The organism is Rhodococcus wratislaviensis, from assembly GCF_900455735.1.
Taxonomy (GTDB): Bacteria; Actinomycetota; Actinomycetes; order Mycobacteriales; family Mycobacteriaceae; genus Rhodococcus_F; species Rhodococcus_F wratislaviensis.
This window is the reverse complement of record NZ_UAUI01000001.1, coordinates 1,141,943-1,254,517: the sequence shown is the minus strand read 5'-3', so window position 1 is coordinate 1,254,517 and position 112,575 is coordinate 1,141,943. Positions and strand designations below refer to the sequence as shown.

At 68.3% G+C, this 112,575-nt stretch carries 110 protein-coding genes, 1 tRNA gene, 1 pseudogene and 1 riboswitch (1 of these 113 running past the window's edge); of the genes and pseudogenes, 53 read left to right on the top strand and 59 right to left on the bottom strand.

Features of this window, described 5'->3' with window-relative positions; genetic code table 11:
- Nucleotides 1-182: 182 nt before the first annotated feature.
- Nucleotides 183-824 carry a restriction endonuclease gene (locus tag DTA22_RS05780; RefSeq protein ID WP_037226948.1) on the top strand — a complete coding sequence of 214 codons (642 nt, stop codon included), beginning with the start codon at nt 183-185 and terminating at the stop codon, nt 822-824.
- 66 nt (nt 825-890) lie between these two features.
- On the opposite strand, the gene DTA22_RS05775 is transcribed toward DTA22_RS05780, so the two are convergent.
- Nucleotides 891-1,352, bottom strand: coding sequence for a 6,7-dimethyl-8-ribityllumazine synthase (locus DTA22_RS05775; RefSeq protein WP_005252720.1), 462 nt, complete (start codon nt 1,350-1,352; stop codon nt 891-893).
- Between the two features lie 23 nt (nt 1,353-1,375).
- Complete coding sequence (locus DTA22_RS05770) at nt 1,376-1,888, bottom strand: Lrp/AsnC family transcriptional regulator (RefSeq protein WP_005252722.1); 513 nt, start codon at nt 1,886-1,888, stop codon at nt 1,376-1,378.
- Between the two features lie 138 nt (nt 1,889-2,026).
- Between DTA22_RS05770 and DTA22_RS05765 the strand changes: the two genes are divergently transcribed.
- Nucleotides 2,027-5,539 (top strand): indolepyruvate ferredoxin oxidoreductase family protein, encoded by a 3,513-nt coding sequence (locus DTA22_RS05765; protein ID WP_322789936.1) that lies wholly within the window; start codon nt 2,027-2,029, stop codon nt 5,537-5,539.
- Nucleotides 5,540-5,545: 6 nt separating this feature from the next.
- On the top strand, nt 5,546-6,640 hold the full coding sequence (locus tag DTA22_RS05760; protein ID WP_112298738.1) for a Glu/Leu/Phe/Val family dehydrogenase: 1,095 nt from the start codon (nt 5,546-5,548) through the stop codon (nt 6,638-6,640).
- A 68-nt stretch (nt 6,641-6,708) separates the two neighbouring features.
- On the opposite strand, the gene DTA22_RS05755 is transcribed toward DTA22_RS05760, so the two are convergent.
- The 7 genes from DTA22_RS05755 to DTA22_RS05725 form a co-directional block, all read right to left on the bottom strand.
- Nucleotides 6,709-7,122 carry an ester cyclase gene (locus DTA22_RS05755; RefSeq protein WP_037226956.1) on the bottom strand — a complete coding sequence of 138 codons (414 nt, stop codon included), beginning with the start codon at nt 7,120-7,122 and terminating at the stop codon, nt 6,709-6,711.
- 96 nt (nt 7,123-7,218) lie between these two features.
- Nucleotides 7,219-7,686: a winged helix-turn-helix transcriptional regulator gene (locus tag DTA22_RS05750; protein ID WP_112298737.1), complete on the bottom strand. Its 468-nt coding sequence runs from the start codon at nt 7,684-7,686 to the stop codon at nt 7,219-7,221.
- 110 nt (nt 7,687-7,796) lie between these two features.
- Complete coding sequence (locus DTA22_RS05745; protein WP_005252730.1) at nt 7,797-8,372, bottom strand: TetR/AcrR family transcriptional regulator; 576 nt, start codon at nt 8,370-8,372, stop codon at nt 7,797-7,799.
- 54 nt (nt 8,373-8,426) lie between these two features.
- Nucleotides 8,427-9,011 (bottom strand): TetR/AcrR family transcriptional regulator, encoded by a 585-nt coding sequence (locus tag DTA22_RS05740; protein ID WP_112298736.1) that lies wholly within the window; start codon nt 9,009-9,011, stop codon nt 8,427-8,429.
- Between the two features lie 4 nt (nt 9,012-9,015).
- Nucleotides 9,016-10,209, bottom strand: coding sequence for an acetyl-CoA C-acyltransferase (locus tag DTA22_RS05735; RefSeq protein WP_112298735.1), 1,194 nt, complete (start codon nt 10,207-10,209; stop codon nt 9,016-9,018).
- A gap of 64 nt (nt 10,210-10,273) precedes the next feature.
- Nucleotides 10,274-11,461 carry an acyl-CoA dehydrogenase family protein gene (locus DTA22_RS05730; RefSeq protein WP_112298734.1) on the bottom strand — a complete coding sequence of 396 codons (1,188 nt, stop codon included), beginning with the start codon at nt 11,459-11,461 and terminating at the stop codon, nt 10,274-10,276.
- Nucleotides 11,462-11,504: 43 nt separating this feature from the next.
- Entirely contained in the window at nt 11,505-12,248 is a 744-nt protein-coding gene (locus DTA22_RS05725) for an SDR family NAD(P)-dependent oxidoreductase (protein WP_037226970.1), read from the bottom strand.
- Between the two features lie 301 nt (nt 12,249-12,549).
- Between DTA22_RS05725 and DTA22_RS05720 the strand changes: the two genes are divergently transcribed.
- From DTA22_RS05720 to DTA22_RS05700, 5 genes are all read left to right on the top strand, one after another.
- Nucleotides 12,550-13,839, top strand: coding sequence for an MFS transporter (locus DTA22_RS05720; protein ID WP_112298733.1), 1,290 nt, complete (start codon nt 12,550-12,552; stop codon nt 13,837-13,839).
- Nucleotides 13,839-15,506 carry an AMP-binding protein gene (locus DTA22_RS05715; RefSeq protein WP_112298732.1) on the top strand — a complete coding sequence of 556 codons (1,668 nt, stop codon included), beginning with the start codon at nt 13,839-13,841 and terminating at the stop codon, nt 15,504-15,506. The genes DTA22_RS05720 and DTA22_RS05715 overlap by 1 nt, the downstream gene beginning before the upstream one ends.
- A complete protein-coding gene (locus DTA22_RS05710; protein WP_112298731.1) occupies nt 15,494-16,468 on the top strand; it encodes an NADPH:quinone oxidoreductase family protein in 975 nt (324 codons plus the stop codon). The genes DTA22_RS05715 and DTA22_RS05710 overlap by 13 nt, the downstream gene beginning before the upstream one ends.
- Nucleotides 16,469-16,549: 81 nt before the next feature.
- Nucleotides 16,550-17,683, top strand: coding sequence for a methyltransferase (locus DTA22_RS05705; RefSeq protein WP_112298730.1), 1,134 nt, complete (start codon nt 16,550-16,552; stop codon nt 17,681-17,683).
- Nucleotides 17,684-17,752: 69 nt separating this feature from the next.
- A complete protein-coding gene (locus tag DTA22_RS05700) occupies nt 17,753-19,339 on the top strand; it encodes a glycosyltransferase family 39 protein (protein WP_112298729.1) in 1,587 nt (528 codons plus the stop codon).
- 4 nt (nt 19,340-19,343) lie between these two features.
- On the opposite strand, the gene DTA22_RS05695 is transcribed toward DTA22_RS05700, so the two are convergent.
- The 3 genes from DTA22_RS05695 to DTA22_RS05685 form a co-directional block, all read right to left on the bottom strand.
- Nucleotides 19,344-20,792 (bottom strand): outer membrane protein assembly factor BamB family protein, encoded by a 1,449-nt coding sequence (locus tag DTA22_RS05695; protein ID WP_112298728.1) that lies wholly within the window; start codon nt 20,790-20,792, stop codon nt 19,344-19,346.
- A 5-nt stretch (nt 20,793-20,797) separates the two neighbouring features.
- Nucleotides 20,798-22,138 carry a hypothetical protein gene (locus DTA22_RS05690; RefSeq protein ID WP_112298727.1) on the bottom strand — a complete coding sequence of 447 codons (1,341 nt, stop codon included), beginning with the start codon at nt 22,136-22,138 and terminating at the stop codon, nt 20,798-20,800.
- A 141-nt stretch (nt 22,139-22,279) separates the two neighbouring features.
- Nucleotides 22,280-23,704, bottom strand: a complete 1,425-nt coding sequence (locus DTA22_RS05685; RefSeq protein ID WP_112298726.1) for a short-chain fatty acyl-CoA regulator family protein — start codon at nt 23,702-23,704, stop codon at nt 22,280-22,282.
- A 168-nt stretch (nt 23,705-23,872) separates the two neighbouring features.
- Here DTA22_RS05685 and prpD point away from each other — a divergent pair, with 168 nt between their 5' ends.
- Genes prpD through DTA22_RS05670 form a run of 3 tightly spaced genes read left to right on the top strand, consistent with a single transcriptional unit; the run spans nt 23,873 to nt 27,410 of the window.
- Nucleotides 23,873-25,375, top strand: coding sequence for a 2-methylcitrate dehydratase PrpD (gene prpD, locus DTA22_RS05680; protein ID WP_112298725.1), 1,503 nt, complete (start codon nt 23,873-23,875; stop codon nt 25,373-25,375).
- Nucleotides 25,375-26,292: a methylisocitrate lyase gene (gene prpB, locus DTA22_RS05675; RefSeq protein WP_112298724.1), complete on the top strand. Its 918-nt coding sequence runs from the start codon at nt 25,375-25,377 to the stop codon at nt 26,290-26,292. The genes prpD and prpB overlap by 1 nt, the downstream gene beginning before the upstream one ends.
- Nucleotides 26,289-27,410, top strand: a complete 1,122-nt coding sequence (locus DTA22_RS05670; protein ID WP_112298723.1) for a bifunctional 2-methylcitrate synthase/citrate synthase — start codon at nt 26,289-26,291, stop codon at nt 27,408-27,410. Before prpB ends, DTA22_RS05670 begins: the two co-directional genes overlap by 4 nt.
- A 51-nt stretch (nt 27,411-27,461) precedes the next feature.
- On the opposite strand, the gene DTA22_RS36680 is transcribed toward DTA22_RS05670, so the two are convergent.
- The 5 genes from DTA22_RS36680 to DTA22_RS05650 form a co-directional block, all read right to left on the bottom strand.
- On the bottom strand, nt 27,462-27,596 hold the full coding sequence (locus DTA22_RS36680; protein WP_255221341.1) for a hypothetical protein: 135 nt from the start codon (nt 27,594-27,596) through the stop codon (nt 27,462-27,464).
- A 95-nt stretch (nt 27,597-27,691) separates the two neighbouring features.
- Complete coding sequence (locus DTA22_RS05665) at nt 27,692-29,056, bottom strand: T3SS (YopN, CesT) and YbjN peptide-binding chaperone 1 (RefSeq protein ID WP_112298722.1); 1,365 nt, start codon at nt 29,054-29,056, stop codon at nt 27,692-27,694.
- A gap of 70 nt (nt 29,057-29,126) precedes the next feature.
- The gene (locus DTA22_RS05660) at nt 29,127-29,795 is read right to left on the bottom strand and encodes an ESX secretion-associated protein EspG (protein WP_112298888.1); all 669 of its coding nucleotides are present in this window, start codon (nt 29,793-29,795) and stop codon (nt 29,127-29,129) included.
- Between the two features lie 14 nt (nt 29,796-29,809).
- A complete protein-coding gene (locus DTA22_RS05655) occupies nt 29,810-30,730 on the bottom strand; it encodes a WXG100 family type VII secretion target (protein WP_112298721.1) in 921 nt (306 codons plus the stop codon).
- 106 nt (nt 30,731-30,836) lie between these two features.
- On the bottom strand, nt 30,837-31,391 hold the full coding sequence (locus DTA22_RS05650) for a hypothetical protein (protein ID WP_112298720.1): 555 nt from the start codon (nt 31,389-31,391) through the stop codon (nt 30,837-30,839).
- 289 nt (nt 31,392-31,680) lie between these two features.
- Here DTA22_RS05650 and DTA22_RS05645 point away from each other — a divergent pair, with 289 nt between their 5' ends.
- Nucleotides 31,681-33,258, top strand: a complete 1,578-nt coding sequence (locus DTA22_RS05645) for an FAD-dependent oxidoreductase (RefSeq protein WP_112298719.1) — start codon at nt 31,681-31,683, stop codon at nt 33,256-33,258.
- Complete coding sequence (locus DTA22_RS05640) at nt 33,255-33,587, top strand: 4Fe-4S dicluster domain-containing protein (RefSeq protein ID WP_174233742.1); 333 nt, start codon at nt 33,255-33,257, stop codon at nt 33,585-33,587. Before DTA22_RS05645 ends, DTA22_RS05640 begins: the two co-directional genes overlap by 4 nt.
- A gap of 21 nt (nt 33,588-33,608) precedes the next feature.
- On the opposite strand, the gene DTA22_RS05635 is transcribed toward DTA22_RS05640, so the two are convergent.
- Nucleotides 33,609-34,598, bottom strand: coding sequence for an alpha/beta hydrolase (locus DTA22_RS05635; RefSeq protein WP_037227005.1), 990 nt, complete (start codon nt 34,596-34,598; stop codon nt 33,609-33,611).
- 178 nt (nt 34,599-34,776) lie between these two features.
- On the opposite strand from DTA22_RS05635, the gene DTA22_RS05630 reads away from it, so the two are divergent.
- The gene (locus DTA22_RS05630) at nt 34,777-36,138 is read left to right on the top strand and encodes a WS/DGAT/MGAT family O-acyltransferase (protein ID WP_174233741.1); all 1,362 of its coding nucleotides are present in this window, start codon (nt 34,777-34,779) and stop codon (nt 36,136-36,138) included.
- Between the two features lie 13 nt (nt 36,139-36,151).
- Here DTA22_RS05630 and DTA22_RS05625 read toward each other — a convergent pair whose 3' ends face one another.
- The 5 genes from DTA22_RS05625 to DTA22_RS05605 all read right to left on the bottom strand — a co-directional run bounded on the left by DTA22_RS05625 (nt 36,152) and on the right by DTA22_RS05605 (nt 40,328).
- Nucleotides 36,152-36,964 (bottom strand): ABC transporter ATP-binding protein, encoded by an 813-nt coding sequence (locus tag DTA22_RS05625; RefSeq protein ID WP_112298716.1) that lies wholly within the window; start codon nt 36,962-36,964, stop codon nt 36,152-36,154.
- Complete coding sequence (locus tag DTA22_RS05620) at nt 36,957-37,778, bottom strand: ABC transporter permease (protein WP_061044482.1); 822 nt, start codon at nt 37,776-37,778, stop codon at nt 36,957-36,959. The genes DTA22_RS05625 and DTA22_RS05620 overlap by 8 nt, the downstream gene beginning before the upstream one ends.
- On the bottom strand, nt 37,756-38,796 hold the full coding sequence (locus tag DTA22_RS05615; protein WP_081792192.1) for an ABC transporter substrate-binding protein: 1,041 nt from the start codon (nt 38,794-38,796) through the stop codon (nt 37,756-37,758). The genes DTA22_RS05620 and DTA22_RS05615 overlap by 23 nt, the downstream gene beginning before the upstream one ends.
- The gene (locus tag DTA22_RS05610) at nt 38,781-39,503 is read right to left on the bottom strand and encodes a TenA family protein (RefSeq protein WP_037227009.1); all 723 of its coding nucleotides are present in this window, start codon (nt 39,501-39,503) and stop codon (nt 38,781-38,783) included. Before DTA22_RS05610 ends, DTA22_RS05615 begins: the two co-directional genes overlap by 16 nt.
- Nucleotides 39,497-39,592, bottom strand: a riboswitch (TPP riboswitch). Its footprint overlaps the gene before it by 7 nt.
- Before the next feature lie 58 nt (nt 39,593-39,650).
- Complete coding sequence (locus DTA22_RS05605; protein WP_037227011.1) at nt 39,651-40,328, bottom strand: NUDIX hydrolase; 678 nt, start codon at nt 40,326-40,328, stop codon at nt 39,651-39,653.
- 111 nt (nt 40,329-40,439) lie between these two features.
- Between DTA22_RS05605 and DTA22_RS05600 the strand changes: the two genes are divergently transcribed.
- Nucleotides 40,440-41,993 (top strand): carboxylesterase/lipase family protein, encoded by a 1,554-nt coding sequence (locus tag DTA22_RS05600; RefSeq protein WP_037227012.1) that lies wholly within the window; start codon nt 40,440-40,442, stop codon nt 41,991-41,993.
- Here DTA22_RS05600 and DTA22_RS05595 read toward each other — a convergent pair.
- From DTA22_RS05595 to DTA22_RS05570, 6 genes are all read right to left on the bottom strand, one after another.
- Nucleotides 41,986-43,227: an MFS transporter gene (locus DTA22_RS05595; RefSeq protein ID WP_112298715.1), complete on the bottom strand. Its 1,242-nt coding sequence runs from the start codon at nt 43,225-43,227 to the stop codon at nt 41,986-41,988. The genes DTA22_RS05600 and DTA22_RS05595 overlap by 8 nt on opposite strands.
- Before the next feature lie 83 nt (nt 43,228-43,310).
- Nucleotides 43,311-43,838, bottom strand: coding sequence for a DUF3558 domain-containing protein (locus tag DTA22_RS05590; RefSeq protein ID WP_112298714.1), 528 nt, complete (start codon nt 43,836-43,838; stop codon nt 43,311-43,313).
- Complete coding sequence (locus DTA22_RS05585) at nt 43,835-44,374, bottom strand: DUF3558 domain-containing protein (protein ID WP_112298713.1); 540 nt, start codon at nt 44,372-44,374, stop codon at nt 43,835-43,837. Before DTA22_RS05585 ends, DTA22_RS05590 begins: the two co-directional genes overlap by 4 nt.
- Nucleotides 44,358-44,633, bottom strand: a complete 276-nt coding sequence (locus DTA22_RS05580) for a GNAT family N-acetyltransferase (protein ID WP_112298712.1) — start codon at nt 44,631-44,633, stop codon at nt 44,358-44,360. Before DTA22_RS05580 ends, DTA22_RS05585 begins: the two co-directional genes overlap by 17 nt.
- 63 nt (nt 44,634-44,696) lie before the next feature.
- The gene (locus DTA22_RS05575; protein ID WP_112298711.1) at nt 44,697-45,884 is read right to left on the bottom strand and encodes a DUF4185 domain-containing protein; all 1,188 of its coding nucleotides are present in this window, start codon (nt 45,882-45,884) and stop codon (nt 44,697-44,699) included.
- A 110-nt stretch (nt 45,885-45,994) separates the two neighbouring features.
- Nucleotides 45,995-47,368: an FAD-binding oxidoreductase gene (locus DTA22_RS05570; RefSeq protein ID WP_112298710.1), complete on the bottom strand. Its 1,374-nt coding sequence runs from the start codon at nt 47,366-47,368 to the stop codon at nt 45,995-45,997.
- A 513-nt stretch (nt 47,369-47,881) separates the two neighbouring features.
- On the opposite strand from DTA22_RS05570, the gene DTA22_RS05565 reads away from it, so the two are divergent.
- Entirely contained in the window at nt 47,882-48,211 is a 330-nt protein-coding gene (locus DTA22_RS05565) for a hypothetical protein (RefSeq protein WP_112298709.1), read from the top strand.
- 29 nt (nt 48,212-48,240) lie between these two features.
- Here DTA22_RS05565 and DTA22_RS05560 read toward each other — a convergent pair whose 3' ends face one another.
- Both DTA22_RS05560 and DTA22_RS05555 read right to left on the bottom strand, forming a co-directional pair.
- The gene (locus tag DTA22_RS05560) at nt 48,241-48,924 is read right to left on the bottom strand and encodes a Type 1 glutamine amidotransferase-like domain-containing protein (RefSeq protein ID WP_112298708.1); all 684 of its coding nucleotides are present in this window, start codon (nt 48,922-48,924) and stop codon (nt 48,241-48,243) included.
- A gap of 5 nt (nt 48,925-48,929) precedes the next feature.
- Nucleotides 48,930-49,748, bottom strand: a complete 819-nt coding sequence (locus DTA22_RS05555) for a maleylpyruvate isomerase family mycothiol-dependent enzyme (RefSeq protein ID WP_112298707.1) — start codon at nt 49,746-49,748, stop codon at nt 48,930-48,932.
- A 167-nt stretch (nt 49,749-49,915) separates the two neighbouring features.
- Between DTA22_RS05555 and DTA22_RS05550 the strand changes: the two genes are divergently transcribed.
- Nucleotides 49,916-51,457: an AMP-binding protein gene (locus DTA22_RS05550; protein WP_112298706.1), complete on the top strand. Its 1,542-nt coding sequence runs from the start codon at nt 49,916-49,918 to the stop codon at nt 51,455-51,457.
- Nucleotides 51,458-51,468: 11 nt separating this feature from the next.
- Here the strand turns inward: DTA22_RS05550 and DTA22_RS36205 are convergent, their stop codons facing one another.
- A complete protein-coding gene (locus DTA22_RS36205; protein ID WP_174233740.1) occupies nt 51,469-51,633 on the bottom strand; it encodes a hypothetical protein in 165 nt (54 codons plus the stop codon).
- Entirely contained in the window at nt 51,630-52,031 is a 402-nt protein-coding gene (locus DTA22_RS05545; RefSeq protein ID WP_037227035.1) for a DUF488 domain-containing protein, read from the bottom strand. The genes DTA22_RS36205 and DTA22_RS05545 overlap by 4 nt, the downstream gene beginning before the upstream one ends.
- A 269-nt stretch (nt 52,032-52,300) precedes the next feature.
- On the opposite strand from DTA22_RS05545, the gene DTA22_RS05540 reads away from it, so the two are divergent.
- From DTA22_RS05540 to DTA22_RS05530, 3 genes are read left to right on the top strand one after another with little or no spacing between them, the layout of a single operon-like run.
- Nucleotides 52,301-53,413 carry a Re/Si-specific NAD(P)(+) transhydrogenase subunit alpha gene (locus DTA22_RS05540; protein ID WP_112298705.1) on the top strand — a complete coding sequence of 371 codons (1,113 nt, stop codon included), beginning with the start codon at nt 52,301-52,303 and terminating at the stop codon, nt 53,411-53,413.
- Nucleotides 53,414-53,746 (top strand): NAD(P) transhydrogenase subunit alpha part 2, encoded by a 333-nt coding sequence (locus tag DTA22_RS05535; RefSeq protein WP_112298704.1) that lies wholly within the window; start codon nt 53,414-53,416, stop codon nt 53,744-53,746.
- Entirely contained in the window at nt 53,746-55,170 is a 1,425-nt protein-coding gene (locus DTA22_RS05530) for an NAD(P)(+) transhydrogenase (Re/Si-specific) subunit beta (RefSeq protein ID WP_112298703.1), read from the top strand. The genes DTA22_RS05535 and DTA22_RS05530 overlap by 1 nt, the downstream gene beginning before the upstream one ends.
- 69 nt (nt 55,171-55,239) lie before the next feature.
- On the opposite strand, the gene DTA22_RS05525 is transcribed toward DTA22_RS05530, so the two are convergent.
- From DTA22_RS05525 to DTA22_RS05500, 6 genes are all read right to left on the bottom strand, one after another.
- Complete coding sequence (locus tag DTA22_RS05525; RefSeq protein ID WP_112298702.1) at nt 55,240-55,872, bottom strand: hypothetical protein; 633 nt, start codon at nt 55,870-55,872, stop codon at nt 55,240-55,242.
- Between the two features lie 114 nt (nt 55,873-55,986).
- The gene (locus DTA22_RS05520) at nt 55,987-57,135 is read right to left on the bottom strand and encodes an MFS transporter (protein ID WP_112298701.1); all 1,149 of its coding nucleotides are present in this window, start codon (nt 57,133-57,135) and stop codon (nt 55,987-55,989) included.
- 61 nt (nt 57,136-57,196) lie between these two features.
- Nucleotides 57,197-58,438 carry a dihydrolipoamide acetyltransferase family protein gene (locus tag DTA22_RS05515; RefSeq protein WP_112298700.1) on the bottom strand — a complete coding sequence of 414 codons (1,242 nt, stop codon included), beginning with the start codon at nt 58,436-58,438 and terminating at the stop codon, nt 57,197-57,199.
- 30 nt (nt 58,439-58,468) lie between these two features.
- The gene (locus tag DTA22_RS05510) at nt 58,469-59,452 is read right to left on the bottom strand and encodes an alpha-ketoacid dehydrogenase subunit beta (RefSeq protein WP_112298699.1); all 984 of its coding nucleotides are present in this window, start codon (nt 59,450-59,452) and stop codon (nt 58,469-58,471) included.
- Nucleotides 59,449-60,546 (bottom strand): pyruvate dehydrogenase (acetyl-transferring) E1 component subunit alpha, encoded by a 1,098-nt coding sequence (gene pdhA, locus DTA22_RS05505; RefSeq protein WP_037240127.1) that lies wholly within the window; start codon nt 60,544-60,546, stop codon nt 59,449-59,451. The genes DTA22_RS05510 and pdhA overlap by 4 nt, the downstream gene beginning before the upstream one ends.
- 243 nt (nt 60,547-60,789) lie before the next feature.
- Nucleotides 60,790-61,158, bottom strand: a complete 369-nt coding sequence (locus tag DTA22_RS05500) for a DoxX family protein (RefSeq protein WP_112298698.1) — start codon at nt 61,156-61,158, stop codon at nt 60,790-60,792.
- A 115-nt stretch (nt 61,159-61,273) separates the two neighbouring features.
- Here DTA22_RS05500 and DTA22_RS05495 point away from each other — a divergent pair, with 115 nt between their 5' ends.
- Nucleotides 61,274-62,302: a phosphotransferase family protein gene (locus DTA22_RS05495; protein WP_037240101.1), complete on the top strand. Its 1,029-nt coding sequence runs from the start codon at nt 61,274-61,276 to the stop codon at nt 62,300-62,302.
- Between the two features lie 22 nt (nt 62,303-62,324).
- On the opposite strand, the gene DTA22_RS05490 is transcribed toward DTA22_RS05495, so the two are convergent.
- A complete protein-coding gene (locus DTA22_RS05490) occupies nt 62,325-62,786 on the bottom strand; it encodes an acyl-CoA thioesterase (RefSeq protein WP_112298887.1) in 462 nt (153 codons plus the stop codon).
- 58 nt (nt 62,787-62,844) lie between these two features.
- Between DTA22_RS05490 and DTA22_RS05485 the strand changes: the two genes are divergently transcribed.
- The 3 genes from DTA22_RS05485 to DTA22_RS05475 are packed head-to-tail and all read left to right on the top strand — an operon-like array spanning nt 62,845 to nt 65,826.
- On the top strand, nt 62,845-64,035 hold the full coding sequence (locus DTA22_RS05485; protein ID WP_112298697.1) for a benzoate/H(+) symporter BenE family transporter: 1,191 nt from the start codon (nt 62,845-62,847) through the stop codon (nt 64,033-64,035).
- 7 nt (nt 64,036-64,042) lie between these two features.
- Entirely contained in the window at nt 64,043-64,561 is a 519-nt protein-coding gene (locus DTA22_RS05480; RefSeq protein ID WP_112298696.1) for an O-acetyl-ADP-ribose deacetylase, read from the top strand.
- Nucleotides 64,558-65,826, top strand: a complete 1,269-nt coding sequence (locus DTA22_RS05475; protein WP_174233757.1) for a cation:proton antiporter — start codon at nt 64,558-64,560, stop codon at nt 65,824-65,826. Before DTA22_RS05480 ends, DTA22_RS05475 begins: the two co-directional genes overlap by 4 nt.
- A gap of 56 nt (nt 65,827-65,882) precedes the next feature.
- On the opposite strand, the gene DTA22_RS05470 is transcribed toward DTA22_RS05475, so the two are convergent.
- The 5 genes from DTA22_RS05470 to DTA22_RS05450 form a co-directional block, all read right to left on the bottom strand.
- Nucleotides 65,883-67,316: a nucleobase:cation symporter-2 family protein gene (locus DTA22_RS05470; protein WP_037240089.1), complete on the bottom strand. Its 1,434-nt coding sequence runs from the start codon at nt 67,314-67,316 to the stop codon at nt 65,883-65,885.
- Nucleotides 67,317-67,326: 10 nt separating this feature from the next.
- Complete coding sequence (gene pucL, locus DTA22_RS05465; protein WP_112298695.1) at nt 67,327-68,220, bottom strand: factor-independent urate hydroxylase; 894 nt, start codon at nt 68,218-68,220, stop codon at nt 67,327-67,329.
- 2 nt (nt 68,221-68,222) lie between these two features.
- Nucleotides 68,223-68,567, bottom strand: coding sequence for a hydroxyisourate hydrolase (gene uraH, locus DTA22_RS05460; RefSeq protein ID WP_112298694.1), 345 nt, complete (start codon nt 68,565-68,567; stop codon nt 68,223-68,225).
- A complete protein-coding gene (gene uraD, locus DTA22_RS05455) occupies nt 68,564-69,073 on the bottom strand; it encodes a 2-oxo-4-hydroxy-4-carboxy-5-ureidoimidazoline decarboxylase (RefSeq protein WP_112298693.1) in 510 nt (169 codons plus the stop codon). The genes uraH and uraD overlap by 4 nt, the downstream gene beginning before the upstream one ends.
- 292 nt (nt 69,074-69,365) lie before the next feature.
- Nucleotides 69,366-70,181, bottom strand: a complete 816-nt coding sequence (locus tag DTA22_RS05450) for a shikimate 5-dehydrogenase (RefSeq protein WP_112298692.1) — start codon at nt 70,179-70,181, stop codon at nt 69,366-69,368.
- Nucleotides 70,182-70,266: 85 nt separating this feature from the next.
- Between DTA22_RS05450 and DTA22_RS05445 the strand changes: the two genes are divergently transcribed.
- Nucleotides 70,267-71,841, top strand: coding sequence for a molybdopterin-dependent oxidoreductase (locus tag DTA22_RS05445; RefSeq protein WP_112298691.1), 1,575 nt, complete (start codon nt 70,267-70,269; stop codon nt 71,839-71,841).
- Between the two features lie 5 nt (nt 71,842-71,846).
- Here the strand turns inward: DTA22_RS05445 and DTA22_RS05440 are convergent, their stop codons facing one another.
- The 3 genes from DTA22_RS05440 to DTA22_RS05430 all read right to left on the bottom strand — a co-directional run bounded on the left by DTA22_RS05440 (nt 71,847) and on the right by DTA22_RS05430 (nt 73,905).
- Nucleotides 71,847-72,548: an HNH endonuclease family protein gene (locus DTA22_RS05440; protein ID WP_112298690.1), complete on the bottom strand. Its 702-nt coding sequence runs from the start codon at nt 72,546-72,548 to the stop codon at nt 71,847-71,849.
- Nucleotides 72,549-72,613: 65 nt separating this feature from the next.
- Nucleotides 72,614-72,931, bottom strand: a complete 318-nt coding sequence (locus tag DTA22_RS05435) for a hypothetical protein (protein WP_037240073.1) — start codon at nt 72,929-72,931, stop codon at nt 72,614-72,616.
- A gap of 71 nt (nt 72,932-73,002) precedes the next feature.
- A complete protein-coding gene (locus DTA22_RS05430; protein WP_112298689.1) occupies nt 73,003-73,905 on the bottom strand; it encodes an NADP-dependent oxidoreductase in 903 nt (300 codons plus the stop codon).
- Between the two features lie 373 nt (nt 73,906-74,278).
- Here DTA22_RS05430 and DTA22_RS05425 point away from each other — a divergent pair, with 373 nt between their 5' ends.
- The 8 genes from DTA22_RS05425 to DTA22_RS05390 all read left to right on the top strand — a co-directional run bounded on the left by DTA22_RS05425 (nt 74,279) and on the right by DTA22_RS05390 (nt 84,733).
- On the top strand, nt 74,279-77,110 hold the full coding sequence (locus DTA22_RS05425) for a DEAD/DEAH box helicase (protein WP_112298688.1): 2,832 nt from the start codon (nt 74,279-74,281) through the stop codon (nt 77,108-77,110).
- On the top strand, nt 77,107-77,880 hold the full coding sequence (locus DTA22_RS05420) for an SWIM zinc finger family protein (protein ID WP_037240066.1): 774 nt from the start codon (nt 77,107-77,109) through the stop codon (nt 77,878-77,880). The genes DTA22_RS05425 and DTA22_RS05420 overlap by 4 nt, the downstream gene beginning before the upstream one ends.
- Nucleotides 77,881-77,939: 59 nt before the next feature.
- A complete protein-coding gene (locus tag DTA22_RS05415; protein ID WP_112298687.1) occupies nt 77,940-80,954 on the top strand; it encodes an ATP-binding protein in 3,015 nt (1,004 codons plus the stop codon).
- Between the two features lie 48 nt (nt 80,955-81,002).
- Entirely contained in the window at nt 81,003-82,436 is a 1,434-nt protein-coding gene (locus DTA22_RS05410) for an FAD-binding oxidoreductase (protein ID WP_112298686.1), read from the top strand.
- 9 nt (nt 82,437-82,445) lie between these two features.
- Nucleotides 82,446-82,877 carry a YkvA family protein gene (locus DTA22_RS05405; protein WP_112298685.1) on the top strand — a complete coding sequence of 144 codons (432 nt, stop codon included), beginning with the start codon at nt 82,446-82,448 and terminating at the stop codon, nt 82,875-82,877.
- Between the two features lie 69 nt (nt 82,878-82,946).
- On the top strand, nt 82,947-83,426 hold the full coding sequence (locus DTA22_RS05400; RefSeq protein WP_037240059.1) for a DUF1990 family protein: 480 nt from the start codon (nt 82,947-82,949) through the stop codon (nt 83,424-83,426).
- Between the two features lie 113 nt (nt 83,427-83,539).
- A complete protein-coding gene (locus DTA22_RS05395) occupies nt 83,540-84,283 on the top strand; it encodes a GntR family transcriptional regulator (RefSeq protein ID WP_037240057.1) in 744 nt (247 codons plus the stop codon).
- A 42-nt stretch (nt 84,284-84,325) separates the two neighbouring features.
- Complete coding sequence (locus DTA22_RS05390) at nt 84,326-84,733, top strand: DUF3224 domain-containing protein (protein WP_112298684.1); 408 nt, start codon at nt 84,326-84,328, stop codon at nt 84,731-84,733.
- Nucleotides 84,734-84,899: 166 nt separating this feature from the next.
- On the opposite strand, the gene DTA22_RS05385 is transcribed toward DTA22_RS05390, so the two are convergent.
- Nucleotides 84,900-85,364 (bottom strand): PTS sugar transporter subunit IIA, encoded by a 465-nt coding sequence (locus DTA22_RS05385; protein ID WP_037240055.1) that lies wholly within the window; start codon nt 85,362-85,364, stop codon nt 84,900-84,902.
- Entirely contained in the window at nt 85,361-85,591 is a 231-nt protein-coding gene (locus DTA22_RS05380; protein ID WP_005563039.1) for a glucose PTS transporter subunit EIIB, read from the bottom strand. The genes DTA22_RS05385 and DTA22_RS05380 overlap by 4 nt, the downstream gene beginning before the upstream one ends.
- Nucleotides 85,592-85,838: 247 nt before the next feature.
- On the opposite strand from DTA22_RS05380, the gene DTA22_RS05375 reads away from it, so the two are divergent.
- The 8 genes and pseudogenes from DTA22_RS05375 (at nt 85,839) to DTA22_RS05340 (ending at nt 93,623) form a co-directional block, all read left to right on the top strand.
- Nucleotides 85,839-87,080 carry a PTS transporter subunit EIIC gene (locus DTA22_RS05375; protein ID WP_052033584.1) on the top strand — a complete coding sequence of 414 codons (1,242 nt, stop codon included), beginning with the start codon at nt 85,839-85,841 and terminating at the stop codon, nt 87,078-87,080.
- Nucleotides 87,077-87,352, top strand: coding sequence for an HPr family phosphocarrier protein (locus tag DTA22_RS05370; RefSeq protein WP_005563035.1), 276 nt, complete (start codon nt 87,077-87,079; stop codon nt 87,350-87,352). Before DTA22_RS05375 ends, DTA22_RS05370 begins: the two co-directional genes overlap by 4 nt.
- Entirely contained in the window at nt 87,352-89,031 is a 1,680-nt protein-coding gene (gene ptsP / locus DTA22_RS05365; RefSeq protein ID WP_112298683.1) for a phosphoenolpyruvate--protein phosphotransferase, read from the top strand. Before DTA22_RS05370 ends, ptsP begins: the two co-directional genes overlap by 1 nt.
- The gene (locus DTA22_RS05360; RefSeq protein ID WP_112298682.1) at nt 89,028-90,212 is read left to right on the top strand and encodes an N-acetylglucosamine-6-phosphate deacetylase; all 1,185 of its coding nucleotides are present in this window, start codon (nt 89,028-89,030) and stop codon (nt 90,210-90,212) included. Before ptsP ends, DTA22_RS05360 begins: the two co-directional genes overlap by 4 nt.
- On the top strand, nt 90,200-90,979 hold the full coding sequence (nagB, locus tag DTA22_RS05355) for a glucosamine-6-phosphate deaminase (protein WP_037240039.1): 780 nt from the start codon (nt 90,200-90,202) through the stop codon (nt 90,977-90,979). The genes DTA22_RS05360 and nagB overlap by 13 nt, the downstream gene beginning before the upstream one ends.
- Entirely contained in the window at nt 90,980-91,693 is a 714-nt protein-coding gene (locus tag DTA22_RS05350; RefSeq protein ID WP_112298681.1) for a copper homeostasis protein CutC, read from the top strand. It abuts the gene before it with no gap.
- 79 nt (nt 91,694-91,772) lie between these two features.
- Nucleotides 91,773-93,095: pseudogene (locus tag DTA22_RS05345) on the top strand (HNH endonuclease).
- A 36-nt stretch (nt 93,096-93,131) separates the two neighbouring features.
- Nucleotides 93,132-93,623, top strand: coding sequence for a pyridoxamine 5'-phosphate oxidase family protein (locus DTA22_RS05340; RefSeq protein ID WP_112298680.1), 492 nt, complete (start codon nt 93,132-93,134; stop codon nt 93,621-93,623).
- 4 nt (nt 93,624-93,627) lie between these two features.
- Here DTA22_RS05340 and DTA22_RS05335 read toward each other — a convergent pair whose 3' ends face one another.
- On the bottom strand, nt 93,628-94,215 hold the full coding sequence (locus DTA22_RS05335; RefSeq protein WP_112298679.1) for a nucleotidyltransferase family protein: 588 nt from the start codon (nt 94,213-94,215) through the stop codon (nt 93,628-93,630).
- Between the two features lie 125 nt (nt 94,216-94,340).
- On the opposite strand from DTA22_RS05335, the gene DTA22_RS05330 reads away from it, so the two are divergent.
- The 5 genes from DTA22_RS05330 to DTA22_RS05310 are packed head-to-tail and all read left to right on the top strand — an operon-like array spanning nt 94,341 to nt 99,789.
- Nucleotides 94,341-95,843: a CoA-acylating methylmalonate-semialdehyde dehydrogenase gene (locus DTA22_RS05330; RefSeq protein WP_112298678.1), complete on the top strand. Its 1,503-nt coding sequence runs from the start codon at nt 94,341-94,343 to the stop codon at nt 95,841-95,843.
- A 10-nt stretch (nt 95,844-95,853) separates the two neighbouring features.
- A complete protein-coding gene (locus tag DTA22_RS05325) occupies nt 95,854-97,017 on the top strand; it encodes an isobutyryl-CoA dehydrogenase (RefSeq protein ID WP_112298677.1) in 1,164 nt (387 codons plus the stop codon).
- Nucleotides 97,014-98,084: an enoyl-CoA hydratase/isomerase family protein gene (locus tag DTA22_RS05320; RefSeq protein ID WP_112298676.1), complete on the top strand. Its 1,071-nt coding sequence runs from the start codon at nt 97,014-97,016 to the stop codon at nt 98,082-98,084. The genes DTA22_RS05325 and DTA22_RS05320 overlap by 4 nt, the downstream gene beginning before the upstream one ends.
- Nucleotides 98,081-99,016: a 3-hydroxyisobutyrate dehydrogenase gene (gene mmsB, locus DTA22_RS05315; RefSeq protein ID WP_128970134.1), complete on the top strand. Its 936-nt coding sequence runs from the start codon at nt 98,081-98,083 to the stop codon at nt 99,014-99,016. Before DTA22_RS05320 ends, mmsB begins: the two co-directional genes overlap by 4 nt.
- On the top strand, nt 99,013-99,789 hold the full coding sequence (locus DTA22_RS05310) for an enoyl-CoA hydratase (RefSeq protein ID WP_005252879.1): 777 nt from the start codon (nt 99,013-99,015) through the stop codon (nt 99,787-99,789). The genes mmsB and DTA22_RS05310 overlap by 4 nt, the downstream gene beginning before the upstream one ends.
- A 55-nt stretch (nt 99,790-99,844) precedes the next feature.
- On the opposite strand, the gene DTA22_RS05305 is transcribed toward DTA22_RS05310, so the two are convergent.
- Together DTA22_RS05305 and DTA22_RS05300 are read right to left on the bottom strand one after the other, a co-directional pair.
- Nucleotides 99,845-100,378, bottom strand: coding sequence for a MarR family winged helix-turn-helix transcriptional regulator (locus DTA22_RS05305; RefSeq protein ID WP_005252880.1), 534 nt, complete (start codon nt 100,376-100,378; stop codon nt 99,845-99,847).
- 54 nt (nt 100,379-100,432) lie between these two features.
- Complete coding sequence (locus DTA22_RS05300; RefSeq protein ID WP_112298675.1) at nt 100,433-101,683, bottom strand: multidrug effflux MFS transporter; 1,251 nt, start codon at nt 101,681-101,683, stop codon at nt 100,433-100,435.
- 94 nt (nt 101,684-101,777) lie between these two features.
- On the opposite strand from DTA22_RS05300, the gene DTA22_RS05295 reads away from it, so the two are divergent.
- Nucleotides 101,778-101,849: transfer RNA gene (locus DTA22_RS05295), tRNA-Cys, on the top strand.
- Nucleotides 101,850-101,896: 47 nt separating this feature from the next.
- Here the strand turns inward: DTA22_RS05295 and DTA22_RS05290 are convergent.
- A complete protein-coding gene (locus tag DTA22_RS05290) occupies nt 101,897-103,201 on the bottom strand; it encodes an MFS transporter (protein WP_112298674.1) in 1,305 nt (434 codons plus the stop codon).
- A 51-nt stretch (nt 103,202-103,252) separates the two neighbouring features.
- Complete coding sequence (locus DTA22_RS05285; protein ID WP_112298886.1) at nt 103,253-104,866, bottom strand: class I adenylate-forming enzyme family protein; 1,614 nt, start codon at nt 104,864-104,866, stop codon at nt 103,253-103,255.
- Nucleotides 104,867-105,072: 206 nt separating this feature from the next.
- Here DTA22_RS05285 and DTA22_RS05280 point away from each other — a divergent pair, with 206 nt between their 5' ends.
- Both DTA22_RS05280 and DTA22_RS05275 read left to right on the top strand, forming a co-directional pair.
- A complete protein-coding gene (locus tag DTA22_RS05280; RefSeq protein WP_112298673.1) occupies nt 105,073-105,375 on the top strand; it encodes an ArsR/SmtB family transcription factor in 303 nt (100 codons plus the stop codon).
- Nucleotides 105,372-105,890 carry an SRPBCC domain-containing protein gene (locus DTA22_RS05275; RefSeq protein WP_112298672.1) on the top strand — a complete coding sequence of 173 codons (519 nt, stop codon included), beginning with the start codon at nt 105,372-105,374 and terminating at the stop codon, nt 105,888-105,890. The genes DTA22_RS05280 and DTA22_RS05275 overlap by 4 nt, the downstream gene beginning before the upstream one ends.
- An 88-nt stretch (nt 105,891-105,978) precedes the next feature.
- Here the strand turns inward: DTA22_RS05275 and DTA22_RS05270 are convergent, their stop codons facing one another.
- Nucleotides 105,979-106,587 (bottom strand): TetR/AcrR family transcriptional regulator, encoded by a 609-nt coding sequence (locus DTA22_RS05270; protein WP_112298671.1) that lies wholly within the window; start codon nt 106,585-106,587, stop codon nt 105,979-105,981.
- 99 nt (nt 106,588-106,686) lie between these two features.
- Here DTA22_RS05270 and DTA22_RS05265 point away from each other — a divergent pair, with 99 nt between their 5' ends.
- From DTA22_RS05265 to DTA22_RS05255, 3 genes are all read left to right on the top strand, one after another.
- On the top strand, nt 106,687-108,474 hold the full coding sequence (locus DTA22_RS05265; RefSeq protein ID WP_112298670.1) for an N-acyl-D-amino-acid deacylase family protein: 1,788 nt from the start codon (nt 106,687-106,689) through the stop codon (nt 108,472-108,474).
- The gene (locus tag DTA22_RS05260; RefSeq protein ID WP_112298669.1) at nt 108,471-109,319 is read left to right on the top strand and encodes an alpha/beta fold hydrolase; all 849 of its coding nucleotides are present in this window, start codon (nt 108,471-108,473) and stop codon (nt 109,317-109,319) included. Before DTA22_RS05265 ends, DTA22_RS05260 begins: the two co-directional genes overlap by 4 nt.
- 106 nt (nt 109,320-109,425) lie before the next feature.
- Nucleotides 109,426-109,773 carry a helix-turn-helix domain-containing protein gene (locus DTA22_RS05255; protein ID WP_037238771.1) on the top strand — a complete coding sequence of 116 codons (348 nt, stop codon included), beginning with the start codon at nt 109,426-109,428 and terminating at the stop codon, nt 109,771-109,773.
- A gap of 10 nt (nt 109,774-109,783) precedes the next feature.
- Here DTA22_RS05255 and DTA22_RS05250 read toward each other — a convergent pair whose 3' ends face one another.
- Both DTA22_RS05250 and DTA22_RS05245 read right to left on the bottom strand, forming a co-directional pair.
- Entirely contained in the window at nt 109,784-110,368 is a 585-nt protein-coding gene (locus DTA22_RS05250) for an ATP-dependent Clp protease proteolytic subunit (protein ID WP_005252895.1), read from the bottom strand.
- A 4-nt stretch (nt 110,369-110,372) separates the two neighbouring features.
- Nucleotides 110,373-110,981, bottom strand: a complete 609-nt coding sequence (locus DTA22_RS05245) for a ClpP family protease (RefSeq protein ID WP_005568279.1) — start codon at nt 110,979-110,981, stop codon at nt 110,373-110,375.
- A gap of 281 nt (nt 110,982-111,262) precedes the next feature.
- Between DTA22_RS05245 and DTA22_RS05240 the strand changes: the two genes are divergently transcribed.
- The gene (locus DTA22_RS05240) at nt 111,263-111,955 is read left to right on the top strand and encodes an arsenate reductase/protein-tyrosine-phosphatase family protein (RefSeq protein ID WP_112298668.1); all 693 of its coding nucleotides are present in this window, start codon (nt 111,263-111,265) and stop codon (nt 111,953-111,955) included.
- On the opposite strand, the gene DTA22_RS05235 is transcribed toward DTA22_RS05240, so the two are convergent.
- Nucleotides 111,939-112,575, bottom strand: the 3' portion of a protein-coding gene (locus DTA22_RS05235; RefSeq protein WP_112298667.1) for a sulfotransferase family protein. It continues 521 nt past the right edge of the window; 637 of the gene's 1,158 nt are visible here — the last part of the coding sequence; its start codon lies beyond the right edge, outside the window; the stop codon is at nt 111,939-111,941. The genes DTA22_RS05240 and DTA22_RS05235 overlap by 17 nt on opposite strands.

Below are 112,575 nucleotides of genomic sequence, written 5' to 3'. Positions count from 1 at the left end.
CTCACTACGTTGTGAACGTGCTGATTCGGGGAACGGTACGGTCGCGCGGCCGGGGGCGGGAAGAGTTGCAGTGTGTTGCAATTCGATGGCGCCGGTGTGACGTTCACCGGCGGATAGCTGGTTTGGCCGGATCTGCGGGTACCTTCGAAGGGAAAGACTGGTTCGATCTGGGGGAGTGAGGCATGGCACGCATACGCACGGCGGCTGAAGCTGAAATCAATGCCGCCGAGCAGATGCAGAAGCTCGGTTACGGCGACGCCACAGCGCTGCTCGGGGGCGCGGACGGCGGCATCGACGTCTACTCGTCACGCGCGTACGCGCAGGTGAAGTGGCGTGGCGGCAGTGCAGGCAAGTCGGACCTCGCGAACCTCTACGGCACCCGCGGAACCAGCCACGCCCGGAAACTCCTGTACTTCTCCGGCCCCGGATACACCGACGAGGCCGTCGACTACGCGGACGCGGTGGGTATCGCCCTGTTCCGGTGCGAGCCCGACGGCGAAACCCCGCCGGTCGGCGCCCATGCCCCGAAACTGGTGGCCGCCGCGCGTAACTCGACGGTTGCGGTGGCCCCGTCCCCGCCGCCGCCACCCGAGCCCGAATCGCCGGCGCGCATCGTCGCCCGCAATGCATGGGCGATGGTCGCAGGCTTCTTCGGCGCCCACTGGCGACTCCTCGGCGCCGTCGTCTGCACGATTGTCCTCATGATCGCCCCCTTCGGCGAAGGGAACGTGGGGCTGCGCGTGTTCGCGACGATCCTCGCCGTCGTCGGCGCGCCGGTGTTCTGGCTCCTCTACGTCCAGCACCGGCACGCGAAGGACCGGTAATACGAGGAAACCACCGTCGGTACGTACTGACGGTGGTTTCTCGTTGCGGTTCGGAGTGGGCGAATCTCAGTTCGCAGTCGGCAGCGACTTCAGCGACGTGACGGTGGCGACGCAGGCGCGAGCGGCCTCGGCGCCCTTCTTCACGAAGTGGTCGTGGAAGTAGTTCAGGTGCTCGTCGTGCTCGTGGAAGTGGTGCGGCGTCAGCACAACCGAGAACACCGGCACGTCCGTGTCGAGTTGCACGCGCATGAGGCCGTCGATCACCGCGGTCGCGACGAACTCGTGCCGGTAGATGCCACCGTCCACGACGAGCGCAGCGGCGACGACGGCGTCGTAACGCCCGGTGAGGGCGAGGCGGCGTGCGTGCAGCGGGATCTCGAACGCGCCCGGCACCTCGAAGAAGTCCAGTTCGTCCTTCGAATACCCCAGCGTGTTCACCTCGTCGGTGAAACCCTCGCGTGCGCGGTCGACGATGTTGCGGTGCCACGTGGCCTGGATGAACGCGATCCGTCCCTGACTCTCACTCATGGTCTGAAACTACTGCACCGGTGCTACCGCTGTGAACGGGGCAGTGCCGTGGACCGGCCCCACCCGGAGTCGTCGGTGAGGTGCTCGAGCAGCGGCTGAATCCGGTACGGCAGCGGGCTGGTCAGCGCGATGGTCGTGGTCGAGTGCGTGATCCCGGGCAGGTTCGCGATCTTCTCGAGCAACTTCTGCAGCTCCGCGTGCGTGGACGTGGCCACCCGCACCAGCAGATCTTCGCGGCCGGTGGTCGCGTGGATCTCGATGACCTCCGGCAGGTCGACGAGGCGATTGCCGACGGCGGTCAGCTTGCCCTGTTCGAGTTCGAGCCCGACGAACGCCTGGATGGGAATCCCGACCTCGGCGAGGTCGAGGTTGGGGCGGAAACCGGTGAGCAGTCCGCTGGTCTCCATGCGCTTCATCCGGGACTGGACGGTGTTGCGGGCGACGCCCAGCGAGTTGGCGAGTTCGGCCACGCTCATGCGTGAGTCCTTGCCGAGCAGTCCGAGCAACTGCACGTCGAGCTTGTCGATGCTGAGCACTTTGGGTACCTCCGGGAAGTGACGACCGTCACCTGTTGCGTGAACTGATCAGTTGATGCGATTTGCGTTGACCAAATCTTAGACCAGATACAGGATCAAGCTCACGAAATGCTCAACGCGACGGATCGGGAATCGCAGATGACTCAGCTAGACGACGCTCGCACCAGTGCAGCATCCTTTGATCTCGCCGACCGATACCGGGCCGACTCGGGCCCGGTGTTGATGACCGGTGTCCAGGCCATCGCCCGCCAGCTGGTGGAGCAGCACGAACGCGACCGCCGCGCGGGGCTGAACGTCGCGACGTTCGTCTCCGGCTACCAGGGCAGCCCCCTCGCCGGCCTCGACCGCACCATCGCCGCCATCCCCACGTTGAGCACCGACCACGACGTGAAGTTCGTGCCCGGCATGAACGAGGAACTCGCCGCGACGTCCGTCTGGGGCAGCCAGGTCGACCTCCCGCAGGGCGAGCGCACCCACGACGGCGTCGTCGGCGTCTGGTACGGCAAGGGCCCCGGCCTCGACCGCGCCAGCGACTCCATCCGGCACGCCGCCATGTACGGCGCCAACGCCCGCGGCGGCGTCCTCGTCCTCGTGGGCGACGACCCCAACGCCAAGTCCTCCACCATCCCCTGCGCCAGTGAGCGGTCCATGGCCGCGATGGGCATGCCCGTGTTCTTCCCGCGCAACGCCGAGGAGGTCATCACGTTCGGCCTCTACGGTGTGGCGCTGTCGAGGATCTCCGGATGCTGGTCGGGCATGAAGATCGTCGCCGACGTGGCCGACGGACTCTGGACCCTCGACCGCGACTTCGCGGACCTCGACATCGTGCTCCCCGACATCGAGTGGAACGGCAAGCCGTGGTCGTACCGGCAGCGCGTGCTCGCGTCCCCGCCCGACAGCGTCTACGCCGAGGCCGACCTGTACGGGCCGCGCTGGGCGATGGTCGAGGCGTTCAACTCCGCCAACGAGATCGACAAGATCGAGGTGAACCCGCGCACCGCGTGGCTGGGCATCGCCGCCGTCGGCACCGCCTACGACTCGCTGCGCCAGGCCCTGCTCGACCTCGGGCTCGGCGACTCCCAGCTCGAGGACGCCGGCATCCGCATCCTCCGCGTCGGCATGCCCTACCCGCTGGGCGCCGACAAGGTTCGCGAACTCGCCGACGGTGTCGAACAGGTCCTCGTCGTCGAGGAGAAGATGCCGTTCGTCGAGTCGCAGCTCAAGGACATCCTCTACGGCGGCGCCAGCGCACCCGCCGTGCTGGGGAAGAAGAACGCGCAGGGCAAGAACCTGATCCCCGTCGACGGTGAACTGACCGCCGCCCGGCTCACCGGACCGCTGCGCCGCGTCCTCAAGGACCGGGTCGCGCTGACGCCGGCCCCGCCGCCGCGCCTCGAGCTGACCGTCCTCCCGACGTCGCGCACCCCGTACTTCTGCTCCGGCTGCCCGCACAACCGCTCCACCGCGGTGCCCGAGGGATCGATCGCGGGCGGCGGCATCGGCTGCCACACCCTGGTCACGATGTCCGGCCGCACCGACAGCGCCGTCACCATGCTCACCCAGATGGGCGGCGAGGGCGCGCAGTGGATCGGGCAGGCCCCGTTCAGCGACGTCAAGCACATGTTCCAGAACGTCGGGGACGGCACCTACTTCCACTCCGGCCAGCTCGCCGTCCAGGCGTGCGTCGCCGCCGGCGTCAACATCACGTACAAGGTGCTCTACAATTCCGCCGTCGCGATGACCGGCGCACAGGACGCCGAGGCCGGGCTGACCGTGCCGCAGCTGACCCACAAGCTGGCGTCCGAGGGCGTCAAGCAGATCATCGTCTGCGCCGAGGACCCCAAGCGGCACAAGGGAGCCCACTTCGCCGCCAACACGCTGCTGTGGGACCGGACCCGGCTCGACGAGGCGCAGCGCGTCCTCCGCGACATCGAGGGCGTCACCGTGCTGATCTTCGACCAGCAGTGCGCCGCCGAGGCCCGCCGCAAGCGCAAGCGCGGCAAGCTGCCCGCCCGCCGCACCCGCGTCGTCATCAACGAGGCCGTCTGCGAAGGCTGCGGCGACTGCGGCGTCAAGTCCAACTGCCTGTCCGTGCAGCCCGTCGACACCGAATTCGGCCGCAAGACCAAGATCGACCAGACCAGCTGCAACACCGACTACTCCTGCCTCGAGGGCGACTGCCCGTCGTTCGTGACGGTCGAGCTGCCCGAGGAAGGCGCGCCGAAGACGTTGCGCGAGATCCCGGTTCCGCCGGAGGTCGGCGACCCCGATCCGGCCGTGTGGACGGGAACGCACAACCTGTTCATGGCCGGCGTCGGTGGAACCGGCATCGTCACCGTCAACCAGGTGCTCGGCATGGCCGCGTTGCGCGCCGGGCTGCACGTCGAGGGACTCGACCAGACCGGTCTCAGCCAGAAGGCCGGACCCGTCACGTCGCACCTGCGGCTCAGCGATCAGAAGACGCGTTCGGGAAGCTCGGCGCCGTCCAACCGGATCAGCCCCGCGACCGCCGACTGCGTCCTCGCATTCGACCTGCTGACGGCGGCCGACGCCAAGTACGCCGGCTTCGGCAGCTCCGAGCGCACCATCACCGTCGCGTCGACCAGCCAGACCCCGACGGGCGACATGGTCTACGACCCCGCCGTCCGCTACCCGGACGAGGACAAGCTGCTCGAGCGTCTCGACGTCTCGGCCCGCGAACTGACCGCGATCGACGGGCTCGCCGCCGCCACCGCACTGTTCGGCAGCACGGCCGCCGCCAACTTCCTGCTGGTCGGCGCCGCCTACCAGGCCGGTGGACTGCCCGTCCCCGCCCGGTTCATCGAGGAAGCCCTCGAGATCAACGGGGTGGCCGTCGAGTCCAACAAGGCCGCGTTCCACTGGGGACGCGTCGCCGTCGCCGACCGGGCGGCCTTCCTCGCCGCTACCAGCTCGGCCGCCGTGCCGCAGCGCAGCGACACCGTCGTCCCGACGCACCTGTTCGCCGGATCCACCTTGGGCGGTGCGACACGTGAGCTCACCGAACGCCGCGCCGCGAACCTCGTCGCCTTCCAGGGCGACCGCATCGCCGCCCGCTACATCGCCCTGGTGCAGCAGGCATGGGACGCCGAGCGCGAGCTGGGCAGCCGGACCGAGTTCAGCGAGGCCGTCGCCGCCGGCCTGCACAAGCTCACCGCCTACAAGGATGAGTACGAAGTGGCCCGGATGCTCACCGACCAGGCGTTCCTCGACGCCGCCGCCGGCGAGGTCCCCGGCGCGGGCAAGCTCACCTACAAGCTGCACCCGCCCGTCCTCAAGGCCATGGGCCGCAAGACCAAGATCGGATTCGGCCCCCGCTCGCACGTCGCGCTCAAGACCCTCGCCAAGGCGAAGTTCCTGCGCGGCACCGCGTTCGACCCGTTCGGCTACGCCAAGGTCCGTCGTCTCGAGCGTCAGCTGCTCGCGCACTACGAGTCCACGGTGGCCGGGCTCCTCGCGGACCTCTCCGCCGACACCTACGACACCGCCACGCTGATCGCCGCGACTCCCGACCTCGTCCGGGGCTACGAGGACGTGAAGCTGCGCAACGTCACCGTCTACCTCCAGCGTCTCGCCGAACTCGGCGTCGACACCTCCACCATCACGATTGCCACCACTCCGGAAAGGTCCTGAGAACACATGACTCTCACCGCGGAACGTCACGACACCGCACTGCCCGACAACGCTGGAGTGTTCGAGCGCACCGATTTCCCCACCGACACCGCCCACGAGCAGGTGACGTTCTTCCAGGACCCCGCCACCGGACTCAAGGCGATCGTCGCGATCCACGACACCACCCTCGGGCCGGCCCTCGGCGGCACCCGCTTCTACCCGTACGCCGACGAGGCCGCCGCGCTCAAGGACGTGCTGCGCCTGTCGCGGGGCATGACCTACAAGTCGGCGATCGCCGGAGTCGACCTCGGCGGCGGCAAGGCCGTCATCATCGGCGACCCGGCCACCGGCAAGTCGGAGGCGCTGCTCGAGGCGTACGCCCGGTTCGTCCAGACGCTCGGCGGCCGGTACATCACCGCCGGTGACGTGGGCACCAACTCCGACGACCTCGACGTGATGGGCCGCGCCACCGACTTCGTCGTCGGACGCAACACGTCCGCCGGCGGGTCCGGCGACAGCGCCCCGATGACCGCGCTCGGCGTGTTCCAGGGCATGCGCGCCGCCGCTCAGGCGAAGTGGGGCACCGCGAGCCTCGCCGGCCGCACCGTCGGCGTCGAGGGCACCGGCAAGGTCGGGTACCAGCTGATCAAGCTGCTGCTCGCCGACGGCGCCTCGGTGGTCGCCACCGACGTCAACGCCGCCGCACTCGACCGCGTGGCCCGCGACTTCCCCGAGGTCAAGATCGCGTCCACCGTCATCGACCAGGAACTCGACGTCTACGCACCCTGCGCGATGGGCGCCACGCTCACCGACGAGTCCGTCGCCGCGATCACCGCCCAGGTGATCTGCGGGGCCGCGAACAACCAGCTCGCTCACCCCGCGGTCGAGCACGACCTCGGCGAACGCGGCATCACCTGGGTTCCCGACTACGTCGCCAACGGCGGCGGACTCATCCAGGTCGCCGGTGAGCGGCTCGGCACGTCCGCCGACGACGTCCGCGCGCAGGTCGAGAAGATCTTCGCCACCGTCGTGCAGATCCTCGACGTCGCGAAGCGGGACGGCATCCTCGCCGGCGCCGCGGCCGACGCCGTCGCCGAGGCCCGCATCGCAGCAGCCAAGTAGGCCGCTCCGCCGCCCGTGAGTGGTTGACGAGTCTCTGCACTCGTCAACCACTCACGGGCGCGAAGCGCCTAGGCCGTGAGCCGCCGGTGCAGCTCCCAGGCGTTGCGCTCGACGCGGTTGGATTCGAGCATCCCGTCGGCCCGGACGTTCCACACCGCGGTGCCCGTCAGATGAATGGGTTGCCCGTCGGGTTCGGTGCCCATGAATCCGCGATTGCGGCCGGTCATTTCCCACAGCGACGCGACGCGGGAACCGTCCTCGTTCTGGAACGTTTCGACGGGGATGAACTCCAGATCCTCGACGGTCGACTGAAACTTCAGCACCCATTCCCTGAAGGCGTCACGGCCGCGGATCGCCTCTCCACCGGTGACGATGACGAAATCGTCGACGACGAGTTCGTCGATCGCGTGAGGCTCCTGGGGTGACTGCCACACCCGGGCCCAGAAATTCTCGACTGCGTGAACTCCGTGTTGTACAGACATGGTTTCCTTGCCTCTCGCTAACTTGGTATTTCCAAGTTAGCACGGATATGACGAGGTCGCGTGCTCGTTTTCGTGAGTGTGCGGTGGGCGGTGCGGCTAACCCTGCGACTCGCCCGCCGGCGTTCCCCGTTGCACATGCACGGCCGATGCCGGAACACGTCGACCGTCGTCGGTGACGAAAGCGAGGGACACGGCCTCGCCGGTGGTCTCGTCGGTGTACTCGGGGGAGGTGCTACCCGGACGCGGCAGATGGTCGCGACCGAACTGGCCCAGTGCACCGATCACGACATGCAGCTGCTTGCCCTTCTCGGTCAGCACATACTCCAGACGTTCCCGCGACCCTTCCTGGCGGTAGGCGCGGCGTTCGAGGATTCCTTCGTCGGCGAGCATCGCCAACCGTGCGGTGAGCACGTCGGACGCCACCCCGAGACTGCGGGTGAACTCGGAGAATCGGCTGTGGCCCCAGAAGGCGTCGCGGATGATGAGCAGCGTCCACTTGTCGCCCAGGAGTTCGAGGGTGCGCGCGATGGAGCAACGGGCAGGGGTTGCCGGCAACGGACTCATGCGACGAGGATAGTCCTCACTGGCTTGGTGCGTCCAAGCCAGCGGCTCCGCCGCCCGTGCGCGGCGAACGAGTGCAGAGACTCGCTAACCGCGCACGGGCGCGAAGCGCCTCACGCCCGCATCCCCGTGACGACCGCGTCGAGGAACTCGTCCGCGATCTCCTCGGGTGTCTCGGCGCCCGCGGGGGTGATCCAGAGGTAGCTGTAGTTGAACATGCCCAGCAGGCCCTTGACCATCAGCCGCGGGAGAGCGCGGAACTGTCCGTCGCGGATGCCCTGCTCCAGCGCGTTCCGCCAATGGGACTCGTAGCGTTCACGTTCGGCGATGATGCGATCCCGACGCTCGTCCGTCAGGGCGTGGTACTCGCGGAAGAAGACCGTCCACTCCGCACGGTGCTCGGCGATGTTCCGCATGAGCGCCCGTGCCAGGCCACGCAGCCGTTTCTCCGGATCCGCCTCGGACAGCGCGAGTTCGTCGGCGACCGTGTTCATCTGCGCGAGTTGCCGGCTGCTGATCTCGTAGAGAATCGCCTCCTTGCTGCCGATGTAGTGGTACAGCGCGCCCCGGCCCAGCCCGGTGGCCTCACCGATCTCGGCGACCCCGGTGCCGTGGTAGCCCGACTTCGCGAACAATTCGGCGGCCACCTGCAGGACTCGGTCCCGGTTGGCGTCGTACTTGTCGCTCATCGAAGGGCCCCTTTGTCTCCCGGCGGTCGAAGATGTGAGTCTAGACGGCCGGGATCACGGGTTCGGCACGGCCAGCCCGGTGATCAGGGCGTCGAGAAACCCGTCGGCGATCTCCTCGGGGGTGCGGGCCCCGTCGGCGGTGAGCCAGAGGTAGCTGTAGTTGAACATGCCCAGCACACCCTTGATCATCAACGGCGGCAGCAGTGTGAACACCCCCTCCCGGACACCTTGGTCGAACGCGTGCCGCCAATGCGATTCGTACCGTTCGCGTGCCGCGACGACCCGCGCACGCCGATCGCCGGTCAGGGCGTGGTACTCGCGGAAGAAGACCGTCCACTCCGCGCGGTGTTCGGCGATGTTGCGGAGCAGGGCCCGGGCGAGACCGCGGAGGCGGCGCTCCGGATCCGGTTCGGTCAGGGCGAGCTCGTCGGCCACGTCGTTCATCTGCGCGAGTTGCCGGCTGCTGATCGCGAACAGGACCTCCTCCTTGCTGCCGATGTAGTGGTAGAGCGCCCCGCGGCCGAGCCCCACCGCCGTGCCCAGGTCGGCGATCCCGGTGCCGTGGTAGCCCGACCGCGCGAACAGCTCGGCGGACACGCGCAGAATTTCGGCGCGGTTGAGGTCGTACTTGGTGCTCATCGAATCACCGTTCGACGTGCACGATCAGGGCCTGCCCCTGGCCGCCGCCACCGCACAGCGCCGCTGCGCCGACGCCACCGCCGCGGCGTCGCAGTTCGAGCGCGAGGTGCAGGACGATCCGTGCCCCCGAGACGCCGATCGGGTGGCCGAGCGCGATCGCGCCGCCGTTGACGTTCACCCGGTCCGCGTCGAGACCGAGGCGTTCGGACGAGACGAGTGTGACCGCGGCGAACGCCTCGTTGATCTCGACGAGATCGAGGTCGCGCGGCGCGATCCCCTCGCGTCGGCACGCGGCCTGGATGGCGTTCGACGGCTGCTCGTGCAGACCCGAATCGGGCCCGGCGACCACCGCGCGTGATCCGATCTCGGCCAGCCACGACAGTCCGAGCCGGACGGCCGTCGACTTCCGCGTGACCACGACGGCGCAGGCCCCGTCGGAGATCGGTGACGAGTTGCCCGCCGTCAGCGAGCCGCCGGCGGCGAAAGCGGGAGGCAGGCCGGCGAGGTCCGCTGCCGAGGTGTCGGCCCGGATGCCCTCGTCGTGGCCCACGTCGGTCGATTCACCCCGACCGAACGTGACCGGAACGGGAACGATCTCGGCCGCGAAGACACCGTTTTTGCGCGCGCGTGCGGCCGCACGGTGCGAGCGTGCGGCCCACTCGTCCTGGGCCTGCCGGGTGGTCCCGTACTCGGGATTCCTCGACTCGGTCAGCGCCCCCATCGACGACCCGGTGAACGCGTCCTGGAGCCCGTCGAACGCGAGGTGGTCGATCAGAACCGTGTCGCCGTACTTGTGCCCGCGACGACTGTTCCTCAGGAGGTGCGGCGCAGCGCTCATCGATTCCTGACCGCCGGCGACCACGATGTCGGCGTCGCCGGCGACGATCATCTGGTGCGCCAGCGTGATCGCGTCGATTCCGGAGAGGCACATCCGGTTGATGTTCAGTGCCGGTGTCGTCATGGGGATTCCGGCGGCCGCCGCCGCGACACGCGCCGGCAGTTGGCCGCTGCCTGCCGTGAGCACCTGACCCATGACGACGTGGTCGACGGCGTGTGCGTCGACGCCGGCGGATTGCAGCGCACCACCGATCGCGTGGCTACCCAGCTCCTGGGCATTCAGGCTCGACAGCGATCCCATGAAGCGTCCGAACGGGGTTCGTGCCCCCGCGACGAGGACGGTGGGGTCGTGGTCCGTCATTGTTCGTCTCCTTCGAGAGCGTGGTGCCGCCCTGCGCCCGTTCCCGGCCGCAGGGCGGCTGATGTCAGTTATTGCGCGACGTCTCGAAGGCGTCGGAGAACGCGTACCCGTCGAGCAGACGTCCCGCGGTGACCAGGTACTGGATCGTCGGTGTCCCCTCCTCGAGCCAATTGAGGCGGGCGTCGCGGTAGAGGCGCTCGATCGGGTGCGCGCGCGTGTATCCGATTCCGCCGTGAATGAGCAGTGCCCGGTCGGTCACCCGGCCGACGGCCTCGAGACCGAACAGCTTGCACATGCTGGCCTCGGCTGGAATGCGTTCGCCCGCATCCCACTTCTGTGCAGCGTCGGCCAGGATCCCGCGCAGGGCATAGACGTCGGTAGCCATCTCTGCCAGGTAGCGCTGGATGGCCTGTCGTGTGCCGATCGGCTTGCCGAACGTGACACGGCTCTTCGCGTGGGCGATCGACAGTTCGAGGGCGCGCTCGGACGTGCCGAGCGAACTCGCGGCGATGAATACGCGGCTGATCTCCAGTGCGCGTTCGAGGTGCTCGTTTCCCTGTCCTTCGGCGCCGACGAGGGCGGTGGCGGGAACGCGGACGGAATCGAGGGTGACGCGTCCGTGCTCGGTGCCCTTGCACCCCATCGTCTCGGGAAGCGCTGCGATCGAGAGACCCTCGGTCTCGCGGGGGACGAGGAACGCGGAGACGTCCGTGGCGGTCGTCTTCGCGAAGACGATGAAGTGAGAGGCGATGTCCGAGTTGGTGATCAACCACTTCTCGCCGTTCAGGACGTAGTCGTCGCCGTCGCGCACCGCGGTCGACCCGAGGTCCGCGCCCGTCCCGAAACCCGGCTCCGTCAACGCGAACGCGACCGAGTTCCGGCCCGTGGCCGTGCCCTGCAGCACGTCCGCCTTCTGCCGGTCGCTGCCGATCTCGGAGAGCGCGTGGGCGAAGGAGTTGTGCACGTGGACGATGACCCGGAGCCCGCCCTGGACCTTCGCGAACTCGGCGATGATCGGTAGGTACTGGGCGATCGAGAGGCCGCTGCCACCGTACTCGCGGGGGACGAGCAGGCCGAGTGCCCCGATCCGCTCGAGGATGGGCATGACGATGTCGTGTGGAACCTGCTCGTCGTCCTCGATCCGTTGTTCGAGCGGATCGAGTTCGGACCAGATCGCCTCGAAAATGCGGTCCCGGAGCGTCAGGTACTCCGACTCCGGAAGTCCGACCGAATGCGTGAGTGTCGCGGTCATGGTGTTGATTCCCTTCGTTGTTGGTCGTTGCGGTCGTGGTGTGTCACAGCGCCCAGCCACCGTCGACAGTGAGGACGGAGCCTGTGCAGAATGTGGCGTCTTCGCTGAGAAAGACTGCGGCCTTCGCGATTTCGTCGACGGTGCCGAATCGGCCGAGGACGGTTTCTCGTTCGATGCGCCTGCGTGCGGAGTCGGGCACCGCGTCGGTCATGTCGGTGGTGACGAAGCCGGGGGCCAGCACGTTGACCCGGATGCCGTCACGCGCGACCTCCTTGGCGAGCGACCGACCGAAGCCGATCATCGCGGACTTCGCACCCGCGTATGCGGTGTCGCCGGGGTGACCGATCAGGCCGACGACCGACGACACCAGCACGATGCTGGGTGACCTGCCGTGCGCGAGGTGGGGCAGGGCGGCCCGGGCGAGGGCGACGGTGCCTCGGAGGTTCGTCTCTATCACGCTCCACCAGGCGTCCGGATCCGTCTCGACGAGCCGCCCGCCCGACCACTGGCCCGCGTTCAGGACGAGCGAATCGAGGTGTCCCCAGTGGGTGACGACGCGTTCCACCGCGGTGGGCGCCGTGGTGTCGTCGTGCAGGTCGAAGCGGATCGGGAGCACCTGTTCGGGGGCGTCTGCGGCGAGCTTCTCGGCGTCGTCACGACCGGTTCGGTACGTGCATCCCACTCGGCAGCCGCGCTGCGTCAGGGCTGTGGTGACGGCGGCCCCGATGCCGCGGGAGCCGCCGGAGACCAGCGCGACGCGGGTGTCGTCGTGATCGTTCTCGTTCATGAACGAAAATGTACTGATCGATCCAAGAATAGTCCAGGATGATTGCAAACATCTCGTTGAACAGCGCATATGATCATTTACTACGCGAGGTCAGAATATGGATCGATCGGTACAAGATGTCTTGCGGTCGACGTCCGGGATGTGCTAGACCTGTGACCGTGGCCACACGGGGTGACGGCGCGGACGATGTCCGATCGGCGAACCCCGGACGAGGCCCGACGGCCCGCTCACAACCGCGGTGGCACCGGATGGACACACGGCAACCGCACCGCCCCACATCAGCAGCGATGGGAGATTCGATATGAGAGTCATCGACGACCTGGAGGTCACGCGGGTCAAACCCCGGAAGGTTGCCTTCGCGTCCTTCGTCGGAACGGCGATCGAGTGGTACGACTTCTTCATCTTCGGGACCGCGGCCGCCCTGGTATTCGGCAAGGCGTTCTTCCCGTCGTTGAGTCCGCTGTCGGGAACGCTGGCAGCGTTCGCGACATTCGGTGTCGCGTTCGTGTCGCGTCCCGCAGGCGCGATCGTCTTCGGGCACTTCGGAGACCGGATCGGCCGCAAGAAGATGCTGGTGTTCTCCCTGGTGCTGATGGGTTCGTCGACGGTCGCGATCGGACTCATCCCCACCTACGGAGCGATCGGTCTCGCGGCGCCCGTGCTGCTCGTCCTCGCGCGCCTGGCACAGGGCTTCGCGGTCGGCGGAGAATGGGGCGGCGCGGTACTGATGGCCGTCGAACACGCACCGCGCGAGAAGCGGGCGTTCTACGGCAGCTGGCCTCAGGCCGGCGTTCCTGCCGGACTCGTACTCGCGACGCTCGCGTTCCTCGTGGTCGAGCAGCTTCCGGAGGATCAGGTGCAGGCATGGGGATGGCGGCTGCCGTTCCTGGCCAGCGCCGGGCTGGTCGCGGTCGGAATGTACGTGCGACTGAAGGTCGTCGAATCGCCGGAGTTCGAGAACGTCAAGCGCAACAAGAAGATTGCCGACTTCCCGATCCTCGCGGTCCTGCGGGGCGAGAAGCGCGCGCTGGGCGTCGGGATTCTCACCCAGGCCGCCTCCCTCGTGCCGTTCTACCTTGTCACCGTCTTCGTCCTGTCGTACGGTCCGAAGGAACTCGGAATCTCGCGGCAGACGATTCTGTTGAGCATCCTCGTCGCGTGTGTCCTCGACATCCTGTCCGTGCCCTACGCGTCGATGATCGCGGACCGGATCGGAGCACGGAAGATGTTGATCTACGGGTCCCTCTACATGGCGGCGATCGCGTATCCGTTCTTCTGGTTGCTGTCGACCGGCGCGGGTGTCGCCGTCCTGCTGGCGATGATTCTGATAATCACCATCGGTCACGCCGTCACCTATTCCGCGGTGGCCGGATACGTCACCGGTCTGTTCCCGGCCGAAGTCCGGTACACCGGCGCGTCCGTCGCCTATCAGTTCGGTGGTGTCGTCTTCAGCGCTCCCGCACCGTTCATCGCGGTGGCGATCGCTGCCGAGACGGACGGGTCGTGGGCCCTGGCCGCGTACATCGCCGCGGCGTGCGCCATCACGGTGCTGGTCCTGACCCTGACGAAAACTGCAAAGGTGAATCACTGATGCCTCTCGACAGACTCGCCACGTCCGCACTCGCCGGCGCCTGGCAGGACATCGAATCCCTGCTGGACCGCGACCCGTTCGGTGGCGACTTCAACACCGCCCACGAAATCTGCACCCGCTATGCGACCGACCCGAACCGGGTGGCGCTCACCGTCCGGCACGAGGACGGCTCGGCCGACCGCTGGACGTACCGCGAACTCGACAGGCTCGCCGCCAAGGCGGCACGGGTGTTCGCCCGCGCGGGGCTGAAGCGGGGAGATCGCGTCGGCGGACTGCTCTCGCGGCAGGTCGAGAGTTGGATCACCGCACTGGCGGTGTGGCGCTCCGGGCTGGTGTACGTGCCCCTGTTCGGCGGGTTCGCCCCGGACGCGATCGGCCTGCGCCTCGACGCGGCGGGAGTCCGCGCGATCGTGGTCGATCAGCGGTACCGACCGGCGCTCGCGGAGGCGCAGGCGACCCACGGACTCGATCCGGCCGTGTTCGTCGTCGGCGACGTCGCGGCCGGCACGGGCGACCGGTCCTTCTGGACGGAGGTCGAGCGGGCCGACGCCGACGGCCCGCTCGCGACCACGGCACTCGGGGACACCGCCACCCTGCTGTTCACCAGCGGAACATCCGGAACACCGAAGGCGTGCACCATGACCCACGCCACTTTCGTCTCCGTCCTGCCCTACGCGAAGAGTGTTCTCGGGGCGACCCGCGACAGCGTCGTCTTCTCGACGTCGGATCCGGCGTGGGCATTCGGGCTGTACAGCACCGGTGCCGCCGTCATGGCGCTGGGCGTGCCACGCGTCATGTACTCCGGGAAGTTCGTCCCCGAGGCCTGGCATCGCGTCATCCGGGAAGAGAAGGCCACGATCCTCACCACCGCGCCGGCCGCGTTGCGGCGACTGACGGCGACCTTCGCGCAGGACGGGGTGCCGCCGACGCTCCGCACCGTTGCCGCTGCCGGCGAACCACTGACCGCCGCGGTCGCCGCGGCCTGGGCCGGCACCGGTGCGCCCGCCGTGCGCAACGGGTACGGACTGTCCGAGGTGGGCATGCTGCTGGGCGACACCCAGGGCACCGAAACGCGGTCCGGTCCGGGCTGGATGTCCGCCACGATTCCGGGTTTCGACACCTTCCTCGCGGACCGGGACGGTCAACCGGTGGCAGAGGGCCAACCGGGCCTGATCGCGGTACGGCGGCCCCGGCACCAGATGTCCAGCGGGTACGAGAACGCCCCCGATCTGTGGGCCGACCGCTGGCGCGGCGACGTGTTCCTCACCGAGGACCGGGCCGTCACAGACCCTGACGGACGGTGGCAGATACTCGGCCGGGACGACGACATGATCATCGCGTCGGGCCACAACATCAGCCCGGTCGAGGTCGAGAACGCGCTGTTGCAGCACCCGGCGGTCGCCGACGCCGCGGCAGTCGCGTACGACGATCCGATCCGCGGCGGAGTGGTCCGGGTTGTCGTCGTCCGCGCGGACACCCGGGCCGACGACAGCGACCTCGTCACGCAACTGAAACACCTTGTCGCGCAGCGGGTCGGACCCTATGCGGCACCCAAAGTCGTCGACTTCCGTCCCGAACTCCCGCGCACCGAAGTCGGCAAGTTGCGCCGGGCGGCCGTCCGCGAACTCCCGACCACATCAACAGGGGCAACCGCATGCGCGCAATGAGGGTCACCGCGCTCGACGGTCCCCGGGCGCTCGCCCCGGTCGAGGTCGACGAGCCCGTCGCGGACGAATTCGCGATCCTGGTCGAGGTTCACGCGGTCGGGGTGTCGTTCCCGGATCTTCTCCTCACCCAGGGCCTGTACCAGTACAAGCCGGAACTTCCCTTCGTCCCCGGCGGCGAGGTCGCCGGGATCGTGCGGTCAGCGCCGGACGGCAGCGGATATTCCCCCGGGGACCGGGTCGTCGGATTGACCGGTGTGGGGGGCGCGATGGCCGACGTCGTCGCACTGCCGCCGGAGACGACTTTTCCACTTCCCGACACGATTTCGATGTCCGCGGGCGCCGCACTGCTGTTCAACTACCTCACCGTGCATTTCGCGCTGGTTCGTCGTGGACGCCTCGAGGAGGGTGAGTCGGTACTCGTCCAGGGCGCGGCGGGAGGCATCGGCACCGCCGCGATCACACTGGCACCTCACCTCGGCGCGTCGCGGACCATCGCGGTCGTCAGTAGTGAGGAGAAGGCGGAATACGTGCGGGGTCTCGGCGCCTCCGATGTCGTGGCCACCGGGAACTGGCGGGACGAGGTCCTCGCGATCACCGACGGCCGCGGTGTGGATGTCGTGGTCGACCCGGTCGGGGGCGATCGCTTCACCGACAGCGTCCGATCCCTGGCGACGGGCGGGAGGATTCTCGTGATGGGTTTCACCGGCCGGGGCATCCCCACGGTGAAGGTGAACCGACTGCTCCTGAAGAACGCGTCCGCAGTGGGAGTCGCGTGGGGCTCGTGGTGGGCCGAGGACCCCGGACGATTGTCCGCGCAGTGGAGCGAATTGTTCCCACTTCTGTCGTCGGGCGCGTTGACGATTCCGGAGCCGACGCGGTACCCGTTCGATGCGGCAGCCGAGGCCCTGCTCGATCTCGAACACCGCCGAACCGTCGGGAAAAGTGTTCTCACCCTCCGGTGAGGCGGCTCCGCCGCCCGTGAGTGGTTAACGAGTGCCTGCACTCGTTAACCACTCACGGGCCGTAGGCCTAGGCTCTCCCTCATGGAAACCGAGTTCGTCCGCTGGACCGAGGACGGCACCGAGCATTCGGCGGTGTGGCGGTCCACCAGCGGGGCGACGCCCCCGAAGAAGATCCGGGTGGCCGACGACTCGATGACCGCCGACGAGGCCTACCGCCTGGCGTGTGAGGGGACGGCGCTGCTGTGGCGCGGCGACTTCCACAACGCCCGCCAACTCGGCACCGCCGTCGCCGCCCGCACCGACCGCAAGACCCGCAAAACGTCCACCGACCCCGCCACCGCGTTCCACCTGCACCGGCAGACGCAGTCGCGGCGGGCGGGGATCCTGGGGATGCTGTTGGTGCCGTTCGACGCCGACCAGACCGTCCCGCTGCGACGCGCCCCCGACGTCCGGCAGGCGGTGCTCGAGGCGTACGGACCCACAGACCAGCCGTCGGTCACCACACTGCGCGACCTGCTCGGGGCGATCGGCGCCCACCAATGGCAGAAGAAGGGCGTCGAGATCCCCGCCCTCGGGGCTCGCATCCACCCCGGTTACGGCGTGTTCTCACCGATTCGCGGCGAATACGTCGACCTCGTCGCCGACACCCCGCTCCCGTCCCTCGTAACGGCGTTCGATATCGGCACCGGCACCGGTGTGCTGGCCGCCGTCCTCGCGCACCGCGGCGTCGAGAAGGTGATCGCGACCGAACTCGACGCGAACGCGCTCGCCTGCGCCCGGGCGAACCTGGACCGGCTCGGCTACGCCGGTCAGGTGCAGGTGGTGGAAACGGATCTGTTCCCCGAGGGCCGGGCACCGCTGGTCGTGTGCAACCCGCCGTGGATTCCCGCCCGCCCCACGTCGCCGATCGAGTACGCGATCTACGACCCGGACAGCCGGATGCTCCGCGGTTTCCTGGGCGGCTTGGCCGAGCACCTCGAGCCCGGGGGAGAGGGCTGGCTCATCCTGTCCGACATCGCCGAGCACCTCGGACTGCGGACCCGCGAGGAATTGCTGACCCTGATCGCCGACGCCGGACTGACCGTCCTCGGGCGCCGCGACGTGGCGCCCCGGCATGGCAAGGTCGCCGACCGTTCGGATGCGCTGCACGCCGCGCGCAGGCGGGAAGTGACGTCGCTGTGGCGGCTCGGTGCGCAGGACTCGCCCGCCGGGTAGTAACGGGGACGCACTCCGGAACGGTCTCCATGTAGGTCATTGATTTCACCTACCTCGAGGAACCGCGAGATGACGTCGCCCCCGCCCGTGCTGGCCAGTGAGTCGCGGCCCACCGGTGCGGAGCGGGGAACCCGGGCGTTCACGAGATGGTGCGACCCGCTCCTCCTCGGACTCGTGGCGGTCGCGATCTCGGGCTTCCGGTCCTGGTCGCCGTCGTTCTGGCACGACGAGGCGGCCACCGTCTCGGTCGCGGGGCGCGACATCCCCGACATGGTGCGGTTGCTGTTCGACGTCGACGCCGTCCACGGCGCGTACTACCTGGGAATGCATGCGTGGCTGCGCCTCGTCCCCCTGACCGAGTTCTGGGTGCGACTGCCCAGCGTGGTGGCCGTGGGGATCGGCGCCGCCGGGCTCGTCGTGCTCGGAAAGCTGGTGTCGACGCGACGGGTGGCGCTGGTCGCGGCGCTCGTGTTCGCGATCCTGCCGCGGGTGACGTCCGCCGGCATCGAGGCGCGCTCGTACGCGCTGTCCGCGGCGCTGGCGGTGTGGGTGACCGTCGTGTTCGTCGTGGCCGTGCGCCGGCGGGCGGGCACCGCCTGGGTGCTGTACACGCTGCTCGTCGCGGTGTCGACCACGGTGTTCCTCTACAGCATCCTGATCGTCGCCGCGCACGTCGCGACGCTCGCGATGACGAGGACCGGACGTCGCTGCGTCGGGTCCTTCCTCCTGGCGGCAGGCGCGGGCATCGCGATCGCGGCGCCGGTGATCGTGCTGGTGCAGTCGCAGGCGGATCAGGTTTCGTGGATCGACGGCAGGAATTTCGATCTCGTGTGGATCGTGCTCGTCGAGCAGTACTTCGACAACGCACTTCCGGTCGCCGTCGTCTCCGGACTGCTCGTCGTCGCCGGAGTGACGGTCGGCATCGTTCGTGGGCGTGACTGCCGGGACGGCGAACAGCCCGGGCTTCTCGCGACGGCCGTGCCCTGGCTCCTGGTGCCCACCGCGCTGGTCCTGCTGTATTCGCTGACGTCGCAGAACGTGTATCTGGGTCGCTACTTCACGTTCACCGCCCCCGCGTTCGCACTGCTCCTCGGACAGTCGACGGTGTGGATCGCCGGCCTCGCCGGACGACGGTCGACGCCCCTTCTCGCGGTGATCCTCGCGCTGGTCGGTGCCGTCGCCCTGCCGCACTACCTCGTGCAGCGCGGACCGTATGCCAAGCCGAGCGGCATGGATTACAGCCGCGTCGCGGACCTCGTCGAATCCGAGGCGGCACCCGGCGACTGCGTGCTGTACGACCTGAAGAACGCGTGGAATCCCGGCCCGATGCGCACCGTCGAGGCGGTGGATCCGCCCGCCTTCGCCGCCCTCCACGACATCTCGCGGGGATCGACGGCCGCGGAACTGGGCGGATTGTGGGACGAGACGCTGGCGCCCGATCGCATCGCGGACCAGATCAGGAGCTGTCCGGCGATCTGGCTGCTGACCGACCGCTCCGCGGGTGTCGACAGCCACACCGGGTCCGCCGTCGATTCCCGTGATCCGGTGGCGCTCGGCGCCAACTTCCGCGTCGCGCGGTCCTACGGTTTCGCCGTTCAGGAGCGGTGGCAGCTCAACGTCAGCCAGGTCGTCCACTTCGTCCGGCCCGCCGCGTAGCGACTCACTTCGCCGCACCCAACCCGACCATCGTCCCCGACGTCAGGTAGACCAGGCGGGTGTCCGACGCCGCGACGACGGGTGTGCTGCCCCACGAGTCGTCGTCGATCACGGTCTGCAGGGGGAGCGCCCACAGTTCCTCGCCGGACCGGACGTTCTCGGCCCGCAGGACATCGGATTCGAGCAACACTGCGGTGTCGCCCTCTGCGGCGACGACGGTGCCGTACGAGTCGGAGTTTCGTTGCCACAGCCGTTTCCCGGACCTCAGGTCGAGTGCGGCTTCCGTCTTGCCCTCGTAGTCGCGCAGCAACGCGACATCCCCCAGGACGGCGACGGCGGTACCTTGCGTGGTGTTCGGGCCGTACGACTCCGGAGTGTTGACTCGCGGCGTCGACACGAGATCCGAGCTCGTCCACAGCAGTTCGCCCGTCGTCCGGTCGTAGGCGCCGTCACCGAGCAGTACCGGAATCGTGGTGTCGGCGGGGCGATCGGCTGCGAGGGTGTGCACCGCCTCCACGTCCGATGCCGCGAGGACGCGACCGGTGCGATCGACGGCCTCGGAGCCCAGCACCGTGCTCAGGGTGCAGTCGCTGTGGACGCGGACGACCACCCCGCCCTCGGTGGCCCGGGCGGACTGCGTGCAGTCGGGCAGAGTGCGGGTGAACGTCGGTGTCCCGGTCGCGAGGTCGAACCCTGCCACCTCCCCGCCGAGTTCGAGCACACCCTGACCGTGCTCGGTGCTCATGAGGTGGCCGAACGCGTGCTCCCACGCCGAGCCGAGGTCGAACCGCTGCGCCCAGCGGGCATCGGGGTCGGTGGGCACACCGCTGTGGACCCGGATGTCGTCGGATTCCGGGTCGCCTTCCATCACGTACAGCCAGTCGTCGGCAGCCGTCATCGCGAGGATCGTCCAATCGGTGGGAGTGCGGGTCACGGAGCCGTTCTCGGTGTCGACCGCCAGGATGACGGGTGCGTCCTCGAAGGGAGTCGTGTAACAGACCATCCGCCCGGCAGCGAGGGTGTCGGCGCACCCGCCCAGCGACTCGACCGGCGTCTCCCAGCGCACCGATCCGGTGTCGGCGTCCACCCCGGCCAACCGCGTCTCGTCCAGCCCGGACGTCTGCTGGTTCACCAACCCGATCATGGTGACCAGCACCTGTCCGGCGTCGACGAATCCCGGCTCGCCCGAGTCGAATCCGCTGCCGTACACAGGGTTGCGGAAGACGGCGAACTGTCGATCGTAGGTGGCTGCCGCATCCAGCGACCACTCGGGGCCGGGTGCCCCGGGCGACGCCTCCGGGGCGTCGGGACCCACAAAGCCGGTGACCACGGGGATGTTCACCTCCTGAAATTCCGGTTCGTGCACGATCACGGTGGCGACGGCGCCGGCGACGGTCACGACCGCCACGAGCGCTGCGGCCCAGAGATTTTGGGTGCTCGTGTCGAGGCCCATGTCGGCTACAACTCCAGTCCGGGGGTCGTGGCGAGGGATTCGAGAAGCTCGTAGGGGAGCGGGGTGGCCGGCAGCGTGGAGGTCGAGCTGACCGACACCCGGATGCCCGACAGCCGTGTCAGCGTCACGTAACGGCCGGCCTCGTCGACGGCGGGTTCACCGGGGTCGGACGCCGCGGAGGTGTACCCCTCCTGTCGCTCCGATACGGAGCCGTCCGGCAGTCGGGTGGCCTTCGCGGCCTGCGGGTCGTAGGACGGGTCGTACCTGTCCGGCTCGGGCGGAACGGTGTAGCCACCCTCGATCGAGATCCGCAGGGTCCCCTCGGATCCGGGTGTGGTGACGTCGACACTCTCACACACCGCGTTGTCGCTGTACTCGGCCAGTTGCAGCGATCCGAGCGGTTTCGACAGCGCGATATTCCGGTCGCGCCAGGCGTCGTCGAGCACGGCATTCAGCCTGTCCAGATCGGCGCGGGTCAGCGCCGGCCCGTCGTCCTCGGAGCCGATCCCGGACCCGCATGATGTCGGGGGAGGTGGAGTACCCGATGGAACGGGTGTGCTCACCCGCAGTTCGGGGCGCAGCACGATGGCGGAGAGTTCGTCGAGGGTCAGTGGGATGGTGCCGCTGTACTTGTTGCCCGGGTCGGCCTCGGCGAAGTTCTCGTCGGTGGCGTTGGCGTGGATCCAGGTGCCGTCCGGGAAGTAGCCGGCGACACTCCGGGACAGTGTGCGGTGGCCCTCGTACTCGGACCACGTGTCGTCCGCATCCAGCACCGTGCCGTCGGGCAGCGTCGTGCGACTGTCGAGTTCCCCGGCCACACACGGCGGAATCGGCCTGTCCGCCTTGCTGACCGACAACCACAGCGACCCGGGGGAAGAGTCCCGGAGCAGTGGTCCCCGAGCGCTGGTGACGCCGCCGAAGTCGTCCTCGACGTCCGGTGGCTGCTCGTACTCCGGAATCGGCTCGAACAGCAACGACTCCGTGGGGCTGACGAGGGGGATCTCCACCGCCTCCGGCAGGGCGCCCTGGACGGCGGCAGTCATGGCCGAGGCCTTGAGTGCCGAGAACCACGGGTAACGCGGGTTGTCGTAACTCTGCTCGCCTCCGACCCACATGGCGAAGGCTTCCCCTTCCGACGGCGGTTCCACCGTCGCGCAACCGGGGATGTCGACGGGATACTCGACCGTCGGGGTGACGTACGACGGAAGCCCAGCTGCGTCCTCGACAGTGGCCGTGCCGGATCCGGAATCGAGCAGTCCCGCGACGATCACCCCGCACGCCATGATCGACACCACGACGAGTGCCGTCGTCCAGCGGTCTTTGCGCCTGTCCGCCCCGTCGCTCATGTGCCCCCACCCGTGTCGCAGGCGCTCACCCCGAACGAAGGAGCATCCGAAGTCCTATTCGTCACGATTGCGAACAGCGTTACCGCCCGTGAGCGGTTGACGAGTCTCCGGACTCCTTAAGCACGCACGGGCGCGGAGCGCCTACCGGCCCTGCGGATAGGGGAGATGGGCGCTGCTGTCCTCGTTGACGAGTACGGCCCGGCCCAGTTGTGGGAAGGCGCGTTGCGCGCACGCGGGCCGGTCGCACACCTTGCAGCCCGCGCCGATCGGGACGACCGTGCTCGGGTCGTCCGTCTGGATTCCACGCGAATAGACCAGCCGATCGGCGTACCCGAGGTCGCAGCCGAGACCGATCGCGAAATTCCGTTCCGGAGCGAGGTAACCGAGACCGCCGCTGTGGGTGGTCCGCGCGATCCACAGGTAGGCGCGCCCGTCCGGCATCTTCGACACCTGCGTGAGGATCCTCCCCGGATTCGCGAACGCCTCGTGGACCACCCACAGCGGGCAGCTGCCGCCCACCCGGGAGAAGTGAAACGCGGTGGCGGACTGACGCTTCGAGATATTCCCGGCGCGGTCGGTGCGGACGAAGAAGAACGGCACGCCGCGCTGACCCGATCGTTGCAGCGTCGACAGCCGGTGACAGATCGTCTCGAACCCCACCTCGAACTTCAGGCTCAGCAGGTCGATGTCGTAGCGGAGCGATTCGGCGGCGCCCAGGAACAGCGTGTACGGAAGGATCAGCGCCCCGGCGAAGTAGTGAGCCAACCCGATTCGCGCGAGCGCCGCGGATTCGGCGGTCAACGACTCGTCCTCCGCGACGATCGCGTCGATCGTCTCCGACTGCGTGAAGAACGCCACCTGCATCGCGATCTGGAACGCGCGCTGACCGGCGGTGAGCCGTCGGGCCAGCGTCAGCGTGCCTGCCTCGGCGTCGTACAGTCGCTTGGGGCCCAGCTGTTCCGGTTCGTCGGTGCGGATGCGCACGGTCACCCCGTGCCGGTCGCGGAGGATGCGGGCCAACTGGAGGTCGAGCGCGCCGATCGTCAGTCCGTTGCCCCTGAACATCTCCTCGGCGGCGTCGTCGAGGCGACCGATGTGGTTGCGCCGATCGTAGAAGAAGTCCCGCACCTCCTCGTAGGGCATCGGCACGTGCGCCGGATCCGGCGCGGCGTCCCCGGAGATCTGGGCGGAGAACTGGTCGAGTTGGTCGGTGGTCGCCCGCAACCGGCGGTGCAGCATCACGAGTGTTCGCCCCACGGCGGGCATCCGGGCGACGAGTTCGTCGATCTCCGCCAGCGACACCTCGCCGGACTCCGACGTGTCCACCAGCGCCTCGTGCACGTCCGCGACCAGCCGGGCATCGGTGTCGGAGGCGAAGAACTGGACGTCGAGATCGAACACCTCGTTCAGCTTGAGCAGTACCGGCACCGTGAGCGGCCGCTGGTCGTTCTCGAGCTGATTGACGTAGCTCGGCGACAGCCCGAGGCTCTTCGCGAGAGCCAGTTGCGACAGCCGGCGTTCCTCCCGGAGCCGCCGCAGCCGGGGTCCGGCGTACATCTTCTTCATGCGTCCCACTCCTTGCTCGCCGCGCCACAGACAGTACCCAACGAGAATTCGCAGCATTCGCAAGTTTGCTGGGTTCGATACGCACGAATAGGCCTTTGCGAGGTCTTTCTTGCCCCCGAGACCTCTGCGTAGCGTGCGAAAGGAAGGACGAGGACCACGGAGGACACGATGAAGACACATCTCGTACGCACGCGACGCTCGGCGGAGGAGTTCCCCAGGAACGAACACCTGGCCTGGAAGATCGCGGAAGTGGCCACCGACCCCGTCGAGGTGTCCGGAGCGACGGCGGAGATGATCGTCAACCGGATCATCGACAACGCCGCCGTCGCCGCGGCCTCACTGACCCGCCGCCCCGTGTCGAATGCCCGGGCGCAGGCGCAGTCGCATCCCTACAGCCCAGGGTCGACTGTGTTCGGTGTTGACGGCACCTTTTCGCCCGAGTGGGCGGCGTGGGCCAACGGTGTGGCGGTGCGGGAACTGGACTTCCACGACACTTTCCTCGCCGCCGAGTACTCGCACCCCGGTGACAACATTCCGCCGATCCTCGCGGTCGCCCAGCACGCCGGACTCGGCGGACGCGACCTGATACGCGGCCTCGCCACCGGCTACGAGGTCCAGATCGACCTGGTGCGCGCAATCTCCCTGCACGAGCACAAGATCGACCACGTCGCGCATCTCGGCCCGTCGGCGGCGGCCGGGATCGGCACCGCACTCGGCCTCGACACGGAGACGGTGTACCAGGCGATCGGTCAGGCCCTGCACCTGACGACGGCGACGCGGCAGTTGCGCAAGGGCGAGATCTCCAGTTGGAAGGCGTACGCTCCGGCGCTCGCCGGCAAGGTGGCCGTCGAGTCCGTGGATCGGGCGATGCGGGGCGAGGGGTCTCCGTCGCCGATCTGGGAGGGGGAGGACGGTGTCATCGCGTGGCTGCTGGGCGGACCGGACAAGGAGTACCACGTTGCGTTGCCCGGCCCAGGTGAGGACAAGCGTGCGATCCTCGACAGCTACACCAAGGAACACTCGGCCGAGTACCAGAGTCAGGCGCCCATCGACCTCGCGCGCCGGATGCGGGAGCGGATCGGGGATCTGTCGCAGATCGCGTCGATCGTGCTGCACACCAGCCACCACACGCACGTCGTGATCGGCACCGGTTCGAACGACCCGCAGAAGTTCGACCCCACCGCCTCCCGCGAGACGCTCGACCACTCGGTGATGTACATCTTCGCCGTCGCGTTGCAGGACGGAACGTGGCACCACGAGCGCTCCTACGCCCCCGAGCGGGCGCAGCGCCCCGACACGGTGGAGTTGTGGCGCAAGATCTCCACGGCCGAGGACCCGGAGTGGACGCGCCGCTACCACTCGACCGACCCGGACGAGAAGGCGTTCGGCGCCCGTGCCGAGATCACGCTGAAGAGCGGGGAGGTTCTCGTCGACGAACTCGCCGTCGCGGACGCGCATCCGCTCGGTGCCCGGCCGTTCGCCCGCGACCAGTACGTCGCCAAGTTCCGCACCCTCGCCGACGGTGTGGTCGCGCCTGCCGAGCAGGACCGCTTCCTCGACGCCGCGTACCGCGCTGCCGACCTGTTGCCCGGTGAGCTGGACCAGTTGACGTTCACCGTGACGGAGGACGTGCTCGCCCGCGCACCGAAGCTGCCGAAGGGACTGTTCTGATGACCGGGCTGATCGCCGCGGCCACGTCGGTGGCCGACAAGCGGAAGGCGTTCCGGGCCGGGCTCGGCTCGGGCACGCTGCAGCGCCTGCCCGGAGCCTTCAACCCGTTGGTGGCCAAGCTGATCCAGGAGATCGGCTTCGAGGGCGTCTACGTCTCGGGCGCCGTCGTCTCCGCGGACCTCGCCCTGCCCGACATCGGACTGACCACCCTGACCGAGGTCGCGGGACGGGGGCAGCAGATCGCCCGCGTCACCGACCTGCCGGTCCTGATCGACGCCGACACCGGGTTCGGGGAACCGATGAGCGCGGCGCGCACCGTCACGGTCCTCGAGGACGCCGGGATCGCCGGCTGCCACCTCGAGGACCAGGTGAACCCGAAACGCTGCGGCCATCTCGACGGCAAGGCGGTGGTGCCGGCGGACGAGATGGTGCGGCGGATCCGGGCGGCGGCCTCGGCGCGCCGCGATCCGAACTTCGTGATCTGCGCCCGCACCGACGCCCGCGGAATCGAGGGGCTCGACGCGGCCATCGACCGGGCCAAGGCGTACGTCGACGCCGGCGCGGACCTCGTGTTCACCGAGGCCCTCGCCGAAGAGTCGGAGTTCGAGAAGTTCCGCGCGGGCATCGCCGTCCCGTTGCTCGCGAACATGACGGAATTCGGTAAATCCGAGCTGATTTCGGCGACGACGCTGCAGGACATCGGGTACAACGCAGTGATCTACCCGGTGACCACGCTGCGGCTCGCGATGTACGCGGCCGAGGCCGGCCTGTGGCAGATCGCCGAAGAGGGAACGCAGGCCGGTCTGCTCGATCGGATGCAGCACCGCAGCCGGCTCTACGAACTGCTCGACTACGAGCGGTACAACGAATTCGACAGCGGCATCTTCAATTTCCGGATCGAGGGGAGTGGGTCATGACCGAAGCAATTCCCACCATCTACAAGGGGCTGGCCGGTGTCGTCGTCGACACCACCGCCATCTCCAAGGTGGTGCCGGAGACCAATTCGCTGACCTACCGCGGTTACGCGGTGCAGGACCTGGCGGCGCACTGCAGCTTCGAGGAGGTGGCGTACCTGCTCTGGCACGGCGAACTCCCGACCCCCGCGCAACTGGAACTGCTCTGCCAGCGTGAGCGGGCGGCACGCCGCGCGGACCGCTCCCTGCTGTCGCTGCTGGCGAAGATGCCCGACAACTGCCACCCCATGGACGTGGTGCGCACGGCGATCAGTTACCTCGGTGCGGAAGACCCGGCGGAGGACGACAATTCACCGTCCGAGAACCTCGCGAAGGCGCTGCGCATGACGGCGGTGCTGCCCACGATCGTGGCCGCCGACTTCCGGCGCAGGCGCGGACAGGACCCGATCGCACCGCACTCGCACCTGGGGTTCGCGGAGAACTTCCTGAACATGTGCTTCGGGGAAGTGCCCGATCCGGCCGTCGTCACGGCATTCGAGGTGTCGCTGATCCTGTATGCGGAGCACAGTTTCAACGCGTCCACGTTCGCGGCCCGCGTGGTGACGTCGACACTGTCCGACATCTACAGTGCGGTCACCGCGGCGATCGGGGCGTTGAAGGGTCCGCTGCACGGCGGCGCCAACGAGGCCGTCATGCACGACATGCTCGAGATCGGCGATCCGGACCGCGCCGAGGAGTGGCTGCTGGGCAAACTCGCCGCCAAGGACAAGGTGATGGGTTTCGGTCACCGGGTCTACAAGAACGGTGACTCGCGGGTGCCGACCATGAAGGCGGCGCTGCACGACGTCGCCGCCGCCACCGGCGGCGAGAAGTGGGTGCGGATGTACGACATCCTGGAGAAGACGATGTCCGGCGCCACCGGGATCGCGCCGAATCTCGACTTCCCGACCGGTCCGGCGTACTACCTGATGGGATTCGACGTGGAAATGTTCACGCCGATGTTCGTGATGAGCCGGATCACCGGGTGGACCGCCCACATCATCGAGCAGGGCGCGTCGAACAGTCTGATCCGCCCGCTCAGCGAGTATTCGGGCGTCCCCCAGCGGTCCGTCGTCGCCTGACGGCTTGTGCGCCTTTGTGGTTGCTGCTGCTACCAGAAAGGCGCACGGGCGCTAGCGCTTCTTGACGTGCGAGACGATTTCCGGATCGCTCTGTCCGGTCGTCTTCATCTTCTTCTCGGCGCGCTTCTCCTTCAGCGACTTACCGGATTTCTTCGACATGGAATTGCGGGGCGATTTGTCAGCCATGGACCATCCCTGAATGCGGAACCTGGACGGCTCCGATAGTGCTGACAGTACGCCACATCCCGGGAAACCCGGACCGATCGTCGAAAGGGCGGCTCCTAGGACGACGGATCGTCGAACAGGGTCTGCTCCTCGGGGTTGGTGAACAGTCCCATCTGCTCGGGCCGCGGCTTGCTGTCGGGAGCACTCGCCGTCGGTGGCAGCACGACGGTCCGGAGGGCGTGGCGCAGGGCGCCGACGATGCGCTCCCAGTGGTCCGCCGACGCATCGTCGGTCTCACGCAACCGGGACACCCAGGCGGTCCCGGTGTCCAGGAGCACGAGGATCCGGTCGCGGTCGTGACCGCAGACGTCGGCGACGACAGCCGGATCGGCGTCCTCCCCGGGCCCGGAATCGAGATGGAACAGTGTCTGGAGTTCCTTCGGCAGGTCGGTCGACGACATCCGGCTCTCGGCGCGGGGTGCCGCGTCCACTTCCGGTTCGGGTTCCTCGTCGGGGCCGGAGTCCCGGTTGAAGAACAGTTCGCCACCGAACCGGGACGCGAACTCGTTGTCGACGGTGCGCAGGAAATCGGAGAACGCCTTGCAGCTGTCCGTGAGGTGCTGCGGGACGAACGGATTGCCCGACACTTCCAGGAATGCCGACAACCGGTCGTCGACCAGCACGAACTTCAGCCGCGACCACGTGCGGTTGAGGTCGGCGGTGACCTCGGCGGCCCGGGTGCGGTCGCTGATGTCGTGCACCAGCGGCGCGAACAGTTGCACGTCGACGGTGTCGGCGAGCGGGCCGACGAACAGGATGGTGTTGCCCATCCGGATCGGGACGTCCCCGTCCGGGTCGCGTTCGGGCAGCAGCCCGAGCATCGGTACCAGCGCGAGCGTGATCAGTTCGTGCAGATGCTCGACGTCGCGCGGGACCACGGCGGCCGCGGGGTCGAGCTGCGCGACCAGCGGCGGCCGCACCGCAACCGGGTCGAACGTGGCCTCGGGATCCGTGCTCGACGTCTCGGTGCTCAGGAACGCGGGATGCGTGATTCCCCAGACGTCGCGGAACGCGGCCACGGCCATCGCGGCCAGCTGATCCGACCACGACAGTTTCTTGTCGACGTAGAACGCGGGGGAGCCGTCGTCGGGTTCGTCGTCCGGACCGCGGGTCGGCCGGTTCCAGCCCAGCTCGGTGAGGTACGTCTGCTCGGCCTCGGTCAGCGCGCGGTCGGGGTGCAGGTAATGGTTCGACGGCACCTCGCAGCGCACCGTGTCACCGTCCCACACGACGAACTGGATGCACGGCATCAGCCCCTGGGATTCGTCGAGCTCCTCGAATCCCGATTCGAGGACCAGAAGGTCCTCGTCCTGCATCGCTGCCAGATAGTCCGCGAGGCGCCGCTGGAACTCGGCCCAGTCGCGGTTCACGCTCGAATCCAGATCGAAGTCCTGCATGTCTGCTCCGTCCGGGTCGGCCACGAATCACCTACTTCCGCTCTATACGGTAGCGGCGATCGCCGACACCGCAGCGCGGGAGGGTGCGGTGGGCTCAGACGGGGTGACCGGCCGCGATCCGTCCGGTCAGCCGGGTGACGGCGTCGAGAAGGTCCCACGACGTCCCGGGTTCCACCGCCACGGAGCTGTCGCCCCACACGAGGTACCGGCCGTCATCCTCGATGTCCCGCCACGCCAGACCGCCGACGGGGCGTGGTGAGTGCCGCGGGCCGCGGATGACGGTGACGACCCCCTGGCTCGTCGACGGCCGGTCGAGGATCCGGGCCGCCCGGGCGCTCCCGGCCGGTGTCGGCGGGACCACGACGCCCGCCGCCGTGCCCGCGTCGGCGTCGGGGAGCTGAGCGATCAGCTGCCTGCCGACGTCGTATGGTTCGCAGTTGCGGATCACCACGTCGGCGCCCGGATGCTGCACCGCCGCGACCCCGTGTCCCCGAGCGAGTGCTCCCGTCATGCGGATCGGGGCACTACCGTCGTCCGCACCCGCCGAACCCGAGATCTCGATCCGGAGGTCGGGTTCGGCGAGCACCAGCAGCGCCGACGCGAGCGGGTCGTGTTCGGGTCCGGAGAAGTCGGCGCGGATCCGGTTCTGCTCCGCCTCGAACTCGTCGGCGGTGGCCAGCGTGCTCGTGACCTCGAACGGATACGGAATGCGGTCCTGGCCGGTCCGCGCCCACAGTGCCGAGAACTGCGGACCGTTCAACACCCAGTGCGCCACGACTATTCGCCGATCACCGCGGGTGTGACGAGGGGCAGTTTCCCGACGAGTTCGCTTCCCTCGTCGATGCTCTCGAGGTACGTCGGGGGTTCCTCCTCGACTTTCCGCGCGGCGGGCACGGCCGGACCGCTCGACCGCTCGGGGCCGGGCGTCCGGTGAGAGGACACGATGCTGCGCGCGTACTGCGCCACCCCGCCGCCGACGGCCCCGGCCAGCGCCGCACCCGCGATCGAACCCGGCGCAACCGGTGCGGTCGGCGACGGGTCCTCGAACAGCACCTGGCCGCTCCTGCGGTGCTCATTGCGCGGGACGGATTCGGACTCGGACTCGGGCTCGGCCACCTGCTGATCGCTGGGTATGCCGTGCACTCCGTTCGGTCCGATGTCGAAGCCCACCGGCTGGCCGTGGGCCGTTGCCGCGGCGTGGGTCGCGGCGAGGCCGGCGGTGGGGAGTCGTTCGTCCGCATCGCGATACGCCGAGGTGTAGAGGGTGTCCATGGCGGCCTTCGCGTCCTGTTCCGCGGCGTCGGCGTCGGCTTCCGCGGTCCAGTTGTCCGGCAGCACCCGGGTCCAGTCGGTCGGGTGGTCGCCGGGAAGGGCCACTGCGCCGCGCACCGCTTCGGCGCCGGCGGTCGCGTGCCGCAACGCATCACCCACATCGGTGAACCGGCTCCCGACCTGCCCGGCGCGGGCGGCGTAGTCGTCGAGCGCCGACGCCACCGCGGTCGCGGCCGGCCCACGCCAGCCGGCGTCGACGGCGGCGCGGGTTCTGTCGTGGAACGCGGTGACCGACTCCTGGAACCGCCGTCCGAGGTCGTCCCAGGCCGCGGCGACCGCACCGGACTCGGCGGGCCTCAGCGCGTCGACCGCGCTCCTGATGGCGCGGTGATCCCACTCGCCCGACCGAAAATTCTCCCCATTCATCCCCGACCTCCGATGCTGGACACTCACGGTCCCGGAGTGGACCCCCCAATCCGGCGGGAAGCCACCTTACCGACTCCTGCACGGGGCTTGTCAGCGCTCCCGAGCGTCAGCCTCGCGGTCTGGTGGTGAGGGGCGGGATGGTGATCACCGGACGCGTCGTCGTGGTGGTGGTGACCGGCGGCAGCGTCGGCTCCGCGGGTGCCGCCGTCGGCGGGGCCGCGATCCGGGGCGCGGTCTGCTCGGTCGTCGTGACGACGGGAGGCCGGGTGACGGGTGTGGTGACCGGGGCGAGGCTGATCGTCGGGGGAGGTGGCGCGACCGTGGTCCGGACCGGTGGCGGCGGAGGCGGGGCGGGAGTCGTCGAGGGCGCGGGCGGCGGCGCCGTGGTCACCGGCGCCGGTTCGGTGGTGAGGGTGACGGCCCGCGGGGTGGTGAGGTCGGCCATCTGCCAGGTCGGGGTCGGCGGGACGAACACCTGGAAGGTGGCCGGCGCGGCGCTGTAGGGCCCGGCGGCCTGCAGGCCCTCCGACGTCAGCGGTGGCGGCACCACTGCCGGCCCGCGGTTGCCGAACGCGCCGCCCGCGGCACCGATCATCAGGCCGGAGACCGCCGACACGGTGGCAATCGCGAGTGCCCCGATCGCTACAGTCCTGTCGTCCATGTGCTACCCGTCGTCGGCGTGCAAATGCGTCCACCATAGAGGGCGCTGCCGCCTGCTGCCGCATGTGTCCGGAAGGTGAGTCGTCCGGGCTGGTTCGCTCGATGGTTGCCGGGGTTCGGCGCACGCTGACGAGAACCCTTGTTCGGGCGAGCCGGTCCGTCGACGATCGAGCGGTGTCCATACCGCTCCGACCGGGGGTAACGATGTCTCTGCTCGACTGGTTGTTCCGCCGCCCGCTGTCCGAACGAACCCGGGCGGCCGTCGCTGCGTCGGCGATGCTGCTCGCTTCGTGAGCCACCTCGAGATCGCCGCCGACGTCCTCGTCCTCGGCGGCGGACCCGCCGGAACGTGGGCGGCACTGGCGGCGGCCCGGGAGGGCGCGCGGGTCGTCCTCGCCGACAAGGGGTACTGCGGCACCAGCGGCCCCACCGCGTCGGGCGGCAACAACCTGTGGAACGTCCCGCCCGGTCCTGCACGCGAACGGTCGGTGCAGGCCCGCTTCGAGGACGGCGGCAGGCTGTCCGAGCCGGCCTGGATGTACCGGGTGCTCGAGGAGACCCACCGCCGGGTGGACGAACTGGCGGGCGCCGGCTACCGGTTTCCGTCCGGCGACGACGGCCGGGAGGTGCGCACCAGCCTGCAGGGGCCGGAGTACATGCGCCGGATGCGCAGGCGCGTGCACCGCGCCGGGGTCACCATCCTCGACCACAGCCCCGCCCTGGAACTGCTCACCACCGGGGACGGCGTCGTGTCCGGTGCCGCGGGTCTGCAACGGCAGAACGGATACGCGCCGTGGTCGGTGCGCGCCGGGGCAGTGGTCGTGGCGACCGGCGGCTGCGCATTCCTGTCCGGAAGCTTCGGAACGAACGTCGACACCGGCGACGGACTGCTGATGGCCGCCGAGGTCGGGGCGTCGTTCTCGGGCATGGAATTCTCGACGGCCTACGCGCTGGCACCGGCGTGGAGTGGCCACACCAAGGGTTTGATGATGCAGTTCGCCACCTACTACGACGCGGACGGCCGAACTCTCGGGGACGGCGGGTTCTCCGCACGCGGGGCCGCGATGGCGCACCTCGCCGCCGGCCGCCCCGTGTACGCGCGACTGGACCGGGCCAGACCCGACATCCGCGCGGCCATGCGCACGTCGCAACCGAATTACTTTCTGCCGCTGGACAAGGCGGGCATCGACCCGTTCACGCAGAAGTATCCCGTGCGGGCAGTGCTGGAGGGAACGGTGCGCGGAACCGGTGGCATCCGGGTCGCCGGCACCGACTGCGCCAGTGACGTTCCCGGCCTGTTCGTGGCTGGTGATGCGGCCACCCGTGAACTCGTCACCGGCGGTCGCAGTGGCGGCGGCAGCCACAACGGGGCGTGGGCCATCTCCTCCGGTACGTGGGCCGGCGCGGGTGCGGCCCGGTTCGCACGGGGGCGGCCCGTCCTCGACGGGGTGCGCGGCGCGGGCGCGGCGGGACTGCGCGGACCGTCCGCCCGCAGGCAGGCGTCGCGCTCCATCGTCGGACTGGTGCAGGAGCACACCCTGCCGCTGCGACGCAGCTACCGGCGCAGCGCGACGAGCCTGCAGGACAGCGTGACCGCCCTCGACGAGGCCTGGTCGGGTGCCGCCGATCTGCTCGGCGGCACCGAACGGGAACTGCTGCAGGCGCGTTCGGCCGCCGCGATGCTCGCCGTCGCGCGGTGGGCGACGCACTCCGCGCTGGCGCGGACCGAGACCCGGGGGATGCACGTGCGCACCGACCTGCCCGACACCGACCCGGCGCAGACCCGCCGACTGATGTCGGGCGGACTCGGCGAGGTGTGGGTGCGACCGGAACGCGGCACCGCCGAGGCCCGGACGGCCGCGTCGTGATCGAGGTCGTCGTCGCCGACCGCTGCGTGCAGTGCGACATCTGCATCAAGGTCTGCCCGACGGACGTCTTCCGTCGCGGCTCGGACGGGGTTCCCGTCGTCGCGCATCAGGAGGACTGTCAGACGTGCTTCATGTGTGAGGCGAACTGTCCCACCGACGCGCTGTACGTCGCGCCGTTCGACACCCCGGTTCCCGAGGACTCGACGCACACCGACGCCGAGGGGTTGGCGGAGTCGGGGGCCCTCGGGGCCTACCGGGCCGTGATCGGCTGGGGTGGCCGTCGCACACCGGGGTCCACGCTCGACCGGAATCACCTCTTCACCCCGTGAGTACTTGTCAACCGCGGGCGGTCAAGAAGTACTCACGGGTGTGGCCTTGCGGATGAACCGGCCGATCTCGCGGATGGCGCGGGTGCCCTCGGGGAGCAGACCGGCCGCGGCCTGGAAGACGTGCACCTGCCGTTCCCACACCTGCAGTTCGCACGGCACACCCGCCTGGGACAGTCGCTCGGACATCAGTTCCGCGTCGACGTACACCATTTCCTGCGAGCCGGTCTGGATCAGCGCCGGCGGCATGGAGGCGAGGGAGCCGTCCACGGGTGACGTGGACGGCTCGTGCCCGCCCCTGGTGTCCAGTCTTTCGATCAGCCTGGACAGGGCGCCGACTGCGCGTTTGGGGAAGACAGCGCAGAGGTCGGCGTTGGGATGGGCCAGCTTGTTCACCGGGTCGAGGTCGGTCAGCGGCGACAGCGCGACGTCGGCGGCGGGCCGCGGCAGCCCCTGGCGCAGGGCTTCGAGCGTCACCATGAACGTCAGGAATCCGCCTGCCGAGTCGCCGGCGATGACGATGCGGTCGGCGGTGTACCCGTGCGAGAGCAGCCACCGGTACCCGTCGACACCGTCCTCGACGGCCGCCCGGATGGGGTTCCGCGGGATCATCCGGTACGCGACGTTCAGCGTCGACGCCTGCGACTCCGCCGAGATCCGGGACACCATCTGGCGGTGGGAGTTGATCCCGCAGCACAGGAACGCCCCGCCGTGGAGGTAGAGGATGGCCCGGTCGCCGAGCGCACCCGGAGGCCTGATCCATTCGGCGCGGCAGTGCGGCAGCCGGATGGGCCGGCGCACGGTTCCGCGGATGGGGCCGAGCGAGTACCCGAACAGGTCGACGACTCCCGTGGGCCACGGCAGTTCGGGGTAGCGCGCCCACCCGTCGAGGAACGGCCGGACCGTGCGACGGAGTGTGTGGGCGAGGGCCGTCGACTGGAGGCTGGTTCCGGCGAACTCCCGCCGCGTCACCGGGAGGGGTGACGGGCAGAATTCGTAAGTCGCAGTGCTCATTGCCTGCCTCCGTTCCGGCCTCGGTGCCCGTCGACTTGCTGCCTTTAGGTTTTCCACCTCTTTGCGCCGTACGGTCTACATCGAAGTTGGTCGCACGGACGCTACGCCCGACGTAGCATCCAGGCGGAAGTCGTAATGGGATAGTGACCGAGCGGGGGTGAACGTCCAGGTGGGGATCATGCCGGTTACCGATTCGATATTCCTTCTCGGCGAATCGCGAGAGCATCCGATGCATGTGGGATCGCTCGAATTGTTCACACCGCCGGAGGATGCCGGCCCCGACTACGTGAAGTCGATGCACGAGACGCTGCTGAGACACACGGACGTCGACCCCACATTTCGGAAGAAACCGGCGGGCCCCGTCGGCAGTCTCGGGAACCTGTGGTGGGCCGACGAGGCGGACGTCGATCTCGAATACCACGTGCGTCATTCGGCCCTGCCTGCCCCGTACCGGGTCCGGGAACTGCTGACGCTCACGTCCCGGTTGCACGGCACGCTCCTGGACCGTCATCGCCCTCTGTGGGAGATGTATCTGATCGAGGGTCTCAGCGACGGCCGGTTCGCGATCTACACCAAGCTGCACCACTCGCTGATGGACGGGGTCTCCGGACTGAGGTTGCTGATGCGGACGTTGTCGACCGACCCGGACGTGCGCGACGCGCCGCCACCGTGGAACCTGCCGCGCAGGGCGTCGGCCAACGGTGCCGCCCCCGCCCCCGACCTCTGGTCGGTGGTGAACGGGGTCCGGCGCACGGTCGGTGAGGTGGCCGGTCTCGCGCCTGCGTCGCTGCGCATCGCCCGCACCGCGATGGGGCAGCACGACATGAGGTTTCCGTACGAGGCGCCTCGCACCATGCTGAACGTCCCGATCGGTGGGGCGCGCCGGTTCGCCGCGCAGTCCTGGCCGCTCGAACGCGTCCACGCCGTGCGGAAGGCGGCCGGGGTCAGTGTCAACGACGTCGTGATGGCCATGTGCGCCGGGGCGTTGCGGGGGTACCTCGAGGAACAGAATGCGCTGCCGGACGAGCCGCTGATCGCGATGGTTCCGGTGTCGCTGCGCGACGAGCAGAAGGCCGACGCCGGCGGCAACGCGGTGGGGGTCACGCTGTGCAACCTGGCGACGGACGTCGACGACCCGGCCGAACGTCTGACGGCGATCTCCGCCTCCATGTCCCAGGGGAAGGAACTGTTCGGCAGCCTCACCTCGATGCAGGCGCTGGCGTGGTCGGCGGTCAACATGTCGCCGATCGCGCTGACACCGGTGCCGGGGTTCGTCCGCTTCACACCGCCACCGTTCAACGTGATCATCTCCAACGTCCCGGGACCGCGGAAGACCATGTACTGGAACGGGTCCCGGCTGGACGGCATCTACCCGACGTCAGTGGTGCTGGACGGGCAGGCGCTCAACATCACGCTCACCACCAACGGCGGCAACCTCGATTTCGGAGTCATCGGGTGCCGCCGCTCGGTGCCGAGCCTGCAGCGCATCCTCTTCTATCTCGAGACGGCTCTGGGTGAACTCGAGGCGGCATTGCTCTGAGGCGCAGCCTTTTTCAGCGCCGGGCCGACTCCTGCTCGACGAGTGCCCGACGCGACTCCTCGTGGAGCACCCCGAGCAGTTCGTGTTCGACGTCCGCGAACTCGGGCGACGTCATCATCGACAATTCGCGGGGACGGGGCAGGCCCACCGTCACCTCGCGACGCACGGTGGCGGGCCGCGCGGACAGCACGACCACCCGGTCCGACAGGTAGACGGCCTCCCGGATGTCGTGGGTGATCATCAGGACGGTCCAGCGGTAGCGCTGCCACACGTCCTGCAACCAGGTCTGCATCTCGGTGCGGGTCAACGAATCCAGGGCGCCGAACGGCTCGTCGAGCAGCAGCACCGGACGGTCCTGGACGACGGTCCGCAGCATCGCCGCACGCTGTCGCATCCCGCCGGACAGCTGGCTCGGGCGGGCGTCCTCGAACCCGCCGAGACCGAACACGGAGAACAATTCCCGGGCCTTGTCCCGCGCCTGCTTCCGGGGCACACCCTGCACCTCGAGTCCGAGGGTGGTGTTGTCGAGGACGGTGCGCCACGGGAACAGCAGGTCCTTCTGCGGCATGTACGCGCATTTCGCGGGGCCGCTCCCCGCGGGACGCACCGGTTCGCCGCCGATCGTGACGGTGCCGGAGTCGGGTCGGTCGAGACCGGCGAGCATGGAGAACGCGGTGCTCTTCCCGCAGCCGCTGGGGCCGATCACCGACACGAACTCACCCGGTTCGACGGTGAACGAGACGTCGTCGAGGACCGGCCGGATGCCGCCGCGGACCGGGAATCCCTTGCTCAGACCGGACAGTGCGACGCGCGCGGTGTCACTCATGCCGGGCCCTTTCGTTCTTGATCCACGGGGCGACGACGCGCTCGACCGCGAAGGTGAGCAGGTAGAGGCTGACGCTGATCACGGCGGTCACGAGCACCGCCGCCAGCACGAGGTCGGTGCGGAAGGAGTTCTTCTGCGTCGCCATGTAGATGCCGAGACCGGACGTGGCCCCGACGTATTCGGCGAACACGGCACCCACGACGGCGTACGTGATGCCGATGCGCAGGGCGGTGAAGAACCGGGGGATCGCCGACGGAAGCCGCACGTAGCGGAATTCCTGCCACCGTGAGGCGCCCATGCTGCGCAACAACGCGCCGGCCTCCCGGTCGGCGGCGGCGAAACCCTCGATCAGACCGATCGTCATCGGGAAGAACGTGGCGAGCGCGATCACGAGAATCTTCGGCAGCAGACCGAATCCGAACCAGATGATCATCAGCGGCGCGATCGCGATGATCGGCAGTGTCTGCGACACGACGAACAGCGGAACGAACGCGCGTCGCAGCCATGGCGAGAAGTCCACGAGCACCGCGAGGGCCCACGCGAAGAGCAGGGACACAGCGAACCCGATCAGCGTCACCTGGAGTGTCGCGGAGGCGTGACCGGAGATGGCGTCCCGCGCCCGCCAGCCCTGCTGGACGACCCGCAGCGGCGACGGCAGCACCTGCGGCCGGATACCGCTGACCGTCACGTACACCTGCCACGCGACGACCAGCAGTGCCACGACCACGACCGCGGGCAGCACCCGCCGCAGCAGCGGGGACGTGCCCGGGGCCGTGGTACGGAGACTGGGGTCAGGGCTGAGCGAGGTACTCATTGGTGAAATACGTCGACCAGTCGGGTTCCGTGGTCAGCGGTGCCCCGTCGGGGCCGGTGAGCAGGCCGTGCTTGAACAGGAAACCGGAGTACCCCGCCCACTGCTCGGCCGTCTGTGTCCCGACCTTGCCGGAACCGTCCTTCATGTACTCGGAGGACAGCATCTGCTGGCTCTCCCGCACGAGGGATTCGTCCGTGAAGGCGCCGGGGTTGGCGTCGATCAGTATCTGCGCGGCCTCGTCGGGCCGGTCGGCAGCGAACTGGTATCCACGCTGCAGCGCCTGGACGAACTTGCGGGCCTGCTCGGGATGGTCGGCCATCCACTGCTCGTTGCCCTCGATGACGAGCGCGTACGCATCCGGGAAGCCGTAGTCGGTGTAGTGGAAGTAGCGCATCGGGGTGCCCTGGTGCTCGGCCTCGATGCCCTCCCAGCCGAAGAACGACACGGTGAAGTCGGCGGTGCCGGAGTACACGGCCTCGTAGGCCGAGGTGCCGAGCGTGACCGTGGTGAATTCGCCTTTGCCGCCGTCGTTCCGGATGATCTGCTTCAGCGTCTCCTCGCCGTCCGGGTCCGCGAAGCCGGCGTAGATCTTGCCGTCCAGATCCCGGGGGCGGGTGATGTCGGCGCGATCGGCCTTCACCGCGATGCCCGTCGCCCAGTGCTGCAGCGGAGCCATCACCGACGTGGTCTGTGCGCCCGCGGCCTTCGAGAACGTCGCGGAACTCTGGAAGCTCACCCCGAACTCCGCGTTACCGGCGTCGACCAGGGTGTCGGGCGAGGTGTCGTTGTAGGGCAGCACCTGCACGTCGAGTCCGGCGTCCGCGAACCACCCTTCCTGCTGGGCGACGAACAGACCGGTGTGGTTGGTGTTCGGTGTCCAGTCGAGTGCGAACCGGATGGTGTCGCCGGACTGCGAGTCACCGGCGCAACCGGTGAGCAGCGAGAGGGCGGAGACCAGGACGACGGCTGCGGTGGCGGCGCGTTTGATACGAGAGAAGAGTGTCACGACGCCGGCCATTCCTGCTTGTTGAGGGCGGTGTCCCAGAACATGAGTTCGTAGCGGCTGGCGATCACGAACGCCTCCGCCATCGCCTCGCGCTGGGCGTCGGTCGAGGCCTCGGCCGCGGCGTCCACGAGTTCGCGGGCCGTCGCGACGGCGGCGTGGAATTCCTCCGCGTCGTAGGTGGTCACCCACTGCGCGTAGGGGTGCGACGGGTCGGCGGAGAGCACCTCACGGGCGCTCGCCGCGAGCCGGTGCCCGACGTCGGCGTAGATCCAGAAGCAGGGCAGCACCGCGGCCGCGGCCACCGCGTACGGCTCGGTGGCGGCGACGGCCGTCAGGTAGGAGATGTACCCGAGGCAGGCAGGCGAATGCAGCGGCTCCACGTCCGACGCGGGAAGTCGCCCGCTCGTCAGCAGATTCTGGTGCAGCGTCGCCTCGACCGTGGCGGCCTCGGCCGCCGAGCCCGCCCAGAAGCCGGCCTCCACGGGGCCCGGCGCGTGCGCGGCCACCAGGGAGAGCGCCTTCGCGTACCCGGTCAGGTACAGGAAATCCTGCTCGATGTACGTGCGGAACACGTCCAGCGGCAGGGTTCCGTCGCCGAGGCGGCGCAGGAACTCGAGTTCGTCGATCGCCTCGCGCAGCACCTTGGTCCGGTCCCACAAGTGGTCCGTGAATCGGGCGTGCTGGCCTGCGCCGGCAGCGTCTTGGACAGAGCTATTCACAACGTTGACATCCCTTCGTCAGCATTACCTGAGCAGGTTCCCGGGTGTGTTCTCAGCCCCGCCCGTGCGGAGCACCCCGTGTCAGAACAAGCCGACCCTAGCACCGGCCGTGCCGCGGGCGGAAAGGCCCCGGGTCGGTGGACGGGCTCAGCCGGCGAGAAAAGCGGCCGCGGTCGGCGGGAGAGGTGCAGGGCCGCGCGTGTAGATCTCCGCGGGCCGGCCGGTCCCGACGACGGCCATGTCGCCGGTGTTGTCGAGGGCAGGCATCATGTGCCGCCGGAACGAGTCCTTCGGCAGGGGACGTCCGAACACCACCTCGTAGACCCGGCGGAGTTCGAGCACCGTGAACGTGTCGCCGGCAAGGCCGGACGGGTCGACGGACCGCGCGTACCGCTCTCGCAGGTCGGCGACGGCGAGGGCGACGACGTCCGCGTGGTCGAACGCCAGCTCCTGCGTCACCCGATCGTCGTCGACGGTGATCAACAGGGTGTCGCGGGGGAGCGCCGTGCGGGGCAGCGCGGCCCCGTGCGTCATCGACAGCACCCACCCGCGGTCGTCGCGGCCGGGATCGTCGAGCATTGCCAGCTGATGGAATTCGGTGCCACTCAGGCCGGCCTTGATGCGCAGGCACCGCTCGGCGGCGTCCTGCAGTCGTTCACCCTCGTGGAGGAAGGTGCCGGGGAGTGCGAGCTCGCCCGTACGGCGGGGAACCACAAGGACTTTCAATTCCGTGCCGTCGACGGTGAGGACGGCGACGTCGACCGCCACCGACGGGCGCGGATAGTCGAGGAGGCTCTTGCCCTCGGAATCGGTCCATGCGGCCACGCAGGAATGTTAGCGCACGGTTGATCTATATCTGTTCGATCGGTCCTGCCTGCTCATCGTTGGTAGTTTGACGAGAGATTCCCGGCACGAGCTGCGTGAGGAGGTCCGTCCGTGGAGGTCGACAAGTCCGGCGACACGCTCGTCGTCCGTGCCCGGGACGGCGAGGTGCGTGGCTACCCCGAGGGCGACGTCTACGCGTGGAAGGGCATCCCGTTCGCCGCGGCCCCCGTCGGCGATCTGCGGTTTCGCGCGCCGGTCCCGCCCGCACCGTGGGACGGTGTGCGCGACTGCGTCGACTTCGGCCCGATGGCGCCGCAGGGACACGGCACCGCCGTCCCGATCGACGCGGGACTCGAGATGGACGAGGACTGCCTGTCCGTCAACGTCTGGGCCCCGAGACCCGACGGCAACCCCCGGCCGGTGATGGTGTGGATCCACGGCGGTGCGTACTGCCTGGGAACCGCAGCTCAGGGCATCTACAACGGGCGCATCCTGTCCACCCTCGGCGACGTCGTGCTGGTCTCGTTCAACTACCGAGTGGGGGCGCTCGGCTTCCTCGACCTGTCGTCGTTCTCGACGACCGGGCGGGTGTTCGAGACCAACTGCGGGCTGCGTGACCAGGTCGCGGCCCTCGAATGGGTGCGCGACAACATCGCGTCGTTCGGCGGTGACCCGGACGAGGTGACGGTGTTCGGGGAGTCGTCCGGCGCCGGGTCGATCACCACGCTGATGACGTGTCCGAGCGCGGAGGGACTGTTCCACCGCGCGATCGCCCAGAGCCCACCCGCCACGTCGGTCTACGGGAGCGAGCGGGCGGCCACCGTCGCGAAGCAGTTCCTCGACATCCTCGAGGTGGAACCTGAGCAGATCGACACGCTGCTGCACCTTCCGTATCGCACGGTCATCGAGGCCAGCGACACCCTCGTCAACGAGGTGCCGACCAGGATTCCGGGCACCCTCGCGATGGCGCCCGTAGTGGACCGCGACTTCCTGCCCCGCTACCCGGTGGCCGCGTTCCAGAAGGGCTACTCGCACCGCATCCCCCTCATCATCGGTTCCAACAAGGACGAGTCGTCGATCTTCAAGTTCATGAAATCGCCTCTGCTACCGGTTACGTCGGATTCGGTGCAGGAGATGCTGAGGGCGATCGCGGCCGATCACCCCGAACTGCCCGCCGCCCGCCTCGCGGACATCCTGTCGGCGTACCCGGACCGCGGCAAGCCGAAGGGCGCGCTCGCGATGTCGCGGGACGCCGCGTTCCGGATGCCCGCGCTGTGGGTGGCCGACGCCCACAGCAGGCACTCACCGACGTGGATGTACCGGTTCGATCAGGCAACGCCGATGCTCAAGGCCGCGCGCATCGGAGCGGGGCATGCCACCGAACTCCCGTACGTCTTCGGCAATTTCGACACCCTCAACATCGACCCGACGTTCTGGCTCGGCGGCCGGAAGACGGCGCTCGAGGTGTCGGGCCGGATCCAGCGCCGGTGGCTCGCGTTCGCGCGGCACGGTGTCCCCGCCGCGCTGGACGGGTCCAAGCACTGGGCGCCCTACGACGAGGAGAACCGCTCGACGCTACTGATCGACGGCGCGGACAGTCTCGTGAAGGATCCCGACCACGAGATGCGGATCGCCTGGGGAAACGACGTCATGGGCTTCAACTGACGGGCACCTTGTCGTCCAGTTCCTTCAGCACGGGCAGCGCGAAGCACGCCAGCCCGATGATCAGGACCGGGATCGCGAGCACGAAGAACGTCGGCTGGATGCCCCACTTGTCGAGGAGGGGACCGGCCAGCAGGTAGCCCAACGGGCCCGCGGCGTACGCGGTGGACGTCATGACTCCGGTGACCCGTCCGCGCATGTGCTCCGGACTGCGAGTCTGCATGGCGTAGTTGGCGATCGGGCCGACCGGACCGAACACGAGACCCTGCAGGAGGGCCAGCGCCAGAATCGCCCACAGCGGCGGCAGGAACGCCATCGCGACCATGGCCGCGCCCAGCACCGTCACCGCCACCACCATCAGCATCCTGCGCGACACGAACGGCGCGAGCGGTCCGTACGCGAGGGCGCCCACCACGCCGCCGATGCTGAGCGCCATCAGGACCGAACCCAGTTGCGCGGGCTTGTCGAGTTCGGTGAAGTACACCGGGAACACCACCGATTCGACGGGCATGTACAGCGCGACCACCGCCATGTCCACCAGAGCGATCGTCCGCAGGAGCCGGTTGTGCCACACGAACTTCAGGCCCTCGAGCGTGCCGTGCCAGATGGACGTCGGGCGCGTGGCCGTGTCGGGTCTACCTGCGTTCTCGAGTCGCAGGAACGCGATGGTCACCACGGACAGCACGAAGCCGACGGCGGTGACCCACAACGTGTTCACCGCACCCACTGTGGCGATGAGGACGCCGCCGATGCCCGGTCCGACGAGATACGCCACGTTGTAGTTGGCCTCGTAGAGGCTGTTCATCCGGTCGAGGGACCACCCGGCGGACTTGGTGGCGGCGGGCAGCATCGACTCCCGCGCCGCGATCCCGGCCGGATCGAACGCCGCGCCGATCGCGGCGAGGACGGCGATCACCGTGACGGTGAGGCCGGTGGTGTTCGCGATCACCGGGATGGCCGCCACCGACAGGGCGGACAGGCAGTCGGAGATCATCGACGTACGGCGACGCCCGAACAGGTCGACGAACGTGCCCGCGAACAGGCTCGACAACAGCAGCGGCAGCGTGGCCGCGCCCGCTACGATCGCGGCGTCGGACGCGCGACCGGTCCTCTCGAGCACGAGCCAGGGCAGCACGACGATCGCGATGCCGTTGCCCGTGGACGAGAACAGCGTCGCGAGGTTCAGGAGGATCAGGGGCCCGAACCGGCGAGTCACAGCCGTCTCGGTGGCGGTCACGGCAAGGGTCCTCTGGTCGGCTCGATCGGTGGTCCTTCGACGCTAACAGCGAGGTCGAGGCCACCGCGACCGAATTTCGGCCGCTACTGGTTGCGTTGCAGGGTCAGTTCGGCGAGAGTGCGCGCTCCGTCGCACGGGTCGCCGGTGCCCGAGCGCTGCTGCACCCACCAGGTGATGACGCCGGAATAGGCGGCGGTGATCCCGCACGTCGCCGAATCACCCGGGCGCCGGGCGCTGAACGCCGACGTGCCCGCGATCGACGTGGTTTCCACCTGGTAGCCCAGCTGGTCCGCCACACTCCGCTCCCGTTGCAGCGAGTTGTTCTCGAACCAGCCGAACGTCACGTCGATCGATCCGGCGGCGGACGACACCGTCCACATGCACACCGCGCCGAAGAAGTACTGGTCGATGCCGGCGCCGTGGAGGGTCTCCGCGATCTTGTCGTTCGGGACCGCGTCGCACTCGCGGAGGAGCTTGTCGAACTGCGGCGAGCCGCCTTCTTCGGCGGCGGCCGCGCCTTCGGGTAGGGGGTTGCCGGTGACGGAGGTGCCGCAGCCGGCCAGCATCATCGCCGCCGCCACCGCTGCGGCGAGCCGGCGGCCGCCGCTCATTTGACCTTCTCCAACGTCAGCCGGCCGAGCGCGGTCGGGGCCGCGCACGGGTCGGAGGGTGCGGTGCCCGTGCCGTAGCGGACCAGCCAGTGCACGAAGTCGGCACCCGTGCCGAGCGCGACCTCGCAGAACCCGACGTTCTGCGAGGAGAATCCGCGATGCCCGGCGATCTCGAGGTCGTGGACCTCGTGACCGATGCCCTTGGCCACCGACCGTTCCCGGTCGATGGGGCTGCCCCGGTACCAGGTGAACATCACGTACCGTTCGCCGCCGTCCGCTTCCCACCGGCACTTGATGCCGTTGCGCGACACCGGGGTGAGCCCGGTGATCCCGGCCCGCTCGTACACCTCGGCGTCGGTCAGCGAGCCGCATTCACCCACGAACGCGCCGGGCTGAGCGGACACCGACGTGGTCGGCGCGGACGCCGGACCGGTCTCGGAACCGTCGCCGGAACCGCAGCCGGCCAGCACGACCGCCACGGCGACCAGGCACGTCGCGCGAACGGTCAGGCGGACCGGATCAGACGAGCTCCGCATAGCTCGGATTCTCGGCGATGTACTTCTCGACGTACGAGCACGACGGAATCACGGTGAGCCCGCGGGACTTCGTGTCGTCGAGGGCGGCCTTCACCACCTCCGCGGCCAGACCCTGCCCTCGGAACTGCGGGTACGTCACGGTGTGGTGGAAGTCGCGGGCACCGTTCCGCTCGAAGTAGTCGGCGTATCCGGCCAGCTGGCCGTCGAGGTAGATCTCGAACCGGGATTCCGACACGTCGTGCTCCACCGTGGCCGCCACAGACCGCTCCTCTGCTCGTGTGGCGTGCGCTGACCCGCGCACGCTGTCACTCGCAGATTACCGTCAGTCCGCGAGGTCGGTGCGCAGCAGCATGACGTTGTAGTCCGACCAGGTGGTGGCCAGGAAATACAGATCGGATCCCTGCGACCACGGGTGCATGTACGCGCCGTACAGCTCGGGCACGTCCCGGCTGCTCACCAGCACCTCGGGTTCGCTCCAGCCGGATTCGAGGTGGTCGGACCGGCGCATGACCACCGAATTGCCGGCATCGGTGTACATCGCCACGAACTGACCGAGGTACTGGTTGAACTGCACCGACAACTCGCTGACCGGTCCGGGGATGACCGGTGCGGCGACGGTCGCGTTGGCCTTCACCCACGCCTTGCCGTCCCAGTACTCGTACAAAGTGAGGTTCCGGATGTCCGCTTCCTTCACCCGCGACAACCGGGCGTCGCCGGAGCGACCCGACGGCGTGCCGAACGCGTAGACGAATCCGTCGTGCTTGACGTACGAGCCCATCTGGAAGTTCTCAGCGCCCGTGCCCGGCACGTTGGGCCGCAGCGTCAGGGGGTCGGTGACCCAGTTCTCGCCGTTGTCCACGGAGTACGCGATGCCGGACGCGTTGGTGTCCCACTCGCCGGGGGCGCCCCAGCTCCGCACGGACATGTAGTTGATGTACTGCGTCGCGCCGGGACCCTCGCCGACCGAGATGCCGGTGGTGGGGATGACGGTCTGCTCCACACCCGGGACCTTCTGGCTCTGGATGATCTCCTTGGAATGGTTCGGGGCGTCGATCGGGGAATTGTCGATGCCCATCCCGTCGGTGAGGTCCTTGTCGGAGCTGCGCAACAGGATGTTGCTGCGCCAGTCGCCGACCAGACCGCACAGCGGGTTGTCGCTCAGTCCGACGGTGTCACCGAACGCGGTGAGGATCTCACCTCCGCCGTTGTCCCACATGATGCCGAGGTCGGTGCCGAGCACCCGGAACCTGCCGATCGTGTCGTTGGAGCTGCGCGGCCCGGTGATGTGCGCGATAGCCTGAGTTTTGCCGCGGAGCTCGGGAAGGCGACCGTCGCTTCCGTTCAGCCAGGGAATGGGGTTGATGCCCTGATTCGATCCGCTCGACCCGAGGCTGCCGGTCCCGAGGCACGGCGCCGCCGTCGCAACAGGTGGCGTCATCGTGAACAACGTGCAGGTAGAAGCGAGTAAGGCGGGCATCGCCAGGGAGGCGACACGGCGGAGTCTGGTCACGAGCGCACCTCTCTGCGACGAATCGAGTCGGGTCCGGTCACGCTAGCAATACCTCACCTGTCACACCAGCCCCTAGGGTAACCATTGGGTCTCGCACCCGAACCGCGTAGCTACAGAATCGCTCCGGGGTTGAGGATCCCCAGCGGGTCCAGGGCGTTCTTGATCCGCTGCGTCAATTCCATGACGTCCTCGCCCAACTGGTCGGGCAGCCAGGCCTTCTTCAGCCGGCCCACGCCGTGCTCGCCGGTGATCGTGCCGCCGAGAGAGATTGCGAGGTCCATGATCTCGCCGAAGGCAACGTGGGCGCGCTCGGCCATCGCGGCGTCCTCGGGGTCGAACACGATGAGCGGGTGCGTGTTTCCGTCGCCGGCGTGCGCGATCACCGCGACCATCACGTCACGCTCGCGGGAGATGGCCGCGATTCCCTCCACCAGCGCAGGCAGTTTCGGGAGCGGGACCCCGACGTCCTCGAGGAGCAGGCTCCCGAGCCGCTCGACGGCGGGGATCGCGAATCGTCTTGCCGCGGCGAAGGCTTCGCCCTCCTCGGGGTCGTCGGTGGTGAAGACCTCGGACGCGCCGTTCGCCGTGCAGGCGTCCGCCATCACGGAAATCTCTTCGGCCGCAATCGCACCGGGCGCGTCCGTGCGGGCGATGAGCATCGCCTCCGCCGTCCGGTCCAGGCCCATCTTCAGCGCGTCCTCGACGGCGCCGATCGAGGCGCGGTCCATGAATTCGAGCATCGACGGCCGCAGCGTGCGGGTGATGGCCAGGACGGTGTCGGCGGCGGCCTGGACGGAGGCGAACGACGCGACGAGGGTGCTCGACGGCGGCTGGGCCGGGATCAGTCTCAGCGTCGCCTCGGTGACGATGCCGAGGGTTCCCTCGCTCCCGACGAACAACTTGGTCAGCGACAGGCCTGCCACGTCCTTCAGGCGCGGCCCGCCCAGGCGGACGTCCGTCCCGTCCGCGAGGACGACGCGCAGTGCGAGGACGTAGTCGGTGGTGACGCCGTACTTGACGCAGCACAGGCCACCGGCGTTGGTCGCGACGTTGCCGCCGATCGAGCACATCTCGAACGACGACGGATCCGGTGGATACCAGAGCCCGTGCTCGGCGGCCGCGGCCTTGACCTCGGCGTTGAGCAGTCCAGGTTCGACGACGGCGATCCGCGTCACCGGGTCCACCTCGATCCGGCGCATTCGCTCGGTGCTGACCACCACGCAGCCCGCCACGGCGGTGGCGCCGCCGCTGAGCCCGGATCCCGCACCGCGCGGGATCACCGGGACGCGGTGCTCGGTCGCCCAGCGCATCACCACCTGGACTTCCTCGGTGGTCGTGGGGCGGGCGACGGCGAGGGGGAGGACGGCGTCGGGATCGCGCGCCCAGTCCTGGCGGTAGGAGGCCAGGATGTCCGGATCGGTGACGAGGCATCCCTGGGGGAGCGCGGCGGCGAGCGTCGCGAGTGCGTCGTCGGTGACCGTCATCGTGACTCCTGAAATGCGGGTGTCGGAGGCCCCGACGGTAACCCAGCGGGCCACGGGTGTCCTCGAATTGGTCAGACGTCCAACTGAACCGATTCCGACCCGATTGTTCGGATATCGCTCCAACCTGGACGTTCGGCCTGGAAGCGAGACCCCAATAGTCCATCTGTTAGTTACTTACGCGTAGGAGTCTCACGATGTGGGATCAGGGGGGTGAATTTTTTCCGGGGTCCCGGTGATGGGGTATGCAACCGGGTCCGGAGGAGAAAATGCAGGTAGGGGCGCCCCGTTGACCGCATGGAACCGGACGAATCGGGTGTAACACAGGTCACATTCGTCACTCCGTTACCGGATCGTATCGACCAGGCAATGCAAAAACTCACTTCTACGGGTTAGCGTCTTGCATCGTCAAACACCGGCGAGGCGTTACACCCAAACGGAGATTCTCACGAAAAGTGAGCTAGAACACGGTTGGGGCCGGGTTTTGCCGCACCGACCCTGGAAGGACCCGCACCGATGAATGCACTCCACCGAGATCCCAGCAGCTACATCTCCGCGATGTTCTCGTACGAGTTCCTCGACGGTGGCATCGACTACGATTCCATCGAACAGATCCACCGTGGCGAGTTCGACGAATGGATCTTCGCACTGGCCGGTTCGGGGTTGTTCACCAACGAGGAAGTTCGGTCCATGGTGCAGGAATGGCGCCTGGACCCGAAGACCCTCCTGAACACGCTCCTCGCCGACGCGGACGAAGTCACCGCCAAGCGCTGCGAGGTCACCTGGGCCGCACTCGATCGCGTCGCCCCGTTCGCTCCGTCCGTGCCGGTCGCCGTCTTCGGCTGAAGGCCTTCCCGCCGCAGGGCTCGCCGTCGTCACACGAGTTCGGTTCGATCCCCGTTCACGACGATCGCCTGATCGTCCGTCAAGGTGCGGTACTCGACGCCGGCGAGCCTCAAAGCGTTGACAGTGCGCCGAACGGCGGCCGCGTCCTCCAAGGGCACGGCGTCTTCGGCCCCTGGAAGCTCCGCAGGCGGGTGATGCGGCACGATCGCGAAGCCCACCACGCCCAGGCCGTCCCAGAGCGGCTCCATGCCGCAGGTTGCGACCACCTCCGCCGGGTCATCGGAGGAGTCGAGACCGTGCAGCGTCGGAGTCATCACACACGCGCCCGCGCTGTAACCGGCGTACACCAGCGAATCGCTCCGCAGTAGTTCCGGGATCACCCGGTCCGCCCCACTCCGGGCCATCTGCGCGCGCAACACGAACGTGTTCCCGCCGCGCACCCACAGCATGCCGAAGCCGTCCAGCCGCTCCTTCAGCGCGGCGGACCGCGCGTGCCCGTCGCTGCCGATGTAGTCGCGCAGATCCACCTCCTCCGGGGTGAAGCCCAGCCGCGTCAGCGGCATCACGTCACTCACGACCGCGGATGTCCGCGCCGTCCGCGGCCACGCGTCCGCGGCCGCGGCGATCACCCCGACGCGCCCAGGCCTGCCGACGAGTGACAGCAGCCGCGCGGGATCCGCACCGAACCGATACGAGGACAGGAACAGGCGCACCGCGGTCAGATCGTGAACGCGAGGTTGTCGACGATCCTCTTGCCCACGGCGGCGTCCCCGCTCAGCGAGATCTCGTCGCGGTGATCCGCCGCCGTCGTCCGGCCGCCCGCCAACCGGGTGAACAGCCGGGAGTCGAGAGTCACGGTCGTGGTGGCCTCGGACGGCAGTTCGTCGACCACCGCGGCCCTGCCGTCGACGGCGATGTGAATGTTCCGCGCGAGCGGTCCCGTCAGCGCCAGGGTGATCCTGGACCCGTCCGGGGCCTTGCCGCGCTTGCCGACGAGGAACGCGACAGCGCCCGCGATCTCCTCGAACGCCGTCTCCCCACGCAGGCCGCCCTCGTCGCCGGGCAATGCGAGTGCGTCGCGCAGGTCGAGCTCGTGCATCCAGCAGTCGAACACGCGGATGCGCATGAACCGGAGATAGGGCGCCGGACCGACCGGCGTGGTGGTCTCGGCCTCGAATGCCTCGTCGGTCATCTCGCTCAGCTCCGACCGCCTCCGGGCGACGATCGCCCGGAAACGTTCGAGCATCTCGGGGCCGGAGCACCCGCGCAGTCCCTCGACCCACTCCTCGTTGAATGCACCGATCTCGTTGCGCACGTGTGCGAGGCCGCGGACGTCGATGCTGGTGTGTGGTGCGGAGATTCCGGCAAGGAGTGACTCGGTGCCGATGAGATGCGCGGTCACGTCGTGGACGGTCCACCCGGGCAGCGCGGTGGGTGTGAACCATGTGTCGCCGGACAACGAGGACAGCACCTCGTCGAGTACGTCCCATTCCTCGAACAGTGCGTCGAGGATCGGTTCCTTCTGCAGGGCATTCACGGGTCGGACGCCTCCTTTTGCCTCAACTCTAGGACCTCCTGCCGGGGCGTCCGAGCGTTTTCGCCGCGGGCGGACGAATGCGCCGGTGACGGCGTCGAAGGCCTCCCCGTCCCGGGTTCGGTGTGGTAGACCGATGGTGAGAATCTCCATTAACAAAAGGAGTGCGGATGTTCCCTGGAAACTTCGTGGCGACCACCCCGGACAAGCCCGCTGTCATTCGTCCCGCGGCGGGGGAGCAGCTGACCTACCGGGAGCTGGACGAGCGGTCCACCCGCCTCGCACGGCACCTGCGCTCGCTCGGCCTGACCGTCGGCGACCATCTGGCGCTCGTGTCGAGCAACGACCTCCGGGTCCTCGAGGTGTACTGGGCGGCCCTGCGATCCGGGCTGTACATCACCGTGGTGAACTGGCACCTCACCCCGGAGGAAGCCGGCTACGTCGTGGACGACTGCGGGGCCGAGGTGCTGATCGTGTCCGCCGACGCCGGCGGCGCCGTGCCGCGCGACCCGAATCAGCTTCCCCACGTCCGCCACCGTCTCGTGTACGGCGGCGAACTCGACGGATTCGACAGCTACGAGGACGCCGTGGCGGCGCAGACCGCCGAACCGCTCGATTCGCAGCCCCGCGGGCAGGACATGCTGTACTCGTCGGGCACCACCGGCAGACCCAAGGGGATCAAACCCTCGCTCCCCGAGGGCGAGGTGGACACCACGATGGATCCGTACACCGCCGTGTTCGCCCCGATGTACGGATTCGATTCCGACACCGTCTATCTGTGCCCCGCACCCCTGTATCACGCAGCGCCGCTGCGCTTCTGCGGCACCATCACCTCCGTCGGCGGCACGATCGTCCTGATGGACCGCTTCGACGCCGAGGAATCGCTGCGGCTCATCGAGGAGTACCGGGTGACCCACAGCCAGTGGGTTCCGACGATGTTCGTCCGGATGCTCAAGCTGCCGAAGGACGTTCGCGACAAGTTCGACGTGTCGAGTCTGAAGGTGGCCATCCACGCGGCGGCGCCGTGCCCGCCCGACGTGAAGCGTTCGATGATCGAATGGTGGGGCCCGGTGATCCACGAGTACTACGCGTCCACGGAGGGCGCCGGTGCCACGTTCATCGACAGCGCCCAGGCGCTCGCGAAGCCGGGATCGGTCGGTCACGACGGGGTCATGGGCATCGTGCACATCTGCGACGACGAGGGTGTGGACGTACCCACCGGTGACATCGGAACCGTCTACTGGGAGAGGGAGGAACGGCCGTTCGAATATCACAACGACCCGGCCAAGACCGAATCCGCGACGCACCCCGACCATCCGACGTGGACCACGAGCGGCGACATCGGATACATCGACGCCGACCGCTTCCTCTACCTCACCGACCGCGCCGCGTTCATGATCATCTCGGGTGGGGTGAACATCTACCCGCAGGAGTCGGAGAACGTTCTCACCATGCATCCCAAGGTGTTCGACGTCGCGGTGATCGGCGTGCCCGACGAGGAGATGGGTGAACAGGTCAAAGCGGTCGTGCAACTCGTCGACGGCGTGGAGCCGTCCGATGCCGTCGCCCGCGAACTACTCGACTACGTGCGCGACCGGGTCAGTCACTTCAAGGCGCCGCGCAGCATCGACTTCTCCGACGACCTGCCGCGCACACCCACGGGCAAACTCGTCAAGCACAAACTCCGTGCCCGGTACCTGAACGCCGGCTGAATTCCCGCACGTCACCTGTCCCGCGCCGCCCCGCAGCGCGGGCAGGTGCCCGCGGTGCGGTCGGTGAGGAACGACCCGCAGTCGGGGCACACGCGGTCGAGCCAGCACACGGGGTCGCCGCCGAGGTCGTCGCCCGGTCCGGTGAGGGGCGCGGCGTCGTCGCGGTGGGTGGTCACAACCGATCCAGCATGTACTCGGCAAGCACCTCGGCGTGACTGTGACTGACATCCTTCGTCGCGGTGAGGAGAACGATCGGCCGCCCCTGCGCGAGTTCCTGCACCCGCGCGACCGCCTTGCGGCCGGTCGGCGAATCGAGCTCGTGAACGTACCGCTCGCGGAACTCGCTGAACGCGGCGACGTCGTGCGAGTACCAGTGACGCAACTCCGTCGACGGAGCGAGGTCCTTGGCCCAGTCGTCGAAATGGAACGCGTCCTTGCGGAGCCCCCGCGGCCAGAGCCGGTCCACGAACAGGCGCAGCCCGTCGCCCTCGGTCGGATGGTCGTAGACCCGCTCGACGACGACCGGCGGATCCGCGGTGACGTCCTCCGCGCTCCGTTCCTTCGGTGTGCTCATGGCCGAACCTCCGCTTCCTTGCGGCTGTCTACCGTCAGACTACGACCAAACACCCTGTGACCGGGTTCACAAACGAGCAGAAACATCTGTGAGAACGACTGTTCGGACTCGATTCAGACGCCTACCCACGGACTTCTCTGTTCCCTACGTCACGCGTTCTCTGGCTACTATCAGCTAACTCAGTCGAGTCGGGGGAAATATTTCCGCTCATCATCGGTTGATCGCCGCTCGTCGCGGCACACACACCATCTACCGCAGGAAGTCGATACATGGATACATCGCAGAGCGCGTCCACTGCGCGCCCGACGGTCGGCGTCGTTCGGGAGTCGAACGACGGTGAGCGTCGGGTGGCGTTGGTGCCGAAGATCGTGGCGTCGTTGATCGCCAAGGGCGTCGACGTGGTGGTCGAGTCGGGTGCCGGGTTGGGCGCGCTGATCCCGGACGAGTTGTACACCGAGGCGGGGGCGAAGATCGCCGACCCGTGGTCGGCGGACGTGATCGTCAAGGTCGCGCCGCCGTCGGACGAGGAAGTGGGCCGGTTGCATGCCGGGCAGACCCTGATCGGGTTCCTCGCCCCCCGCAATCAGGACAATCAGGTCGCCGCGCTGAAGGCGGCCGGGGTGGCGGCGTTCGCGGTCGAGGCGATCCCGCGGATCTCCCGCGCCCAGGTGATGGACGCGTTGTCGTCGCAGGCGAACGTGTCCGGGTACAAGTCGGTGCTGCTCGCGGCGTCGGAGTCGACCCGGTTCTTCCCGATGCTCACCACCGCCGCGGGCACCGTCAAGCCGGCGACGGTGCTGGTGCTCGGGGTCGGTGTCGCCGGCCTGCAGGCCCTGGCCACGGCGAAGCGTCTCGGCGGCCGGGCCACCGGCTACGACGTGCGCCCGGAGGTCGCCGACCAGGTCCGCTCGGTCGGTGCCCAGTGGCTCGATCTGGGGATCGACGCCGCCGGTGAGGGCGGCTACGCCCGCGAACTGACCGAGGCCGAACGCGCGCAGCAGCAGCAGGCGCTCGAGGATGCGATCAAGGGCTTCGACGTGGTCATCACCACCGCCCTGGTGCCGGGCCGTCCGGCACCGCGGTTGGTGACCGCGGCCGCGGTGGAGGGTATGAAGCCGGGATCGGTGGTGGTCGACCTGGCCGGGGAGACCGGCGGTAACTGTGAGCTCACCGAGCCCGGTCAGACCGTGGTCAAGCACGGGGTGACGATCTGCTCGCCGCTGAACCTGCCCGCGAGCATGCCCGAGCACGCCTCGGAGCTGTACTCGAAGAACATCTCCGCGCTGCTCGAGCTGATGCTCGTCGACGGGGCGCTGGCCCCCGATTTCTCGGACGAGGTCCTCGCCGCGTCCTGCGTCACCCGTGAGGAGGGTGTGTCCTAGATGTATACCGAATTGTTGGCGAACATCGCGATCCTGGTGTTGTCCGGGTTCGTGGGGTTCGCGGTGATCTCCAAGGTCCCGAACACGTTGCACACCCCGCTGATGTCGGGCACGAACGCCATCCACGGCATCGTCGTGCTCGGCGCGCTGGTGGTGCTCGGCAAGGTCGACGACCCGCCGTGGGGTCTGCAGGTGATCCTGTTCGTGGCCCTGGTGTTCGGAACGATCAACGTGGTCGGTGGTTTCGTGGTCACCGACCGGATGCTGGCGATGTTCAAGTCCAAGCCCGCCGCCCCCGCCGCTGTTGCTGCTGAGAAGGGTGGGGACAAGTAATGGAGTATTTGGTCAACGTTTTGTACATCGTGGCGTTCGCGATGTTCATCTACGGTCTGATGGGCCTGACCGGCCCGAAGACCGCGGTCCGCGGCAACCAGATCGCCGCGGTCGGGATGGGTGTCGCGGTGGTCGCCACTTTGATCGCGATCCGGGACACCTCCAACTGGGTGCTGATCGTCGCCGGTCTGGTGATCGGTGTGGTGTTGGGGGTGCCGCCGGCGTTGCGGACGAAGATGACCGCGATGCCGCAGCTGGTGGCCCTGTTCAACGGGGTCGGCGGCGGCACCGTCGCCCTGATCGCGTACGCCGAATTCCTCGACTCGGACGGGTTCACCGCCTTCGCGCACGGTGAGTCGCCGACGGTGCACATCGTCATCGCGTCGCTGTTCGCGGCGATCATCGGGTCGATCTCGTTCTGGGGTTCGGTGATCGCGTTCTTGAAGCTGCAGGAAACCCTGCCCGGCCGGCCGATCGGCATCGGCCGGTTGCAGCAGCCCCTGAATGCGGTGCTGCTGATCGGGGCCGTCGCGCTCGCGGTGATCATCGGGATCAAGGCGATCGACCCGACCGGACCCACCAGCCAGTGGTGGATCGTGGGGGTGCTGGTGCTGGCGGCGGTGCTCGGGTTGATGGTGGTGCTGCCGATCGGCGGCGCCGACATGCCCGTGGTGATCTCCCTGCTCAACGCGCTGACCGGTCTGTCCGCGGCGGCCGCCGGTCTGGCTTTGAACAATCAGGCGATGATCGTGGCCGGCATGATTGTCGGTGCGTCGGGTTCGATCCTGACCAACCTGATGGCGAAGGCGATGAACCGGTCCATCCCGGCGATCGTGGCCGGCGGGTTCGGTGGCGGCGGCGTCGCGGCGGCGGTCGGGGACGGCACCGCCAAGACGGCGAAGTCCACCTCGGCGGCGGACGCGGCGATCCAGATGGCGTACGCCAACCAGGTGATCGTGGTCCCCGGGTACGGGTTGGCCGTCGCGCAGGCCCAGCACGCGGTCAAGGACATGGCCAAGCTGCTCGAGTCGAAGGGGGTGGAGGTCAAGTACGCCATCCACCCGGTCGCCGGCCGGATGCCCGGGCACATGAACGTGCTGCTGGCCGAGGCCGACGTCGAGTACGACGCGATGAAGGAAATGGACGACATCAACGACGAGTTCGCCCGCACCGACGTCACCCTGGTGATCGGTGCGAACGATGTCACCAACCCCGCCGCCCGCAACGATCCGTCGTCGCCGATTCACGGGATGCCGATCCTGAACGTGGATCAGTCGAAGTCGGTGATCGTGCTCAAGCGGTCGATGAACTCCGGCTTCGCCGGCATCGACAACCCGCTGTTCTTCGCCGACACCACCTCCATGCTGTTCGGGGACGCGAAGAAGTCGGTCGCCGAGGTCACCGAGGAACTCAAGGCCCTGTAGGCGGCTCCGCCGCCCGTGCGTGGTTGACGAGTCCAGAGACTCGTCAACCACGCACGGGCGCGAAGCGCCTCAGAGGCGCAGACTGCCGCGGTGCCGGGAGAAGGCGATGGCCGCGGTGTCGGGCCTGCGCTCTTCACGCTCGGCGGCGACGGGGGAGTACAGCATCAGGGTGGACGCCAGCGCCCACCAGATCGCCAAGATGACGACGCTGGCCGCGAGGCCGAAGATGCCGATTGGCTCGACCAGCGCAGCGGCCCCTGCGACACCGAGGACGACGGCGAAACCGAGGCCCGCGATGACGGGCCGGAACCGCGGCGCCGACACCAGCAGAGCCGAACCGTACAGCGCGGTGACGGCGACGACGTGCCCGCTCGGCAGGAGCACCGACGGTGCATCCGATTCCCACGCCCGGACAGCGGCGCTGGTGAGATTCGCGCCGATACACAGCAGCAGTACCGCACCCATGCCGTACGAAAGTTTTCGCATCGCCGCGACGATGGCGAGGACCACGGTCGCTGCGAGCACCGTGGTGACGTCGATCGCCTGGATCACGGGATCGGCGACGGGTCGGAGTGCCTCCGGGAGGACGAGACCCGACGATTGTGGGCGGATGAGGTACAGCGCGCACAGTGCCACCACACCCGCCGCGGCGAAGGCGAGGCGACGAACACTGCGACGCAGCCTGCTAGTCGATTCGGTCACGACACACAGTGTGCCAACCGACGCTGAACGATCGATGAGAGGCCGCTGTGAGGTCGGTGAACGGTCCTGTTCGTGCGGCGAGCGTGTGTCCCGATATCGGTCGGGTGCCGAGTGTCAGGTGCGCCGGACGGCCCCCGCGAACGTGGCGGCCACCAGCACGCAGACCAGGGGCACCACCATCGCGACGGTGAGCGGAACCACCTGGGTGATCCAGCCGATGGTGGCCGGGCCGGCGAGGAATCCCACGTATCCCAGCCCGACCACCCGGGACATGTTGGTGCCCGCGGAACCGGCGCCGAGGTTGCCCGCGGCGGTGAAGATCTGCGGGACACAGCCCGACAACCCGAGGCCGAACAGCGCCCAGCCCAGGACGGTGAGCGGGAGAAGCCCCGAGACGACGACGAGCAGCATTCCGAGGGCGGCGATCAGGGTGCCGTAGCGGACGACGGCGACGGGACCGAGCGCGCCGCTCACTCGGTCCGCGGTGAACCGGCCCACCGTCATCATCACCGAGAACGCTCCGAACGCGAGGGCGGCGACGGAATCCGACGTTCCGAGGTGTTCCTTGACCTGCAGGGTGCTCCAGTCGTTCGCGACACCCTCCGACAGCATGAGCATGAAGGCGATGCCACCGAGTGCGAGGACCCGCGTGGACAGCCTGCCCTGTGCCTTCTCGGCGGGAGCGATCTCGTGCCGAGAGCGGGGACGGTCCGCCATCAGCCACCGCGAGCCCGCGGCGACGGCGACGACCCCGACGACGGCTGCGGTCAGTAGCGCGGTCAGCGGTGCCCATCCGGCGGCGAGCGTCGCCGCTCCGAGCAGTGATCCCGCCACCCCGCCCACAGAGAACAGGGCGTGGAACGCCGACATTATCGGCCGTCCGTACCGCTGCTCGACTTCGACGGCCTGCGAGTTCATCGACACGTCCAGTGCGCCGTTCGCGAAGCCGAACACGAGCAGGGCGAGACCGAGCTGCCAGGCCGCGGAGGCCAGCCCCGGACCCACGGTGGCGGCCGACAACACGAGTCCGGCGATGATCACCATCCGCCTGCTGCCGAATCGGTCGGCCAGCGGACCGCTGACCTGCATGCCGCCGATCGCGCCGACCGCCAGCAGGAGCAGCAGCGAACCCAGTGTGGAGTGGCTGATGCCGGTCCGGTCCTCGATCGCCGGAATGTGCACGACCCACATGCCGAGGAGGAACCCGTTGATCCCGAAGATCCCGAACGTTCCCGCACGGGCCCGGCGGAGCGGCTCGGCCACTCGTGTCCGCGTGTCGACCGCGGACGCTCGGGAAGTGCTCACCGACCAAACGTACCGAGGATCAGAGGTGCGCGAGCAGTGAGGCGGGATCGTGCAGCATCGCCGCGACGGACGACAGGAACCTCGACCCCTGCTCGCCGTCGACCACCCGGTGATCGAACGACACGCTCAGGGTGGTGACCCACCGCACCGCGAGTTCGTCCTCGTGGACCCACGGTCTCCTGGTGACGCTGCCCAGGCACAGGATGGCCGATTCGCCGGGGTTGAGGATGGGTGTGCCCGCGTCGACACCGAACACCCCGACGTTGGTGATCGACACCGTGCCGTTGGTCAGCTGCGCGGGCTCGGCTCTGCCGCTGCGCGCAGTCGCGGTCAGCTCGGTGATCGCGCGGCACAGTTCGAGCAGGCTCAGCGACTGCGCCTCCTTGATGTTGGGGACGACCAGGCCCCGGGGCGTGGCGGCGGCGATGCCGAGATTGACGTAGTGCTTGGTGACGATCTCCTGGTTCTCCTCGTCCCACGAGGCGTTGAGGCTCGGGTTCTCGCGCAGCGCGACGATCATCGCCTTCGCCACCAGGCTCAGCGGTGTCACCGACAGTCCCTCGAAGGCGGGGTTCTCCCGCAGGCGTTCGAGCAGTTCGACCGACCGGGTGACGTCGACGGTCACGAATTCGGTGACGTGCGGGGCGGTGAACGCGCTGCGGACCATCGCCGCCGCAGTCTGCTTCCGGACGCTGCGGATCGGGGTGCGGGTCTCGCGCTCCGACGGCGCCGGGCCGGATGCCGACGGCAGGGCCTGCCCGGCCGAACCCGCATGGGATTCCACGTCGTTCCGGGTGACGGCACCGGACGGCCCCGTCCCCGCGATGACGGCGAGGTCCACCCCGAGTTCCCGTGCAGCCGCCCGGGCTGCAGGCGACGCGTCGGGGCGCCGACGGTCCGGGCCGGACGTGCCGGTCTCCGGAGCGGTCACCAGCTTCCGCCGAGCGCGTTTGCTCTCGGCGGCGGCCTCGGGCCCGTACCCCACCAGAACGGGCGTGCGCGCGGGTGGTTCCTCGGTGGCCGCATCCGTCGCGATCCGGATGATCGGCGTGCCGACCGGCACCGTCGCGCCCGCCGGAACCAGCAATTCCTCCACGACACCCGCGTACGGCGAAGGCAACTCGACGAGCGCCTTCGCTGTCTCGACTTCTCCGATCACCTGATTGAGTTCGATCGTCTGGCCCACCTCGACGGCCCAGGAGACCAGCTCGGCCTCCGTCAGCCCCTCACCGAGATCGGGTAGGCGGAATTCCTGCGCCAACGGACGGCTCCTCTCCTCCGATGAGTGCGATCAGGCCGCGAGGCTGCGATCGACCGCGTCGAGCAGGCGGTCGGCGTCCGGCAGGTGGTGCAGTTCCAGCTTCGCCGGGGGATACGGGACGTCGAATCCGCCGACCCTCAGGACGGGCGCGTCCAGCTGGTAGAAGCACCGCTCGGAGATGCGGGCGGCGATCTCCGCACCGAGGCCGAGGAACGTCGACGCCTCGTGTGCGACGACGAGCCTTCCGGTCTTGCGAACCGACTCCTCGATGGTGTCGAAGTCGATCGGCGACAGGGAGCGCAGGTCGATCACCTCGAGGGAGTGCCCCTCGTCGGCGGCGATGGCCGCGGCCGACAGTGCGGTCGGCACCACGGAGCCGTACGCGACGACGGTGGCGTCCGTGCCCTCCCGGGCCACCCGGGCGCGATGCAGCGGTAGGTCCGGTTCGGCGTCCACGTCGAACTCGGCCTTGTCCCAGTACCGCCGCTTCGGTTCGAAGAACACCACCGGGTCGTCCGCCGCGACGGACTGCTGGATCATGTGGAACGCGTCCGCCGGGTTGCTGGGTGTGACGACGCGCAGTCCGGCGGTGTGCGCGAAGTACGCCTCCGGCGACTCCGAATGGTGCTCGACCGCACCGATGCCGCCGCCGTACGGGATCCGGATCGTGAGGGGCGCGGTGACCCTGCCTTGGGTGCGGTAGTGAATCTTGGCCACCTGCGACACGATCTGGTCGAACGCGGGATAGACGAACCCGTCGAACTGGATCTCGCAGACGGGCCGGTAACCGCGCAGGGCCATGCCGAAGGCGGCGCCGATGATTCCGGATTCGGCGAGCGGGGTGTCGATGACCCGGTTGTCGCCGAAATCCTTCTGCAGGGTGTCGGTGACGCGGAAGACCCCGCCGAGGCGTCCGACGTCCTCACCCATGATCACGACCTTGCGGTCGTGTTCGAGAGCGCGCCGGAGGCCTGCGTTGAGTGCGGCGCCGAGCGACAGCGTGGTGGTGGTCATGACAGTGCCTCCTCGATGCCTGCGAAGCCCGCGAGGTACGCGGCGTACTGTTCGCGTTCCTCGTCGATGAGTGGGTGGTCGGTGGAATACACGTGCTCGAACAGGTCGAGCGGCTCGGGATCGGGCGCACCGATGGTCCCGGACCGCAGTCGCGCCGCGACGTCGTCGGCGGTGGCCTGCACTCCGGCGAGGAACGTGTCGTCGAGCAGGCCCTCCCGGTCGAGGAGGCGCCTCATCCGGTCGATCGGGTCGCGGGCTTTCCAGATCTCGGTCTCCGCTGCCGCCCGATACCGGGTGGGATCGTCCGACGTGGTGTGGGGGCCCATCCGGTACGTGATGGCCTCGATGAATGTCGGCCCACTGCCTTCGCGGGCCCGTTGGGTGGCCTGACGGGTGACCGCGAGGACCGCGAGAACGTCGTTGCCGTCCACCCGGAGGGCGGGCATGCCGTACCCGGCGGCACGCTGGGCGATGGGGACGGGACTCTGCAGGCGGACCGGTTCGCTGATCGCGAACTGGTTGTTCTGGCAGAAGAATACGACCGGCGCGTTGAAGCTCATCGAGAAGCCGAGGGCCTCGGCGAGGTCGCCCTGACTGGTGGCGCCGTCGCCGAAGTAGGCGATCGTCGCGATCTCCGCACCGTCCAGATGGGCGCCCATGGCGTATCCGGTGGCGTGCAATCCCTGGGAGCCGACGACGATCGCGGGATTCGTCACGTTCACGGAACTCGGATCCCACGCGCAATGGGCGCATCCGCGCCACATGCGGGTCATCACCCCCGGGTCCACACCCCGGCAGTAGGCGACGGCGTGTTCGCGGTAGCTGATGAACGCGTAGTCGTCGGGACGGAGGGCGCGGGCGGAGCCGACCTGTGCGGCTTCCTGCCCGAGCATCGGAGCCCAGAGTCCGAGTTCGCCCTGGCGTTGCAGCGCGACCGCTTCGACATCCATCCGACGCGCGACCACGAGGTCCTCGTAGAGGCCGCGCAGTTGGTCGGGTCCGATGTCGCGGACCAGGCTCGTGTAGTCGGGTCTGAAGACCCGTCGGCCGTCCGGCTGGATGAGCTGGACCGGATAGGCAATCTTGTCGACCATCGGGGTCACCTCGCGTTGTCGAGTCCGTGAACCTTGTGGGTTCGTTGGAGACGGGTACTGCGGTAGGGCAGGTGTGTGTCCTACTTCACAGCATCCACGAGAACGCGAAGTGCGCAAGTGGCACCGCCGGCTTCGAGCAGAATGCCCAGTTTTGGGGGTTGCACGGGTGTCATGCTGCGTCTAATGACCAATTCGGACACAACCGACACCAGGTTGTTGCTGCAATTGCCGGAGAACCCCGGATCACCCCGCGAACACGAACCCGATCGAGGCGAGGACGGCCAGCAACGCGAGGTAGACCGCGGGCATCGCGACGGCCCTGGTGTCGGGATTGCCGTAGTCGCCGTGCCGGACATGGAAGGCGATTGCGCACAAGAGGAGAATCAGCAGCGCCACCGTCGCGATCACTCCCAGTGGAGTCCAGTAGAGGCCGACGAGAACGCCGACACCGCCGGCGAGTTCCGCCACGCCGATCAGCCGGACCTGTTGCCTGCTCAGGCCCCGGGATTGCAGCCCCGTCCACGCGGTTCCCTTCAGTCTCAGCTTGGGAATGCTCACGGCGACGGCACTCACGGCGAGGAGCACGCCGCACACGATGAGGAAAACTTCCACGTCGGTCCCTCCAGTTCCGGCCGAATCGGCCTCACTGTTGCCACCCTAGGGCCGCGACCTGCGGTGCGGACCGGTTCCCTCCGCATCGGGCTTCGGAGCGGTTAGCATCGAGCGCGTGAATGCTGTGGGGCTGAACGAAGATGCCGTTTCTGCGTGGATTGCCGGACTCGGTGTGGGAGCGATCGCGCCGCTGAGCTTCGAGAGGATCGGGAACGGTCAGTCGAATCTCACGTACGCGGTCAGCGACGCGGGTGGTGGACGGTGGGTGCTGCGGCGGCCACCGCTCGGACATCTGCTCGCGTCGGCGCACGACGTGGTCCGCGAACATCGGATTCTGTCCTCGCTGCAGGGATCCGACGTTCCGGTGCCGAAGATCCTCGGGCTCACCGATGATCCGGAGGTCACGGACGCGCCGCTCGTGCTGATGAGTTACGTCGCGGGGGTGGTGATCGACAGCATCGGCGTGGCGAAGAAGCTGACACCCGAACAGAGGAATGCCGTCGGTCTGGCGATGCCGAAGGCTCTCGCGAAGATCCATGCGGTCGATCTCGGGGACGCCGGGCTGGAGGACCTGGCCAGTCACAAGCCTTACGCGGCAAGGCAGTTGAAGCGGTGGACGGATCAGTGGGAGAAGTCCCGTACCCGCGACGTACCGGCGATCGAGGACCTGGCGGGCATCCTCGAGCGCAACATGCCGGAGCAGGCCGAACTGTCGTTGGTGCACGGTGATTTTCACCTGAGCAACGTCATCACCTCGCCCGAGGAGGGTGAGGTGGTCGCGGTGGTCGACTGGGAACTGTGCACGCTGGGCGACCCCCTCGCCGACGTCGGCGCGTTGCTGGCCTACTGGCCCGAGGCGGGCGACGAGGACGCGGGACCGTTCCCCGCCTCCACGCTCGAGGGGTTCCCCACCCGGGCCGAACTCGTGGAGGCCTACGTCCACCACACGAAACGCGATGTCACGCATGTGGGGTACTGGCACGTTCTGGCGTTGTGGAAGCTGGCGATCATCGCCGAAGGCGTCCTGCGCCGGGTGATCGACGACCCCCGCAACAAGGCCGAGACCGGTGCGCCCACGGTCGCGCTGATCGACGGCATCGTCGCCCGGGCGGTGGCAACGGCGGAGGCCGAGGGCCTGCGCTGAACCCCCTGGTGGCGCCGGATGTTCAGACGGCGTCCGGCTCCACCAGAAGGGTTGCAGCGCTCCGGATTTCGGCCGGGATCGGCACCGGCTTCCGGGTCTTCGCGTCCACGTACACGTGAACGAACCGGCCGAGAGCCGCGAGTTCGAGCGTGTCGTCGTTCTCGCGGAAGATCGCGAGCGCATACACGATGCTCCGGGTGCCCAGCTTCTCGACCGACAACCCCACCTGCAGACGGTCCGGGAACGTCAATTCGCTGACGTACTTGCAGGACGTCTCGGCGACCACGCCGATGGCGGGCAGATCACGGATGTCGGTGCCCGTCGTCGCGATCAGCCAGCCGTTGACGGCCGTGTCGAAGTACGAGTAGTACGTGACGTTGTTGACGTGCCCGTAGTGGTCGTTGTCCTCCCAGCGGGTCGGCACCGGCCACAGGGCGGGGAAGTCGGCGGCGGTCGGCAGGGCGGGGGCGTCGTCGTGTTTCACCGTGCCGACCCTAATGCCACGGATCACCCGGACCACGCGTCGGGCAGAATCGCGTCCTATGTCTGTGCCCGACAGTGATGTGCGTACACCCGATTCCGCCGCCCAGCCGATCAGCGCCGGAATCGTCACCGCCCTGGTGGGCTTCACCAGTTCGTTCGCGGTCGTACTCACCGGATTGACCGCGGTGGGCGCGAATTCCGCCCAGGCCGCGTCGGGACTGCTGGCGCTGTGTGTCACTCAGGCGCTGGGCATGCTGTGGATGTCGCGGCACTATCGCATGCCGATCACGCTGGCGTGGTCGACGCCGGGCGCCGCTCTCCTCGCCGGTGCGGGGACGGTCAGCGGGGGCTGGCCCGCCGCGGTCGGGGCATTCGTCGTCGTGGGGGCGGCGGTGATCCTCACGGGGCTGTGGCCGCGGCTGGGACGGCTCATTGCGGCCATCCCCCCGGCGTTGGCGCAGGCGATGCTCGCAGGGGTGCTGCTGCCGCTGTGCCTGGCGCCGGTGCTGGCGCTGCGTGACGCTCCGCTGGCCGTCGCGCCCGTCGTACTCGTGTGGCTGGTTCTGCAGCGGTACTCGCCCCGGTGGGCGGTGCCGGCCGCGTTCGCGGCCGCCGCAGTGGTGATCGCGGTCGGTCTCGCCTCCGGCAGCGACGGACTGGACACCAGCGCGCTCCTGCCGAGACTCGATGTCACCGCGCCGGCGTGGACGTGGCAGGCGATGATCGGGATCGCGATCCCGCTGTACATCGTGACGATGGCGTCCCAGAACATCCCCGGAACCGCCGTGATGAATTCCTTCGGCTATCGGGTGCCGTGGCGGCCGGCCATGCTCGTGACCGGTGTCGGGACCCTGGTGGGCGCGCCCGCGGGTGGACACGCCATCAACCTCGCCGCCATCAGCGCCGCCCTCGCCGCCGCGCCGTCCGCGCATCCCGACCCCAGGAGGCGGTGGGTCGCGGCCTTCACGGCAGGCTGGGCTTACCTGGTCCTCGCGGCGTGCTCGGCTGCCGTGGCCACCCTCATCGCCGCAGCCCCCGAGGGCGTCGTGGAGGCGGTGGCCGGGCTCGCGCTCCTCGGGACTCTCGGCGGGGCACTGGCCTCCTCCCTCGACGACGTCCGCGAACGGGAAGGCGCCGTCGTCACCTTCCTGATCGCCGCGTCCGGCGTGAGCATCCTCGGCATCGGGTCCGCGTTCTGGGCGCTGGTCGCCGGGCTGATCGTGCGGGTCGCGGTGACCTCGCGACGATAATGGGGTGATGACCACCATCGAGGTAGTTCAGGGTGACATCACGACGGTCGAGGTCGATGCGATCGTCAACGCCGCCAACTCCGGACTGCTCGGGGGTGGGGGCGTTGACGGCGCCATCCACCGGGCCGGTGGTCCGGAGATCCTCGCCGAATGCAGACAATTGCGGGCCACCACGCTGCCGGACGGGCTCCCGGCGGGACAGGCGGTCGCGACGACGGCGGGCCGGTTGCCGGCTCGATGGGTGATCCATACGGTCGGCCCCGTGTATTCCGCTTCGGACGATCGGTCGGCCACCCTGCGCAGCGCCTACACCAGCAGCCTGGCGGTGGCCTCGGATCTCGGCGCGCAGTCCGTTGCGTTCCCGCTGATCTCGTCCGGGGTGTACGGCTGGCCGGCGGACGACGCCGTCCGGCAGGCGGTCGGTGCCGTCCGTGAGTCGGACGCGGGAATTCCCCGGGTTCTGTTCGTGGCGTTCGACGCACGGATGGCGACCCTGCTGCGTGGCGAGGTGGGTGAATCGCACTGAACACCGATCTCGCCTTCCTGACCGCAGGGCTGGCACTTCTGCTCGCCGCCACCGTTCCGCGCCTGTTCCAGGACCGTGCCGTCTCGGCGCCGCTGATCGTCCTGGCGGTCGGGGCGGGGGGCGGCCTGTTTCTCGGCGAGTCGGGCACCGACACCCTGTCGCCGGCGCTGCATCCGGCCGTGACGGAACACCTGAGTGAAACGTGCGTCATCGTCGCCCTGATGGGTGTGGGACTGGCGATCGACCGGCCTCTGGGCTGGCGGACGTGGAATTCGACGTGGCGTCTGCTGCTGATCGCGATGCCGTTCGGTATCGCCGCGGTCGCGTTGCTCGGCTGGTGGGTGGCGGCACTGACCCCCGCCGTCGCGATCCTGCTCGGGGCCGTCCTCGCACCCACCGACCCGGTGCTGGCGTCCGACGTACAGGTGGAAGGTCCCACGTCGGGCGGCGAGTCCCATCGGGAGGACGACGAGGTACGGTTCGCGCTCACCTCGGAGGCCGGGCTCAACGACGCTCTCGCCTTCCCGTTCGTGTATCTGGCGCTGTTCATGATCGGCAAGGGGCCGATCGAGCAGTGGATCGTGCAGTGGGTGGCCTGGGAGCTGATCGGCAAGGTGGTCATCGGCGCGGCCTTGGGATGGATTGCCGGTGATCTGTTCGGCCGCGCGGTCTTCCGCTTCCCGATCACACACATGCGCCTCGCCGAACGCAGCGAACCCATCTTCGCGCTCGCCGCCACGTTCGCCGTCTACGGACTCACCGAACTCGCCGGGGGATACGGCTTCCTTGCCGTCTTCGCCTGCGCGGTCGCCATCCGCCGGACGGAGCGGGCCCACGACTACCACGCCGAGATGCACAGCCTGATCGAGCAACTCGAACACGTGCTCACCCTCGCCGTCCTGCTCCTGCTGGGGGTGGCACTCACCTCCGGTCTGCTGACCGGACTGACGTGGGGTGGGGTTCTCGTCGCGGCAGCCCTCGTGTTCGTCATCCGGCCGCTGGTCGGATGGGTTTCGCTGCTGGGCTGCGAGGAGATGTCCGGCCCCGAGCGCCGGGTCACCGCGTTCTTCGGGGTTCGCGGAATCGGGTCGATCTACTATCTCGCGTACGCCGCTGCGGAAGCCGGCGTGGACGACGAGAAATGGTTGTGGTCGACGGTCGCCTTCACCGTCGTCCTCTCCGTCCTCGTTCACGGGGTGAGTGCGACGCGGGTGATGCGCCTGCTCGATCTTCGTCGGGAAGGCGGTGCAGTCACGGACCGATAATGTCGCGACTGCACCGCTCGACCACCGAGTTGCGCGGGGTGGCGTGGTGCGGGTCTTCACTCCTTGCGCACGGCGGAGGTGCGCGCCGTGCCTGCCGGGTGCTCCGAGTCCTCGGCTCGGTGGACGAGGACGGGCGGCGCCGCCGAGACCACCGAGGGAGTGGGCCGGTTGCCGGCCTTGATCTCGTTGAACAGGATGTTCAGGAGCACCGCGACGATGCTCGCCGCGCTGATTCCCGAGTCGAAGACGATGTGCACCCATTCCGGGAAGGCCGCGTAGAACTCGGGCACCGCGATCGGTATGACACCGAAACCGAGTGCCACCGCGACGATCACCAGGTTGAGATTGCCGTCGTACGACACCTTGGACAGGGTCCGGATTCCGCTCGCGGCCACGGAACCGAAGAGGACGATCCCCGCACCGCCGAGGACGGGCAGCGGCACGGAGGCCACCAGCCGCCCCAGGATGGGGAACAGTCCGAGAGCGAACAGGACCGAACCTCCGGCCGCGACGACGTACCTGCTCTTGATCCCCGTGATCGCGACGAGCCCGACGTTCTGAGCGAACGCGCTGGCCGGGAACGTGCCGAACACCGGTGCCACGGTGGTGGCGAGCATGTCGGCGCGGAGACCGTCGCCTACCCGGCGAGCATCGACCTTCGTTCCCACGATCTCGCCGACCGCGAGGATGTCCGCCGTCGTCTCGGTCATGATCACGAGGATCACCACGGTCATCGAGATGATCGCACCGATCTGGAACAGGGGAGTTCCGAACGAGAACACCTGCGGCAGTTCGAAGATCGCGCCCTTCCCGACGGCGCCGAAGTCGGCCTTGCCGATCAGCGCGGCGAACAGGGTTCCCACGACGATGCCGATCAGGATCGACAACCGCGACAGGGTTCCCTGGACCAGCCTGCTCACCAGCAACACGATGAACAGGCTGAACCCGGCGAGCCCGATGTTGGACATCGACCCCCAGTCCGGGGCCTTGGCGTTGCCGCCCATCGCCCAGCGCACCGCGACCGGCAGGAGGGAGATGCCGATGACCGTGATGATCGACCCGGTGACGACGGGCGGGAAGTAGCGCACGATCCTGCAGAAGAACGGGCTGATCAACAGTCCGATCGCGCCGGCGACCATGATGGCCCCGAAGACCGATCGCAGTCCGCCCGGACCGCTGGCCACCGCCACCATGGTGGACACCGAGGCAAAGGAAATGCCCTGCACCAGGGGAAGTTTTGCCCCGAAGTAGGGAACGCCGAGGGTCTGCAGCAGTGTGGCCGCACCGCTGACGAACAATGCCGCCGACACGAGCAGTCCGATTTCGACGCCGGTCAAGCCGGCGGCGCCGCCGACGATCAGGGGAGGCGCGATCACGCCGCCGTACATCGTCAGGATGTGCTGCAACCCGTAGACGTACGACTTTCCGAGCGGCAAACGCTCGTCCTCGGGTCCGGTTGTTCCGGCAACCCGGTGTCCGATCCGCTTCATCGCCGCGTTCCTAGCAGAATCCGGGAACGGAATCCCAGGCGCGGCCGGCGTCGGGAGCGTCCTCGCGCTCGACGGTCGCCTCGATCAGCCCGTAGGGGCGGTCGGCCGCGAAGAACACCTCGCCGGGGTTGTCGAGTCCGAACGGTTCCAGGTCGACGAGGAAGTGGTGTTTGTTCGGCATGGAGAACTTCATCTCCGCGATCTCGGGATGCGCCTCGAGTACCGCCGAACCCATCTGGAACAGGGACTGCTGCAGCGCGAGCGAATGCGTCGTGGCGAATGCCTCCAGCATGACTGCCCGCACGTTCTCGAAGGTCTTGTCGAAGTCGACGTCGGTGGTGAGGTACCGCCACCGGGCGCTCACCGAGGTCGCGAGGATCCGGTCGGACGTCTCCTGCAGGGTGGTGTACTTGTCCTTCGGGTAGCCCCGGAACTCCGAGCCCGTCGACTTCAGCACCACCATGTTGCTCAGGCCGGACACGATCCACGTCCGGTCGCCGTCGATGGTGACCACGGTGTTTCGCCGTTCGTCGCTCGATCGGACGAAGGAATGGTCGTGGCCTTCGCCGTCGACCGGGATCCGCGCCCACGAGTACTGCTCGATCTCCCATCGGCCGCCGGTGATCCACTCGAATTCCGACGTGAAGTGCCGTCCGAGTCGCATGGCGAACGTCTCGATCGAGCCGACGCCGTCGCGGGCGAACGCGTACACCGTGTTCTTCTGGGTGTCCGTGGCCACGACGTGCGCGTTGTCGCCTTCGGTGTGCACCGCGTCGAGGTCGCCGCGCAATTGCGAAGTCACGGTGACGTCTTCGATCTCGTGTCGCTTCGTGTCCCGGGTGATCTTGACCAACCGGACTTCTGCCTTGCCGTACTGGTTCTGGCCGAGCACGATCTTGCTCATGATTAGCTCCCTCGGTAGGTCGAGTATGCGAACGGACTGAGAAGGACAGGTACGTGGTAGTGCTGTTCGCTGTCGGTCAGGGTGAACGTGATGGTGACGTCGGGGTAGAACGCCGGACGACCCTTCGCGGCGAAGTAGCGTCCGGTGTCGAAGACGATCCGGTAGATGCCCGGCTCGAGTCGGGCGGGGCCCAGGGTTGTGACGCGTCCGTCGTCGTCGGTGACGGCGTCGGCCACGGTGATCCAGTCGGACTGCCGCTGGACCGTCAGCGTGACCGGCACCTCCCGCGCGGGTATGCCTTCGGCCGCATCCAGCACGTGGGTGGTGACCTGGCTGACGTCGTTCATGCGTTCAGCATTCCGGCGAGTCGACGTGCGGCGATGTCGCGTAGTTCCTCTGCGACAACGGCTAATTCGCTGGCCTCGTCGTTGAGCAGCCGGCGGTCGAGTGCGGTGAGGATGTCGGACGTGCTGCGGCCGGCGGCGCGGACGAGGAAGACCCGTCCGAACTTGTCCTCGTAGGCACGGTTGCCGTCGGTGAGCCGTTTGTGCGCTGCCGCGTCGGACGAATCGACGTTCGACTGCTCCGCGCGTGCCAGGTGCGCCTCGGCGTCGTCGCCTCCCGGGGGTTCACCGATTCGGGGATGGTGCGCGAGGGCTTGTTCGATCTCGTCCGCGGAGAGTGGGCCGGCGCCCGTTCTGGCCGCGGTGAGAAGTGAGGCGCGATCGGGGTACGGCCGGGCGGACACGAGTTCGTCTGCCCACCGGGGAATATCCAGGCAGATCCGCACCAGTTCCGTTGCCTCGGACTGTGAAGCCTCGTTGAATCGTTGGAGTCCTGCATCGAGATCCATGCGACCCTTCTTCCACAATGCGAAATAATGATTCCGTATAGAGAAGCGTGACAGGGGTCACAATTCATGTCAAGACCCAAAATTGAATTGATCCAGATTCGGGCGCGAGTGCGATCCGTGGTGTGCTGGAATCATGAAGAATGAAAGCTGTTGTGGAACAACAGTTCATAAAAGGGTGCGCTGAATCGCGGGGCCCTGGTCGGGCGGCGCTGTCGCGATTGACCGGCGTGCAGGCCGGCGGGCGATGAGGAGCGCCGAGGACACCGTCGCAGGTGTCTCGGCGGTGCTCACCTCACGACCGTGAATACTCGGATGCCCTGCGGATTTCTTCGGGGGACGGACGCACACCGGTGTAGAGGACGAACTGCTCCGCCGCCTGCAGCGCGATCACCTCGGCGCCGGTGATGACGGTCTTGTGGCGTTCGGCGGCGGCCCGGATCAGCGGTGTCGCGGCAGGCATGGCGACCACGTCGAACACGGCCTCCGCCGCGTCGATCGCGTCGAGTTCGAACGCCAGATCGTCGGCTTCGGGACCGCCCGCCATGCCGACGGGGGTGGCATTGATCAGGAGCCCTGGCCGTGCCGCGCCGAGTTCGGGTCGCCACTCGAATCCGTACTGCTTCGCGACGGCGCCGCCCGTCGTCTCGTTGCGGGCGACCACGGTCACGTCCGTGAAGCCGTAGTCGCGCACGGCGGCGACCACAGCTTTGGCCATTCCGCCGCTGCCGGCCACCGCCACGGACAGCGAGTGGGGCAACGCGTTGTCGCGCAACAGGTTCGCGATCGCCTGATAGTCGGTGTTGTAGGCGTGCAACACCCCGTCCTCGTTGACCACCGTGTTGACGGACTCGATGACCGACGCCGATTCGTGCATCACATCGACGTACTCGATGATCTGCTCCTTGAACGGCATGGAGACGCCGGCGCCGCGAATGCCCAGTGCGCGGATGCCGCCGACCGCGGCCTGGAGGTCGTTGGTGGTGAACGCTTTGTAGACGAAATTGAGGCCCAGCTCGCCGTACAGATAATTGTGAAACCGGGTGCCGATGTTGCTCGGCCGGCCGGAGAGCGAGATGCAGAGAAGAGTGTCTTTGTCGAGCTGGTTCATCCGGTAAATACTAGTAGTGGGCTCCCATCCGTGCGCGTTCTCAGCTCCGAATACACGGTGACGACGGCAAAGGAGCAGGGCTGCGATGACAACGACGATCGGTGACCGGCACGAGGCGGCGCGGACGCCCCGGAGGCGGCGGCACCTGGTCTCCCGCGCGCTCGCCGGAGTGATCGCCGCCGGCATGGTGCTCGGGGTGGGCGAACTGCTGTCGGCGCTGATCGACCCGAACTCGTCACCGTTCTATGCGGTCGGGTCGACGACGGTGGACCGCAGTCCCGCCTGGGCTCGGGAGTTCGCGATCGACACGTTCGGCACCAACGACAAACCCGCACTCTTCGTCGGCATGACGATCCTCATCGTGCTCCTCGCCGCGACCGCGGGCATCGTCGAGCGCCCTCGGGCCCCGTTCGGCAGCGCGATCCTGGCGGTTCTCGGGCTGGTGGGAATCTATGCCTCGACCCAGCGCCCCAGCGCCACGTGGATGTTTGCGCTGCCTACCGTGGTGGGGGTCGTTGCCGGCATCGCGGTTCTGCGGGTGCTGACGACCGCCGCGCGGGCGCCCGAGGACTCCGACGTCGAGGATTCGTGGTTGCCGCGCCGGACATTTCTTCTGTTGGCCGCGGCCGCCGCAGCGACTGCCGCGGCCGCGGGAGCCGCCGGCCGGTACCTCGGGCAGCAGGTCGCGGGCGCCGTGGACAACCGCCGTGCCTTCGCCGTTCCCGAGGTGACGGACCGGGCCGCCCCGATCGCTCCGGGCACCGACATCGACGTGCCGGGCGCCACCCCGTTCGTCACGTCGAACGAGGAGTTCTACCGGATCGACACCGCACTGCGGGTCCCGCGGTTGACGACGGACGACTGGCAACTGCGCATCCACGGCATGGTCGACCGCGAGCTCACGCTGACGTGGGACGACCTGGTCTCGAGGACGCCCGTGGAACGGGTGGTCACGTTGACGTGCGTGTCCAACGAGGTCGGCGGAAATCTCGCGGGCAATGCCACGTGGATCGGCTACTCGATCAAGGACATCCTCGACGACGCAGGTGTGCACCCCGACGCCGACATGCTGTTGTCCACGAGTAGCGACGACTTCACGGTGGGCACCCCGGTCGAGGCCCTGCGGGACGGACGCGACGCGATCCTCGCGGTGGCGATGAACGGCCAGCCGTTGCCGTTCGAACACGGTTACCCGGTGCGGCAGGTGGTCCCCGGTCTCTACGGCTACGTGTCGGCCACCAAATGGGTGGTGGATTGGGAACTCACGCGATTCGACAAGGCGGAGGCCTACTGGACGAAGCGCGGCTGGTCCGCGGAAGGTCCGATCAAGACCGCGTCCCGGATCGACGTGCCCGCCTCGTTCGCGCCCACCGCGCCCGGGCGGGTGCTCGTCGCCGGAACCGCTTGGGCGCAGCACCGCGGCATCGAGAAAGTGGAGGTGCGGGTCGACAACGGCGAGTGGCAGACCGCGACTCTCGCCCCGCAGTACACCATCGACACCTGGCGGCAGTGGACCTGGGAGTGGCAGGCCACGTCCGGGCTGCACACCCTCCAGGTGCGTGCCACCGATCTGGACGGCAACGTTCAGGTGGAGGAGCGGACCCCGCCGATCCCGGGTGGCGCCACCGGCTGGCACACGCGTTCCTTCACGGTGAGTTGAGGCGCTCACGGGCACCGCTGCGCCACCTCGGCGAGCGCGTCGCGGTCCGCCAGCGTCACGGGAAGCCCGTACTCCACCGCCACGGAGAGGTACTTGCCCGCGTAGAAGCAGTGGTACGCCGGGTTCGGCGGTAGCCAATCCTGCGGGGTCTGGTCGCCCTTGTCCTGATTGTCCGCTCCATTGACGGCCAGCAGATTGAACATGACGTCGTTGGCGAACCGGAGCCGACGCTCGGGCGACCACGTCGACGCGCCCATGTCCCACGCCGCCGCCAGCGGGTAGACGTGGTCGATCTGAACGGCTTTCGCGTCGGCTCGGTCGAACGGAAGCACGTCGCCGGAGTACGGATCGGCCAGGACCCCGCTCAGCACCACACAGTCGCGGGTGCCGTCGCGGAACGCCACCGAGCGGAGGTCGATCGCGAGAACGTTGTTGCGGGTGTCGCACCCGTCGTGGCCGCCGGCGGCGTCCTGGTCGTCGGTCCAGGCCGGGCCGAAGACGCACAACTCCTTGCCCGAACACCCGCGCTGGTATCCGCCGGGGTGCGGACGGGATACGACCGTCGCGACCCGGCCGAGCAACTCCTCGATGTGCGCGCGGGGCGGACTGCCCGGCGCGGGCTCGTCGCCCAGGTCGAGAAGCGACACCCCGCAACCGGAGACCGACAGGATCGTGGCCATCCACGCGGCCGCCCACAGAAGTCTCATGCGTCCCCCCGGCGCTCGACGACTTTCCCCCTACCGCCCGGAGTATGCACCGGGCCCCCGACAGGTCAAGTGAAGGGGAGGCGTACCGCGGCGATCGACGACAGGTGCATGCCGTCGTGGCCGATCACCCAGGAACCGCCGCTCTGCCGGCATTCCGCGAGCAGATCGAGGGTGCGGAGGAGGAAGAAGATCGCTTCGCTGGGGGTGGGGGTGACCGCAAGCCTGTGTGCTTCACCGTGTTTCATCCCGTCGAGCCACACGCCCGACTGCCCGTCCAGTCGAATCGTGACGATGTGCGTGGCATCGACGAAGGCGTACTTCCGTTGCTCCCACGGAGTGGTGAGCGCGTACCCCTGTTCGAGAACCTGGATCAGGATGCTCATGACCGACTCCCGAGTGTCCGGCAGTTACGTCTCTCCAGCATCTACCTCGGAACGGGTGAAATCCAGACCTGCTAACCGAACTCGATCACGACCTTGCCGCTCGTGTGACCGGACTCCACCATCGCGAGAGCGTCACCGGCGTGTGCGAACGGGAATCGGTGCGCGACCCGCGGGTCGAGGGTTCCGTCGGCCACCAGCGCGGCCAGCTCCGCGAACACCGCGGACGTTCGGCGCCGTTCCACTCCCGAGCCGCCGAGGTCCCGCGCGGCGAGCGGGTCGCCGGTGCTGATGATCGCCGCCGGATCCGCGACCACCCGCGCCGCCTCGGCGAGCGCGTCACCGCCGACGAGGTCGAAGATGGCGTCCACCGGGCCGGGCACGCGTGCGGCCAGTCTCTCTCCGGACGCCACCCAGCTGGCGCCGAGCGATTCGACGACCTCCCGCTTGCTCTCGCTCGCGACTCCGATCACGCTGACGTCCCGCGCCGCGGCCAACTGCAGCGCCGCCACCCCCACGCCACCGCCCGCGCCGACGACGAGCAACCGACTGCCGGGCGCCAGGTCCAGGGTGGCCAGCGCGTCGTACGCGGTTCCCGCTGCGACGGGAAGCGTGGCCGCGTCGGTGAACGAGACCGAGTCGGGCTTGTGTGCTGCCGAGGCCGTGTTGACCAGCGTGTACTCGGTGTATCCGCCGAACCCGGTGGCGGTCGCGCCGAACACGGGATCGCCGACCGCGAAGCCGGTCACCCGGGGACCGGTCTCGGCGACCACACCGGCGACCTCCCGGCCGAGAACGGCGGGAAGAGTGACGGGGACGGTGTCCTTGCGCGTTCCCGCCCGCACCTTCCAATCGGCGGGATTCACGCCGGCCGCATGGACGGCGACCAGCAGCTGTCCGGGACCGGGGGAGGGAACGGGGACGTCGAAGAACTGCTGTGTCTCGGGGCCGCCGTACTCGCTGAAGCCGTATGCCATGCTCACGCCCACAGTCCTATCACGAACCGGGGCCAGAATTCGGGCACGAAGAAGGCCCGCCGAATTGGAGTCGGCGAGCCTTCTCATGAGAACTCAGGAGCCGAACAGGCTGCCTAGGGAGCCTGTGCCTCCGCCTCCGCCACCGCCACCCATCAAGGGTCCGAGGACCTGGATGAGTTGAACGAGAACTTCCAAGATCTGTTCCATGTCCATTTTGTCTTCCTCCGATCACTGCGATCACGTTCGGCAGCGATCCCGGTGAGTTACCGGCGTGGACAGCCGCCAACTCGTTCATCGGTGGAATATCGTCGAGGGTTACATGTCTCGAGCAGGGACTTCTCCCGCTGTCGGTCGCGCCTGATTGGATGGGTGCATGCTGCACGGCCTCTGGACACCCGGTTCGGGCCTCATGCTGTGGGTCGAGGACCGGAATCCGGCCGCCGAGGAGCCGACGGATGCGGTCGGACGGGTGCTGGCACGGAAGTTCCGGCACCACGTGAAGGTGCCGATGCCGACGCCGTCGGGGCCGGAGATGCTCGAGTGGGCCGCGGTCGCGCTGGCACCGCCGGATGCGACGGAGTTCCTGCTGTCGGTGTCTGCCCGCGACCCCCGGATCGCCGGGGATCTGCGCTACCTCGCCCACGTCGCCCGCGGTGTCGAGCGGTGGGCACGGGCCGGCCGGGTGGTGCCCGAGGCACACCGGGCGGAGGGCGGCTGGTGGCCGCGCTGGCGGCTGCTCGGCGGTGAGCGCCAGCGTGCGTGGCTCACGGAGCTGGCCGTCGCGATGCCGCCGGTCCAGCGTCACGGCACGACCCCCCGGGCCGTGCTCGACGACATGGTCACCGAGCTGACCGATCCCGTCGCCCGCCGGGTCCTCGAACGACGGCACCCGGACGATTCCGGCATCGATGCGGATCACCCGCTGATCGCGGCGCTCGTGCGCGGCGACCAGTTCGCCGAGGGCACCGCCCAGCTGTCGGGTTCGCTGGACGGGTGGCGCGACAGCCTCAAGGTGGACGAGCCCGAACTGGTGCTGCGGCTCCTCGAGCCGGAAGACGTGGACGTGGAGGGGGACTGGGATCCGGACACGGTGTTGTGGCGACTGGAGGTCTGTCTTCGTCCGGAAGGCGAAGCGCCGGTGCCGATTCCGCTGCACCGCACGGAGGCGAGCCGCCTGCAGATCGGGGTGCGCAAACTGACGGAGGCCGTCTCCGCCTACCCGCGACTGCAGGACGTCCCCAGTGACCCCGACAGCCTGGACCTGATGTTGCCCACCGCCGTGGTCATCGACCTCGTCGGGCACGGGGCGGTGGCGTTGAAGGAGAAGGGCATCAGCCTGCTGCTGCCGCGGGCGTGGAGTGTGGCGTCGCCGTCGATGCGGCTGAGGGTGAGCTCGCCGAGCACCCCGGCGAGCGCGGAGAACCGGGCGGTCGGCAAAGACCAGCTGGTGCAGTACAACTGGGAGCTGGCACTCGGCGACACGGTTCTCACCGCCGCGGAAATGAATCGACTGGTCAACTCGAAGAGTGATCTCGTGCGGCTGCGCGGCGAGTGGGTCCGGGCGGACCAGGAGGTGCTGTCCCGCGCGGCGCGCTACGTGGCGGAGCGGCACGCCAGCGGCGACCGGGCCATCGTGGACCTGCTGAAAGACCTGATCGCGGACGATCTCTCCGACCTTCCCGTCGAGGAGGTCACGGCCACCGGCTGGGCGGCCGCGTTGCTGGACGGCGACACGAAGCCTCAGGACGTGCCGACGCCGGACGGGTTGGACGCCACGCTGCGCCCGTACCAGAAGCGGGGGCTCGACTGGCTGGTGTTCATGAGCCGCCTCGGTCTCGGCGCCGTCCTCGCCGACGACATGGGTCTCGGCAAGACGCTGCAGTTGCTCGCGCTGCTGGCCCATGAAAACGCGCCCACCCCCACCCTGCTGGTGTGCCCGATGTCGGTGGTCGGCAACTGGCAGCGCGAGGCGGCACGCTTCGTTCCCTCGCTGCGGGTGCTCGTCCACCACGGTCCGCAGCGGCTGAGCGGTGACGACTTCACGGCCGCCGTGACGCAGAGCGATCTGGTGATCACCACGTATGCGCTGCTGGCCCGCGACGTCGCAGAGCTGAAGGAGCAGGACTGGCGGCGCGTCGTGCTGGACGAGGCGCAGCACATCAAGAATGCGAAGACGTCGCAGGCGCGGGCGGCGCGGAGCATTCCGGCGGCACACCGCGTCGCGCTGACGGGCACTCCGGTCGAGAACCGACTGGACGAATTGCGCTCGATCCTGGACTTCGCGAATTCGGGCATTCTGGGTTCGGAGGCGATGTTCCGCAAGCGGTTCGTGGTGCCGATCGAGCGGGAGCAGGACGAGACGGCCGTCGCCCGGCTCCGCGCGGTCACGTCCCCGTTCGTGCTGCGCCGCGTCAAGACCGATCCCGCGGTCATCGCCGACCTCCCCGACAAGTTCGAGATGACGGTCCGCGCCAACCTCACCGCGGAGCAGGCCGCGCTGTACCGGGCGGTGGTCGACGACATGATGGCGCAGATCAAGGACAAGAAGGGGATGAAGCGCAAGGGCGCCGTCCTCGCTGCCCTGACGAAACTCAAGCAGGTGTGCAACCACCCGGCGCATTTCCTGCGCGACGGGTCGGCGGTGATGCGGCGCGGACAGCACCGCTCCGGCAAGCTGGGGCTCGTCGAGGACATTCTGGACTCCGTGGTCGCGGACGGCGAGAAGGCGTTGCTGTTCACCCAGTTCCGGGAATTCGGTGACCTCGTCACCCCGTACCTCGCGGAGCGTTTCGGTACCACCGTACCGTTTTTGCACGGGGGTGTCTCCAAGCAGAAGCGCGACGACATGGTGGCCTCGTTCCAGGGCGACGACGGGCCGCCGATCATGATGCTCTCGCTGAAGGCGGGCGGGACGGGCCTGAACCTCACCGCGGCCAATCACGTCGTCCACCTCGACCGGTGGTGGAACCCGGCGGTCGAGAACCAGGCCACGGACCGGGCGTTCCGGATCGGCCAGCGGCGGGACGTGCAGGTGCGCAAGCTCGTGTGCGTCGGAACCCTGGAGGAACGGATCGATGCGATGATCGCCACCAAGCAGGAGCTGGCCGATCTCGCCGTCGGGACGGGTGAGAACTGGGTGACGGAGATGAGCACCGAGCAACTGGGTGAACTGCTGCGACTCGGTGACGAGGCGGTGGGCGAATGACGAACCGGCGACCCGGGCCGTACTTCGGCCAGTACGGCAAGCGACGACCGGTGACGGGCGGGCTGGAGGCACGGTCCCGGCGGGGATCGTTCGGGCGCACGTGGTGGGGCCGCGAGTTCGTGGACATCATCGAGTTCGTCGCCGACAAGGGCCGGATGAGCCGCGGGCGGAACTACGCGCGCAGCGGTCAGGTGATCTCGCTCGAGATCGCCGGTGGGATGGTCACGGGGGAGGTCCAGGGCAGTCAGCTCCAGCCGTTCGTCGCGACCGTCTCGATCGACCGCCTCGACGAGGCGGAAGTCGCGGAACTCGTCGCGCTGGTGCGTCGGCAACCCGGCAGTCTCGCGATGCTGGCGGGCGGCGGAGTTCCGGAGGTTCTGGGGCCCCTGCTGCTGCCCGCCGGGGCGTCGGCGCTGAACTACGACTGCACCTGCCCGGACGACGGCTGGCCGTGCAAGCATGCGGCCGCGGTCGCGTACCTCACCACCGAACGCATCGACGAGAACCCGCTCGAGATCCTGACGCTGCGCGGCGTCGATCTGGACATGCTGATCGACGGTGTCGGCGGCGACTCCTCCGACGCGGACGTCGACGACTGGTTCGGCGACGACTCCTCGCTGCCCGCCCTGCCCGACGCCGACTTCCGGGCGGCGATCGACGATCTCGACCCCCTGCTGCTGCGGAAAGCGGTCCGATCGGTCAGTGAGGACGAGCGTGCGGTGGACGCCGCGATCCGGGAGCTGAAAGCGCTGTACCAGCACTTCCGCTGACCGTGCGATGATGAGGACGCGGAAGCTCGCCTCGTTCCGCGACCGGGAGCTGGTCAGTCATGTTGACGGTCTACCTGCTCGGCGAACAGCGTGTATCGAACCCGGAGGATGCCCGGGTCGGCCCCATCTCGTCACGGGCGATCGCGCTGCTGGCCTATCTGGTGCTGCACGCCGGTCTCGCCCAGTCGAGGAACCGTCTCGCCGGGCTGTTCTGGCCGGAGTCGAGCGAGCAGCAGGCCCGCACCAACCTCCGGCGGGAACTGCACAACCTTCGCGGTCTCCTCGGATCGGACGGTGCGCTCGCGGCGGATGGGCCGACGCTCACCTGGACGGACTCGCCGTCGTGCCGGGTGGACGTCGACACTTTCCGCAACGAGCGGTCGTCCGCCGTCGCCGCCCTCGCCGATTCCGACGCGCGGGCATTTCTCGATCACGCGGACCGCGCGATCGACACCTATCGCGGCGAGCTCATGCCCGGCACGTACGAAGACTGGGTCCTCGAGCACCGCGAGGTGCTGCGCAGGCAGTGCGTCGAACTCTGTGAGGCGACGGTGCGGGTGTTGCGGGAGTCGGGTGACGTGGAGACGGCCACGGCGTGCGCACGCCGGCGTATCCAGCTCGACCCACTGGAGGAGGTCGGGTACCGGACGCTCATGGAACTGCAGGCCGCGTCGGGCGACCGGGCGGCGGCGATGACCACCTACCACCGGTGCGCGGCCGTTCTGGAAACCGAACTCGCGGTCGCACCGAGCGCGGCGACCAGCAGACTGTTCGACAACCTGCTGGGGGAGCACCCGAGGGCCGGTGCCGCCGCATCTCGCAGGCCCGAACGCGTCCGGGCCGCGGTGCCCGCTCTGATCGGACGGGAGCGTGAACGCGGGGAGCTACAACGGCGCTGGCGGCAGTCACTCGACGGCAGGCAGGGACTGCTGCTCGTCTCGGGGGACGCGGGTGTCGGCAAGACCCGGTTGACCACCGAACTCGCGGAGATCGCCCGCGCCGACGGGGCGGTGGTGGCGACGACGCGGTGTTTCGGACTGCCGGGCCGCGTCGCGCTGGCGCCCGTCGCCGAGTGGCTGCGCAGCCCGGGATTTCGGTCCGCGATCGGGTCTCTGAACCCGATGTGGCGGGCCGAGGTCGAACGGCTGGTCCCGAGCGCCGAGGCCGGGCCGCGACCGTCGACGTCCCGGGCGATGGTGGACGCATGGCAGCGTCACCGGTTCTTCGAGGGCACGACGCGGGCGGTGCTGTCGTCCGGCCGGCCGGTCCTGCTCGTCCTCGACGATCTGCAGTGGTGCGACGCGGAGACGGCGGCCTGGCTGGCGTTCCTGCTCTCACTCGACACCCACATGTGCGTCCTGGTGGCGGCGACCGCCCGCACGGACGAGGCGCGGTCCCGCCACGATGTGCGGGAAGCGCTGCGAGCCCTCCGGTCGGCACGGCTGGTCACGGACGTCGAGGTGGACCCGTTGACCTCGGAGGGGACCGCGGAACTGGCGCGGTCCCTCGGCGGCCGGGCGCTGGACCCCGCGGAGGAGGCGGTCCTGTACGCCGCGACCGGCGGCTACCCGCTGTACGTCGTCGAGGCCGCCAGGATGGTGCCCGGCACGGATGCTACCGGGGGCGCCGACGACCTGGGGGAGGTGCTGCAGCGGCGGCTCGAACAGTGCTCGGAACCCGCGCGGGACGTCGCCGGCCTTGCCGCTGCGCTCGGCACGGATTTCGATCTGGACCTGCTCAGCGAGGCGAGCGACCTGGACACGGATTCTCTCGTCCAGGCGGTGGACGAACTGTGGCGGCGGAGGATCGTCCGGCCGGCGGGCACCGGCTACGACTTCGTGCACGACCTGGTCCGGGAGGCCGCGTACCGCTCGGTCAGCCCGCCGCGCCGCTGGCTCCTGCATCGGCGCCTCGCGCAGGGACTCGAACTTCTCCACGCGGGCAGCACCGACGACGTGGCAGCGCAGCTCGCCGAGCAGTACCGGCGCGGCGGCCGCCCCGACCGCGCCCTCCACTACCTGCAGCGCGCCGCCGAGATGGCAGCCAGCATGTTCGCGAACGCGGAGGCTCTGCGGCACTTCCGGGACTGCCTCGACCTTCTCGAGGCGATGCCGGTGGGCCGCAACCGGGACGCTCACGAGGTGGACGTGCGGCAGGGCATGTCGGCGCCGCTGACCACCCTGTACGGGTACTCCTCCGCCGAGCTCGAGCAGACGCTGGACCGCACCGTGGAGCTGGGGCAGCGTCTCCGGCGGCCGAAAATCGTGCTCGGCGCCCTGATCGGATTGTTCGCGGCACATTTCGTGCAGGGGCACACCGCGCAGGCCCACGGCATCGGCGCGCGTGCCCTCGAACTGTCCGCGGCCGATCCCGAATTCGAGGGTCAGGCGCAGTTCTCCGTGGCGGGGGCTGCCCTGGCTCTCGGCCGGCCGAGGGATGCGATCGAACATTTCGACGTCGCGCTGAGATCGTTCTCCGACGACTATTCCTTCATCCTCGGAACCAGGCTCGAAGTGCATGCCCACGCCTGGGAGTCGCACGCGTACTGGATGATCGGTGACGAGCAGAAGGCGGCGCGGTCGTGCGCGGATGCCCTCGCATTGGGCAGGACCTGCGGCCACCCCTACAGTCTCGCGGTGGCGTTGGGATACGCGTCGGTGCTGAATCAGATGCGAGGCGACGACACCGCGCTCCTCGCCTCACTCACCGAGTTGCGGGAGCTGTGCGAGCGCTACCACTTCGCCTACTACAGCCAGTGGTCGCAGATCCTCGAAGGCAGGCTCGTCGGCGGCGAACCCGGTATCGCGAAGATCCGCCAGGGGCTCGCCGAGTTGCGGCGGCAGCGGGCGTTCGCGCGCATGGCCTACTGGCTCTCGCTGCTGGCGGAGGTCCAGATCGACGTCGGTCACACCTGCGCGGCCCGCGCCACGCTCGATGCCGCCCTGATCGCCGCCGAGCAGTACGACGACCGCTGGTGGTTGCCGCAGGTGCTGCGCCTGCGTGCGGGCGCCGGGCCGTTCGCGGGCGGGACGTCGCCGCGAACGGTGCGCGAACGCCGGATTCCTACGGTGTGAATTACCAGGTAAGGCCCGTCCGGGGCCCGCCGATCCGAGGAGAAGGTCATGAGCACCACCACCACGAATTCGACACCGTCGACGACGACGCCGCCCCCCTATGCGGAACTGGCCGCATCGTTGCGCGGAGAGTTGATCACCCCCGACGACGACGGCTACGACGACGCGCGTGCGGTGTACAACGCGATGATCGACCGTCGACCCGCGGCCATCGCACGGTGCGCCAACGCCGCCGATGTCGTCGCGTGCGTGCGGTTCGCGCGGGAGCATCACGTCGAACTCGCGGTTCGCGGCGGGGGACACAACGCGGGAGGTCTCGGCGTGTGGGACGACGCCCTCGTGATCGATCTGTCGGGGATGCGCGCAACCACGGTGTCGCCGGCCGACCGGACCGTCCGGGTGGACGGCGGGTGCACCTGGAGCGACGTCGACCATGCCACCGTGCCGTTCGGCATGGCCACCCCGTCCGGGTTCATCGCCTCCACCGGTGTCGGCGGGCTGACGCTCGGCGGCGGAATCGGCTACCTGACGCGCCGTTTCGGTCTCACCGTGGACAACCTGCTCAGCGCCGATGTCGTCCTCGCCGATGGCACTCTGGTGACGGCGAGCGAACGGTCCCACCCGGACCTGTTCTGGGCGCTGAAGGGAGGCGGCGGAAACTTTGGTGTGGTCACGTCGTTCCAGTTCGCGTGTCACGACATCGGCGACCACGGCACCGTCGTCGGCGGGCCGGTGCTGTACGACCTGGAAGACACCCCCGACGTGATGCGGTGGTATCGCGAACTCCTGCCGTCGCTGCCCGAGGAACTCAACGGCTGGATCGGCCTGCTGACCATTCCGCCGGCGCCCCCGTTCCCCGAGGAACTGTGGGGACGCAAGGCGTGCGGCATCGTCTGGTGCTACACCGGCGACCCGGACAAGGCCGACGCGGTACTCGAACCGATCCGCGACTTCGGAAACCCGCTGCTGGTCGGACTCCACGAAATGCCCTTCACCGCATTGCAATCCGCCTTCGACGGACTGTACCCGGCGGGGTTGCAGTGGTACTGGCGCGCGGACTTCGTCCGGGAGATCTCCGACGACGCCATCGACATCCATCTGGAGTTCGGCCGTCAGCTGCCCACCGGTCATTCGACCATGCACATGTATCCCATCGACGGCGCGGCGACGCGGGTCGCCGAGGATGCCACCGCGTTCGCGTACCGGGACGGCGGCTGGGCCGGGGTGATCGTCGGTGTCGACCCGGATCCGGCCAACGCCGAGGTCATCACGGACTGGGCCAAGCGGTACTGGGAGGCCCTCCACCCGACGACGGCGGGCGGGGCGTACGTCAATTTCATGATGTCCGAGGGCGAGGACCGCGTGCGTGCTTCCTACCTCGGCAACTACGACCGGCTCGCACAGGTGAAGGCGAAGTACGATCCGGACAACCTCTTCCACGTGAACCAGAACATCCGTCCTGCGGTCCGGTCGGAGCAATAGGCGCAGCGTATGGATCCGGGGCAGGTGTGGGCGGCGGCATGGCCAATCCTGATCGGCGCGGCAGTGGGCCTGCTGGTCGCCTGGGTGGTGTTGGCGCTGGTGCTGTGGCGATCGAGACCCGACAGCACCCGTATCGGGGAGGCGATCCGGCTGCTGCCGGATCTGCTCCGTCTCCTGCGCCGGCTCGCAGCCGATCCGGACCTGCCCCGCGGTGTGCGCGTCCGGCTCGTCCTGCTGCTGGTCTACCTCGCGGTTCCGATCGATCTGATACCCGATTTCGTCCCCGTCATCGGATACGCCGACGACGTGATCATCATCGGTCTCACGCTTCGTTCGGTGGTTCGCCGCGCGGGCCCGCAGGTCGTGGCCCGGCACTGGCCGGGCACCCCGGAAGGCCTCGAGGCCGTGCGCCGGGTAACGTGCCTTTCCACCTGCTCGTGACGTCCGGACCGAGAGGATCCCGCCATCAGTAGCTCCCGAGACGATCTGCCCGCGTTCACGTACCCGGAGGTGGGTGCGAGCCGCGACGTTCCCTTCCCCGCGGGATATCACCATCTGACCGAGCAGAAGGTGATCGGTTACGGGGCAGACGCATTCGACGCGGCCGCCACCCACCTCTGTGCCTGGGGTATGCACCGCGGCGCCGGGCTGGACGTGCGGGCCGACGCTCCGACGGCCGCACCCGGCACGTCGGTGGAACTGCGATGGGGCATCGGTCCGCTTCGGCTGACGTTCTCCTGCCGGGTCGTCTACGTGGTCGACGAACCGCATCGCAGGGGATTCGCCTACGGGACGCTGCCGGGTCACCCCGAGAGCGGAGAGGAGAGCTTCGTCGTCGAACAGCGGCCGGACGGCACCGTGCTCGCGACCATCTCGGCGTTCTCGAAACCGGGTCGGTGGTTCACCCGGCTCGGCGGACCCGCGGGCCGGGTCGTGCAGCGGGTGATGACGCGCAAGTATCTGGAGGTGTTGGCCGAGGCCGCACGGTAGGCCGGAGCGTCCGGATCACGTATTCTCGTGGTTGGACCGGACCGGACGGGACCTTTGCAGTCCCACTGTCTGATCCGATGTGTCCGACCCCTGACAGAGCTGGAGCCGCCGGAATGATGCCCGTACATCTACGCGACAGCGTGATTCCGAAGCACGAGCAACTCCGTGCCATCCTGCTGCACAAGTGCACCAAGGAACTTCAGCCCGGCGACCTGATGACGAGTGAACGAAAACTGATGCAGGACTACGGCGTCAGTCGGATCACGGTGCGGGAGGCGATCGGGCAGCTCGTCAACGAGGGCCACCTGGTGCGGGTGCGTGGCAAGGGCACGTTCGTGGCGCATCGTCCGGTGCAGTCGAAACTCCACCTGGCCTCGTTCACGGAGGAGATGCGGGCGCAGGGGCACAAGCCGACGACGGTGGTGCTCGAGAGCGAGGAGGACGCGGCGCCGGAGGCCACCGCGAAGGCGCTGCGCATCGCGCCGGACACCAGCGCCTATCACGTCAAACGGCTGCGGCTGGCGGACGGCGAACCGGTCAGCGTGGACGACGGGTGGTTCAACGCCTCGCTGCTTCCCGGCCTGCTGGACCTCGACCTCACGGGCTCGATCTACCGGGCCACCGCCGACAAGTACGGCATGCCGATCGACCGGGCGGAGCAGACCGTGAGCGCCGACGGGGCGAGCCAGGAGATCGCGACCCTGCTCGGCATCAAGAAGGGCGCCCCGGTGATGTACTTCGACCGGGTGTCCTTCAGCGGCCCCACACCGGTCGAGCACACCCGCAGCTGGTATCGGTCCGATCGCTATCAACTGCAGATGGAAGTTCAGGGGGAGCGGGCTCAGCGCAGCGTCTGAGCCAGGCTTACAGTTGTCGGTCCGGTCTGGCATTCTCTGCTCATGGCTGACACCACAACGCAACGAACAGTCAAGGCCGAGTTCGACATCGACAGCTGGGATGAGATTCCCTACGACGAGCCGGCCGAAGGCCCGAAATTGACCAGGGTCGTGATCCGCAAGACCTACCGAGGCGCTCTGGCGGGAACCGGGGTCGCGGAGGTTCTGACCGCGCAGGGTCCCGAAGGTGCCGGTTACGTGGCTTCGGAACGCATCCAAGCGACACTGGACGGCCGGCACGGAACGTTCGTCATTCAACATGGCGGTCTGGCCGACGGCCCGGACCAGACTACGTTCGGCACCGTGATCCCGCATTCGGGTACTGCGGAACTGACCGGACTGTCCGGTCACGCCACCGAGGCCAGCCGAGGCGTCCTGACTCTCATCTACAGCATCGAGAACCCGTCCTGAAGCCTTCACGGTCGCGGCCACTCGGGATCCGTGGCCGACATGAATCAGCCGCACGCTGAGTTGATTTCGTGGCGAGTTGCGCCGGCGCCCGGACGATGATGCGGACCGGCGTACCCTCGCCGACCCGCACCACGTCGATGTGTCCGAACGCAGGTTCCCTCTGTCCCTACGGCGCCGTCCAGTCGAACAGGGCGTCGCCCGTGCTCACGTCGGATCCCACGGTGTCGGTGGACACCGAATCCGGCGTGGAATCCATGACGACGATCGGGCAGATGGCGGAGTATCCGGTGCCGTCGATCTCGGTCGGATCGAACCGCACCACGGGATCACCCGCGTCGACCTCGTCACCTTCCGCCGCCAGCAGGGTGAACCCCTCGCCCTTCAGCTTCACGGTGTCGATTCCCAGGTGCACCAGCACACCGCCGCCCGCCGAGCCCAGGATGACGAACGCGTGCGGGTGCAGTTTGAGGATCTTGCCCGAGATCGGTGCGAGCACGTCGAGGGCGCCACGGTCGCGCGCTGGTTCGATCGCGACTCCGGAACCCACCATCTGTCCGGCGAACACGGGGTCGGGCACGTCGGCGAGGGCGAGCACTCGGCCGGGCAGCGGAGCCTGCACGGACAGGCTCACAGGATGTCCTCGATGTCCTCGGCCAGCGTGTCCGCCTCGGGGCCGACGATGACCTGGACGACGCTGCCCGCCTTCAGCACGCCGTGGGCGCCTGCGGCCTTGAGCGCGGCCTCGTCGACCTTGGCGCCGTCCTTGACCTCGGTGCGCAGGCGGGTGATGCAGGCCTCGATCTCGACGATGTTGTCGGCACCGCCGAGGCCGCTGATGATTGCGTCCGCTTTGGACATCGGTTCTCCCTCGTAGTTCGCGTTCGAGCTGCAGGTGATGGTGCTGGATGGGTTAGCTGGATCACATTTGCCTGTTGACATCCTGTGCTCACCTGGTCAAACTAGCAACTGGTTATGACCGGACAGTACCCGTTGGGGGTGCTGGTCCACAATAGTTTTCCCGAAGCCGTACGACGCGCTCGCCGCCGCCGGTTTCGGGACTCACCAGACGCCGATTCGGCGACCGAAGCGCACAGAGAAGGCCGATATGACTGTCGTAGACAGCCCGAAAAAGGAATCAGCGGTGTTTGCCGGGTTACAGCGCCTCGGGCGCAGCCTGATGCTGCCGATCGCGGTACTTCCCGCGGCCGGCATCTTGCTGCGGCTCGGCCAGGACGACCTCCTCGGCCGATTCGACTCGATGCACACCGCCGCGTCCGTCATCTCCGCAGCCGGCCAGGCAGTGTTCACCTGGCTGCCCCTCATCTTCGCGGTGGGCATCGCCATCGGATGGGCCAAGAAGGCCGACGGGTCCACCGCCCTGGCCGCAGTGGTCGGATACATGGTCATCAACGGCGTGTTCGAGGCCATGTCGCCGGTCGTCCTCGAAGGCAAGACCGATCCGAACGGCGACCAGGCGCTGATCAACTACGGTGTGCTCGCGGGCATCGTGATGGGCCTGCTGTCCGCCATTCTGTGGCAGCGGTTCTACCGCACCAAACTGCCCGACTACCTCGGATTCTTCAACGGGCGCAGGCTCGTTCCCATCCTCACCGCCCTCACCGGTCTCGTCGTCGGCGTCCTCATGGCGTTCCTGTACCCGGCGTTCAACTCCGCACTGACGTGGGTAGGCGAGACCGTCGCCGAGAACTCCGTCGTCGGTGGCGGCGTCTACGGCATGGCCAACCGCCTGCTCATCCCGACCGGACTGCATCACATCCTGAACTCCACCGTGTGGTTCCTCGTCGGCGACTACCAGAACGCGAGCGGCGAACTCGTCCGCGGCGACCTCAACCGGTTCTTTGCCGGCGACCCCAGTGCAGGCATCTTCATGACCGGCTTCTTCCCGATCATGATGTTCGCCCTTCCCGCTGCCGCACTGGCGATCTGGCGCAACGCGCGGCCGTCGCAGAAGAAGGTCGTGGGTGGCATCATGCTCTCCACCGCGCTGACGGCGTTCCTCACCGGGATCACCGAGCCCCTCGAATTCGCGTTCATGTTCGTCGCCTGGCCGCTGTACCTGATCCACGCCTTCCTCACCGGCACCTCGATGGCGCTCGTCAACGCGCTCGGCATCCACGACGGATTCACGTTCTCCGCAGGCTTCTTCGACTACGTGCTCAACTTCGGCAAGGCCACCAACGCGTGGATGCTGATCCCCATCGGGCTCGGGTACGCGGTGATCTATTACGTCCTGTTCAGCTTCGTCATCAAGAAATGGAATCTGCGCACTCCCGGTCGGGAGGACGACGCGGAAACGAGCGCCGACACGGAAAAGGCAGGTCAGTGAGCATGGCTACACGAACGGTCCTCATCGGTTCGAAGGTCGGACTGCACGCCCGTCCCGCTGCGAAGTTCACCCAGGCCGCCGCGGCGGTACCGGTCGCAGTGCAGATCGCGGTCGGCGAGTCCGCGCCGGTGGACGCAGGCAGCATGCTCGCGGTGATGACTCTCGGCGCCGAGTTCGGCACCGAGGTGACGATCACCGCGGAAGGGGAGGGCAGCGAGGAGGCCCTCGACCGCCTCGCAGACCTGCTCGCCTCCGACCTCGACGCCGCCTGATGTCGACGGCTACCGAAGTTCTCGTGCACGGCCTCGGGGTGAGTCCGGGGCTGGTCTGCGCACCCTGGCTCGCGTTCGGGACACCGGTCGCGACGTCGGCCGAAGACCCTGTCGGCGAATCGGTCACGGCCGAACTCGCCCGTGTGCGGGACGCCCTCGCGACCGTGTCCGGCGATCTCGAAGCCCGCGCCGCGCAGGTGGACGGCGTCGCGTCCGAGATCCTGCTCGTGTCGGCTTCCATGGCCCGCGACCCGGGAATCGTGTCCGCCGCCGAGGAGAACCTCCGCGCCGGCATGCCGACGGCACACGCCGTCAGCGTCGCGTTCGCCGGCTACTGCGTCAAGCTCGAGGCCCTCGGTGGGTATCTGGCCGAGCGTGTCGCGGACCTGCGTGACCTCGGGAACCGTGCGGTCGCGGTACTGCTGGGGGTGCCGATGCCCGGCATCCCCGATCCCGGGCACCCGTTCGTTCTCGTCGCTCGGGATCTCTCGCCCGCGGACACCGCGATGCTCGGCGGCAGCGACGTGGTCGGGCTGCTCACCGCAGAGGGCGGACCGACTTCTCACACTGCGATCCTGGCGAAATCGCTCGGCCTGCCCGCGATCGTGAACTGCGCCGAACTCGACCGGTTGGTCGAGGGAAGGCCTGTGGTGCTCGACGGGACGACCGGCGAGATCGTCGTCGACCCCAGCGACCTCCGGCAGGCCGAGGTGGCGGAACAGATCACGGAGGCGCGAGCGCGGGTGGAGGGTTCGCGGGGACCGGGGCGCACCCGGGACTGGGCACCCGTCGGGTTGCTCGTCAACATCGGGACGGTCGACGACGCCGCGCGTGCCGCTGCCGCGGATTCGGAGGGTGTCGGGCTGTTCCGGACCGAATTCCTGTACCTCGGTAGGCAGATCGCGCCCGCCCTCGACGAGCAGATCGCCACCTACACCTCGGTGCTCGAGCAGTTCGCGGGACGCAAGGTGGTGGTCCGGACACTCGACAGCGGTTCCGACAAACCACTGCCGTTCCTGGACCTCGGCGCGGAGGAGAACCCGGCTCTCGGCGTGCGGGGGCTGCGGGTCGGCGCCGTCTACCCGGACGTCCTGGCCACCCAGTTGGAGGCGCTCGGCGCTGCCGCGGCCGCTACCGGCGCGGACCTGTGGGTGATGGCGCCGATGGTCGCGACGGCCGAGGAGGCGGAGGGGTTCGCCGCGCTCGCCCGCGCGCGGGGTATCGCCAAGGTCGGGGCGATGATCGAGATCCCCTCGGCGGCGCTGCGTGCCCGCGACCTGCTCGAACACCTCGATTTCGTCAGTATCGGGACCAACGACCTGAGCCAGTACACGTGCGCCGTGGACCGGATGGCAGGCAGCCTCGCCCCACTGCTCGACCCGTGGCAGCCCGCCGTCCTGGACCTGATCGGCCTGGTCGGCGCGGCAGGGACAGAGGCAGGCGCACCCGTCGGTGTCTGCGGGGAAGCCGCGTCCGATCCCGCGCTGGCGCCGGTGCTGGTCGGGTTGGGCGTCACCAGCCTGTCCATGGTGGCCCCGTCGCTGGGCGCTGTGCGTGCCCGTCTGGCCGCCACCGACCTCGGCCTGTGCCGGGAGATGGCCGCCGCCGCACGCGGCGCACGGTCCCCGCAGGCCGGACGATCGGCTGTGGCAGCTCTCGCGCCCGGAGCGCTTCGATGATCCTGCGTGGCAAGGTCGTCGTGGAGGACGGCGTGATCGCCGACGGTGTGGTGGTCACCGACGACGACCGCATCTCCTGGGTCGGCTCCGCGGTGCAGTACCGCGGACAGGTGCCGCTGCCGGAACCGAGTTCGTCGATACTGTTGCCGGGCCTGATCGACCTGCACTGCCACGGCGGCGCCGGCGCGGGGTTCCCCAATACCGACGCCGACGGCGCCAGACGGGCCGCGGATCATCACCGCGAGCACGGCACCACCGGACTGCTCGGCAGCCTGGTCTCGGCGGGGGAGCAGGACCTGCTCCGGCAGGCCGGGGTTCTCGCCGATCTGGTGGAACGCGGTGAGCTCCTCGGGATCCACCTGGAGGGCCCGTTCATTTCCGGTGCCCGGTGCGGTGCGCAGGATCCCGCGTCCGTGATCCCCGGCGATCCCGGCCTGTTCGAGCGGATCTGCGACGCGGCGCGCGGCACCGTCCGGTCGATGACGCTGGCGCCGGAGACCGCGCACTTCGGCGAACTTCTCGCCGCGATGCGCCGGCGTGACGTGCTACCGAGCCTCGGCCATACCGACACCGACGCGGCGACCACGTCCGCGAGAATCGCCGACGCCTCCGGCGGCCCACTGACCGCCACCCACCTGTTCAACGCGATGCCGCCACTGCATCACCGCGCGCCGGGGCCGGTGGCCGCATTCCTGGCCGCGGCCGGTCGAGGAGACATCGTCGTCGAATTGATCGCGGACGGAGTGCATCTCGCGCCCGAGACCGTGTCGATGGTGTTCGACACCGTCGGACCCGACCAGATCGTCCTCGTCAGTGACGCCATGGCCGCCGCCGGCGTCACGGACGGCGACTACCAGCTCGGGCCCCTGGACGTGCGCGTCTCGCGCGGTGTGGCCCGGCTCGCGACCACCGACGGGTCCGAGGGGGCCATCGCGGGCGGCACCGCACGACTGCTGGACGTGGTCCGCACCGCCGTCGTCGACAGCGGCGTCGGACTCGTCGACGCCGTCGCTTCCGCCACCAGGACTCCCGCCCGGCTGGTCGGCCTGGAGTCCGAACGCGGCAGCCTCGCCCCGGGCCGCCGCGCCGATATCGTCGTGACCGATCACCAACTGCGCCCTCGCGGCGTGTTCGTCGGCGGAATACCCGCCGAAACGGAAGGACTCGCATGGAAATCGTAATCCGGCAGACGCCGTCGGAGGTCGGCTCGACCGTCGCGGACATCGTCGAGGGGTACGTGCGCCGCGGTCCGACGACGCTGGGCCTCGCGACCGGCTCGTCCCCGCTCGGGAGCTACCGGGAACTCGCCCGCAGGCACCGTGAGTCCGGACTGGACTTCTCGAAAGCTCGGGCATTTCTGCTGGACGAGTACGTCGGACTTCCGAAAAGCCATGACCAGTCGTACTTCTCGGTGATCCGCTCGGAGTTCGTCGACCACGTGAACCTCGACCCGGATCGTGTGCTCAGCCCGAACGGCGAATCGCCCGACGTCGCCGAGGAAGGTGCGCGGTACGACGCGGCCATCGCCGAGGCGGGTGGCGTCGACGTGCAGCTTCTCGGCATCGGGACCGACGGCCACATCGGATTCAACGAGCCGGGCTCCGCGCTGACCTCCCGCACCCGCGTCAAGACCCTCACCGAGCAGACCCGCCTCGACAACGCGCGGTTCTTCGACAGCGTCGACGACGTCCCGCACCACGTCCTCACCCAGGGGCTGGGCACCATCAGCGAAGCCCGGCACCTGGTGATGATCGCGTTCGGCAAGGGCAAGGCCGAGGCGATCGCCGCCGCCGCGGAGGGACCGCTCGCCGCGTTCTGCCCGGCGTCGGTGATGCAGCTGCACCGGCACGTGACCGTCGTGATCGACGAAGCCGCGGCGAGCAAGTTGCAGCTCGCCGACTACTACCGGTATGCGCTGGAACACAAGCCTTCCTGGCAGTCGTTCTAGATGACACCCGTACTCGAACTAGCGGTCCAGGACGTCGCGGGTGCCCGGATCGCGCGGCGTGCCGGCGCGGTGCGCGTCGAATTGTGCACCGCGCTCGGCGCGACCGGCGGGTTGACGCCGAGCCTCGGCATGATCGAAGCGGTCGCGGCCCAGGGGATCGCGGTGCACCCGCTGATCCGTTGCCGACCCGGAGGATTCGTCTACGACGCCGACGAGATCGCGGTCATGGCCCGCGACGTCCGGGCTGCGGTGAGCGCCGGAGCGGCCGGGGTCGTGCTCGGTGCACTCACGCCCGACATGTCCGTCGACCGGGACGCTCTGGCTCGCCTACTCGACGGCATCGACCCGTACGCGGTCGAGGTGACGTTCCATCGTGCGATGGACGTCGTCGCCGACAGAGCGACCGCCATCGACACGCTCGCGCGATCGGGGATCATCCGGGTCCTCACCTCGGGAGGAGCGCCGCGGTGCATCGACGGCCTCGACGCCCTGTCCGGCATGGTCGCCCACGCGCACGGGCGGATCCAAGTGATGGCAGGTGGCGGGATCCGCGTCGAGGACATCGCCGCGGTCGCGGGCACCGGTGTCGACGCCGTGCACCTCTCCGCTCGCCGCACCGTCACCGACAGCGGTGGTCCCGGCGGTGGGTCCGGCGGCTACGACGCCGTCGATGAATCCCTCGCCCGGGCCGCGGCGGCGGCGCTGGGGGTCTGATTTCATCGGCTATTGCCGGTGGTGCAGATCGGCTGCTAGAGTCGAACATGCATTCGAACTGCCTTGGGGGAGGTTGGTTGTGGGGGAAGTGATGGCACCGGATCTGGCCGAGTTGCGTGCGTTCACGGCGCGGCTGCGTGTGGTGTCCGCCGGCGGGGATGCGGGGTTGGGGATCGAGTGGCTCGATGCGATCGAGGCGTTGAAGTCGGTCGGGTGCGCGGCGCAGGCGGTGATCACCGACGACGTCGCGACCAGTATCCGAAAGGATCGTGAGGCCCGGAGACTTCCGCGATCCGAGTGGGGCCGCGGGATTGCCTCGCAGATTGCATTGGCGCGCAGAGAATCCCCGAACCGTGGCGGCCGACACCTCGGTTTCGCGCAGGCTCTGGTGCACGAGATGCCCCATACGTTGGCCCTGTTGCAGACCGGTCGGCTGAATGAATGGCGGGCCACCCTGTTGGTGCGGGAAACGGCGTGCCTGTCGGCGGCGGATCGGGCAATCGTGGACCGCCGGTTGTGTTCGGACCCGGCCACTCTCGACGGCGTCGGGGACCGCGGTCTGATCGCGAGGGCGAAAGCGTTGGCGGTCGAGCTCGACGCCGCGTCCGTGATGCGTCGGCATCGGAAGGCAGTGTCCGAGCGTCGGGTGACGACGCGTCCGGCGCCGGATTCCATGGCCTTTCTGAGCGTGCTGATGCCGGTCGAGCAGGCGGTGTGTTTGCAGGACACGCTGGGCCGGGATGCGGACAGCCTGATTGCGACCGGCAACAGCGGCGGCCGCACCCGCAATCAGTTGATGGTGGACCTGTTGTTCGAGCGCGGCACCGGAGTATCAGTGGCATCGGGTGTTCCGATGGCGGTGAACCTCGTGCTCTCGGACGAGACCTTGCTTGCCGGCGGGCACGAGGCCGCGCAGCTACAGGGGTTCGGGCCGGTGCCGGCGGGGATCGCCCGGCGCCTGGTGGCGGATGCGGTCGGTTCAGACACCGAGACGTCGTTGCAACGGGTGTATTCGTGCCCGCAGTCGGGGGCGTTGACGGCGATGTAATCGCAGTCGCGCACGTTCCCGAAGAGTCTGCGGAAGCTGATCGACGTCCGCGATCAGACCTGCCGCACGCCGTGGTGTGATGCGCCGATCCGCCATCACGACCACATCCGCTCTCGCCGAAAGCGTGGTTCCACAAGCGTGCACAACGGGTCCGGGCTGTGTGAGGCCTGCAATTACGCGAAGGAAGGCGACGGGTGGACCGCCCGTCCGGTGAGCAGACCCGGCCGCACCCATCTGCTCGACGTCGGCACTCCGACCGGGCACCACTACCGATCGGCGGCGCCGCCGCTCCCGGCGGCCGCGCGACAGTCGGAAGTCGAGGCGGCACTGATCGCACAATTGCGTGCGTCTTGACCCGGTGGCCATGGGAATCGTCGTAGGGTCGTGTGCATGGCCAGCTGGAATGAGTTCGCCGAAGCTGCTCCGCGGATTGCCGCTATCTTCTCCCGCAGGCACGCGGCGACCGGAAACCTGTGCATGCTCGGCACGCTTCGCTCCGACGGATTTCCGCGGATCAGCCCGGTCGAGCCGAGATTCTTCGAGGATCAGTTGTGGATCGCCGGAATGCCGAACACCACGAAGTTCCGGGACCTGGCGCGCGATCCGCGTTTCTGCCTGCACACCGCGACCGTCGACACCGAGGTGAAGGAGGGCGACGCGAAGCTGTGGGGTGTCGTCGACGACGTCCAGGACAAGGCCCTGCATCAGCGTTTCGCGCAGGCGCTGTTCGACGAGACCGGGTTCGACATCCGGGGGCAGGAGTTCGATCACTGCTACCGAGCCGACCTCACCGGCGGCTCGGCAGTGGAGGTCGGCGACGGCCACATGGACATCACGATCTGGAAGCCGGGAGAACCGGAGCACGTCGTGCGGAAGCACTGAACGCTCACTCCGGCCACGGCACCACGGTCAGTCGGGGCCATTCCTTCTGCCACCGGGCGGTTTTGGATTCGTACACTTCGCGCGGGGCGAGGACGGGGTTGGGGCGCAGGATCATGTCGAAGAGATCGGTGAATCCGTGGGGAGCGTAGATCTCGTCGTCTCCGGTGGTGTGTCTGCGGATGCCGTAGCAGCAGGTGGTGGAGGCGAAGTGGTCGATCGCGTCCTTGCAGTCGGTGAAGGGTGTCGCGGGCACGCCGAAGTGGTCTTCGTACCAAAGATGCACACGTGCTTCGTTTCTGACCTCGACGCGCACGTCGAGGTCGTCGAACAGGGTGCCGGCTTTCCGGATGACGGCGTCTTCGGCCTCGTAACCGATGTCGCTGTCGTCGAAGTAGAAGAGGTCGTAGTCGTTGATTCCCGACTGCGGGTCGCGGCCGTCGAGGTGGTTCCAGACGGTCTGGAACACGGCTCCTGCGGTGAGGTACCAGTCCGAGAGGCCGAGCTGGGGTGCACGGTCCAGGATCGTGGTGATGCACGGGTTGGTCCGGAGGATGCGGAGGAAGTTCAGCTCCTCGGGAGAGTGGATCAGCATGACCCGATCGTAGGTTCGTGAGCATGACCGGATCGTCTGCGTCTGGACATACATGGACATCCAACTATAGGATGGGCTACATATTCGGAACTCCCTCATCATCGAGCAAGAAACGGGTTCGCACAATGGTTCAAGAGCTATCCCACTTCGTCGGCGGCAAGCGCGTCCCCGGTGCCTCCAACAAGTTCGGCGACGTCTACGACCCCAACACCGGCGAGGTGCAGGCGCGTGTGCCGCTCGCCGACAAGGCCGAGACCGAGGCGATCATCGCGAACTCGGTGGATGCTCAGCGGGAATGGGCGCTGTTCAACCCGCAGAAGCGGGCCCGCGTCCTGATGAAGTTCCTCCAGCTCGTGCAGGAGGAGATGGATTCGCTGGCACGCCTCCTGTCGTCCGAGCACGGCAAGACGATCCCCGACGCGAAGGGTGACATCCAGCGCGGCCTCGAGGTCATCGAGTTCGCCCTCGGCGCCCCGCACCTGCTCAAGGGCGAGTACACGGAATCCGCCGGAACCGGCATCGACGTGTACTCGATGCGTCAGCCGCTCGGCGTCGTCGCCGGCATCACGCCCTTCAACTTCCCGGCCATGATCCCGCTGTGGAAGGCCGGTCCCGCGCTGGCCGCCGGAAACGCGTTCATCCTCAAGCCGTCCGAGCGCGACCCGTCCGTGCCGCTGCGGCTGGCCGAGCTGTTCCTCGAGGCCGGTCTGCCTGCAGGCGTGTTCAACGTGGTCAACGGTGACAAGGAAGTGGTGGACGTCCTGCTCACCGACGACCGCGTCAAGGCTGTCGGGTTCGTCGGTTCCACGCCCATCGCGCAGTACATCTACGAGACCGCCGCGGCTCACGGCAAGCGCGCGCAGTGCTTCGGTGGCGCGAAGAACCATGCGATCATCATGCCCGACGCCGACCTCGACGAGGTGGCCGACGCCCTCATCGGCGCAGGTTACGGCTCCGCGGGTGAGCGCTGCATGGCGATCTCCGTCGCGGTCCCGGTGGGCGCGGAGACGGCGGATGCGCTCATCGCCAAGCTGACCGAACGGGTCGGCAAGCTCACCATCGGCCGCAGCGACGACGAGTCCGCCGACTTCGGTCCGCTGGTCAGCAAGGATGCCCTCGAACGGGTGAACAACTACATCCAGATCGGCATCGACGAGGGTGCGGAGGCCGTGATCGACGGCCGCGGCTTCACCCTCGAAGGCCACGAGAACGGCTTCTTCGCCGGCGCGACCCTGTTCGACAAGGTCACCACCGACATGCGCGTCTACAAGGAAGAGATCTTCGGACCCGTCCTGCTGGTCGCCCGCGCCGCGGACTACGAGGAGGCGCTCCGCCTGCCGACCGAGCACGAGTACGGCAACGGCGTCGCGATCTTCACCCGCGACGGCGACACCGCCCGCGACTTCACGAACCGCGTGAACGTCGGCATGGTCGGCGTCAACGTGCCGATCCCCGTGCCGATCGCGTATCACACGTTCGGCGGCTGGAAGCGCTCCGGCTTCGGCGACCTGAACCAGCACGGTCCCGACTCCTTCCGCTTCTACACCAAGACCAAGACCGTGACGCAGCGTTGGCCCTCGGGCAAGAAGGAAGAGACCAACCACTTCGTCATCCCCACCATGAACTGAACGGACCTCCATGTTCACCTTGACCGATGACGAGCGGGCGATCAGCGACACTGCCCGCGACTTCGCGGCCGAGCATCTCGCACCGCACGCCGTGGAATGGGATCAGACCAAGCATTTCCCCGTGGACGTCCTCCGCAAGGCGGCGTCGCTGGGGATGGGCGGGATCTACATCCGCGAGGACGTGGGTGGATCCGAGCTGACTCGCGTCGACGCCGCCCGCATCTTCGAGCAGCTCGCCAAGGGCTGCCCGTCGATCGCCGCCTACATCTCCATCCACAACATGGTCACGTGGATGATCGACAGGTTCGGCGACGACGAGCAGCGTCACGCGTGGGTGCCCGGGCTGTGCTCGATGGATCAGCTCGGCAGCTACTGCCTCACCGAGCCGGGCGCCGGTTCGGATGCGGCGGCGCTGAGCACCAAGGCGGTCCGCGACGGCGACGACTACGTGCTCAACGGGGTCAAGCAGTTCATCTCCGGTGCCGGCACGTCCGATGTCTATGTCGTGATGGCCCGCACCGGGGAGAGCGGTCCGCGGGGGATCTCCGCGTTCATCGTCCCGAAGGGTTCGCCGGGTCTGTCGTTCGGGCCGAACGAGGTGAAGATGGGGTGGAACGCCCAGCCCACCCGTCAGGTGATCTTCGAGGACGTGCGGGTGCCGGCGGCGAACCTGCTCGGCTCCGAGGGTGGTGGCTTCCGGATCGCGATGGCCGGGCTGAACGGTGGCCGGCTCAACATCGCGGCGTGCTCGGTGGGCGGCGCGCAGACCGCGCTGGACAGGGCCGTCGCCTACCTGGCCGACCGCACGGCGTTCGGGTCGCCGCTGATCGAATCGCAGGCGCTGCAGTTCCAGCTCGCCGACATGCGCACCGAACTGGAAGCGGCACGCACGTTGCTGTGGCGGGCGGCGGCCGCGCTGGAGGAGGGCGCCCCGGATGTGGTGGAGTTGTGTGCGATGGCGAAGCGGTTCGCGACCGACACCGGTTTCGAGGTCGCCAACCGGGCGCTGCAACTGCACGGGGGTTACGGCTATCTTGCCGAGTACGGAATAGAGAAGATCGTCCGGGACCTGCGCGTGCACCAGATCCTCGAAGGCAGCAACGAGATCATGCGCCTGGTCATCGCCCGGAGTGTCGTCGGGGGAGCCCGGCAGGGAAAGCAAGGAGCGGCATGACTGACGCGGTATCCACCGAACCGGAAGTTCTGATCGACAAGAGCGGCGGTCTGGGCCGCATCGTGCTCAATCGGCCCAAGGCGATCAACGCCCTCAACCATGCGATGGTGCGGCAGATCGCGGCGGCCCTGGCGGTGTGGTCCGGCGACGACGCGGTGCGGGCGGTGGTGATCACCGGTGCCGGGGAGCGGGGCCTGTGCGCCGGCGGCGACATCGTGTCGATCTACCACGACGCCAAGGACGGCGGCACCGGGTCGCGGGAGTTCTGGCGCGAGGAGTACATCCTCAACGCGGCCATCGCGAACTACGGCAAGCCGTACGTGGCGATCATGGACGGCATCGTGATGGGCGGCGGGGTCGGGGTGTCGGCGCACGGCAGCGTGCGGATCGTCACCGAACGGTCGATGATCGGGATGCCCGAGACCGGGATCGGGTTCGTCCCCGACGTCGGGGGCACCTACCTGCTCGCCCGCACCCCGGGCGAGCTGGGCACCCACATCGCTCTGACGACGGCACGGCTGAGCGCCGGCGACGCGATCGCCTGCGGGTTCGCCGACCACTTCATCCCGTCGGAGAGGATCGGGCAGTTCCTCGAGACGCTGTCGACCACGACCGTTCAGGATGCGCTCGCACAGTTCACCGAACCGGCACCGGCCTCGGAGTTGCTGGCGCAGCAGGGCTGGATCGACGCCGCGTACTCGGCCGACCGTGTCACCGACATCGTCGCCCGCCTGCGCGGCAGCGGGATCCCCGAGGCGGAGAAGGCGGCCGAGCAGGTGCGTTCGAAGTCGCCGACCGCGTGCGCGGTCACCCTGAAATCGCTGCGCCGCGCCCGGCAGGCCGGCAGCCTCGAGGAAGTCCTGGGCGACGAGTTCCGGGTGTCCGTCGCCTGCCTGAGCTCGCCCGACCTCGTCGAGGGCATTCGGGCGCAGGTCGTCGACAAGGACCGCAACCCGCAGTGGTCGCCCGCCACGATCGAGGAGGTCGACGACGCGCAGGTCGACGCGTTCTTCGCACCACTCGGAGACCTCGAACTCGGCCTCACCGCCCCGCAGACGCAGCACTGACCACCAGCCACAAGCGTCCAGGAGGGACTGCTATGAGCACTACCGTCGGATTTCTGGGACTCGGCCACATGGGTGGCCCCATGGCGGCCAATCTGGTCAAGGCGGGGCACACGGTGGTCGGCTTCGACCTCGCGCCCGCCGCACTCGAGCAGGCAGTGAAAGACGGTGTCACCGTCGCTGATTCGGCCGTCGAGGCCGTGCGCGAGGTGGACGTCGTGATCACGATGCTGCCGAGCGGCAAGCACGTTCTCGGGCTCTACGCGGAGATCCTGCCCGCCGCGAAGCCCGGAACCCTGTTCATCGATTCATCCACCATCGACGTCGCGGACGCCCGGGCGGCGCACGACGAGGCCGTCGAGGCCGGCCACCGTTCGGTGGACGCACCCGTTTCCGGTGGCGTCGTCGGCGCCACCGCGGGAACGCTCGCGTTCATGGTCGGCGGCACCGCGGACGACTTCGAGTCGGCGAAGCCGCTGCTCGACGTGATGGGCAAGAAGGTCGTCCACTGCGGCGACCCGGGCAACGGTCAGGCCGCGAAGATCTGCAACAACATGATTCTGGGCGTGTCGATGATCGCCATCAGCGAGGCGTTCGTCCTCGGCGAGAAGCTGGGCCTGAGCAACCAGGCACTGTTCGACGTCGCGTCCAACGCGTCGGGTCAGTGCTGGGCGCTCACCACCAACTGTCCTGTGCCCGGACCGGTTCCGACGAGCCCGGCCAACAACGACTACCAGCCGGGCTTCGCGGCCGCGCTGATGGACAAGGATCTCGGTCTCGCCGCGAACGCGCTGAAGACCAACGGCGTCGAGGCGGACCTCGGGTTGCGCGCTGCCGAACTGTACAGCCGGTTCCACGCCGCCGGTGGTGGTGGCCAGGACTTCTCGGCCATCATCAACGACATCCGCGAACGTTCTACCGAGGGAGACCAGTGACCGACTTCGAGACCATCCTGCTCGAGCGCAAGGGCCGGGTGGGGATCATCACCCTCAACCGTCCGAAAGCGCTCAACGCACTGAACTCCGAACTGATGCGCGAGGTCGTGTCGGCGGTGGAGGAGTTGGAGAAGGATTCGGAGATCGGCGCCATTCTGATCACCGGTTCCGACCGGGCATTCGCGGCGGGCGCCGACATCAAGGAGATGCAGCCCAAGTCGTACATGGACGTCTACCTCGACGACTTCTTCGCCGCATGGGACCGGCTCGCCGCGGCCCGCAAGCCGACAATCGCTGCCGTCGCCGGGTACGCACTCGGCGGCGGATGCGAGCTGGCGATGCTCTGCGACATCCTCATCGCCGCCGACACCGCGAAGTTCGGGCAGCCGGAGATCAAGCTCGGTGTCATCCCCGGCATCGGCGGTTCGCAGCGGCTGACGCGCGCAGTGGGCAAGGCCAAGGCCATGGAACTGTGCTTGACCGGCCGGAACATGGACGCCGAGGAGGCCGAGCGTGCCGGGCTGGTGTCGCGGATCGTGCCTGCCGCGGATCTCCTGGACGAGGCGCTGCAGACGGCGACCACCATCGCCGAGATGTCCCTTCCGGTCGCGATGATGGCGAAGGAAGCCGTGAACCGGTCGTTCGAGACCACGCTCACCGAGGGTGTCCGGTTCGAGCGTCGGGTGTTCCATTCGACGTTCGCCACCGAGGATCAGAAGGAAGGGATGGCGGCGTTCGTCGAGAAGCGTGCGCCCGTCTTCAAGCACCGCTAGAGATACTGAAAACGGCTGTCGCCCGCACCGGGATCCGGTGCGGGCGACAGCCGTCTCACCACTTGGTGGGGGCGTCTCCGGTGTCGAAATCGCCTGCCTCGCGGCGCAGTTCGGCGAGGATCGTGACCAGTTGTTCCAGCTTGTCGCCGGACACCCCGGGGCTCGAGAACACCTGGGCGTTGAGTCGCTCGGTGGACTCGACAGCCAGTTTCCTTCCCGCATCGGTGATTTCGATCAGTGTCGCGCGGCGATCGCTCGGATGCGGTACGCGCCGCACGAGATTCGCCGTCTCGAGCCGGTCGACGGCGTTGGTGACGCTCGTCGGGTGAACCTGAAGGCGCGCGCTGGCCTTCGCCATCGGGAGCGCGCCCGTGCGGGTGAACGTCAGCAACGTCAGCAATTCGTATCGGGCGAACGTGAGCCCTGACGGCTTGAGCACCTCTTCCACCCGGGCCATCATGATCTGCTGTGCCCGCATCACCGAGGTCACCGCGGCCATGCCGTCGGCGACATCACCCCAGCCGTGCTTCGTCCACTGCCGGTGGGCCTCTTCGATGGGGTCGAGATGAAGTGGTGACGGTGGTGGCATGCGTCGATCATCCCATGACGGGTGATGGGCCGCGAAAGTCTGCCGAGCGTGTCGTCAGTGCGCTTCCGCCTTCGCGGCGGCCGCCAACGCCACCAACCCGAGTCCCGCGCATGCCGTCATCGTGACCGCGAGTGCGACGCCGGTGTTGCCGAGCACGCCGACCAGGGGAGCGATCAGTGCGCCGACACCGAACTGCAGAGCGCCGAGCAGCGCGGCAGCCGTGCCTGCCGCCTCCCCGTGCCGTCCGAGCGCCAGCGCCGGGGCGTTGGGCAGGACGAAGCCCACGCCGGCGAGGAGGAACCACAGCGGAACGACGAACCCGACGAGCCCGCCGAACTCGAAGTGGGCGGTGGTGATCAGTGCCAGGCCGGCCACCGTCGCGAAGGCGAGGGCCGACACCGTGATCTGCAGCGGTGACCAGCGTGCGAGGGCGCGGACGTTGAGTTGCGAGGCGCCGATCAGAGCGATCGCGCCGGAGCTGAACAGCAGCGCGAACTGCTGCTCGTCCAGGCCGTACTGGTCCTGGAAGACGAACGACGCTCCGGAGACGTACGAGAACAACGATCCCATCGCCACACTCGACACGAGGGCGAGCACCATGAACGCGCGGTCGCCCAGCAGGCTCTTGTACGTGCCCAGCACGGCGCGCAGATTGCTCTTGCGCCGCCGCTCCGGCGGCAGCGTCTCCGTCAGACCCCACACGCCGATCAACGCCGTCAGTATGCCGATCACGGCGAGGACGACGAAGATCCCACGCCAGTCGACGGCGATGAGGAGCGCCCCGCCGATACTCGGGGCGAGGACGGGTGCGACACCGAGCACGAGCATCAGTCGCGACATCACGACGGCCACGGTGTTCCCCGCGAACAGGTCGCGCACGACGGCGAGCGCGACCACCGCTGCGGCGGCGGCCCCGATGCCCTGGAAGACGCGGAGTACACCCAGCACCGCCACGGTCGGCGCGAACACCGCGAGCACCGAAGCGGCGACGTGGACACCGATGCCGGCGATGAGGGGTCGCCTGCGCCCGAGGCTGTCCGAGAGCGGTCCGACGATCAACTGCCCCAGCGCGAGGCCGAGCAGAGTGCCTGTGATGGTCAGCTGGACCGCGGACGAGGATGCGCCGAGGTCGGTTCCGATGTCCGGAAGCGCGGGCAGGTACATGTCGATGGTGAAGGGGCCGAGGGCCACCATCGCGCCGAGTACGAGGATTACCCGAAGGCTGGGACGGGTGGTTGTCCGGTCGCCGGCCGGGGCGGTGCGTTCTTCGGTATCGGTCACGAAGCAACACAGCAACGAGGGCACGTGGTTTGTTCCCGCCCCGGCGTGTCGGTTTCAGAATCACCGTGAGCGCAACCCTCGCGCCCGGGGCACCGGCCGGGGCACAGTAATCATCGATGCGGGTGTGACTGAGTGGTTGAGGTACCGGCCTGCAAAGCCGTTCACACGGGTTCGAATCCCGTCACTCGCTCGACGAGAACCGGCAGGTGATGCACCTGCCGGTTCTCTTTCGCGTGTTCACACGTCTTCGAGGCGAATGCCCTTGGTCTCCTTCATGAACAGGCATGCGACACCGGTGAGGACGGCCAGCACCATGATGTAGACGCCGAACACCCAGCCGAGGTCGAGTCCGAGGAGAAGCTGGTTCAGATACGGGGCGGTGCCACCGAACACCGCGACGGAGAACGAGTACGCGAATCCGATCGCCTGGGTGCGTAGTCGCGTCGGGAAGCTCTCCGACAGTGTGGACGACAGAATCGACGCCGGGACCGCGACGATCAGCAGGGCGGCGGTGGTGGCGACGAGCAGGGTCCACCCGTCGGACGTGATCATCATCGTCAGCGGCAACTGCAGGACGAACATCAGAACCGCGAAGGCCCCCAGCATGGGCCGCCGGCCGATCTTGTCGGAGAGCAACCCGAGGAATGGCAGCGAGACCAGAGCGATCAGCTGAGCGATCACCAGCATCCAATACGCGGTGTCGGGATTCATACCCTGCTGGGTGATCGCGTACGTGGAGATGTACGAGGTCCACGTGTAGTGCGCGGCCGTGATGCCCGAGGTCATCCCGATCATCAGGAGGATCGCCCGGACGACGGCGCGCCGGGGGATGCTCGGCTGATCGTCCTCCTTCTGCGCGGCGTCGAAGACGTCGCTCTCCTCCATGCTGCGGCGCAGGTACAGGGCGAACAGTGCCAGGAGCGCGCCGATGAGGAACGGGATACGCCAACCCCATTGACCGACCGCGGTGTCGGACAGCGAGGAGGTGACGACGCCGCCGACGGTGTAGGCCAGCACCGAACCGCCGAAGATCGCGATGAACGCGACGCTGCCCCACATGCCGCGCCGGTGCGGCGGCGCGATCTCACCGACGTAGGAATACGCGGTCGCGGACTCGCCGCCGTGCGCGAAGCCCTGCATCACGCGTGCCGCGAGCAGGATCAGGGACGCCCACGCGCCGATAGCCGAGTAGGTGGGCATCACTCCGATGATCAGGCTGCCGGTGGCCATCATCAGCATGGTCGTGACGAGGACGAACTTGCGTCCGCGCTTGTCGGCGATCCGGCCGAAGATGATCCCGCCGAGCGGGCGCATCAGGAAGCCCACCGCGAACACGGCGAGCGTGGACAGCAGGGCCGAGACCGGGTCCGAGTTGCTGAACATCGCGGCCGCGATGAACGGGGCGAACACCGCATACGCGCTCCACTCGTACCACTCGAGGACGTTGCCGACCGAACTGGCGAGGAGCGATTTCTTGCGGGAGGCGAGGGTGGTGCCGGAATTTGTGTCAGGCTGCGCCTGGCGAGTGAGGTCGACGTTCACGTGCAGTCACTTTCGTCGGGGTCGCGGAGTCGAAATGTCGAGGGAGGTGCGTCAACGCAGGTCGCTGCGCCGGATCTTGCCCGTCTGCGTCTTCGGGAGGTCGGAGATGATGTGCACCAGCCGCGGCCGCTTGTACGCGGCGAGCCGGTCGCGGGCGAACGCGACGAGTTCGTCCTCGGTGGCGGTCGCACCCTTGCGGAGCGAGACGTAGGCGACCACCGACTCGCCCTGGTAGTCGTCGGGTTGCCCGACGACGGCGGCCTCGTGCACGGCCGGGTGCTCGTAGAGGGTGTCCTCGACCTCACGGGGCCACACCTTGTAGCCGGACACGTTGATCTGATCCTTGAGCCGGTCGACGAGGTACACCCACCCCGCCTCGTCGATGATCGCGACGTCCCCGGTGCGCAGCCGTCCGCCGGGCAGCGTGTCCCGGGAGGCGTCCGGGTTGCGCCAGTAACCCGAAACAACCTGCGGTCCGGCGATTTCCAGTTCGCCTGCGGTGTGGGGCGGAACGGGGTCGCCATTCGGGTCGACGGCCCGGATGTCCACGCGGGGCAGCGGGAGACCGATGGACAGTGAGCCGCTCGACGGGTCGACCGGCGCCCGCAGGCCGGGTGGCACCGCGATCACTCCGGCCGTGGTCTCGGTCATCCCGTACGCGTTGTGGATGTACTTGCCGAACCTGGCTTCGAACTTCTCCACGGTGGCAGGCGGGATGGGCGCGCCGCCCGAGTAGAGGGTCTTGACCGAGGCGAAGTGGTCCGCGCTCACACCCGGCACCTCGGACAGGGCGTTGAACACGGTGATCGAACCGATCGTGTAGGTCACCCGGTGCTCCACGAACGTCTCCAGTGCGACGGCCGCGTTGAACCGATTCGCGAAGACGAGCACGCAGTCGCGGACGAGGGCAACACCGGCATTGAGCACGGCCCCGGTGATGTGGAACAGGGGAGCGACAGCGAACACGACGTCCCCGTCGACGACGCCGGCGCAGTCACCGAAGTCGAGTGCGGTGGCCAGCACGTTCGCGTGGGAGTTGAGCGCGCCCTTCGGTGGGCCGGTGGTCCCGGAGGTGTAGGTGAGCAGAGCGAGGTCGCCGCCGCCGAGTTGGACGAGGGGAGGCCGCCTGCCGCGAAAGCGCGTGAGCAGTTCGACGAGGTCGCCGTCGGCTGCCGGCGCGGCGCGCGTGGTGGACTCGAACACCCGCGGATCGTTGCGGGTCTGGAAGTCGAGGGCACTGGTGCTGATCGAGAATCGCACGCTGCTGCCGCGCAGGGTCTCGGCCGTGGCCGCGGCGCTCACGTCTTCGCAGATGATGCCGATCGGTTCGGCATCGTCGACGAGGCGGCGGAGTTCGTTTCCGCGGTACATCGGATTGAGCACCAGCGCCGCTGCGCCGACCTTCCACAGCGCCAGCAGAGCGAGGGCGTACTGCGGCACATTCTGCAGGTAGATGCCCACCCGGTCACCGCGCCCGACACCCCACTCGTCCAGCGCGACGGCGAGGGCGTCCGACAGGTCGTCGAGCTCGCGTGCCGTGAGGGCGCCATCGAAATAGGCCACGGCGGGGTGGTCGGGATGCGTCTGCACTCGCGACCGCCACGCGTCGAGGGTGGTCGCGACGGGTGGCTCCTGGATTCCGTCGTTGGTGAACGTCGACGACACCGCATGTCCCCTTTCTCCGGCTCCGGTCCGAACGGGATGTCCGAATTCGAACGGCCGACCGATCACTCGCTCGGTCAGTGGGCAAGTGTTGTGTGTCACACGAGGTGTGTCAAGTCGGCGCCTTCTCCCGGTGTCCGGAGGGCTGCTGCTTCCGTCGCGACCGCGTGGCGGTTGCGGCTCATATTTCCGTCTGGCAATATGAAGATATGAGCGCCTACGCCGCCCTGGCCGAGCCGCACCGCAGACAGATTCTCGACCTGCTGCGTGAGGGTGAGCGGCCCGCCGGAGAACTGGTGGAGCGCATCGCGCTCAGTCAGCCCGGCGTGTCCAAGCACCTCAAGGTGTTGCGCGAGGCCGGGCTCGTCGTGGTACGCGCGGATGGCAAGCAACGCCTGTACGCGCTGCGCCCAGAACCCCTCGCCGAGGTCGACCAGTGGCTGGAGCCGTATCGCGCGTACTGGTCGAGGCACCTCGACGCCCTCGAACGACACCTAGAGGAGAACCCATGACCGACGGAACCATGGAGACGATCGACGGTCGCCCGGCGCTGCGCTTCGAGCGCACGCTCGCCCACTCGGTCGAGCGCGTGTGGCGGGCGGTCAGCGTGCCGGCAGAGCTCGAGCGCTGGTTTCCCGCCGCCGCCGAGTGGACACCGGCGACAGGGGAGACCTTCGAGGCCTACGGCGCGACCGGCGAAGTGACCGAGGTCGATGCGCCCCATCGGCTGGCGTGGACCTTCGGCGGTGAGCGGTACAGCTTCGATCTGGCCGCTGAGGGAGACGGGTGCCGGTTGATCTTCATCCATGTCTTCGGCGACCGTGCGACCGCAGCGCAGACCGCGGCCGGCTGGGAGACCTACTTCGCGCGGCTCGAGCCTCATCTCGCCGGCGGGTTCCTCTCCGAGGCGGAGGCGCACGGGTCGTGGGACCGGTGGGAGGAACTTCACGAGCGCTACGCCGAGCGCTTCGGCGTCGACCCGACGCCGGGTCGACGCTTCCTGGAGGCTCAGCGCGCCGGCCAATGACATCCCGTAGGCCCTGGGGGCACCGACGAGCGCCGAATTCCTCGTTCGCGACGCGGTAGTGGAGGTAGGCGACGCTGCCGGGTCTGGATCAGGGTGTCATGTCGAGTGCGTCGACGTCGACGCCTGCGGCCGGAAGCAGGTGATAGAAAGCGCGTTCGCAGAGGTCGATCATGTCCGTGCGGTCCATGGTCGGCTCGTCGAGCCACGACAGCACGATCTCTTCCATGAACGCCTGCCAGCCCGAGATCGCGGCCTCGAGCGCGGGTGTCGTCGGCACCCCGAATTCGGCGAGCGACGCACCTATCCAGCGGGTGAACGTCCGCCGCATGCCGCGGTAGATCTGCCGCATCCGCTCGTCGCCGCTACCGGCCATCCGCATGACCGCCAGGTAGATGGTGGGGTGCTCGATCACCGCGTCCGCGAACGTCTCGACGCCGGCTCGGAGCTGTCCCGACACGGGGAGTGTCGCGTCGGGTGTCATCCGGCGTTGCAGTTCGGACGCCGAGGCCTCGAGGACGGCGTTGCGAAAACCCTGCTTGTTCTTGAAGTAGTGGAACAGCAGGGGCGGGGAGACGCCCGCCTCGGCCGCCACCTGGTCCATCGACAGGTCGTCGAACGGCACCGTTTCGAGCAGATGGACGGCCACGTCGAGGATCTGCGCGCGCCGATCTTCGGGAGAGCGGGGTGCGGCGGCCACCCCTGCACTCTATTGAGGAACCCTCGAACCGTCCATTGACTTTTACTCAACGGGATACGTAACCTCGGGTTACACATACCGAGTGTGAGGAGCGCAACAATGTCGGATTTCGATGTCGTCGTCAATGATGGGCTGTGGTTCGACGGAACCGGATCCGCGCCCCGGCGGCGCAATCTCGGCATCCGCGACGGCGTCGTCGTCCGCGCATCGATCCGTCCGCTGCCCGTCGGACCCGACACCGAGATCATCGATGCGGCAGGCAAATGGGTGGTCCCCGGGTTCGTGGACGTGCACACCCACTACGACGCCGAGGTGCTCGTCAGCCCCGGACTGCCGGAGTCGGTGCGACACGGCGTGACCACCGTCGTCCTCGGAAACTGCTCCCTGTCCACTGTGTACTCGACGCCGCGCGAGTGCGCCGACCTGTTCAGCCGGGTCGAGGCCGTGCCACACGACTCCGTGCTCAGGATCCTGGAGGAGAACAAGATCTGGCAGAGCCCGGCGGAGTATGTCGAGGCACTCGAGTCGCTTCCGCTCGGCCCCAACATCGCCGGTTTCATCGGACACTCCGACATCCGCACCCACGTGCTCGGCCTCGGCCGGGGCACCGACAAGCGGACCAAGCCGAGTGCTCGCGAACTCGAGCGGATGGGCGCGCTGCTCACCGAGGCCGTGGACGCTGGCTTCCTCGGACTGTCCTCGATGACCAATGCGCTCGACAAGATCGACGGCGACCAATACCGTTCGCGCTCATTGCCGTCCACGTATGCGCGGTGGAAGGAGTTCCGCTTCCTCAACCGCATCCTGCGCGAGCGCGGCAAGATCCTGCAGAGCGCGCCGACGATCAACCTGCACCCCAACATCGCGGGATTCTTCGCGGAGAGTTCGGGTCTGGGACGACGCAAACCCCTCAAGACGTCGCTGCTGTCGGCCGCGGACTCGAAGGCCTACCCGCCGATCGTGTACTTCATGCTCGCCGCTGCGCCGCTGCTGAATCGCTTCGCCAGAACCGACTTCAAGTGGCAGCACCTCCCGGTGCCGTTCACCGTCTACGCGGACGGAATCGACCTCGTGGTGTTCGAGGAGTTCGGTGCCGGCGCGGCGGCACTGCATCTCAAGGACCAGGTGGAGCGAAACGCCCTGCTGCAGGACGAGTCCTACCGACGTCGGTTCCGCAAGGATTACGACAACAAGTTCAGCCCCCGCATCTGGCACCGCAACTTCTACGACGCGGTGATCGTCGGGTGCCCCTACGAGACGCTGATCGGCAAGACGTTCGGCGCGGTGGGCGACCTGCGTGGCGTGCACCCGGTCGACGCGTACCTCGATCTCGTCGTGAAGTACGGCACCGACCTGCGGTGGCGGACCACCATCGCCAACCATCGTCCCAAGTTCGCGAAGAAGCTCGCGGCCAGCTCCGGGGTGCAGATGGGATTCGGCGACGCGGGTGCGCACCTGCGCAACATGGCGTTCTACAACTATCCGATCCGGTTGCTGAAGAAAGTCAAGGACGCGCAATCCGACCGAAAGCCGTTCCTGTCCGTCGAGCGTGCCGTCCACCGGCTGACGGGAGAGCTGGCCGACTGGTACGGCCTCGACGCCGGACACCTGCGTGAAGGGGACCGCGCCGATCTCGTCGTCATCGATCCGGCAGGCCTCGACGCCACGGTGGACGGATTGTTCGAGGCCGAGGTCCCCGAATACGGCGGTCTGCGCCGGATGGTGAACCGCAGCGACGGCGCGGCGGTCGCGACGGTGATCAACGGCAGACTCGTGTATCGCGACGGCGAGTTCACCGGCGGGTTCGGCGTCACCAAGACGGGACGGTTCCTCCGTGCCGGTGCGTCGGCCGCAGACCGCAGCGAGCGTGAGACGGCCGTCCGATGAGCGGCACGGAGCGGATCGGCCTGTTCACCCGTGACGGGCTCGTGTTCGACGTCCGCGACGAGGGTCCGATCGACGGCACGCCGGTAGTGCTGTTGCACGGATTTCCGCAGGACTCGCGGTCGTGGGACGCACTGGCGCCGTTGCTGCACCGGCGGGGTTTCCGCACCCTCGCGCCGGACCAGCGCGGCTATTCGGCCGGGGCCCGGCCCCGCGCCCGCTGGGCGTACCGCACCTCGGAACTGGTCGCAGACGTCGTCGCCCTCATCGACCAGGCAGGTCTCGGCCCGGCGCATGTCGTCGGGCACGACTGGGGCGCAGCGGTGGCCTGGGGTATCGCGGCGGAACGGCCCGACCGGGTCCGCACGCTCACGGCACTGTCGGTTCCGCACCCTGCGGCATTCGTGCGGGCGATGTTCACCAGTCGCCAGATCCTGAAGTCCTGGTACATGTTCGCGTTCCAGCTGCCGTGGATTCCGGAGCGGGTGATCGCCTCGGACCGTTTCGGCTACCGCGCCCTGCGCGCCAGCGGTCAGTCCGCGGGCGAGGCGAAGCGCGACCTGGAGTCGATGCGCGACCGGACGCGGGCTCGGGGCGCCCTGAACTGGTATCGGGCCATGCCGTTCACCGCACCCCGATCGGCCTCCCGGAAGGTTCGGGTGCCCACGCTCCTCGTGTGGAGCGACGGCGACACGGCGATCGGTCCGGTGGGGCCGGCGCTGACCTCGCGATTCGTCGACGGCCCGTACACCTACGAGGTGCTCCACGGCGTGAGCCACTGGATCCCGGACGAGGCGGCCGTGCGCGTCGACGGCTTCCTCGGCAACCACCTGCTCGATCAGTCGTGACGCCGATCGGTCCGTCCGTGCCCCGTCGCCGGGCGGTACTGATCGGCTGTCCGCTGTCGGTGAACGGCGAGGCGCCCGGGAGCGTCGTCTGGAAGACTCCGGAGGTATGGAAGCTCAGCGCAGACTGACGCTGGTGACGGCCGCTCCCGAGCAATCACGGGAGGAGCCGCTGGTGCGTGAGCTGTACGGGCGAGTGCTCCGCGAGGCGCGCCGGGACCAGGATCGGAGTCTCGAGGACGTCGCGGCCGCCGTCGGCATGTCGAAGCAGTACCTCTCCGAGATCGAACGCGGGAAGAAGGAGCCTTCGTCGGAAATGCTGCGCGCAGTGTGCGGCGCGCTCGGTCTGCCGGTGGAACACCTGCTGTTCCGGTCCGGGCGCCGGCTCGGCGCGGCGAACCGGAACTCGGCGGCCAGGAGCTCGAACCGGCAGGTGCCCACCCTGCTCGCCGCCTAGCGTCCTCCGGTCAGGCCGCGACGAGCGTGTCGGCCAGGCCGTAGTCGATGGCCTCCTCGGCTGTGAAGATGCGATCCCGGTCGGTGTCCCGCCGCAGGCGCTCGACGGTCTGGCCGGTGTGTTTGCTCAGAATCGCCTCGGTCTGCGAACGGACCCTCATGATCTCCGCGGCCTGGAGCGCGAGGTCGGAGATCGTGCCGTTGCCCTGCGTGGACGGCTGGTGCAGCAGTGTCCGGGAATGCGCCAGGACGTGGCGGTGTCCCTTGGTTCCCGCCGCCAGGAGCACGGCGGCGGCGGACGCGGCCTGCCCCATGCAGTACGTGGCGATGGTCGGGCGGAGGAACTGCATCGTGTCGTAGATCGCGAGCATCGCGGTCGTGGAGCCGCCGGGGGAATTGATATACAGCCCAATTTCCTGATCGGAACTGTCCGCCTGGAGGTGGAGCAGCTGCGCCATCACGACATTGGCGACACCGTCGTCGATCTCGGTGCCCAGGAAGACGATCCGCTCGTTCAGCAGTCGGCTGAAGATGTCGAACGACCGCTCGCCTGCCGGGGTGCGTTCGATGACGTGGGGAATGGTGTATTGGGACATGGCTTCACAATCCAATTCTCGGGGCGGTGGTGTGCGGGGCGATCTCGGCGAACGAGGACACGACGCGGTCGACGATCCCGTAGTCGCGGGCCTCGTCGGCGGTGAACCACCGGTCCCGATCGCTGTCCTCGGCGATCTGCTCGACCGGATGCCCCGTCTCGGCGGCGAGGATCTCCTGCGACTGTCGTTTCATCCGTTCGAGGCTCTCGGCCTGTATGGCGATGTCGACGGCGGTGCCGCCGATGCCCGCCGAGGGCTGATGCATCATGATGCGGCTGTGCGCCAGGCTGATCCGCTTGCCGTGGGTGCCCGAGCACAGCAATACCTGGCCCATGCTCGCGGCGAAACCCATGGCGACGGTCACCACGTCGTTGGGAACGAGCTTCATCGTGTCGTAGATGGCCAGACCGGCGAAGACGGAACCGCCCGGTGAATTGATGTACAGCACGATGTCGCGTTTGGGGTCGGCGGCCGCGAGCAGAACCAGTTCGGAGCAGGCCCGCTCGGCCATGGCGTCGTCCACCTCGCCGGTGAGGAGAATCGTGCGCTGGCGAAACAGTCTGTCCGCCAACAGGTCGCGGTAGTTCAGGTCGGGTAGTGCGGCTGTGGTCATGCCTCCATTACTACCGCCGCGCCGGCACCGTACCGGCAATTGTCTGCTGTGGGCAGACGGCCCCGGGTCCGGAAGGCCCGGACTCCCGGAAAGTGACGCAGATCGCACACGTGGCGGTGCGCGATTCTCACGGGCGTGAGCTGGGCGTTCGTGATTCGAGGTGACCACGAGGAATCCAGGGGATGAACGACTCACCACGGGCAGATGAACGTCGGAAACAGACCGCTCGGACAGTGGAATTGTCCGCGCGCGAGGGCGAAGTCGCTGGTTAGGGTTCCCTCATGCACGTTCTGTTCGTCTGTAGCGGGAACGTCTGCCGCTCACCGATAGCAGAGCGGCTGACACACGCGTACGCGCACGCCCACGACCTGCCGCACCTCACGGCCGAGAGCGCCGGTGTCCGCGCCCTCGTGGGCTTTCCGATCGAGCCCGTCGCCGCCCGCGTCATCGAAGGCCTCGGCGCGAGCGCCGACGGTTTCCGGGCGCGTCGCCTGCTGCCCGAGATGATCAAGCGCGCCGACCTGGTCCTCGCGATGACCGAGCAGATCCGGGACCGTTCGATGGAACTGCTCCTCGGGACGAGCCACTGCACGTTCACGCTTCGCGAGGCCCGCCGGATCGCCACCGACACCGGTGCCCGCACCGTCGCCGAACTCGCCGTCGCCCGGAGGGAGTACGGGGACATCGACGACGCGAACATCAGCGACCCCGTCGGCCTCGGCGAGGCGGCGTTCACGCAGGTGGGGGATCGGATCGCCGCCGAGCTGATGCCGCTGCTCGACGCGCTCGATCTCGGCAGCGGCACGAAACGGGAACCCGAACCCGAGGCCGAGGCCGAACCCCTACCCGAGGCCGGGCCCGATCCCGAACCGCCGCCGTCCCCGGTCATCCACCTGCCGCTGTCGCCCAGGCCGTTGATCGCGGCGCGGGCGGCGTCGTCGATCCTCGACTATCCCGTCAGCTGGTCGCGCTGAACTGGTAGTTGGCGAATCTCTCGTCCACCTGCTCGGCCGTCAGCCCGAATTCCTCGAGCGTGTACTTGTGCGAGGGGCGGCGGTCTCCGCTGCGACTTTCGGCGTGCATCGCCTCCATCGCCGCCTGGGCAGTGGAACCGAGATCGAGCCCGAAGTGCGTGTAGACCCCTTCGACGGTGCCGAGTGGATCGGCCACGAAATCCTGGTAGTCGACGTCGATGAACTGAGCGGGGTCGTGCCGGGCGCGGGCCGCGGTGAACTGCTCGAGCCCCCGGGCCCACAGCTCGAGCTGGCTCTCCCCGATGACGCTGCCCCGGAACTTCTCCGACCACCCTTCCGTCGCCTGCTCCGCCAGGCTGCACACCGACGGGACGATCGTGCGCGGCGGCCGGTGGGTCTGGACGATCAGTGCGTCCGGATAGACGGCGAGCAACTCGTCGAGCGCGAACAGGTGGCTCGGGTTCTTCAGCACCCAGCGGCGGTCCCGATCGGGAAGCCCGATCAGCTGCAGGTTCTTCTTGTGCCGCTGGTAGGCGTTGGTCCAGTCCTGGCCTTCGAGCCAGTGGGAGTACGTCGGGAGGGACGCCAGGCACTCGTAGGAGATCGATTTGAACGTCTGC

Bases quoted from the DNA above. Each gene is read 5' to 3' on its own strand.
- DTA22_RS05570 (WP_112298710.1), bottom strand. From the start codon at position 47,368: ATGACGGTCACCGACGACGCACTCGCGACGCTCGCCGCCGCGCTCCCC.
- DTA22_RS05340 (WP_112298680.1), top strand. From the start codon at position 93,132: ATGGCCAGCTGGAATGAGTTCGCCGAAGCTGCTCCGCGGATTGCCGCT.
- DTA22_RS05470 (WP_037240089.1), bottom strand. From the start codon at position 67,316: ATGAAGCGGATCGGACACCGGGTTGCCGGAACAACCGGACCCGAGGAC.
- DTA22_RS05715 (WP_112298732.1), top strand. From the start codon at position 13,839: ATGCCTCTCGACAGACTCGCCACGTCCGCACTCGCCGGCGCCTGGCAG.
- DTA22_RS05540 (WP_112298705.1), top strand. From the start codon at position 52,301: ATGGATACATCGCAGAGCGCGTCCACTGCGCGCCCGACGGTCGGCGTC.
- DTA22_RS05590 (WP_112298714.1), bottom strand. From the start codon at position 43,838: ATGAGCGGCGGCCGCCGGCTCGCCGCAGCGGTGGCGGCGGCGATGATG.
- DTA22_RS05480 (WP_112298696.1), top strand. From the start codon at position 64,043: ATGACCACCATCGAGGTAGTTCAGGGTGACATCACGACGGTCGAGGTC.
- DTA22_RS05725 (WP_037226970.1), bottom strand. From the start codon at position 12,248: ATGAACGAGAACGATCACGACGACACCCGCGTCGCGCTGGTCTCCGGC.
- DTA22_RS05265 (WP_112298670.1), top strand. From the start codon at position 106,687: ATGTCGGATTTCGATGTCGTCGTCAATGATGGGCTGTGGTTCGACGGA.
- DTA22_RS05750 (WP_112298737.1), bottom strand. From the start codon at position 7,686: ATGAGTCCGTTGCCGGCAACCCCTGCCCGTTGCTCCATCGCGCGCACC.
- DTA22_RS05730 (WP_112298734.1), bottom strand. From the start codon at position 11,461: ATGACCGCGACACTCACGCATTCGGTCGGACTTCCGGAGTCGGAGTAC.
- DTA22_RS05335 (WP_112298679.1), bottom strand. From the start codon at position 94,215: ATGCTGATCCACTCTCCCGAGGAGCTGAACTTCCTCCGCATCCTCCGG.
- DTA22_RS05760 (WP_112298738.1), top strand. From the start codon at position 5,546: ATGACTCTCACCGCGGAACGTCACGACACCGCACTGCCCGACAACGCT.
- DTA22_RS05565 (WP_112298709.1), top strand. From the start codon at position 47,882: ATGAATGCACTCCACCGAGATCCCAGCAGCTACATCTCCGCGATGTTC.
- prpD (WP_112298725.1), top strand. From the start codon at position 23,873: ATGAAGACACATCTCGTACGCACGCGACGCTCGGCGGAGGAGTTCCCC.
- DTA22_RS05695 (WP_112298728.1), bottom strand. From the start codon at position 20,792: ATGGGCCTCGACACGAGCACCCAAAATCTCTGGGCCGCAGCGCTCGTG.
- DTA22_RS05445 (WP_112298691.1), top strand. From the start codon at position 70,267: ATGACAACGACGATCGGTGACCGGCACGAGGCGGCGCGGACGCCCCGG.
- DTA22_RS05685 (WP_112298726.1), bottom strand. From the start codon at position 23,704: ATGAAGAAGATGTACGCCGGACCCCGGCTGCGGCGGCTCCGGGAGGAA.
- DTA22_RS05655 (WP_112298721.1), bottom strand. From the start codon at position 30,730: ATGAATGGGGAGAATTTTCGGTCGGGCGAGTGGGATCACCGCGCCATC.
- DTA22_RS05350 (WP_112298681.1), top strand. From the start codon at position 90,980: ATGACACCCGTACTCGAACTAGCGGTCCAGGACGTCGCGGGTGCCCGG.
- DTA22_RS05245 (WP_005568279.1), bottom strand. From the start codon at position 110,981: ATGACCACAGCCGCACTACCCGACCTGAACTACCGCGACCTGTTGGCG.
- DTA22_RS05395 (WP_037240057.1), top strand. From the start codon at position 83,540: ATGATGCCCGTACATCTACGCGACAGCGTGATTCCGAAGCACGAGCAA.
- DTA22_RS05535 (WP_112298704.1), top strand. From the start codon at position 53,414: ATGTATACCGAATTGTTGGCGAACATCGCGATCCTGGTGTTGTCCGGG.
- DTA22_RS05765 (WP_322789936.1), top strand. From the start codon at position 2,027: ATGACTCAGCTAGACGACGCTCGCACCAGTGCAGCATCCTTTGATCTC.
- DTA22_RS05275 (WP_112298672.1), top strand. From the start codon at position 105,372: ATGACCGACGGAACCATGGAGACGATCGACGGTCGCCCGGCGCTGCGC.
- DTA22_RS05375 (WP_052033584.1), top strand. From the start codon at position 85,839: ATGACTGTCGTAGACAGCCCGAAAAAGGAATCAGCGGTGTTTGCCGGG.
- DTA22_RS05510 (WP_112298699.1), bottom strand. From the start codon at position 59,452: ATGACCACCACCACGCTGTCGCTCGGCGCCGCACTCAACGCAGGCCTC.
- DTA22_RS05740 (WP_112298736.1), bottom strand. From the start codon at position 9,011: ATGAGCACCAAGTACGACCTCAACCGCGCCGAAATTCTGCGCGTGTCC.
- DTA22_RS05755 (WP_037226956.1), bottom strand. From the start codon at position 7,122: ATGTCTGTACAACACGGAGTTCACGCAGTCGAGAATTTCTGGGCCCGG.
- DTA22_RS05635 (WP_037227005.1), bottom strand. From the start codon at position 34,598: ATGAGCACTGCGACTTACGAATTCTGCCCGTCACCCCTCCCGGTGACG.
- DTA22_RS05700 (WP_112298729.1), top strand. From the start codon at position 17,753: ATGACGTCGCCCCCGCCCGTGCTGGCCAGTGAGTCGCGGCCCACCGGT.
- DTA22_RS05545 (WP_037227035.1), bottom strand. From the start codon at position 52,031: ATGAGCACACCGAAGGAACGGAGCGCGGAGGACGTCACCGCGGATCCG.
- DTA22_RS05745 (WP_005252730.1), bottom strand. From the start codon at position 8,372: ATGAGCGACAAGTACGACGCCAACCGGGACCGAGTCCTGCAGGTGGCC.
- DTA22_RS05250 (WP_005252895.1), bottom strand. From the start codon at position 110,368: ATGTCCCAATACACCATTCCCCACGTCATCGAACGCACCCCGGCAGGC.
- pucL (WP_112298695.1), bottom strand. From the start codon at position 68,220: ATGAGCAAGATCGTGCTCGGCCAGAACCAGTACGGCAAGGCAGAAGTC.
- prpB (WP_112298724.1), top strand. From the start codon at position 25,375: ATGACCGGGCTGATCGCCGCGGCCACGTCGGTGGCCGACAAGCGGAAG.
- DTA22_RS05305 (WP_005252880.1), bottom strand. From the start codon at position 100,378: ATGCCACCACCGTCACCACTTCATCTCGACCCCATCGAAGAGGCCCAC.
- DTA22_RS05390 (WP_112298684.1), top strand. From the start codon at position 84,326: ATGGCTGACACCACAACGCAACGAACAGTCAAGGCCGAGTTCGACATC.
- DTA22_RS05780 (WP_037226948.1), top strand. From the start codon at position 183: ATGGCACGCATACGCACGGCGGCTGAAGCTGAAATCAATGCCGCCGAG.
- DTA22_RS05615 (WP_081792192.1), bottom strand. From the start codon at position 38,796: ATGGCCGGCGTCGTGACACTCTTCTCTCGTATCAAACGCGCCGCCACC.
- pdhA (WP_037240127.1), bottom strand. From the start codon at position 60,546: ATGGTCGACAAGATTGCCTATCCGGTCCAGCTCATCCAGCCGGACGGC.
- nagB (WP_037240039.1), top strand. From the start codon at position 90,200: ATGGAAATCGTAATCCGGCAGACGCCGTCGGAGGTCGGCTCGACCGTC.
- uraD (WP_112298693.1), bottom strand. From the start codon at position 69,073: ATGGATCTCGATGCAGGACTCCAACGATTCAACGAGGCTTCACAGTCC.
- DTA22_RS05410 (WP_112298686.1), top strand. From the start codon at position 81,003: ATGAGCACCACCACCACGAATTCGACACCGTCGACGACGACGCCGCCC.
- DTA22_RS36680 (WP_255221341.1), bottom strand. From the start codon at position 27,596: ATGGCTGACAAATCGCCCCGCAATTCCATGTCGAAGAAATCCGGTAAG.
- ptsP (WP_112298683.1), top strand. From the start codon at position 87,352: ATGTCGACGGCTACCGAAGTTCTCGTGCACGGCCTCGGGGTGAGTCCG.
- DTA22_RS05625 (WP_112298716.1), bottom strand. From the start codon at position 36,964: ATGAGTGACACCGCGCGCGTCGCACTGTCCGGTCTGAGCAAGGGATTC.
- DTA22_RS05705 (WP_112298730.1), top strand. From the start codon at position 16,550: ATGGAAACCGAGTTCGTCCGCTGGACCGAGGACGGCACCGAGCATTCG.
- DTA22_RS05320 (WP_112298676.1), top strand. From the start codon at position 97,014: ATGACTGACGCGGTATCCACCGAACCGGAAGTTCTGATCGACAAGAGC.
- uraH (WP_112298694.1), bottom strand. From the start codon at position 68,567: ATGAACGACGTCAGCCAGGTCACCACCCACGTGCTGGATGCGGCCGAA.
- DTA22_RS05670 (WP_112298723.1), top strand. From the start codon at position 26,289: ATGACCGAAGCAATTCCCACCATCTACAAGGGGCTGGCCGGTGTCGTC.
- DTA22_RS05690 (WP_112298727.1), bottom strand. From the start codon at position 22,138: ATGAGCGACGGGGCGGACAGGCGCAAAGACCGCTGGACGACGGCACTC.
- DTA22_RS05415 (WP_112298687.1), top strand. From the start codon at position 77,940: ATGTTGACGGTCTACCTGCTCGGCGAACAGCGTGTATCGAACCCGGAG.
- DTA22_RS05450 (WP_112298692.1), bottom strand. From the start codon at position 70,181: ATGAACCAGCTCGACAAAGACACTCTTCTCTGCATCTCGCTCTCCGGC.
- DTA22_RS05775 (WP_005252720.1), bottom strand. From the start codon at position 1,352: ATGAGTGAGAGTCAGGGACGGATCGCGTTCATCCAGGCCACGTGGCAC.
- DTA22_RS05360 (WP_112298682.1), top strand. From the start codon at position 89,028: ATGATCCTGCGTGGCAAGGTCGTCGTGGAGGACGGCGTGATCGCCGAC.
- DTA22_RS05735 (WP_112298735.1), bottom strand. From the start codon at position 10,209: ATGACGGACCACGACCCCACCGTCCTCGTCGCGGGGGCACGAACCCCG.
- DTA22_RS05650 (WP_112298720.1), bottom strand. From the start codon at position 31,391: ATGGACGACAGGACTGTAGCGATCGGGGCACTCGCGATTGCCACCGTG.
- DTA22_RS05440 (WP_112298690.1), bottom strand. From the start codon at position 72,548: ATGAGACTTCTGTGGGCGGCCGCGTGGATGGCCACGATCCTGTCGGTC.
- DTA22_RS05710 (WP_112298731.1), top strand. From the start codon at position 15,494: ATGCGCGCAATGAGGGTCACCGCGCTCGACGGTCCCCGGGCGCTCGCC.
- DTA22_RS05720 (WP_112298733.1), top strand. From the start codon at position 12,550: ATGAGAGTCATCGACGACCTGGAGGTCACGCGGGTCAAACCCCGGAAG.
- DTA22_RS05435 (WP_037240073.1), bottom strand. From the start codon at position 72,931: ATGAGCATCCTGATCCAGGTTCTCGAACAGGGGTACGCGCTCACCACT.
- DTA22_RS05330 (WP_112298678.1), top strand. From the start codon at position 94,341: ATGGTTCAAGAGCTATCCCACTTCGTCGGCGGCAAGCGCGTCCCCGGT.
- DTA22_RS05430 (WP_112298689.1), bottom strand. From the start codon at position 73,905: ATGGCATACGGCTTCAGCGAGTACGGCGGCCCCGAGACACAGCAGTTC.
- DTA22_RS05550 (WP_112298706.1), top strand. From the start codon at position 49,916: ATGTTCCCTGGAAACTTCGTGGCGACCACCCCGGACAAGCCCGCTGTC.
- DTA22_RS05260 (WP_112298669.1), top strand. From the start codon at position 108,471: ATGAGCGGCACGGAGCGGATCGGCCTGTTCACCCGTGACGGGCTCGTG.
- DTA22_RS05425 (WP_112298688.1), top strand. From the start codon at position 74,279: ATGCTGCACGGCCTCTGGACACCCGGTTCGGGCCTCATGCTGTGGGTC.
- DTA22_RS05620 (WP_061044482.1), bottom strand. From the start codon at position 37,778: ATGAGTACCTCGCTCAGCCCTGACCCCAGTCTCCGTACCACGGCCCCG.
- DTA22_RS05420 (WP_037240066.1), top strand. From the start codon at position 77,107: ATGACGAACCGGCGACCCGGGCCGTACTTCGGCCAGTACGGCAAGCGA.
- DTA22_RS05485 (WP_112298697.1), top strand. From the start codon at position 62,845: ATGTCTGTGCCCGACAGTGATGTGCGTACACCCGATTCCGCCGCCCAG.
- DTA22_RS05280 (WP_112298673.1), top strand. From the start codon at position 105,073: ATGAGCGCCTACGCCGCCCTGGCCGAGCCGCACCGCAGACAGATTCTC.
- DTA22_RS05630 (WP_174233741.1), top strand. From the start codon at position 34,777: ATGCCGGTTACCGATTCGATATTCCTTCTCGGCGAATCGCGAGAGCAT.
- DTA22_RS05405 (WP_112298685.1), top strand. From the start codon at position 82,446: ATGGATCCGGGGCAGGTGTGGGCGGCGGCATGGCCAATCCTGATCGGC.
- DTA22_RS05255 (WP_037238771.1), top strand. From the start codon at position 109,426: ATGGAAGCTCAGCGCAGACTGACGCTGGTGACGGCCGCTCCCGAGCAA.
- DTA22_RS05380 (WP_005563039.1), bottom strand. From the start codon at position 85,591: ATGTCCAAAGCGGACGCAATCATCAGCGGCCTCGGCGGTGCCGACAAC.
- DTA22_RS05530 (WP_112298703.1), top strand. From the start codon at position 53,746: ATGGAGTATTTGGTCAACGTTTTGTACATCGTGGCGTTCGCGATGTTC.
- DTA22_RS05585 (WP_112298713.1), bottom strand. From the start codon at position 44,374: ATGCGGAGCTCGTCTGATCCGGTCCGCCTGACCGTTCGCGCGACGTGC.
- DTA22_RS05325 (WP_112298677.1), top strand. From the start codon at position 95,854: ATGTTCACCTTGACCGATGACGAGCGGGCGATCAGCGACACTGCCCGC.
- DTA22_RS05240 (WP_112298668.1), top strand. From the start codon at position 111,263: ATGCACGTTCTGTTCGTCTGTAGCGGGAACGTCTGCCGCTCACCGATA.